The organism is Acidihalobacter yilgarnensis (assembly GCF_001753245.1).
Classification (GTDB): Bacteria; Pseudomonadota; Gammaproteobacteria; order DSM-5130; family Acidihalobacteraceae; genus Acidihalobacter; species Acidihalobacter yilgarnensis.
Genome location: NZ_CP017415.1, coordinates 1,115,853 through 1,231,195 on the forward strand (window position 1 = coordinate 1,115,853; position 115,343 = coordinate 1,231,195).

Annotated in this window: 98 protein-coding genes, 8 tRNA genes and 7 pseudogenes (2 of these 113 cut by a window edge); 86 read left to right on the forward strand and 27 right to left on the reverse strand. The window is 59.0% G+C overall.

Annotated features, from left to right (window positions below; translation table 11 throughout):
• The 10 genes and pseudogenes from BI364_RS05240 to BI364_RS05285 form a co-directional block, all read left to right on the forward strand.
• Nucleotides 1-1,209 carry the final stretch of an EAL domain-containing protein gene (locus tag BI364_RS05240; RefSeq protein WP_070077844.1) on the forward strand. 1,899 nt of this gene lie to the left of the window's left edge, so 1,209 of the gene's 3,108 nt are visible here — the last part of the coding sequence; the start codon falls outside the window, past its left edge; it ends in the stop codon at nt 1,207-1,209.
• A 141-nt stretch (nt 1,210-1,350) separates the two neighbouring features.
• Complete coding sequence (locus BI364_RS05245) at nt 1,351-1,941, forward strand: ANTAR domain-containing response regulator (RefSeq protein ID WP_070077845.1); 591 nt, start codon at nt 1,351-1,353, stop codon at nt 1,939-1,941.
• A gap of 405 nt (nt 1,942-2,346) precedes the next feature.
• The gene (locus BI364_RS05250) at nt 2,347-3,672 is read left to right on the forward strand and encodes an MFS transporter (RefSeq protein ID WP_070077846.1); all 1,326 of its coding nucleotides are present in this window, start codon (nt 2,347-2,349) and stop codon (nt 3,670-3,672) included.
• Between the two features lie 89 nt (nt 3,673-3,761).
• Nucleotides 3,762-3,917, forward strand: a complete 156-nt coding sequence (locus BI364_RS18255) for a hypothetical protein (RefSeq protein WP_197495889.1) — start codon at nt 3,762-3,764, stop codon at nt 3,915-3,917.
• Nucleotides 3,918-4,206: 289 nt separating this feature from the next.
• Nucleotides 4,207-5,595 carry a CmpA/NrtA family ABC transporter substrate-binding protein gene (locus BI364_RS05255; RefSeq protein ID WP_070079916.1) on the forward strand — a complete coding sequence of 463 codons (1,389 nt, stop codon included), beginning with the start codon at nt 4,207-4,209 and terminating at the stop codon, nt 5,593-5,595.
• A gap of 16 nt (nt 5,596-5,611) precedes the next feature.
• The gene (nirB, locus tag BI364_RS05260) at nt 5,612-8,059 is read left to right on the forward strand and encodes a nitrite reductase large subunit NirB (RefSeq protein WP_070079917.1); all 2,448 of its coding nucleotides are present in this window, start codon (nt 5,612-5,614) and stop codon (nt 8,057-8,059) included.
• Between the two features lie 32 nt (nt 8,060-8,091).
• On the forward strand, nt 8,092-8,427 hold the full coding sequence (nirD, locus tag BI364_RS05265) for a nitrite reductase small subunit NirD (RefSeq protein WP_070077847.1): 336 nt from the start codon (nt 8,092-8,094) through the stop codon (nt 8,425-8,427).
• A pseudogene (locus tag BI364_RS05270) lies at nt 8,414-11,067 on the forward strand (molybdopterin-dependent oxidoreductase). The gene nirD and the pseudogene BI364_RS05270 overlap by 14 nt, the downstream one beginning before the upstream one ends.
• 41 nt (nt 11,068-11,108) lie before the next feature.
• Nucleotides 11,109-12,547 (forward strand): annotated as a pseudogene (gene cysG, locus BI364_RS05275) (siroheme synthase CysG).
• A gap of 437 nt (nt 12,548-12,984) precedes the next feature.
• Entirely contained in the window at nt 12,985-13,821 is an 837-nt protein-coding gene (locus BI364_RS05285; RefSeq protein ID WP_156782632.1) for a uroporphyrinogen-III synthase, read from the forward strand.
• On the opposite strand, the gene BI364_RS05290 is transcribed toward BI364_RS05285, so the two are convergent.
• Together BI364_RS05290 and BI364_RS05295 are read right to left on the reverse strand one after the other, a co-directional pair.
• Nucleotides 13,767-15,464: a methyl-accepting chemotaxis protein gene (locus tag BI364_RS05290; RefSeq protein WP_070077850.1), complete on the reverse strand. Its 1,698-nt coding sequence runs from the start codon at nt 15,462-15,464 to the stop codon at nt 13,767-13,769. The genes BI364_RS05285 and BI364_RS05290 overlap by 55 nt on opposite strands.
• A gap of 140 nt (nt 15,465-15,604) precedes the next feature.
• Complete coding sequence (locus BI364_RS05295; RefSeq protein WP_070077851.1) at nt 15,605-15,982, reverse strand: DsrE family protein; 378 nt, start codon at nt 15,980-15,982, stop codon at nt 15,605-15,607.
• Nucleotides 15,983-16,365: 383 nt separating this feature from the next.
• On the opposite strand from BI364_RS05295, the gene BI364_RS17800 reads away from it, so the two are divergent.
• The 7 genes from BI364_RS17800 to BI364_RS05320 all read left to right on the forward strand — a co-directional run bounded on the left by BI364_RS17800 (nt 16,366) and on the right by BI364_RS05320 (nt 20,487).
• Nucleotides 16,366-16,542, forward strand: coding sequence for a hypothetical protein (locus BI364_RS17800; protein ID WP_156782633.1), 177 nt, complete (start codon nt 16,366-16,368; stop codon nt 16,540-16,542).
• A 191-nt stretch (nt 16,543-16,733) separates the two neighbouring features.
• Nucleotides 16,734-17,099, forward strand: coding sequence for a group I truncated hemoglobin (locus BI364_RS05300; RefSeq protein ID WP_070077852.1), 366 nt, complete (start codon nt 16,734-16,736; stop codon nt 17,097-17,099).
• Nucleotides 17,100-17,148: 49 nt separating this feature from the next.
• Nucleotides 17,149-17,922, forward strand: coding sequence for a 2Fe-2S iron-sulfur cluster-binding protein (locus tag BI364_RS05305; protein ID WP_197495891.1), 774 nt, complete (start codon nt 17,149-17,151; stop codon nt 17,920-17,922).
• A 47-nt stretch (nt 17,923-17,969) separates the two neighbouring features.
• On the forward strand, nt 17,970-18,137 hold the full coding sequence (locus tag BI364_RS18260) for a hypothetical protein (protein WP_197495892.1): 168 nt from the start codon (nt 17,970-17,972) through the stop codon (nt 18,135-18,137).
• A gap of 62 nt (nt 18,138-18,199) precedes the next feature.
• Nucleotides 18,200-18,670 carry an Rrf2 family transcriptional regulator gene (locus tag BI364_RS05310; protein WP_070077853.1) on the forward strand — a complete coding sequence of 157 codons (471 nt, stop codon included), beginning with the start codon at nt 18,200-18,202 and terminating at the stop codon, nt 18,668-18,670.
• A gap of 62 nt (nt 18,671-18,732) precedes the next feature.
• Nucleotides 18,733-19,920, forward strand: coding sequence for a glycosyltransferase family 4 protein (locus BI364_RS05315; RefSeq protein WP_070077854.1), 1,188 nt, complete (start codon nt 18,733-18,735; stop codon nt 19,918-19,920).
• A 99-nt stretch (nt 19,921-20,019) separates the two neighbouring features.
• A complete protein-coding gene (locus tag BI364_RS05320) occupies nt 20,020-20,487 on the forward strand; it encodes an FHA domain-containing protein (protein ID WP_197495894.1) in 468 nt (155 codons plus the stop codon).
• Nucleotides 20,488-20,509: 22 nt separating this feature from the next.
• Here the strand turns inward: BI364_RS05320 and BI364_RS05325 are convergent, their stop codons facing one another.
• Genes BI364_RS05325 through BI364_RS05335 form a run of 3 tightly spaced genes read right to left on the reverse strand, consistent with a single transcriptional unit; the run spans nt 20,510 to nt 23,404 of the window.
• The gene (locus BI364_RS05325) at nt 20,510-21,517 is read right to left on the reverse strand and encodes an NAD-dependent epimerase (RefSeq protein ID WP_070077856.1); all 1,008 of its coding nucleotides are present in this window, start codon (nt 21,515-21,517) and stop codon (nt 20,510-20,512) included.
• Nucleotides 21,518-21,535: 18 nt separating this feature from the next.
• Nucleotides 21,536-22,813 (reverse strand): nucleotide sugar dehydrogenase, encoded by a 1,278-nt coding sequence (locus BI364_RS05330; RefSeq protein WP_070077857.1) that lies wholly within the window; start codon nt 22,811-22,813, stop codon nt 21,536-21,538.
• 15 nt (nt 22,814-22,828) lie between these two features.
• Nucleotides 22,829-23,404, reverse strand: coding sequence for a thioredoxin fold domain-containing protein (locus tag BI364_RS05335; protein ID WP_070077858.1), 576 nt, complete (start codon nt 23,402-23,404; stop codon nt 22,829-22,831).
• Between the two features lie 154 nt (nt 23,405-23,558).
• Here BI364_RS05335 and BI364_RS05340 point away from each other — a divergent pair, with 154 nt between their 5' ends.
• From BI364_RS05340 to BI364_RS05355, 4 genes are read left to right on the forward strand one after another with little or no spacing between them, the layout of a single operon-like run.
• Nucleotides 23,559-25,355, forward strand: a complete 1,797-nt coding sequence (locus BI364_RS05340) for an ABC transporter ATP-binding protein/permease (protein ID WP_070079919.1) — start codon at nt 23,559-23,561, stop codon at nt 25,353-25,355.
• Nucleotides 25,356-25,409: 54 nt separating this feature from the next.
• The gene (gene aroC / locus BI364_RS05345; RefSeq protein WP_070079920.1) at nt 25,410-26,510 is read left to right on the forward strand and encodes a chorismate synthase; all 1,101 of its coding nucleotides are present in this window, start codon (nt 25,410-25,412) and stop codon (nt 26,508-26,510) included.
• A 6-nt stretch (nt 26,511-26,516) separates the two neighbouring features.
• Entirely contained in the window at nt 26,517-27,380 is an 864-nt protein-coding gene (locus BI364_RS05350) for a 23S rRNA (adenine(2030)-N(6))-methyltransferase RlmJ (RefSeq protein ID WP_070077859.1), read from the forward strand.
• Nucleotides 27,377-28,564, forward strand: coding sequence for an MFS transporter (locus BI364_RS05355; RefSeq protein ID WP_070077860.1), 1,188 nt, complete (start codon nt 27,377-27,379; stop codon nt 28,562-28,564). The genes BI364_RS05350 and BI364_RS05355 overlap by 4 nt, the downstream gene beginning before the upstream one ends.
• On the opposite strand, the gene BI364_RS05360 is transcribed toward BI364_RS05355, so the two are convergent.
• Genes BI364_RS05360 through BI364_RS05380 form a run of 5 tightly spaced genes read right to left on the reverse strand, consistent with a single transcriptional unit; the run spans nt 28,522 to nt 32,855 of the window.
• Nucleotides 28,522-29,208 carry an ABC-type transport auxiliary lipoprotein family protein gene (locus BI364_RS05360; protein ID WP_070077861.1) on the reverse strand — a complete coding sequence of 229 codons (687 nt, stop codon included), beginning with the start codon at nt 29,206-29,208 and terminating at the stop codon, nt 28,522-28,524. The genes BI364_RS05355 and BI364_RS05360 overlap by 43 nt on opposite strands.
• 2 nt (nt 29,209-29,210) lie before the next feature.
• On the reverse strand, nt 29,211-30,071 hold the full coding sequence (locus BI364_RS05365) for an MlaD family protein (RefSeq protein ID WP_070077862.1): 861 nt from the start codon (nt 30,069-30,071) through the stop codon (nt 29,211-29,213).
• Nucleotides 30,071-30,832 (reverse strand): ABC transporter ATP-binding protein, encoded by a 762-nt coding sequence (locus BI364_RS05370; protein WP_070077863.1) that lies wholly within the window; start codon nt 30,830-30,832, stop codon nt 30,071-30,073. Before BI364_RS05370 ends, BI364_RS05365 begins: the two co-directional genes overlap by 1 nt.
• The gene (locus tag BI364_RS05375; protein WP_070077864.1) at nt 30,829-31,944 is read right to left on the reverse strand and encodes an ABC transporter permease; all 1,116 of its coding nucleotides are present in this window, start codon (nt 31,942-31,944) and stop codon (nt 30,829-30,831) included. The genes BI364_RS05370 and BI364_RS05375 overlap by 4 nt, the downstream gene beginning before the upstream one ends.
• Nucleotides 31,941-32,855: a LysR family transcriptional regulator gene (locus BI364_RS05380; RefSeq protein WP_070077865.1), complete on the reverse strand. Its 915-nt coding sequence runs from the start codon at nt 32,853-32,855 to the stop codon at nt 31,941-31,943. The genes BI364_RS05375 and BI364_RS05380 overlap by 4 nt, the downstream gene beginning before the upstream one ends.
• A 148-nt stretch (nt 32,856-33,003) precedes the next feature.
• Between BI364_RS05380 and leuC the strand changes: the two genes are divergently transcribed.
• From leuC to BI364_RS05465, 17 genes and pseudogenes are all read left to right on the forward strand, one after another.
• Nucleotides 33,004-34,407: a 3-isopropylmalate dehydratase large subunit gene (gene leuC / locus BI364_RS05385; RefSeq protein WP_070079921.1), complete on the forward strand. Its 1,404-nt coding sequence runs from the start codon at nt 33,004-33,006 to the stop codon at nt 34,405-34,407.
• Between the two features lie 14 nt (nt 34,408-34,421).
• Nucleotides 34,422-35,069 (forward strand): 3-isopropylmalate dehydratase small subunit, encoded by a 648-nt coding sequence (gene leuD, locus BI364_RS05390; RefSeq protein WP_070077866.1) that lies wholly within the window; start codon nt 34,422-34,424, stop codon nt 35,067-35,069.
• Between the two features lie 514 nt (nt 35,070-35,583).
• Nucleotides 35,584-36,063: an EamA family transporter gene (locus BI364_RS19105; protein WP_407639348.1), complete on the forward strand. Its 480-nt coding sequence runs from the start codon at nt 35,584-35,586 to the stop codon at nt 36,061-36,063.
• Between the two features lie 56 nt (nt 36,064-36,119).
• A pseudogene (gene leuB, locus BI364_RS05400) lies at nt 36,120-37,192 on the forward strand (3-isopropylmalate dehydrogenase).
• Between the two features lie 52 nt (nt 37,193-37,244).
• Nucleotides 37,245-38,360 (forward strand): aspartate-semialdehyde dehydrogenase, encoded by a 1,116-nt coding sequence (asd, locus tag BI364_RS05405; protein WP_070077868.1) that lies wholly within the window; start codon nt 37,245-37,247, stop codon nt 38,358-38,360.
• 54 nt (nt 38,361-38,414) lie between these two features.
• The gene (locus tag BI364_RS05410) at nt 38,415-39,401 is read left to right on the forward strand and encodes an aspartate-semialdehyde dehydrogenase (protein WP_267887970.1); all 987 of its coding nucleotides are present in this window, start codon (nt 38,415-38,417) and stop codon (nt 39,399-39,401) included.
• A 135-nt stretch (nt 39,402-39,536) separates the two neighbouring features.
• On the forward strand, nt 39,537-42,521 hold the full coding sequence (locus BI364_RS05415; RefSeq protein ID WP_070077870.1) for a FimV/HubP family polar landmark protein: 2,985 nt from the start codon (nt 39,537-39,539) through the stop codon (nt 42,519-42,521).
• 97 nt (nt 42,522-42,618) lie between these two features.
• Entirely contained in the window at nt 42,619-43,395 is a 777-nt protein-coding gene (gene truA / locus BI364_RS05420; protein ID WP_070077871.1) for a tRNA pseudouridine(38-40) synthase TruA, read from the forward strand.
• A 38-nt stretch (nt 43,396-43,433) separates the two neighbouring features.
• On the forward strand, nt 43,434-44,078 hold the full coding sequence (locus BI364_RS05425) for a phosphoribosylanthranilate isomerase (protein ID WP_070077872.1): 645 nt from the start codon (nt 43,434-43,436) through the stop codon (nt 44,076-44,078).
• Nucleotides 44,062-45,294 carry a tryptophan synthase subunit beta gene (gene trpB, locus BI364_RS05430; protein ID WP_070077873.1) on the forward strand — a complete coding sequence of 411 codons (1,233 nt, stop codon included), beginning with the start codon at nt 44,062-44,064 and terminating at the stop codon, nt 45,292-45,294. The genes BI364_RS05425 and trpB overlap by 17 nt, the downstream gene beginning before the upstream one ends.
• Nucleotides 45,291-46,142 (forward strand): tryptophan synthase subunit alpha, encoded by an 852-nt coding sequence (trpA, locus tag BI364_RS05435; RefSeq protein ID WP_070077874.1) that lies wholly within the window; start codon nt 45,291-45,293, stop codon nt 46,140-46,142. Before trpB ends, trpA begins: the two co-directional genes overlap by 4 nt.
• Nucleotides 46,139-47,023 carry an acetyl-CoA carboxylase, carboxyltransferase subunit beta gene (gene accD, locus BI364_RS05440; protein WP_070077875.1) on the forward strand — a complete coding sequence of 295 codons (885 nt, stop codon included), beginning with the start codon at nt 46,139-46,141 and terminating at the stop codon, nt 47,021-47,023. The genes trpA and accD overlap by 4 nt, the downstream gene beginning before the upstream one ends.
• A 7-nt stretch (nt 47,024-47,030) precedes the next feature.
• Complete coding sequence (gene folC, locus BI364_RS05445) at nt 47,031-48,287, forward strand: bifunctional tetrahydrofolate synthase/dihydrofolate synthase (protein ID WP_070077876.1); 1,257 nt, start codon at nt 47,031-47,033, stop codon at nt 48,285-48,287.
• A gap of 32 nt (nt 48,288-48,319) precedes the next feature.
• Nucleotides 48,320-48,982: an SPOR domain-containing protein gene (locus BI364_RS05450; RefSeq protein ID WP_070077877.1), complete on the forward strand. Its 663-nt coding sequence runs from the start codon at nt 48,320-48,322 to the stop codon at nt 48,980-48,982.
• The gene (locus BI364_RS05455) at nt 48,979-49,470 is read left to right on the forward strand and encodes a CvpA family protein (protein ID WP_070077878.1); all 492 of its coding nucleotides are present in this window, start codon (nt 48,979-48,981) and stop codon (nt 49,468-49,470) included. The genes BI364_RS05450 and BI364_RS05455 overlap by 4 nt, the downstream gene beginning before the upstream one ends.
• A 46-nt stretch (nt 49,471-49,516) precedes the next feature.
• A complete protein-coding gene (gene purF, locus BI364_RS05460; protein ID WP_070077879.1) occupies nt 49,517-51,022 on the forward strand; it encodes an amidophosphoribosyltransferase in 1,506 nt (501 codons plus the stop codon).
• A 142-nt stretch (nt 51,023-51,164) separates the two neighbouring features.
• Nucleotides 51,165-51,749, forward strand: a complete 585-nt coding sequence (locus BI364_RS05465; RefSeq protein WP_070079922.1) for a L,D-transpeptidase — start codon at nt 51,165-51,167, stop codon at nt 51,747-51,749.
• On the opposite strand, the gene BI364_RS05470 is transcribed toward BI364_RS05465, so the two are convergent.
• Entirely contained in the window at nt 51,666-54,770 is a 3,105-nt protein-coding gene (locus BI364_RS05470; RefSeq protein ID WP_070077880.1) for an EAL domain-containing protein, read from the reverse strand. The genes BI364_RS05465 and BI364_RS05470 overlap by 84 nt on opposite strands.
• Nucleotides 54,767-55,438 (reverse strand): annotated as a pseudogene (locus BI364_RS05475) (phosphate/phosphite/phosphonate ABC transporter substrate-binding protein); the annotation flags it as partial. The gene BI364_RS05470 and the pseudogene BI364_RS05475, both read right to left, overlap by 4 nt.
• 492 nt (nt 55,439-55,930) lie before the next feature.
• Between BI364_RS05475 and BI364_RS05480 the strand changes: the two are divergent.
• The 4 genes from BI364_RS05480 (at nt 55,931) to BI364_RS05495 (ending at nt 59,617) form a co-directional block, all read left to right on the forward strand.
• Nucleotides 55,931-57,115, forward strand: coding sequence for an O-succinylhomoserine sulfhydrylase (locus BI364_RS05480; protein WP_070077882.1), 1,185 nt, complete (start codon nt 55,931-55,933; stop codon nt 57,113-57,115).
• Nucleotides 57,108-58,346, forward strand: coding sequence for a glycerate kinase type-2 family protein (locus BI364_RS05485; RefSeq protein WP_070077883.1), 1,239 nt, complete (start codon nt 57,108-57,110; stop codon nt 58,344-58,346). The genes BI364_RS05480 and BI364_RS05485 overlap by 8 nt, the downstream gene beginning before the upstream one ends.
• A gap of 30 nt (nt 58,347-58,376) precedes the next feature.
• Nucleotides 58,377-59,159: a hypothetical protein gene (locus tag BI364_RS05490; protein ID WP_070077884.1), complete on the forward strand. Its 783-nt coding sequence runs from the start codon at nt 58,377-58,379 to the stop codon at nt 59,157-59,159.
• 62 nt (nt 59,160-59,221) lie between these two features.
• Entirely contained in the window at nt 59,222-59,617 is a 396-nt protein-coding gene (locus tag BI364_RS05495; protein ID WP_070077885.1) for a hypothetical protein, read from the forward strand.
• 13 nt (nt 59,618-59,630) lie between these two features.
• Here the strand turns inward: BI364_RS05495 and BI364_RS05500 are convergent, their stop codons facing one another.
• Both BI364_RS05500 and BI364_RS05505 read right to left on the reverse strand, forming a co-directional pair.
• Nucleotides 59,631-60,359 carry a UDP-2,3-diacylglucosamine diphosphatase gene (locus tag BI364_RS05500; protein WP_070077886.1) on the reverse strand — a complete coding sequence of 243 codons (729 nt, stop codon included), beginning with the start codon at nt 60,357-60,359 and terminating at the stop codon, nt 59,631-59,633.
• Nucleotides 60,360-60,369: 10 nt separating this feature from the next.
• Nucleotides 60,370-60,888: a peptidylprolyl isomerase gene (locus tag BI364_RS05505; protein ID WP_070077887.1), complete on the reverse strand. Its 519-nt coding sequence runs from the start codon at nt 60,886-60,888 to the stop codon at nt 60,370-60,372.
• 146 nt (nt 60,889-61,034) lie between these two features.
• Here BI364_RS05505 and gltX point away from each other — a divergent pair, with 146 nt between their 5' ends.
• Both gltX and cysS read left to right on the forward strand, forming a co-directional pair.
• Entirely contained in the window at nt 61,035-62,453 is a 1,419-nt protein-coding gene (gene gltX, locus BI364_RS05510) for a glutamate--tRNA ligase (RefSeq protein WP_197496006.1), read from the forward strand.
• 12 nt (nt 62,454-62,465) lie between these two features.
• A pseudogene (gene cysS, locus BI364_RS05515) lies at nt 62,466-63,865 on the forward strand (cysteine--tRNA ligase).
• Nucleotides 63,866-63,903: 38 nt separating this feature from the next.
• Here the strand turns inward: cysS and folD are convergent.
• Nucleotides 63,904-64,770 (reverse strand): bifunctional methylenetetrahydrofolate dehydrogenase/methenyltetrahydrofolate cyclohydrolase FolD, encoded by an 867-nt coding sequence (gene folD / locus BI364_RS05520; protein ID WP_070077888.1) that lies wholly within the window; start codon nt 64,768-64,770, stop codon nt 63,904-63,906.
• Between the two features lie 175 nt (nt 64,771-64,945).
• Between folD and BI364_RS05525 the strand changes: the two genes are divergently transcribed.
• The 13 genes from BI364_RS05525 (at nt 64,946) to BI364_RS05585 (ending at nt 74,271) form a co-directional block, all read left to right on the forward strand.
• Nucleotides 64,946-65,022, forward strand: a tRNA-Pro gene (locus tag BI364_RS05525).
• Between the two features lie 37 nt (nt 65,023-65,059).
• Nucleotides 65,060-65,136 (forward strand) — tRNA-Arg (locus tag BI364_RS05530).
• A 41-nt stretch (nt 65,137-65,177) separates the two neighbouring features.
• Nucleotides 65,178-65,253, forward strand: a tRNA-His gene (locus tag BI364_RS05535).
• 41 nt (nt 65,254-65,294) lie between these two features.
• Nucleotides 65,295-65,370, forward strand: a tRNA-Lys gene (locus BI364_RS05540).
• A gap of 100 nt (nt 65,371-65,470) precedes the next feature.
• Nucleotides 65,471-65,555 (forward strand) — tRNA-Leu (locus tag BI364_RS05545).
• A gap of 73 nt (nt 65,556-65,628) precedes the next feature.
• The gene (gene tig, locus BI364_RS05550) at nt 65,629-66,936 is read left to right on the forward strand and encodes a trigger factor (protein WP_070079924.1); all 1,308 of its coding nucleotides are present in this window, start codon (nt 65,629-65,631) and stop codon (nt 66,934-66,936) included.
• A complete protein-coding gene (gene clpP / locus BI364_RS05555; RefSeq protein WP_070077889.1) occupies nt 66,933-67,574 on the forward strand; it encodes an ATP-dependent Clp endopeptidase proteolytic subunit ClpP in 642 nt (213 codons plus the stop codon). The genes tig and clpP overlap by 4 nt, the downstream gene beginning before the upstream one ends.
• Before the next feature lie 120 nt (nt 67,575-67,694).
• Nucleotides 67,695-68,972, forward strand: coding sequence for an ATP-dependent Clp protease ATP-binding subunit ClpX (gene clpX / locus BI364_RS05560; protein WP_070077890.1), 1,278 nt, complete (start codon nt 67,695-67,697; stop codon nt 68,970-68,972).
• Between the two features lie 221 nt (nt 68,973-69,193).
• Nucleotides 69,194-71,647 carry an endopeptidase La gene (gene lon, locus BI364_RS05565; RefSeq protein ID WP_070077891.1) on the forward strand — a complete coding sequence of 818 codons (2,454 nt, stop codon included), beginning with the start codon at nt 69,194-69,196 and terminating at the stop codon, nt 71,645-71,647.
• A gap of 178 nt (nt 71,648-71,825) precedes the next feature.
• Nucleotides 71,826-72,113 (forward strand): HU family DNA-binding protein, encoded by a 288-nt coding sequence (locus BI364_RS05570; RefSeq protein ID WP_267887977.1) that lies wholly within the window; start codon nt 71,826-71,828, stop codon nt 72,111-72,113.
• 11 nt (nt 72,114-72,124) lie between these two features.
• A tRNA-Val gene (locus BI364_RS05575) sits at nt 72,125-72,200 on the forward strand.
• Nucleotides 72,201-72,216: 16 nt separating this feature from the next.
• Nucleotides 72,217-72,293, forward strand: a tRNA-Asp gene (locus tag BI364_RS05580).
• A gap of 79 nt (nt 72,294-72,372) precedes the next feature.
• On the forward strand, nt 72,373-74,271 hold the full coding sequence (locus BI364_RS05585; RefSeq protein ID WP_070077893.1) for a SurA N-terminal domain-containing protein: 1,899 nt from the start codon (nt 72,373-72,375) through the stop codon (nt 74,269-74,271).
• A gap of 65 nt (nt 74,272-74,336) precedes the next feature.
• Here the strand turns inward: BI364_RS05585 and BI364_RS05590 are convergent, their stop codons facing one another.
• The 7 genes from BI364_RS05590 to BI364_RS05620 all read right to left on the reverse strand — a co-directional run bounded on the left by BI364_RS05590 (nt 74,337) and on the right by BI364_RS05620 (nt 83,811).
• On the reverse strand, nt 74,337-75,116 hold the full coding sequence (locus tag BI364_RS05590) for an enoyl-ACP reductase FabI (protein ID WP_070079925.1): 780 nt from the start codon (nt 75,114-75,116) through the stop codon (nt 74,337-74,339).
• A gap of 137 nt (nt 75,117-75,253) precedes the next feature.
• The gene (locus tag BI364_RS05595; protein WP_070077894.1) at nt 75,254-76,174 is read right to left on the reverse strand and encodes a response regulator; all 921 of its coding nucleotides are present in this window, start codon (nt 76,172-76,174) and stop codon (nt 75,254-75,256) included.
• A complete protein-coding gene (locus tag BI364_RS05600) occupies nt 76,167-77,468 on the reverse strand; it encodes a sensor histidine kinase (RefSeq protein ID WP_197495896.1) in 1,302 nt (433 codons plus the stop codon). Before BI364_RS05600 ends, BI364_RS05595 begins: the two co-directional genes overlap by 8 nt.
• 128 nt (nt 77,469-77,596) lie before the next feature.
• The gene (locus tag BI364_RS05605; RefSeq protein ID WP_156782635.1) at nt 77,597-78,304 is read right to left on the reverse strand and encodes an FHA domain-containing protein; all 708 of its coding nucleotides are present in this window, start codon (nt 78,302-78,304) and stop codon (nt 77,597-77,599) included.
• Nucleotides 78,305-78,485: 181 nt separating this feature from the next.
• A complete protein-coding gene (locus BI364_RS05610; RefSeq protein WP_070077896.1) occupies nt 78,486-79,307 on the reverse strand; it encodes a Stp1/IreP family PP2C-type Ser/Thr phosphatase in 822 nt (273 codons plus the stop codon).
• Complete coding sequence (locus BI364_RS05615; protein ID WP_070077897.1) at nt 79,304-81,904, reverse strand: CHASE2 domain-containing serine/threonine-protein kinase; 2,601 nt, start codon at nt 81,902-81,904, stop codon at nt 79,304-79,306. The genes BI364_RS05610 and BI364_RS05615 overlap by 4 nt, the downstream gene beginning before the upstream one ends.
• Nucleotides 81,905-82,026: 122 nt before the next feature.
• Nucleotides 82,027-83,811, reverse strand: a complete 1,785-nt coding sequence (locus BI364_RS05620; RefSeq protein WP_070077898.1) for a lytic transglycosylase — start codon at nt 83,809-83,811, stop codon at nt 82,027-82,029.
• A gap of 357 nt (nt 83,812-84,168) precedes the next feature.
• Here BI364_RS05620 and BI364_RS05625 point away from each other — a divergent pair, with 357 nt between their 5' ends.
• From BI364_RS05625 to dnaQ, 3 genes are all read left to right on the forward strand, one after another.
• Nucleotides 84,169-84,918, forward strand: coding sequence for a class I SAM-dependent methyltransferase (locus tag BI364_RS05625; RefSeq protein WP_197495898.1), 750 nt, complete (start codon nt 84,169-84,171; stop codon nt 84,916-84,918).
• A complete protein-coding gene (rnhA, locus tag BI364_RS05630; RefSeq protein WP_070077900.1) occupies nt 84,902-85,351 on the forward strand; it encodes a ribonuclease HI in 450 nt (149 codons plus the stop codon). The genes BI364_RS05625 and rnhA overlap by 17 nt, the downstream gene beginning before the upstream one ends.
• A gap of 104 nt (nt 85,352-85,455) precedes the next feature.
• On the forward strand, nt 85,456-86,178 hold the full coding sequence (gene dnaQ, locus BI364_RS05635; protein WP_070077901.1) for a DNA polymerase III subunit epsilon: 723 nt from the start codon (nt 85,456-85,458) through the stop codon (nt 86,176-86,178).
• A gap of 17 nt (nt 86,179-86,195) precedes the next feature.
• Here dnaQ and smpB read toward each other — a convergent pair whose 3' ends face one another.
• On the reverse strand, nt 86,196-86,672 hold the full coding sequence (gene smpB / locus BI364_RS05640) for an SsrA-binding protein SmpB (protein WP_070077902.1): 477 nt from the start codon (nt 86,670-86,672) through the stop codon (nt 86,196-86,198).
• Nucleotides 86,673-86,795: 123 nt separating this feature from the next.
• Here smpB and BI364_RS05645 point away from each other — a divergent pair, with 123 nt between their 5' ends.
• Genes BI364_RS05645 through BI364_RS05655 form a run of 3 tightly spaced genes read left to right on the forward strand, consistent with a single transcriptional unit; the run spans nt 86,796 to nt 88,873 of the window.
• Nucleotides 86,796-88,187 (forward strand): sodium-dependent transporter, encoded by a 1,392-nt coding sequence (locus tag BI364_RS05645; protein ID WP_070077903.1) that lies wholly within the window; start codon nt 86,796-86,798, stop codon nt 88,185-88,187.
• Nucleotides 88,156-88,593 (forward strand): type II toxin-antitoxin system RatA family toxin, encoded by a 438-nt coding sequence (locus BI364_RS05650; RefSeq protein ID WP_070077904.1) that lies wholly within the window; start codon nt 88,156-88,158, stop codon nt 88,591-88,593. The genes BI364_RS05645 and BI364_RS05650 overlap by 32 nt, the downstream gene beginning before the upstream one ends.
• A complete protein-coding gene (locus BI364_RS05655) occupies nt 88,580-88,873 on the forward strand; it encodes an RnfH family protein (protein ID WP_070077905.1) in 294 nt (97 codons plus the stop codon). The genes BI364_RS05650 and BI364_RS05655 overlap by 14 nt, the downstream gene beginning before the upstream one ends.
• On the opposite strand, the gene BI364_RS05660 is transcribed toward BI364_RS05655, so the two are convergent.
• Nucleotides 88,870-89,223: an outer membrane protein assembly factor BamE gene (locus tag BI364_RS05660; protein ID WP_197495900.1), complete on the reverse strand. Its 354-nt coding sequence runs from the start codon at nt 89,221-89,223 to the stop codon at nt 88,870-88,872. The genes BI364_RS05655 and BI364_RS05660 overlap by 4 nt on opposite strands.
• A 69-nt stretch (nt 89,224-89,292) precedes the next feature.
• Here BI364_RS05660 and fur point away from each other — a divergent pair, with 69 nt between their 5' ends.
• Entirely contained in the window at nt 89,293-89,724 is a 432-nt protein-coding gene (gene fur / locus BI364_RS05665; protein ID WP_070077907.1) for a ferric iron uptake transcriptional regulator, read from the forward strand.
• A 140-nt stretch (nt 89,725-89,864) separates the two neighbouring features.
• On the opposite strand, the gene recN is transcribed toward fur, so the two are convergent.
• Nucleotides 89,865-91,421 (reverse strand): DNA repair protein RecN, encoded by a 1,557-nt coding sequence (gene recN / locus BI364_RS05670; RefSeq protein WP_233279581.1) that lies wholly within the window; start codon nt 91,419-91,421, stop codon nt 89,865-89,867.
• A 59-nt stretch (nt 91,422-91,480) separates the two neighbouring features.
• Nucleotides 91,481-92,350, reverse strand: coding sequence for an NAD(+) kinase (locus BI364_RS05675; RefSeq protein ID WP_070077908.1), 870 nt, complete (start codon nt 92,348-92,350; stop codon nt 91,481-91,483).
• Nucleotides 92,351-92,465: 115 nt separating this feature from the next.
• Between BI364_RS05675 and hrcA the strand changes: the two are divergent.
• From hrcA to greA, 8 genes and pseudogenes are all read left to right on the forward strand, one after another.
• Nucleotides 92,466-93,538: pseudogene (hrcA, locus tag BI364_RS05680) on the forward strand (heat-inducible transcriptional repressor HrcA).
• A gap of 79 nt (nt 93,539-93,617) precedes the next feature.
• Nucleotides 93,618-94,190: a nucleotide exchange factor GrpE gene (gene grpE, locus BI364_RS05685; RefSeq protein WP_070079927.1), complete on the forward strand. Its 573-nt coding sequence runs from the start codon at nt 93,618-93,620 to the stop codon at nt 94,188-94,190.
• An 86-nt stretch (nt 94,191-94,276) separates the two neighbouring features.
• Nucleotides 94,277-96,205 (forward strand): molecular chaperone DnaK, encoded by a 1,929-nt coding sequence (dnaK, locus tag BI364_RS05690; RefSeq protein WP_070079928.1) that lies wholly within the window; start codon nt 94,277-94,279, stop codon nt 96,203-96,205.
• 189 nt (nt 96,206-96,394) lie between these two features.
• A complete protein-coding gene (gene dnaJ, locus BI364_RS05695) occupies nt 96,395-97,534 on the forward strand; it encodes a molecular chaperone DnaJ (RefSeq protein WP_070077909.1) in 1,140 nt (379 codons plus the stop codon).
• Nucleotides 97,535-97,571: 37 nt separating this feature from the next.
• Nucleotides 97,572-98,375 carry a 4-hydroxy-tetrahydrodipicolinate reductase gene (dapB, locus tag BI364_RS05700; RefSeq protein ID WP_070077910.1) on the forward strand — a complete coding sequence of 268 codons (804 nt, stop codon included), beginning with the start codon at nt 97,572-97,574 and terminating at the stop codon, nt 98,373-98,375.
• Nucleotides 98,376-98,570: 195 nt separating this feature from the next.
• Entirely contained in the window at nt 98,571-99,698 is a 1,128-nt protein-coding gene (gene carA, locus BI364_RS05705; protein ID WP_070079929.1) for a glutamine-hydrolyzing carbamoyl-phosphate synthase small subunit, read from the forward strand.
• 35 nt (nt 99,699-99,733) lie between these two features.
• On the forward strand, nt 99,734-102,958 hold the full coding sequence (gene carB / locus BI364_RS05710) for a carbamoyl-phosphate synthase large subunit (RefSeq protein WP_070077911.1): 3,225 nt from the start codon (nt 99,734-99,736) through the stop codon (nt 102,956-102,958).
• Entirely contained in the window at nt 102,955-103,431 is a 477-nt protein-coding gene (gene greA, locus BI364_RS05715; RefSeq protein ID WP_070077912.1) for a transcription elongation factor GreA, read from the forward strand. Before carB ends, greA begins: the two co-directional genes overlap by 4 nt.
• On the opposite strand, the gene BI364_RS05720 is transcribed toward greA, so the two are convergent.
• Nucleotides 103,422-103,706 carry a YhbY family RNA-binding protein gene (locus BI364_RS05720; protein ID WP_407639335.1) on the reverse strand — a complete coding sequence of 95 codons (285 nt, stop codon included), beginning with the start codon at nt 103,704-103,706 and terminating at the stop codon, nt 103,422-103,424. The genes greA and BI364_RS05720 overlap by 10 nt on opposite strands.
• 51 nt (nt 103,707-103,757) lie before the next feature.
• Between BI364_RS05720 and rlmE the strand changes: the two genes are divergently transcribed.
• The 14 genes and pseudogenes from rlmE to nuoG all read left to right on the forward strand — a co-directional run.
• The gene (rlmE, locus tag BI364_RS05725; RefSeq protein WP_070077913.1) at nt 103,758-104,381 is read left to right on the forward strand and encodes a 23S rRNA (uridine(2552)-2'-O)-methyltransferase RlmE; all 624 of its coding nucleotides are present in this window, start codon (nt 103,758-103,760) and stop codon (nt 104,379-104,381) included.
• A gap of 41 nt (nt 104,382-104,422) precedes the next feature.
• Nucleotides 104,423-106,348, forward strand: coding sequence for an ATP-dependent zinc metalloprotease FtsH (ftsH, locus tag BI364_RS05730; protein WP_070077914.1), 1,926 nt, complete (start codon nt 104,423-104,425; stop codon nt 106,346-106,348).
• Between the two features lie 124 nt (nt 106,349-106,472).
• Nucleotides 106,473-107,261 (forward strand): dihydropteroate synthase, encoded by a 789-nt coding sequence (gene folP, locus BI364_RS05735; RefSeq protein WP_083251527.1) that lies wholly within the window; start codon nt 106,473-106,475, stop codon nt 107,259-107,261.
• A 5-nt stretch (nt 107,262-107,266) separates the two neighbouring features.
• Nucleotides 107,267-108,637, forward strand: a complete 1,371-nt coding sequence (glmM, locus tag BI364_RS05740) for a phosphoglucosamine mutase (protein ID WP_070077915.1) — start codon at nt 107,267-107,269, stop codon at nt 108,635-108,637.
• A gap of 61 nt (nt 108,638-108,698) precedes the next feature.
• Nucleotides 108,699-109,445 carry a triose-phosphate isomerase gene (gene tpiA, locus BI364_RS05745; RefSeq protein ID WP_070077916.1) on the forward strand — a complete coding sequence of 249 codons (747 nt, stop codon included), beginning with the start codon at nt 108,699-108,701 and terminating at the stop codon, nt 109,443-109,445.
• Between the two features lie 10 nt (nt 109,446-109,455).
• Nucleotides 109,456-109,812 (forward strand): preprotein translocase subunit SecG, encoded by a 357-nt coding sequence (gene secG, locus BI364_RS05750; RefSeq protein WP_070077917.1) that lies wholly within the window; start codon nt 109,456-109,458, stop codon nt 109,810-109,812.
• Nucleotides 109,813-109,867: 55 nt separating this feature from the next.
• Nucleotides 109,868-109,952: transfer RNA gene (locus BI364_RS05755), tRNA-Leu, on the forward strand.
• Nucleotides 109,953-110,199: 247 nt separating this feature from the next.
• Nucleotides 110,200-110,556 (forward strand): NADH-quinone oxidoreductase subunit A, encoded by a 357-nt coding sequence (locus BI364_RS05760; protein WP_070077918.1) that lies wholly within the window; start codon nt 110,200-110,202, stop codon nt 110,554-110,556.
• Nucleotides 110,547-111,023 (forward strand): NuoB/complex I 20 kDa subunit family protein, encoded by a 477-nt coding sequence (locus BI364_RS05765; RefSeq protein WP_070077919.1) that lies wholly within the window; start codon nt 110,547-110,549, stop codon nt 111,021-111,023. The genes BI364_RS05760 and BI364_RS05765 overlap by 10 nt, the downstream gene beginning before the upstream one ends.
• 26 nt (nt 111,024-111,049) lie before the next feature.
• Nucleotides 111,050-111,760, forward strand: a complete 711-nt coding sequence (locus BI364_RS05770) for an NADH-quinone oxidoreductase subunit C (RefSeq protein ID WP_070079932.1) — start codon at nt 111,050-111,052, stop codon at nt 111,758-111,760.
• Nucleotides 111,753-113,006, forward strand: coding sequence for an NADH-quinone oxidoreductase subunit D (locus tag BI364_RS05775; RefSeq protein WP_070077920.1), 1,254 nt, complete (start codon nt 111,753-111,755; stop codon nt 113,004-113,006). Before BI364_RS05770 ends, BI364_RS05775 begins: the two co-directional genes overlap by 8 nt.
• Nucleotides 113,003-113,509, forward strand: coding sequence for an NADH-quinone oxidoreductase subunit NuoE family protein (locus BI364_RS05780; protein ID WP_070077921.1), 507 nt, complete (start codon nt 113,003-113,005; stop codon nt 113,507-113,509). Before BI364_RS05775 ends, BI364_RS05780 begins: the two co-directional genes overlap by 4 nt.
• A 4-nt stretch (nt 113,510-113,513) precedes the next feature.
• Nucleotides 113,514-114,809 (forward strand): NADH-quinone oxidoreductase subunit NuoF, encoded by a 1,296-nt coding sequence (gene nuoF, locus BI364_RS05785; protein WP_070077922.1) that lies wholly within the window; start codon nt 113,514-113,516, stop codon nt 114,807-114,809.
• Between the two features lie 24 nt (nt 114,810-114,833).
• Nucleotides 114,834-115,343: pseudogene (nuoG, locus tag BI364_RS19110) on the forward strand (NADH-quinone oxidoreductase subunit NuoG) (it continues 1,886 nt past the right edge of the window).

Genomic DNA, 115,343 nt, shown 5'->3' on the forward strand with positions numbered 1-115,343 from the left:
CGGCACCGCTGGCATTTATTCGATCATGGATTGGAGGTGGCTTCACGTCAGCGTTACCACGTTCATCATCACTTGCCGGAGGCAATTGCGAGTGGACATATCGTGTTCCACTACCAGCCGCAGGTGGATATGGAGACGGGGCGTGTGATCGGGGCCGAGGCGCTGGCGCGTTGGATCGATCCCGAGAAGGGGTTGTGGAGCCCGGCCGTGTTCATGCCCATGATCGAAAGCGACACGCGTCTAGCCAGGGCGCTGGGGCGCCACGCGCTGGCCGAGGCTGCGCGAGCGGTGTCTCGTTGGCATGCAGACGAACGGGGCCTGCGTCTGTCGGTGAACGTCTGCGCGCGCCATTTATTGCATGTGGCCTTTCTGGACGATCTGGACGAGGTGCTGGCACGTTACCCCGAGGCCGCACGTGTACTGACGTTGGAACTGACCGAAACCGCAGCTCTGGCCGATCTGGATGAAAGTGCCCGCGTACTTGCCGACGTTCGTGCCCGTGGATTACGGGTCGCGCTCGACGATTTCGGTAGTGGTTATGCCTCGCTGCAATACGTGCGACATCTACCGCTCGATGAAATTAAGCTGGACCTACAGTTCGTGCAGGACATGGAAGCCGATACCGAGGCCTTCGCGGTTGGATACGCGGCGCTGGAGTTGGCCGAGCTCAGGGGCGCGCAAGTCGTGGCTGAAGGCGTTGAGATCGAACGTACTGCTTGCCTCTGGCGTCGCCTCGGCGGCAGGCTCGCACAGGGATATTTGTTCGCCAAGCCGATGGCCGAGCAGGCTTGGCTGGATTGGGTTGCCTCGTTTGGTAGCGAACCCCGATTCCTCGAAATTCCGCGCTGGCGACCAAGCATGTCGCATCTGCCGCTACTGCAGGCCTTGCCACGGCATGCAGGACTCAAGCGCCTATTGGGCACGCAGGCGGACAGCGAAGGAGTGGATGGTTACGGACATTTTTCCCGGGTATTGGACAGCTGGGATAGCAAGCACTGTCCTTTGACCGCTTGGTTGGATGCTGCGGGGCCGCTTCACGGTATCTCCCTCGGCGAGCTTGAGTCGGCGCACGAACGCCTGCACGCCACAGCGCTGAACCGGCTGGCCCGACATGAGCCATTGGAAGCGCATTTGGAAGCCAGTTGGGAGCGCTTCATCCATGCGCTGGACGATGTGATTGCCCAAATGGATTTGAATCACACGGCTTGATTCTTTGTTGGGCCGGTTTTTTTGGTCCGAACATTGCAAGCATTGCCTTAATGCCGGCGTGACGATGCGCCGATGGCCCCCTGAGTCGCGCTCGGCACACACGTTTATCGTGGTCAGTTTTTCCCTTGGGGGGGCTCAGGCATGAATCAACGTGGTCGCTTGCGCGTGATGCTGTTCGATAAGTCGGCAGGTCGTGCGGCCATCCTGGAACAGGCGCTCAAAGACCAGGGCTGCGAGGTCGTTGCCCGGCTGGGCGATGGCGACGACGTCTTCAAACGGGTGCAGGAATTGCAGCCGGACATCGTGTTCGTGGACATGGACATCCCGGATCGCGACACCCTCGAATCCATGCGCTTGATCAACCGTGAAATTCCGCGTCCCGTGGTGATGTTCGCCGCCCAAAGCGACGGCGCAACGATCGAAGAAGCAGTGCGGGCAGGCGTCAGTGCCTACATCGTCGATGGGCTCAGCCCGAATCGCTTGAAGCCCATTATGGAAGTTGCGATCGCGCGTTTCCGTGAGTTCCAGGCGTTGCGCAACGAGCTTGAGCTGACCCGTAACAAACTGGCGGATCGCCGCGATATCGACAAGGCCAAGGGTGTGCTCATGCGCCAGAAAGGGCTTTCGGAAGAGGACGCATACGCTGCGCTACGCAAGTTGGCGATGGACCGTAATCAGAAGCTAGGGGATGTGGCCCGGATGCTGCTGGCAGCGGCTGAATTGCTCGGCTGAGCGCACCACATCGGGGCGACGATCCTGGCTGGAGCACCAATATGGAGCCGAAAATCCAGTCGTGCCGCCCAGAAAAAACATCGTTCCCCCTGATCCCGTCAAGCTTGCGAACCTCTTTCTGCCACTGGTACGGGTTTTGCTTATCAAGCTACTGAGCATGATCGGGCCAACGACGGGCCGGTAGCTTCCAAGAGTCAATGCAGACTCTTAATCAAAGACAACGGCGTCACCCAGACGAAGCAGCAATCGTCGGGGCCGCCGTTTTTTTTGCGCCGAGATAACCGTTGGAGGCTGTGATGCGGCGGGTTGAAGGCAGTACTCGCCCGGTCAGCAGGTTGCACAGACGTGGCGGCCGACTTGAATCGGGCGTCGGCACCACACCGACTTGAACGCTCTGGAGGAATCATGAAAACGCATAAGGTAGAACAGCTTGTCATCGCAACCGTAGGTTTTTTTTGGTGTTTTCTGATGTGGTTCTCGACGGCCGCCTTTAGCCCGAGTATCGCGAATCACTACAATCTCAGCTTGGCGGCACTCGGCCTGCTGGCGAGCTCGGCCATCTGGATGGCACCGATCGGCCGTATCATCGCCGGATGGGCAGCGGATCGCTTCGGCGCGCCGCGCACCTTCGCGGTGATCCTGGCCGTTTGCGGCCTAGTGTCCATTGCCTCGGCCTACACCACCGATTACGACATCTTGTTCATCGAACGGGTGATCGTGGCGATCGCCGGCGTGTCGTTCGTGGTCGGTATTCAGCACGTGGCGCAGTGGTTCGAGCCGAGTGAAATCGGTACTGCCGAGGGTCTGTACGCCGGCACCGGCAATGTCGGTGCCGGCGTCGGCGCGCTGCTCTTGCCGCGTATGTTTGGCCTGGACTACCAGTCGGCATTCTTGTGGCTGGGCGTCATTGCCCTCGTGATCGCGGCTTGGTACCTGCTGCGCGGCGAAGCGGCCAAGCATGAAAAGGTGCGCGCTACTGCACGTGAATCAGCCGATCTGCGCGGCACGATTTTCGTTTGGAGCCGCTATATTGCCATTGCACTGATGCTGGCCTACGCCATGTCCTTCGGTTTGGAAATCGCGATGAATGCCTGGTTGCCCGGTTATTTCACTCGCGGCTTCCATGAGGCGATCCTTGCGCTGGGCTTTACCAGTATCGCCGGCGTACAGATTGCGGCAGGTACCTTTGCCGCGGTGCAATCCTTCACCGCGTCGCTATTCCGGCCCTTCTCGGGCTTTATGTCGGACCTGTTCCAGCGTCGCGGCTGGACACCGCTGCCGATGATCGCTCGGACGCTGCCCTACGCTCCGCGTCTGCACTGGCTAGCCATCTCGCTGTTGCTGATTACGGCGTCCATGGTGGCGCTGACCCTGGCCGGGCTGGCGAATTCACTACCGCTATCGGTACTGGTGTTGGTGGCCTTCGGTATCTTCGTGAGTTTTGGTACCGGCGGTACCTTCGCGCTCGTGCCGTTGTTGTTCCCGGATCGTCCGGGGATCGCGGCTGGCTTCATCGGCGGGGTTTCCACGGCTGGCGGTATTGTCTATCCGCTGGTGTTCGCGCACTCCGGGAACATTCACATGGGGTATCTCTATATCGCCTTGTTCATGTTCATCCCCTTCACTCTGTTCTACTTCTGGGCGGCGCGTTATGAGCATCATCCCGAGGATCACGGCATCGGGGAGAACTGGATCGACCGGACGAATCGCCCGGTGGGCGAGAAAGCCTGATATATCCCGCGATACCGAGCCATCAGCAGATAGCTCGGTATCGCGGCGAGACTGGAAACGCTACCGATCGAAAACTGGAGATTGCCAATATGCAGACCAACGAGCAGCAAAGCACCCCGCACGAGCCTTGGTACAAATATGGCGTGGCCTTCATCTTCTTTGAGATGTTCATCGCCATTGCGGTCAGTGTCTATTCGCTTTACATGGCCTTCAATGGTCTGGGCGGTTTCCCAGGCAAGCATTGAGCGGAGTGCCCGGGCGCCGGAATGGTGCCGGCCCCGGGTTTTTTGCACCAAAGTGGTGCGCTCTAGGTTGAGATTTGGGCGGGTACCCGTGTCTGGCGGCGGGTGTTCAGGGATGGCACGTAATGTGCTTTATCCATTTAGACAAGCGTGTAAAGCTGGAATGGCGCCCAACGGCGGGCTACCGATCCGGTTACCATGAGATCGAGTGTATTCGACAAAGGCGTCGTGACGTTCATGCGTGGCATGAACGGAGCGACGCTTTTTTTTGGCCTGAATGGAGCGGTTTGGCATGGTGGATAAAAGTGCGAACGGGCGACCTCGGCTGAGTCTCGGCAATCGGCCGGGAGAGGATCTGGAACAGCGTGAGTTGACGCTCGGTTTTGTGCCACTGACCGATTGTGCGCCCTTGGTGGTCGCACGCGAGTTGGGCATGTTCGCGGACGAGCATCTGGAGGTGACCCTCTCGCGTGAACCCTCGTGGGCGAATATCCGCGATAAGGTCATGATGGGCGCGCTTGATGGTGCACAGATGCTTGCCGGCATGCCGGTTGCCAGTCAACTCGGCATCACTGCGGTACGGCGGCCATTGATAGCGGCTCTCAGCCTGGGACTGGGCGGCAATGCGATCACGGTATCGCGGCGGTTGTTCGAGCGCATGCGCGAGGTTGATGCCGAGGCCGTCCGGCATCGGCCGCGTACGGCCGGTGTCTTGCGTACGCTTATCGAAAGCGACCGTCGCACGGGTCGGCCGCCATTGACCTTCGCGGTGGTCTATCCCGTATCAAGCCATAACTACGAGTTGCGCTACTGGCTGGCTGCCGCTGGCATCGACCCCGACCGTGACGTGCGGATCGTGGTGATTCCGCCGCCGCAGATGGTAGCTCGTCTGCGTGCAGGGGAAATCGACGGATTCTGTGTGGGCGAGCCCTGGAACAGCGTGGCAGTACAGGGGGGGCATGGTCATGTCCTGATCACCAGCGACCAGCTCTGGCGCCACAAACCGGAAAAGGTCTTGGGCGTGACGCAGGAGTGGGCCGAGCGCCATCCGTTGACCTTGCGTGCGTTGGTGCGCGCCTTGATGCGCGCCGGGCAGTGGCTGGACGATCCCGATCATCGGGAGCAGGCAGCAGCCTTGCTGGCCCGATCGGAATATGTCGGCGTCAAGGAGGCGCTGCTGCGCCTGCCGTTGACCGAACAAATGATTTACGACCCTGGCGAATCGGCTGTTCCTCACCCCAATTTCAATGTGTTCCAGCGGCATGCCGCGATGTTTCCGTGGCGTTCGCACGCCCTGTGGTTCGTCACCCAGATCTATCGCTGGGGGCAGGTCGATACGGCATATGACATGACCGCCGTGGCTGAGATGGCATATCGCCCGGAGTATTACCGGGAGGCTGCTGCGGCTTTCGGATGGTCCTGTCCGCTGATCGATTACAAGCCAGAGGGATTGCACGCCGGTGAATGGCAATTGGCGCAGGCCGTGCCGGAGCCGTTGCGAATGGGGGCCGATGCCTTCTGCGATGGAGGTCGATTCGATCCGCAGGACCCCGCGGGTTATCTGGAATCCTTCGAGGTCGCCACGCCCAGGGTCACACTGGAAACTCTTCGGCACATGAACCAATTTCAGCCGTCACGACCTGCCAGGACAGCGGGCAAGGCCAGTGACGGCGCATCCTGATTCGGGAGATATCGAGATGACACGCAAGCAAAGACTGGTACTGATCGGCAATGGCATGGCGGGCATACGCACGCTGGAAGAGCTGCTCAAGCTCGTGCCCGATATGTACGAAATCACGGTGTTCGGCGACGAACCCTATGGCAATTACAACCGGATCATGCTCTCGCCAGTGCTGGCGGGAGAGAAGACCGTCCATGACATTATGCTCAACGATGACGATTGGTATGCAGAGCACGGTATTACCCTGCACAAGGGTAAGCGGGTGACGCGTATCGACCGGGTACGTAGATGTGCCATTGCAGAGGACGGTACCGAGGCGCCTTACGACCGATTGATCCTCGCGACGGGTTCTAAGCCGTTCATCATCCCGGTGCCCGGACATGACAAGCGCGGTGTGATTGCCTTCCGAGACATCCACGATGTCGACACGATGCTTGCGTCGTCCCGTACGGGACGACGCGCGGTGGTGATCGGCGGCGGTTTGCTCGGTCTTGAGGCCGCCAACGGTCTGATGAAGCAGGGCATGGAGGTGACGGTCGTTCACCTACTGGCCACGTTGATGGAGCGCCAACTCGATGAGGCGGCGGCGGGGTTGTTGATGCGCTCGCTGGAGGAGCGAGGCATGCACTTCCGCCTGCAGGCGCAGACCACCGAGGTGCTGGGTGACGAGCGGGTCACCGGGGTGCGTTTTCAGGACGGCAGCGAGCTACCCGCGGACCTCGTGGTGATGGCGGTCGGTATTCGCCCGAACATCGAGCTGGCGCAGCAGTCCGGGCTTTATTGCGAGCGGGGCATCCTGGTCAACGATACGCTGCAGACCTTCGATCCGAGCATCTACGCGGTGGGCGAATGCGTACAGCATCGCGGCAGCGTCTACGGCCTGGTTGCGCCTTTGTTCGAACAGGCCAAGGTCTGCGCAAATCACTTGGCCGAATACGGTATCGCCAAATACGGTGGATCGATGACATCGACCAAACTCAAGGTCACCGGCATCGATCTCTTTTCCGCCGGTGACTTCAATGGCGACGACAGCAGCGAGGAAATGGTGCTGCAGGACGCCGCGCGCGGCGTGTACAAGAAATTGGTGATCCGCGACAACCGTATCAAGGGTGCCGTGATGTACGGCGATACCCTCGACGGCGCCTGGTATTTCCAGCTGATGCGCGACGAGTCAGACATCACCGATCTGCGCGAGCATCTTCTGTTCGGGCAGGCACACATCGGAGACGCGGGCCATGGTGATGAAACTTCTCGTATCACCGCATTGCCCGACAACGCCGAAATCTGCGGTTGCAACGGCGTGTGCAAGGGCGAGATCGTCCAGGCCATCACCGAAAAGAAGCTGTTCACTCTGGAGGAAGTGCGTGCGCATACCAAGGCGAGCAATTCCTGCGGTTCGTGCACCGGCCTGGTGGAGTCGCTGCTGGCCAGTACGCTAGGTGGTGATTATTCGCAGACGCCATCGAAGCAATCCATCTGTCCGTGCACCGAGCACACACACGACGAGGTGCGCGAGGCCATCCATACCCGTGAACTCAAGACCATGCCGGCAGTATTTGAGGCCATGGCTTGGTCAACGCCGGATGGTTGTCATACCTGCCGTCCGGCGCTCAATTACTACCTGTTGATGAACTGGCCGGGCGAGTACGAGGACGATAGTCGGGCGCGTTTTATCAACGAGCGGGTGCACGCCAACATCCAGAAAGACGGTACCTATTCCGTGGTGCCGCGTATCTGGGGTGGCGTGACCACGCCTGCCGAGCTGCGTGCCATCGCCGAGGTGGCGGAGAAGTATCAGGTGCCCACGGTCAAGATCACCGGCGGCCAGCGCATCGACCTGTTGGGCGTGAAGAAGGGCGATCTGCCGGCGATGTGGGGCGATTTGTCGCGTGCCGGCTTCGTTTCCGGCCACGCCTATGGGAAGGCCTTGCGCACGGTGAAGACCTGTGTGGGTTCTGAATGGTGCCGCTTCGGTACCCAGGACTCTACGGGGCTGGGTATCGCGCTTGAGCAGCAGACTTGGGGCACCTGGACGCCGCATAAATTCAAGATCGGCGTGTCCGGTTGTCCGCGCAACTGTGCCGAGGCCACGATCAAGGATCTGGGTGTGGTCTGTGTGGATTCTGGCTACGAGTTGCACGTGGGTGGCAACGGCGGAGTCAAGGTGCGTGCGACTGATTTTCTGTGCAAGGTCGCCAGCGAGGCGGAAGTACACGAATATACCGCCGCCTTCATACAGTACTACCGTGAAACCGCCCGCTATCTGGAACGTACGGCACCCTGGATCGAGCGCGTTGGGTTGAGTCTGGTGAAACAGAAAGTGGTCGAGGACGAGGTAGGGCGCAAGGTTCTGGCGCGGCGCTTTGCCGAGTCGCAGCAGTACGCGCAACACGACCCCTGGTTGGAGCGTGCCGAAGGCACGGACGCGAACGAATATCGCCCGCTCAACCGTATCAGTGCCTGAGCAGTGCATCGATTTTTTGATGGAGTGAACCGATGAAACAATGGATCGAGATCGCCGCGTTGACCGAGATTCCGCGTTTGGGCTCGCGGATCGTTGCCCATGGGGACGAGGAAATCGCGGTGTTCCGGGCTAGCGACGACGCGGTGTTTGCGCTGCACAACCGTTGTCCGCATCGCGGTGGCCCCTTGTCAGAAGGCATCGTGCATGGCCATCGGGTGACCTGCCCGCTGCACAACTGGGTGATCGAGCTGGACCAGGGAGAGGCCGTCGCTCCGGATAGCGGCACCACCACCTGCTACGCCACCCGCGTTGAAGATGGGCGTATCTGGCTGGAGCTGGACAGCGCTGCGGAAGCTGCTCATGGCTGAGGCGATCGCCACCATTTGTCCCTACTGCGGCGTGGGCTGTGGCCTCAAGGTACGCCCCGGGGTCACGGTGGAGGTGCAGCCGGATACGACGCATCCCGCCAATCTGGGCCGCGTATGTTCCAAGGGCGCGGCCCTGGGTGAAACCCTGGGGAAGCTGATCGTCTGTGCCATCCAGAGATCAATGGTGCGCAGGCGAGCTGGGACGAGGCGCTCGATGAAGTCGCCGTGCGTTTGCGCACGGTCATCGAAGCGCATGGACCACAAGCTGTGGCCTTCTATGTCTCCGGTCAGCTGCTCACCGAAGATTATTATGTCGCCAACAAGTTGATGAAGGGATTCATCGGCGCGTCGAACATTGATACCAACTCACGCCTATGCATGTCCTCTGCCGTGGCTGCCTACAAGCGTGCCCTGGGCGAGGACGCGGTACCCTGCAGCTACCGAGACCTCGAAGAGGCCGATTTGCTGGTGCTGGCAGGCTCCAATGCGGCTTGGACGCACCCTGTGTTGTATCAGCGCATCGTGGCTGAGAAGCGTCGCCGACCCGCTCTGCGTGTGGTTGTCATCGACCCGCGACGCACCGCAACCTGCGATATCGCCGACTTGCATCTGGCCCTGCGGCCTGGTGCGGATGCTTGGCTGTTCAACGGTTTGCTCAGCTATCTGGCTCGCGAGGGCGGCCTTGATCAGGATTTCCTGAACGCACACACGGGCGGGGCGGAGGCGGCACTAGAGGCTGCGCGTGCCGCCGCGCCGTCGATCCCGGCCGTGGCTGCGGCCTGCGAGCTGCCGGTGGCGCAGGTGGGCGAATTTTTCCGCTTGTTCCTGCGGACCGAGAAAGTCGTCACGATGTGGTCGCAGGGTTTGAATCAATCCAGCAGCGGGGTCGACAAGGGCGCCGCCCTGATCAATTGTCATCTGGCTACGGGCCGTATCGGTCGGCCCGGCATGGGACCGTTTTCGCTGACTGGGCAGCCCAATGCGATGGGGGGGCGTGAGGTGGGCGGGCTCGCCAATCAGCTGGCCGCGCACATGGATATCGACGACGCCGATGCACGCGATCGCTTGAGTCGCTTCTGGGGTGTGCCGGCGGTGGCCGATGCTCAGGGCCTCAAGGCAGTCGATTTATTTGAGGCAGTGGCCGATGGCCGGGTCAAGGCGGTCTGGATCATGGCGACCAATCCTGTCGTGAGCATGCCGGATGCCGACCGAGTGCGTGCGGCCCTGCAGGCTTGCGAGCACGTGATTGTTAGCGATTGCGTACGTGGCAGCGACACGGTAGCTTTCGCCGACGTACTCCTGCCAGTGGCAACCTGGGGTGAGAAGGACGGTACGGTAACCAATTCCGAACGTCGTATCTCGCGTATGCGTGCCTTTGTTGCGCCGCCGGGAGAGGCGCGCCCGGATTGGTGGATTATCACTGAAGTGGCGCGGCGGTTAGGGCACGGCGATGGCTTCTCCTATCGTTCGCCGGCGGACATTTTCCGCGAGCATGCCGCGCTCTCTGCATTCGAAAATGAAGGTCGCCGAGTATTCGATATCGGCGCGCTCGCGGGCATTAGCGACGCACAGTATGATGCCTTGGCGCCGGTGCAGTGGCCGGTCAATGCGAAGCATCCGGAGGGTACCGAAAGATTGTTTGCCGACGGGTATTTCCCGACGGCCGATGGGCGTGCTCGCCTGCTGCCGGTAACCCCGCGCGCACCGGTGGTGGCCGCAGGCGATGAATATCCGCTGATAATGAATACGGGACGTATCCGGGATCAGTGGCACACCATGACGCGTACGGCACGCACGTCACGGCTGACCACCCACCTGCCGGAGCCCTTCGTGCAGATCCATCCGCTGGATGCCGATCTCTGGCACCTGAGCGACGGTAGCCTCGCACGGGTGATCAGTCCGCAAGGGCGCTTGCTGGCACGGGTCAAGCTTGATCCGGCGCAACGGCCCGGATCGGTCTTCGTACCCATGCATTGGAACGAAGTCTACGCACGCAACGCGCGCGCCAATGCGTTGACCGCTGCCGTCACCGATCCGATCTCCGGGCAACCCGAATTCAAGCATGCCCCGGTGCGTGTGGAGCCCTTCCGCCCGCTCTGGGAGGGTTTTCTGCTCAGTCGTTCGCCACAAACCCTGCCGTTGGGCGAGTATCGGGTACACATTCCCAGCCGCGGTTTTCATCGCTACGAGCTGGCCGACGAGGCTTCGCCAGGAGACTGGGGACAGTGGGTGCAGGCGCACTTGCTCGGGCCAGGAGAATGGATGGAGTACGCCGATCCGGCAGCTGGGCGTTATCGCTGCGCACGCCTGCGTGACGGGCGTCTGGAGCTGGTGTTCTTCGTGGCGCCCGCGGGCCTTCCGGAGCGCAGTTGGCTGGGGCAGATGTTTGCGGAAGATTATCTCGATGACGTGGCGCGCATGAGCTTGCTCGCCGGGCGTCCGGTCACCGGCATGCGGGTCACCGGGCGGCAGGTCTGTGCCTGCTTCAACGTGGGGCTCAACACTCTGGTGGAGGCCATAGGCGAACAGGGTCTGACCAGTGTTGAAGCCATTGGGGAAGCCTTGCAGGCAGGTACCAATTGTGGCTCTTGTATCCCGGAGCTGCGGGAAATTCTGGCTCAGGCGCAACGGAGCGCCTGAGCGGACGACGAGGAGGTCGCATGAGGCATTTACCGATTTTCATGGACGTACAGGGGCACGACTGCCTTGTGGTTGGCGGCGGGTCCGTGGCGGTGCGTAAGGCTGGTCTGCTGCTGGAAGCAGGCGCCAAGGTCACCTTGGTAGCGCCCGAGGCTTGCAAGGAATTGCTTGAACAGCAGTCGGCGGGACGGATGATCTGGCTGGCGGAATCCTTCGCGGCTCGCCATCTTGCCGGTCGTATGCTGGTAATTGCCGCGACGGATGATGCCGGCGTCAATCGGCGCGTGTACGCGGCGGCGCGCAGCCGCAGCCTGCCGGTGAACGTGGCCGATCAGCCGGCGCTATGCAGTTTTATCCTACCGGCGGTGATCGACCGAGCCCCGGTAACCATTGCGGTATCGAGCGGTGGAACCGCACCGGTACTCGCACGCCATCTCAAGACCCGACTGGAAACATTCATACCGCATACCTGGGGCCGTTTGGCCGGCCTGCTCGGTGGTTGGCGCGGTGAGGTTAAACGGCGTCTGAGCTCGCCATTGGCGCGTCGTCGCTTCTGGGAGGATGCATTGGAGGGACAGGTTGCCTCGCTTGCCTTGGCTGGGGATACGGTCGGAGCCGAGGCATGTCTTGCACAGGCGTTATCTGCGGCGGTTGACGAGGGGGTACAGGGTCAGGGCGGCGAGGTTTGGTTGGTGGGTGCAGGACCGGGGGATCCGGAATTGTTGACGCTCAAGGCCTTGCGGCTGTTGCAGCGGGCGGATGTGATTGTTTACGACCGCCTCGTCGGCCCAGAAATACTCGCGCTTGCGCGCCGTGAAGCCGAGCGTGTTTTCGTTGGCAAGCGCGCAAGTGATCATGCGTTGCCGCAGGAGGCGATCAGCGAACTGCTGGTGCGGCTCGCAACGGAGGGCAAGCGCGTGTTACGTCTCAAGGGGGGGATCCCTTCATTTTCGGACGCGGCGGCGAGGAGATCGAGCGCCTGGCTGCCGCCCATATCCCCTTCCAGGTCGTGCCAGGGGTGACCGCAGCCAGCGGCTGCGCAGCTTATGCCGGTATCCCGCTGACGCATCGCGATTGCGCTACTAGCGTGCGCTTCGTGACTGGGCACACGCGTGATGATCGCCTGGATCTTGATTGGGCTGGACTGGCGATGGCGCGGCAGACACTGGTGTTCTACATGGGGTTGGCCAACCTGTCCGAAATCTGCGAGCGGCTGATCGCGAATGGCATGTCGGCCGATACGCCGGCTGCGCTGGTGGAGCAAGGCACGACGCCTGGCCAGCGGGTCCACGCCGGCAATCTGACCACGCTACCGTCGCTGGCGGCCACGGCCGGATCGCCAAGCCTGGTAATCGTAGGCGAGGTGGTAGCCTTGCGTGAACGTCTCGGCTGGTATGAGGGCGCGGCACCCGGACAGTCCTCATTTGATCGCCCACCCTGTACCGCGGTTGCCGAGGCGCTGCACAGCGAGGTGGCATAAGGCAATTATCATGAGGCCTGCGATCCCGAATTCCAGCGCCGTGGACACGCGATGACACCGGCCGAATCTGCGGCAATCGGCGGGCCGCACGGATTTCAGTCCGCGTACGGTGTCATTCGCGGAGCGCGGTGTCTATGCGTGGATTGGTGGGCGATGGGTTTCGCCATTGCGCTGCCTGCGAAATACCTTGTCCGCGCGAACGGATCGTGCAGAGAGGGCGCTGTTTTGAACCGAAGTGATTTCCGTCGAGGAAAAGGGGGTGAATAATCCAGGCCACACCCAAGCGGATTTTGGAGCTGCAAGTCCCTGGTGTCGTGTCGGGGAAAGCGAATTCATCCGGCACGACACAGACATGGCACTCTACGGCTCCGAATGCGCTAATGGATTCGGGTTTCGATTTTTCAGATATGTCGATGGTGATTGTGGAGTATGTGCCGATGATTGATCCGAATGCGCTGGAAGGGTTCGATGGCCGCTGTATCGCGCTGCCGGAAACCCGCCAACTGGATGTGCTGGCAGGGCTACTGGAGCGGCGTGGTGCGCAAGTGATCCGATGCCCACTGGTATCCATTCTGGATACGCCGGATCAGATTTCGGTAGCGACCTGGCTCAAGCATTTCATTCACGACGATACCGTGCGGGATCTGATCCTGCTGACCGGTGAAGGTGTTTCGCGCCTGCTGGACGCCGCGGAGCGGCACTACATGCGCCCGGCCTTCGAGGCAAAGCTGGCGAGGGTGCGCAAGATCTCGCGCGGACCCAAGCCGGGACGCGCCCTGCGCGAGATCGGGCTGGTCAGCGACGTGGTGAGTGTGAAGCCGACGACCGCTGGGGTGATCGAGACACTGGCGACATTGGAATTCGTCACCGACCGGGTGGCGGTACAGCTTTACGGGAGTGAGCCCAATCTACCGTTGCAGAACGCGTTGCGCGCGCGTGGCCTGGAGCCCATGCCCGTCGCGCCCTACATTTACGCCAGTGAAATGGACGATGTTCGTGTGCTCGATCTGATCGATACCCTTGCCGGAGGGCAGGTGGATGCGATTGCCTTCACCAGCCAGCCACAGGTCAGACGCTTGCTCGATCTGGCACACGAGCATGGCCGCGAAGAGGCGCTGCGTACGGCAATGGCCGGGATGTTGATTGCGGCCATCGGCCCGGTGGTGGCGGATCTGCTGGACAGCCGCGGCGTGCATGTCGATGTGGTGCCGGAGGCGCGTTATTTCATGCGCCCATTGGTCGATGCTATCGCGGCGAAATTTACGGCGCCCTGAGGGCGTTGCACGATCCGCTCGGGGGCTTCGGATTGCCCTCCGAAGCGTATCACCAGTGCACCGAGTTCATCTGCCAAGCTGATCAGTCCGCGTGCTCGGGTTTCTGTTCGCTGCGCGGCCTCGCACGTGATTTCGGCGGTATCGCGAATTGCGGTTACCCGACGGTTGATCTCTTCGGCGACCTTGCTCTGCTGCTCGCCGGCGATCGCAATCTGGGCGGTCATGTCGCCTATGATGGTGACCGCGCCGTCGATGGCGCCGAGGGCATCGACGACTCCGGCGGTTTCATCCACTCCTTGGCGGGCAAGGCGTTCGTTGGCCTTTAAATTCTCGGTGCTTTCGCCGACCGTGTGCTGCAGTTGTTCGATCATGTCCTGAATGTCGGCGGTCGCGGAGGCGGTGCGTTTTGCGAGCGCACCGACTTCGCTGGCAACCACGGCGAAACCACGACCGTGTTCGCCGGCACGTGCAGCTTCGATGGAGGCGTTGAGTGACAGCAGATTGGTTTGATCCGCAATTTCCTTGATCAGATCGACCACGTCGCCGATACGCGCGCTGTCGGCATTCAGTCGCTGCATGACGCGCCCCGCGTCGGCGATTTCCTCGGCGAGGCGAGTGATGGTGTCGCGGCTGGTATTGACGACGCCGCGCCCGCGGGCGGTTGCTTCGCGCGCCCGTCCGGCCGACTGTGCGGCTTCGGTGGTGTTATGTGCTACCTCCTGCACGGTGGCGGCCATCTCGTTAACCGCCGTGGCGACCGATTCGATCTGTGTCTGCTGTTCCTCGATACCGCGCACGGTCTGGGCGAGGATTTCGGCGGAATCGCCCGATGACCGGTGTAGATGGCGGGCATGTTCCTGGATGCGACCGAGTACGGTGCGCTGTCCTGCCTCGAGTAGCCGAAAGGCCAATTCTATCTCGCCTGATTCGTCGCGTCGGTCGGTATAGACCGCCTGCATCACCGGATTGTCCACAATGCGTCGTGCTCGTGAGACGGTCCGGCGTAGCGGGGCGAGCAGGCCGATGGTCGCAAAAACGGAAATCATTCCCAGGACGAAGGCCGCACCCGTCGCAGCTGTCCGTGTCAGCCCACTTATTTCGCCGATGGCCAGTAGCGAGAACAGCCCTCCATTGACCGCGGCAATGCGCGTGCCCATGCGGTGCAACGGGGAGCGGCGCATGAGGCGAGTCAGACGGGCACCGGCGGTTCGCGTGTCCGCACCCCGCCCATCCGTAGGGCTGCCGAGTACTCGATACAGTTTTTCGGCGCGTGCGCGGTCCGCCGCTTGCGGTCGGACGCGCACGGACTCGTAGCCGCTCAGGCGACCTTGTTCGTAGACAGGCGTGACATAGGCATCGACCCAGTAGTGGTCGCCGTTGTGACAGCGGTTTTTCACGACGCCCATCCAAGGGTGGCCGGATTTGACCGTGTGCCACAGGTCGGCAAATGCCGCTTGCGGCATATCGGGGTGGCGCACGAGGTTATGGCTCTTGCCAACGAGTTCATCGGCACTGAAGCCGGCGACTTTGAGGAAGACCTCGTTGGCGTAGGTGACCACGCCGGCCGTGTCAGTGGATGAGATGAGTTGCTCGTCGGGCGCGAAGGACTGTTCGCGGCCGCTGATCGGGAGGTTTCGCTTCATGCCGGTGTGTTAGCGCCAGTTGGTCAGTGCCGTGGCCACGGGCACGCGCCGCGCGACCATTGAGGTGCGCGAGTATAAACATGTTCTGTATGGGGGTATAGAGCGCACCGCGGCGTGGCCGCGATGCGAATGCCGGTGCTCTACCAGGTGAGTACGCGGCCAGCCTCGCCCAATGCAGGTAGGGCCTGACTCGGCGTCAGCAAGGGCAGACTCTTGGTCAGATCGTCAACAGTCATGCCGTTGAGATCCAATGATTGCGCGCAGCCGATCACACGCACGCCATTGTCTTCGGCCAGCTTCATAAAGTCGGCGATGCTGTTGCCGCCCTCAAGCGGGTGGATGGATTCGGCCACGCCTTTTTTCAGCAGCTCGGTGGCTGGGCCGGTGAAGTACATGATGACGTTTTGCTCCATGGCGGCGGCGGTGGAGGCCAGAAAAAAGGCGGAGGGTAGCCGTTTGGGGTTTTCGGGGCCGGTGATCAGAATAATCACCAGATCTGCTGCTTGTGAGTCAGCCATGTTGTGCCTCCTGCGGGTGTGGAGAATCGATAAACGTGCGAACCACCTTCATGTGGAGTGGCGCGCGACATGCCGAGTAGAGGAATCGGGCAGATTTCGTATGGCCTGCATCCACCTTTGCGCCGAGTGGACGATGGATAAGATGCCTGACCAGCTTTCGGGGGATTCTTGTTCAGCACATGTGAATATAGGCAAATACCGGATGATTTGGTTCCCCCTGAGCCAAGTCCATGAACTTTATCCACGCATAGAATGTCTAGATTCGGACAGTCGGTCATGTGCTGGCTGTAGTGCGCTCAAGGCCGCCAAGACGGCCGGCCTGCGGCGGAGGGTTACGACTTCGCCGCGGGCTTATCACCCATCTGTTTAAGGAGAGATCAACGATGTCGCTCGTGAGCACCGTAATTGTACTGTTAACCATTATCGGACTGGCCATTGCCACAGGTGTTCTGGCTACGACGGGTTTGACCACCGGAGCGATCGGTACCGGGGTGTTGACCATCATCCTGGCCTTCATGTCCTGGCTGGGCTTCGTCGGCGTACGCACCCAAGAGGGTTGACCGGAAGGCCTCGCCCTCCGATTACGCCACTTCAACGTCGCAGGCCCGGTGTGGCGATCGCCGGGTCTGCGAGTTTTTCGGTTTATCCAGGCATTTGATATTTCGAAGCAAAACTGAGTTGACCTTGCCGGATCAAAACATGTATCTTCGATGCACCTTTTGATGGTGACAACGCTGAGGAGTATGTAAGGATGAACAATCTGTATGAACAGTTGGGTGGCGACAAGGCGGTGGATGCTACGGTCGACATTTTCTATCGCAAGGTTCTGGCGGACGACCGGGTCAACGGTTTCTTCGATGACACCGACATGGAAGGGCAGGCCGCAAAGCAGAAGGCCTTTCTGACCATGGCCTTTGGAGGGCCGCATAGCTATACCGGGCGCGATATGCGAGAGGGGCACAAGCATCTGGTCGACCGTGGGCTGAACGATACCCATGTCGATGTGATCATCCAGCTGATCGGTGAGTCGCTGCGTGAACTCAACGTGCCGGAAGCATTGATCGCGCAGGTGGCATCGGTCGCTGAATCGACGCGCAACGACGTCCTGAACCGCTGATCCTGCGATTCCAGGAACGCCCGATTCACGTCAGCAGGGAAGCAAACTCATGACCGATATCCGCTATGCCGGACAGGAGCACGTGGCGCTGCCAAGCGAAAGCGTGCTGGAGACATTGGAGCGTGTGGGTGTTCAGATCCCCAATGCTTGCCGTAGCGGAGTTTGCCAGAGTTGCTTGATGCGGGCGCGGGCGGGCGATGTCCCGCCCGCAGCCCAAGCTGGACTGAAGGACACCTTGCGCAGCCAAGGCTATTTCCTGGCCTGTTGTTGCCGGCCGGAAGGCGATCTTGAGGTCGCCCTGCCGGATGATGACGCACTGGGCGAAACGGAAGTGAGCCTGACCGGTATAGAGCTGCTTAGCCCCAGCGTCATGCGGGTCTTGCTTAAGCCCGAGGCGGCGTTTGAATACCGGCGGGGGCAGTTCATCAACCTGATCCGCGACGATGGTCTGCGGCGCAGCTACTCGCTGGCCGGTTGTGCGGATTTGGGGGACGCGCTGGAGCTGCACGTACGTCACATTCCAGGCGGTGCGATGAGCGACTGGTTGATGACCGGTCACGGCAGTACCGATAGCCTGCGCATTCAGGGGCCGCACGGCAATTGCTTCTATGTGCCGGGAAAACCCGATCAGGCGATGCTGCTGATCGGTACGGGTACCGGGCTGGCGCCCTTGTACGGCATTGTGTGCGATGCCCTTGCGGCCGGGCACACCGGGCCAATACATCTGTATCACGGCGCGCGCACGCTTGAGGGCCTCTACTTGGTGGAGCGCATGCGCGAGCTGTCGGCGCGTCATGCCAATCTGTACTACACCCCTGCGTGATGGAATCCGGCGAGCCGTCCGCGGCGGGCACGGTTACGGTGGGGTCGGTGGACCAGGTTGGACTGGAGGCGCATGCCAGCCTCAAGGGATGGCGGAGCTATTTCTGCGGCGATCCGAACTTGGTCACGCGTATGCGCAAGCGTGCCTATCTGGCGGGTGCGTCGTTGGCCGATATCTACGCAGATGCCTTCCTGCCGGCGGCCACGCCCACCTAGCGCCCGAGCGTGAGCCTGGCCGGGGCGTTATACTGGCCAGTCAAGTTTACCGGCGCGGCGCCATGCATCTTACTCAACACACTGATTTTTCGCTGCGCGTCCTGATGTATCTGGGCGCAATGGAGAACCGGCTCGTTACCATTGACGAGCTGGCGGATCGCCTGCATATCGCGCGTAGTCACCTCGCCAAGATCGTCAACCGCCTCTCCCGTCTGGGTTATATCGCCACCCTGCGCGGCAAAGGTGGCGGTATGCGTTTGGCGCATCAGCCCAGCGAGATTGTCATCGGTGCGGTGGTGCGGGATACAGAGCCTGGCACCACCCTGATCGATTGTCAGAGTCCGCCTTGCTCGATTCTCGGCGTCTGCGGGCTGGTCGGTACACTGGCCCGTGCGAAGGCGGCATTTTTCGAGGTGTTGGATGGGGTGACTTTGGCTGATCTCGTGGCCAATGGCGGGGCGTTGCGTCAGCGTTTCGAATCACCGGGTGAGGGTGCGCGTGTTATTCATCTCGTGACCCTGGACGGTTCCTGAGTTCTGGATCGTCTCGCGCACACCCTTGTCATACCCGACCCGTAAGCACTGATGGAGCCCGGATGGCCCTACCTGCGTCACCCCGTATTGCATTGATTCGACAACGATATACGCGCTTCGGCGGTGCCGAGCGCTTTGTGGCTGGCGCACTTGAGGCCCTGGTGGCCCGTGGCGCCCGCCTGTCGGTCATCACCCGTCGTTGGCAACATCAACCCGGTGTCGAGACGATCGGCGTCAACCCGTTCCATCTCGGCCGGGTTTGGCGCGACTGGGCCTTCGCGCGGGCCGCTTGCCGGGTGGTCGACGCCCGCGGCTTCGATCTGGTCCAGTCGCACGAGAGGATCGCCTGCTGCGATGTCTATCGCGCGGGTGACGGCGTTCATCGCGTCTGGCTACAGCGTCGGGCCGCCGCTGGCGGTTGGCGCGCACGCTTCGGGCAATGGCTCAGCCCATATCATCATTATGTCCTGCATGCGGAAAGGCGCTTATTTGAGAGCCCGAGGCTCAAGGCAGTGATCTGCAATTCGGCCATGGTGCGAGACGAGATCAGCGCATGCTTCGGCGTCCCGGAGGCGCGTATCGAAGTGATTTATAACGCGGTTGATAGCGAGTATTTCACGCCGATACTGCGTACGCGCTACCGTCAGGAGATGCGCGAGCGTCTAGGCGTGCCAGAATCCGCAATGGTCTATCTGTTCGTCGGCTCTGGGTTCGCGCGCAAGGGACTGGACACAGCTATCCGCGCCTTGGCGGCGCTGCCCAGCCATTGTTGCCTTGTGGTGGTGGGCAAGGATCGCGCGACGCCGCGTTACCGGCGTCTGGCGCGTAAGCTTGGCTTGGCGTCGCGTGTCTATTTCGCAGGTCCGCAAGCCGATACGGCCCCGTTTTACGGTATGGCTGACGCGCTTGTGCTTCCGACGCTCTACGATCCCTTCCCCAATGTAGTGCTGGAGGCACTGGCCTGTGGATTGCCGGTATTGATCAGCGATAGCTGCGGCGCGGTGGACATTATCCGCGACGGGGAGAATGGTTTTATCTGCGCCGCACGGGATCTCGAGGGTTTGATCGCGCGTATGCGCCGACTGATGGATGCCGAATTGAGAGACCACCTCATGCCGGTCTCCCGCGCGTTGGTCGAGTCCTGGCAGGCGGAGGCCATGTCGGCGCGACTGCTTGGGCTCTATCGACGCTTGCTCAAGCATGAGGATGAAATAACAGACAAGGTACACGCCCGAATCCCCCTCGAGTGATGACGCGGGATACGAACTGGCCCACGCGCGGCTATGCTATGCAGGAATTTATGTAAACCGGGTGGCTCCGGCACCCGATGGCATAGCGAGGATACGATTGTGAGCGAAAACCGGCGCGATCACGAACGGCGGCACTGGGATCGGAAAGTACATTATCCCTTTCGGGATAGTGACGGTCGGATGGTGGTGCACAATCGCCGGCGGGTCGTGGAGCGGCGTTCCAGATCCGCACGGGCACTGGATGCGCGCCCCGTACTCAAGCTGCGTTTTCGGGGGCATGATGTCGCATTGCGTAACGGGCAGCTGAGGGTCGGACGCCATAGCGGCAACGATATCGTGATCAATCAACCGGTCGTCTCGCGCCATCATGGCGTGATTCTATCCCTCGGCGACGGCTATTTGCTGGTGGACACCAGCCGGAACGGTACGTATGTGCGGCTGGAAGGGGCATCGGCGGACGTGCATGTCCAGGCAGGCGAGTACAAGCTCGACAGCCGCGGGACCCTCAGGCTGGGTCGCGTCACGGATGCGCCGGGCAATGATCTGCTGTACTTCGAGTTGATCTGACCGACGCGTCCTCGGTGTCCCCTCAAACCTGATGGTATTCGCGGTACCAGTCCACGAAGCGACGAATACCGTCCTCGATCTGAGTCTGTGGTTGATAATCCACGTCCTCGATGAGCTGTTCGACATCGGCGTAGGTGTCGGGTACATCGCCCGGTTGCAGCGGCAATAAATTCTTTTCAGCTTGCCTGCCGAGGCATGCTTCCAGTACCTCGATGTAGCGCATCAACTCCACCGGTTGATTGTTCCCGATGTTGTAGAGGCGGTAGGGCGCCAGACTGGTTGCTGAATCCGGGTTGTCTCCCGACCACTCGGGGTTCGGTGTTGCTACGTGATCCAGCGTACGAATGACACCTTCGACAATATCGTCGATATAGGTGAAATCGCGGCGATGGTGCCCATAGTTGAAGACATCGATCGGTTCGCCGGCAAGAATCTTGCGCGTAAACATGAATAAGGCCATGTCGGGGCGGCCCCAGGGGCCATAGACGGTGAAGAAACGCAGGCCGGTGGTCGGCAGGCCGTAGAGATGACTGTAAGTGTGCGCCATCAGCTCATTGGCCTTTTTGCTGGCGGCATACAGACTCACCGGATGGTCCACATTGTCGTGTACCGAGAAAGGCATGTGGGTATTGGCGCCGTAGACCGAGCTGGATGAGGCGTAAACCAGATGCTCGACGTCATGGTGGCGGCAACCCTCCAGGATGTTGACGAAGCCGACCAGATTGGTGTCGACGTAGGCGTGCGGGTTGATCAGCGAATAGCGCACGCCGGCCTGGGCGGCGAGGTTGACCACGCGCTCGGGGCGGTGCCGGGCGAAGACGGCGGCGATGGCGTCGCGGTCGGCGATGTCGATGCGCTCGTCCGTAAAGCCGGCGTGACCCTGGATGCGTGCGAGCCGGGCCTGCTTCAGGCGGACGTCATAGTAGTCGTTGAGGTTGTCGACGCCGATGACTTCGTCGCCGCGTTCGAGCAGGCGGGCAGATAGGGCGGAGCCGATGAAGCCGGCCGAACCAGTGATGAGTACGCGCATAAATTTCCCCCGGTGGTTTTATAGTCGTCCGTCGACGCTGTCGACCGGCAGTACGGACTTGACGTCGAACACGATAGCGTTTTCGTGACCTTGGGCACGGATATACGCAGCCCCTCGTTCGAGGAAGGTGTCGTGCGACACGGCCAGGATAACGGCATCGTAAATTCCCGTTTGTGGCGTCTCGACGGGGCGAATGCCGTATTCGTGCATCGCTTCCTCCGGGTCTACCCAAGGGTCGTAGACATCGACCAGGGCGTGGAATTCGCGGAAGGCTTCGATCACGTCGATCACCCGCGTATTGCGCAGATCAGGGCAATTCTCCTTGAAGGTTAGCCCGAATATCAGGATGCGCGCGCCGACGACATGCAGTTTGCGTTGCGTCATCAGTTTGAGTACGCGTTCCGCTACGTAGGCGCCCATGCCGTCGTTGGTACGTCGCCCGGCCAGGATCATGGCTGGGTGATGACCGACTTCCTGGGCCTTGTGGGTCAGGTAGTAGGGATCCACGCCGATGCAGTGACCGCCGACCAGCCCAGGCCGGAAGGGCAGGAAATTCCACTTGCTGCCGGCGGCTGCAAGTACCTCCTGGGTATCGATGCCGAGTCGGTGAAACAGCATGGCCAACTCGTTGATCAGGGCGATATTGACATCGCGCTGAGTATTTTCGATCACCTTGGCAGCCTCCGCGACGCGGATGCTGGCGGCGCAATGGGTCCCCGCCGTGATGATGCTGGCATAGAGCGCATCGACGAAGGCTGCGGCCTCCGGCGTTGAGCCGGAAGTGACCTTTCGGATACTGGTGACGCGGTGCTCTTTGTCGCCGGGATTGATGCGTTCCGGGCTATAGCCGGCGAAGAAATCGCGATTGAAGTGCAAGCCGGAACAGGCTTCCAGAATTGGGACACAGACTTCCTCCGTGGCGCCGGGATAGACGGTGGACTCATAGATCACCACGTCACCGGGCTTCAGGAGGTTCCCGACCGTGCGGCTGGCGGACTCAAGAGGGCTGAGGTCTGGCCGTTTGTGACGATCCACCGGCGTGGGCACGGTCACGATGAACACGTTGCAGGTACGCATATCTTCGGGTTGACTGGAGAAGCTGAGCTGTGTGCTGGTGCTGAGTTCCTCCTTGCTAACCTCGCGCGTGCTGTCATGGCCGCGGCGCAGTTCGTCGATGCGCTCGGGCTTGATGTCCAGTCCAGCGGTTGGGTAATGACGACCGAATTCCACTGCCAGTGGCAGCCCCACGTAACCCAGTCCAACGATGCCAATACGAACGGAAGTCAGATCGACCACGATTTTCTCCCAAGGTTATTTCACATACTGAAGGATTTCGGCCAATTTGTCGGGCGGTGGTGTGCCCTCGAAATAGAAGGCGGAGCCGTCGGTGGTGGCAAACAGTGTGACCGGTACACCGTTGAGGCCGTGGTCGGCCAGTAGGCCATTGTTGATATCAAGCTCGTGACGGGTCTTCGCGCTGGGGTTCTGCAGAGGTGCAATACCGCCGCCGGGCGTATCGCCGAAATTCCAATCGTGCTCGCTCTGATAGAAGGCCTTCAGACGATCCTTAGACTGAAGAATCGCCGCTGCCTTACCGGGACTGGTGCTGGTGAGGATGCCAACGGTTATCCAATGCACCGTCACTTCGTCCCTTTTCACATAGGGGCGAAGTTCCTCGAAGAGCTTGTGGCAATACGGGCAGTTCGGGTCGAAGAAGATATACAGTGTCTTGGCGCCCTTGCCCTCGGTGATTTGTACCGCCTTGTGCACGTCCTTGAGCAGCGAGATGGCGGGATTCCCGCTAGCGGCATGCGCAGGTGAGGCGACCAGGCCGGCAATCAGCAGGAAGGCGGCAAAGAGGGCGTACGGTTTTTGCAGGAAGGGCATGCTGGCTCCGGGCGCAGGATCGCGCGGTGGATGTGGCGGGCTTGTATATCATAGCCGCCCGGCGCTGGCCATTGGCGGGTCGGCAGAGTCGTGGCAGCTTCGTTACAATCCGACGCTGGAAGCGCCCCCGATCTTACAGGAAGGATTCGACGCCATGTCCCAATATTCCGCCGATGCAGGCCTCGGTTCCCGCCAGCGCTTCGATCGCCGTTTCTTCGGCGATGTCTGGCGTCTGGCTAAACCTTACTTCACTCAGTCCGATGAGCGCTGGGCCGCAATCGGGCTGGTGATCATGATTCTCGTCACCATCGGCGGCGGGGTTTATATCAATCTGCGGATCACCAATTGGTACAACACTTTTTACAACGCCCTGCAAACGTATAAGAGTGATGCCTTCTGGGGCTTGATGGGCGAGTTCGCGATCCTGGCGACGATCGGCATCGCACTCAGCGTGTATCAGACCTACCTTACTCAGTTCCTCGACCTGCGCTGGCGCCGCTGGCTCACTGGTGCCTTCCTGACCCGTTACCTCAATGCACGTACCTACTATCACATGGAGGTGTTCAAGCGCGGGCAGGACAACCCCGACCAGCGCATTGCCGACGATCTGTCCGCCTTCGCCCAGTACACCAGCAACCTGGTCAGTGGCCTGCTCAGCGCGATCCTGAACCTGATCACCTTCATCGGCTTGCTGTGGGTGCTGTCGGCCAAGGTGATCGTGCCTTGGGGCGGCGCGGAGCATCACATACCGGGTTTCCTGGTGTGGACGGCGCTGCTCTATGCGATCGCCTGGACCTGGGTGGCAGCCTTTATCGGCAATCCGCTGATCCGCCTCAATTACCATCAGCAGCGCTTGCAGGCGGACTTCCGCTACAGCCTCGTGCGTCTGCGCGAGAACAGCGAGGGGGTTGCGCTCTACGGTGGCGAGGACAAGGAGCGGACGCAGTTCGATCACCGGTTCGACCATGTGTTCGGGAACTACAAACGCCTGATTCTGATGCGCAAACGATTCAACTGGTTCACGGCCTCCTTCAGCCAGTTCGCCATTATTCTGCCTTTTCTGGCCGCCGCCTCGGCCTATTTCGCCAAGGCCGTGCCGCTGGGTTTTCTGATGCAGATCAGTTCCGCCTTCGGCAATGTGCAAGGTTCCTTCGCTTATCTGGCCACAAGCTACGACAGCCTTGCACAGTGGCATGCGGTGACCGATCGACTGAGAGGCTTCCTGGGTTTCATGGAGGAGGTCGAGGCCATGCAGCGCACCGAAGGCCACATCGAGCGGCGTACTGGGGACGTGCTTGAGGTCTCCGATCTGAGTTTGAGGCTGCCCTCTGGCGGTACTATCGTCAGCGATCTCAATCTGCGGGTGGCGCCGGGCGAGCGGGTGTTGGTAACCGGGCGCTCAGGAATCGGCAAGAGCACGTTGCTGCGCGCTATCGCCGGTATTTGGCTGTTTGGCGAGGGCCGCATCGCGCTGCCGAGTGCGGGGCACAGCCTGTTTCTGCCACAAAAACCCTATTTGCCGCTGGGTAGTCTGCGCGAGGCTCTGCTCTATCCTTCGGGCAGTATCAAGACACCGGATGCGGATCTGGTTCGCGCACTCGAACTGGTCGGTTTGCCTGCACTGATCCCTCAAATGGGTGAGCTGCAGCCCTGGCCACACGTGCTCTCGCTCGGCGAGCAGCAGCGCGTAGCCTTCGCGCGAGTATTGCTGCAGCGTCCGGCCTACGTGTTTCTCGACGAGGCGACCTCGGCGCTGGATGAGCCTTCGGAGCTGGCACTCTATGGGTTGTTGGGCGAGGTGTTGCCAGAGATGGCGGTGATCAGCGTGGGGCATCGTAGTACCTTATTCGCCTTTCACTCGCGTCGTCTGCATTTGCTGCCTGAAGGGCGCTGGGAAGATAACGCCATCGACCCGACGGCACCCGGAACGGAGCCGCAATTCGCAACCTGAGCGCAGCGGCGCGGTGGGGGCTGAATCCGCCGCGCTTCTGCTACAATGCGCGCCATGGCAGGCAACCGCATCGGACAGGCATTCACCGTCACCAGCTTTGGCGAAAGCCACGGTCCAGCCATCGGCTGCATCGTCGATGGTTGCCCGCCGGGGCTGGCGTTGGACGAGGCCGACTTGCAGGCCGATCTCGAACGCCGTCGTCCGGGCAAGACTCGCCATACCACCCAGCGGCGTGAGCCGGATACGGTACGCATTCTCTCCGGCGTATTCGAGGGCGTGACCACGGGTACGCCGATTGCGCTGATGATCGAGAATGTCGATCAGCGTTCCAAGGATTACGGCAATATCCTCGACCGCTTTCGCCCCGGTCATGCCGACTACACCTACTACAAGAAATTCGGCCTGCGCGATTATCGCGGCGGCGGGCGTTCCTCGGCCCGCGAAACCGCGATGCGTGTGGCGGCAGGTGCGATCGCCAAGAAGTATCTGCATGATCGAGTAGGTGTCGCCATTCATGGCTACCTCGCTCAACTCGGCCCGCACAAACCCACCCGCTTCGATTGGGCCGTGGTAGAGGAAAATCCGTTTTTCTTCCCCGATGCGGCCATGGTGCCCGAGCTCGAGGCCTATATGGACGCGCTGCGCAAGTCCGGAGACTCCATCGGCGCGCGCGTCAACGTGGTTGCCCGTGGCGTGCCGCCGGGCTGGGGGGAGCCGGTATTCGATCGCCTGGACGCGGACATCGCCCACGCCATGATGAGCATCAACGCGGTCAAGGGCGTCGAAATCGGCGCCGGCTTCGCCTGCGTTGAGCAACATGGCAGCGAACATCGCGATGAGATCACGCCGTCGGGCTTCCTCAGCAACCATGCAGGCGGCGTGCTTGGCGGCATATCCAGTGGGCAGGACATTGAGGTCAGCCTGGCCCTCAAGCCGACCTCCAGCCTGCGCCTGCCGGCACGTACCGTGAATCTCGCGGGCGAGCCGGTAGAAATTGTGACCCATGGCCGACACGATCCCTGCGTGGGTATTCGCGCCACGCCGGTCGCTGAGGCGATGTTGGCCATCGTGCTCATGGACCACCTGATGCGCCACCGTGGCCAGAACGCAGAGGTGAACACCGCACTGGCAGACATCCCGGCGCACCCGGCCTGAGGCCGTATGTTCGCCTATCGGCATGGTTATCACGCCGGCAATCATGCCGACGTTCTTAAACACCTGATCCTTGTCACCTTGCTCGATGCCTTGCGGCGCAAGGACAAACCCTTCTTCGTGATGGACACCCATGCCGGCGACGGCGGTTATGCGCTGGATTCGGCGATGGCGGGCAAGCTCGCTGAATACGCCGATGGCATCGGTCGTCTATGGCCGCATCGTGGCCTACACCCGGCAATCGATGGCTATCTCGACGCAGTTGCCTCGTACAATACCGAAGGCAGATTCGCCCAATATCCCGGTTCGCCGCTCATTGTTGCCGGCCGTTTACGAGTGGGCGATCGCTTGCTCGCGGTGGAGGCGCATAGCGCAGCCGGCGCTCGACTTGATGAGCTGCTGTCAGACCATGCAAATGCCCAGGTTTTACGCGGCGACGGTTATGCCGCGCTCAAGGCGGCATTGCCACCGCGCGAGCGGCGCGGTCTGATCCTGATCGATCCGAGCTTCGAGGTTGCCGGTGAATTCGAGCGACTGACTGAGGCATTGAGGCTGATTCACCATCGATTCCGGCAGGGTTTGGTCGCCATCTGGTATCCCTTGCTCGGCCATAAGCCCGCCGCCCCTTGGCTGGACACGGTGCAGAATCTCGGCATTCCCGACATCCTGACCGCAGAACTGCGTGTGGGTCCACCGACGCAAGGTCCTGGGCTGTATGGCAGCGGCATGTTGTTGGTCAATCCGCCCTGGGGGACCGAATCCCAGTTGCGCGAGGTGTTGCCGATGGTCTCTGAATGCCTCAATGGGCATCGGGACGGCGCCTGCGTGAGAACGCTGGTCGGAGAACGGGGCGAGGTTGCGCCGAGGGCATGAGCCTTTCCTCACCGACGGCATCGGCAGCAGCGGTACCTTACTGGCGGCTGTCGAGCTTCTATCTCGTCTATTTCACCGTCACAGGCGCCTTCGTACCGTACTGGAGCGTCTATCTCAAGGCACTCGGCTACGGTGCGGTCGCCATCGGTGCGCTGATGGCACTGCCGATGGCGACCAAGGTATTTGCGCCCTATCTATGGGGTTGGCTGGCGGATCGTACCGGGCGACGCGTGGGCGTGATTCAGCTGGCCACACTGCTGGCCGGCATTGCGCTGGCCGGCGTGGCACTGGGGCATGGCGTCTGGTGGTTAGCTGTCGTGGTAACGGCCTTCAGCTTCTTCTGGAACGCGGCCTTGCCGCAGTTCGAAGCGGTAACGCTCAGCCATTTGCGTCACCGCGGGGAGCATTACTACAGCCTGGTGCGCCTGTGGGGCTCAATCGGATTCATTCTCAGTGCGCTGTGTCTGGGCTGGTTGTTCGACTGGCTCAGTATCACCTGGTTGCCGGCCATCCTGGTGGGATTGCTGGCGTGGCTTTGGATCGCCAGCCTCGGCGTACCCGCACCGGTAGCCACCGGCACCGTAGTGGGCGACCACTCACTGGGCGCGGTAGTACGTCAGCCCGCCGTGCTGGCCCTTTTGGCCGTTTGCTTCCTGATGCAAGCAAGCCACGGCCCTTATTACAGCTTCTTTACCCTCTATTTGCGCGAGAACGGCTATGGCTCGGGAATCACGGGCGTGCTTTGGTCGCTGGGCGTGTTGGCGGAAGTTGGCGTGTTCCTGCTGATGCATCGACTGCTGCCGCGCTTCGGCGCCCGCCGGCTGCTACTGTTTGCGACGCTGGTCACCGCCGTGCGCTGGGTGCTGATTGCTGGCTGGGTCCGCGATCTGCCTTTGCTCGTGTTCGGCCAAACCCTGCATGCAGCCAGCTACGGCATCTATCATGCTGCCGCGATCTCATTGATCCACAAGCATTTTCCGGGTCGATTGCAAGGGCGCGGCCAGGCGCTGTATTCCAGTGTGAGCTTCGGCCTAGGCGGCGCCTTCGGCAGCATCGTCAGTGGCTACGTGTGGAGTGGTTTGGGGCCGGCCGACACCTATCTCGTCGGCGCCGGGTTCGCGTTGCTGGGCGCCGCGATCGGTTACTGGGGGTTGCCCGCGCCGGCGGTGCGGGCGCCGTACTGAGGCGAATTGCATAGACCTGTGTCTACGCGACGGTTCAACCAATGGTTAACGGCTCGCGTCCACTGTTCGACTGCTAGGTTGGTCGCGGTGACGCCGGCTACGGGATTGGGTGCCGATACGTCTTCCTTGATGTCAAAGCGCCGGGTGGCCAGGGTGTGGTCGTTGCGCGTGTCGTTCAATGTCGTGTCGACGATCAGGTGAATACGGCTGTGGTCACCGTGGAAGACCTGCAGCAATGTGACCAGGTGCGTTGCGATCGACAGCGGAGTGACCGACGGCGTGGTGCCGCCGATCACGTGCTTGAAGTTACCGCTCGCGCGCAACGCTTCGCTCAGGGGCATTGCCAACATGGCGGCGGGTGGGGCGATCCAGCGGTGGTAGGCGAAATCGGCGATCTGGTAGGGCGCGGTGCTGTAGCGCATGCCGGTGCCCTCGAAGCCGGGTGCCGCGGTGGGCGTGGCTACGCGCAGGTCGGGGCAGCGGGCTTCGTCGTGCCAAGCGACGGGACCGGGCAGTGGGGGTGCTATACGGTATTCCGTCACTTGCTGGGTGGCTTGGCGGTCGGGTAGCAGAGAGCAGCCGCCGAGCACGGTGGCAAGGCAAGTGAGGATCACGGGCGCGAGTTGGCGTATAGAGGGCGACATATTCATTCTCCCGGACCCGGCGTGGGCGGTGTCGGGCCATACAGCAGGGCGCTGGGGTCCTGTTGCAATTGGTTGCTGAGCTGGCGATAGCTGCGCACCGTTGCGGTGAACTGGCGCAGCGCCTGATCGGTCTGTGGCAGCGTGCGCTGGATTGCGCGCGCGCTGTGGCTCACTTCGGCGGTGAGCTGGTCGAGGTGGTGCATCAGCGCGGGGAGTTGGGCGGTGCTGGCGCGTGTTTGGCGCATCAGCGCGTCGAATTGCGCGATGGCATCGTCCATGCGTCCTGCGTGCCCGGCCAGATTGGCCGACAGCGCATCCAGATTGGCAAGAGCGTGCGAAACGTGCGCGATATTACGGTCGCTAAGCAATTGCGCGAGGCGTTCACTGGATTGCGTGACGCTCTTGCCAACCTGATTGACGATCACGTCCAGGCGTTGCATCAACGAAGGCGAGGTCTTGATCACGGGGTAGGGGGCTTGCCCCTTGCGCTGCAGCGGTGGCGAGGACGTGGCGCCGCCGGTCAGGCTGACGAAGGCAGAACCGGTGATGCCTTGCAGTTGCAGCGTCGCCCGGGTGTCGGCCTTGATCGGCGTGCCGTGCTCGATGTCGAGCAGCAGGCGCACACGTGAGGGATTGGTCGGGTCGAGCCCGATTTGGCTGACGTGCCCTACGCGAACACCGTGATAACGGACCGCGGCGTCCTGTGGCAGGGCCCAGACGGATTCGGTGGTGTAGACAAGATAGTGTTCGTAGTCGTGCCGTCCGGGGCCGCCGGCGGCGAACCAGAGCAGCGCGGCGATTAGGCCGGTGCCTAGCATGAGTACGAAGGCGCCGACGAGGGCGTAATTCGTGCGGGATTCCATCAGGCGGGCATCTCCTTGGGATTGAAGAAGGTGCGTACTTCCGGGTTCTGATGCGAGCGTAGTGCCGCCGGACTGCCGGTGGCGAGCAGACGACCGCCGCCAAGCAGCGCGACACGGTCGGCGATGCCATCGACCGAGGCGAGGTCGTGCGTGACCATGACCACTGTCAGCGCCAGCGCCTTGCGCAGGCCAAGGACGAGGTGGTCGATGGCGCGCGCGCTGACTGGGTCCAGTCCGGAGCCTGGCTCGTCAAGGAACAGTAATTCGGGGTCGAGGGCAATGGCGCGCGCCAGTGCGGCTCGCTTGCGCATGCCGCCGCTCAGTTCGCTGGGGTAGAGGCTTGCGCTCTCTGGCGGCAGTCCGGTGAGATCGATCTTGAGCATGGCCAGTTGACGGATGAGCGAGGTCGGCAGCCGCGTGTGTTCGGTGAGCGGGAGGGCGACGTTTTCAAGTACGGTGAGCCCGCCGAACAAGGCGCTGGACTGGAATAGTACGCCCATCCGGCGTCGTAGGCTGATTTCGGCCTCCATGCCGATCCGGTCGCGTGCGCCGTGACGCTGACCGAACAGCTCGATTTCACCGGCTTCTGGTTGTCGCAAGAGGATCATTTCGCGCAACAGCGTGGTCTTGCCGGAGCCGGAGCCGCCAACCAAGGCGAGTATTTCGCCGCGATGGACTTCCAGGTCGATGCCCGCGTGGATCACGCGTTCGCCGTAACGCGATTCGATGCCCGTCAGGCGCAGAATGGGCGTCTCGCTCATAGCGATAGCCGGTTGAAGACGACCGAAAAGAGGGCATCCAGCACGATCACCAGAAAGATCGATTGAACGACGCTTTGGGTGGTCCGCCGTCCCACACTTTCGGCGCTTCCTTCCACCTTGAAGCCCTGATAACAACCGACGCCCGCGATCACCAGGGCGAAGATCGGTGCCTTGCCGATGCCGATCAGGAAGCTGGTCAGGCTTACGCTTTGATGCAGGCGCTCCATGAAGCTCTCCGGGCTGACGTTGAGCACGAATTCGCCAACCAGCATGCCGCCGAGTATGCCGACCACATCGGCAAACAGGGTCAGTAGCGGCAAGGCGATGACGAGGCCGATCACCTTGGGCACGACCAGCATTTCGAGCGGGCGTATGCCCATGGCGCGTAGGGCGTCGATCTCCTCAGTCACGCGCATGGTGCCAATTTGCGCAGTGAAGGCCGAGCCAGTGCGCCCTGCGATGATGATGGCGGTCATCAGCGGCGCGAGCTCGCGCACCACACTGATACCGACGAGATCTGCAATGTAGAGGTTGGCGCCGTATTGTGCGAGGAAGGCAGCACTCTGATATCCGATCACCACGCCGATCAGCAGCGATAGCAGTCCTACGATGGGCAGCGCCTGGGCGCCGGCCTGTTCCAGGGTGAGCAAGATCTGGCGTGGACGCAGACGCCAAGGATTGCGTAGCGCGCTGAGCGCGCTCAGCGTGCCGGCGCCGACGAAGCTCAGGAATTCGTAGCCCGTGCGCAGCGTTTCGAGGGTGGCGCGGCCGGTGTGTGCGAGCGCGCCTTCGCCGCGCGGGGGAATACGCTGCTTGCGCGGGTCCGGGTGCGCCTCAATCAGCTCGATCAGTGCGGCCGCCTCAGGCGAGGCGCCTTGCAGGCGAATCGCTTGACCCTGCGTCTGGTGGTCGAGTACGGCCCGGCGGATCAGCCAAGCACCGGTGGTGTCCAGAGCCTGGAGTCCGGAGAGGTCGAAGACTGGCGGTGCACCGGGGGGTAGGCGAACGAGGTCGACTCGCGCAACCGTGCGGGACAGGCCCGCGGTGGTCCAGCAGCCGGTGAGCCGGACAGTTTCGGGATCGACGTGTAGCCGCGCGATGGAGGAGGTCATCCGCGGACTTTGGCGGATTTCGCATCCGGCGGCAATGCCTCTGGTTTTCCCGTGGCGGCGACCATCAAGGCCTGTGCGGCGTTGGACAATGTGCGTTCGCGGTGGCGCACGAAGCCGAGCGTACGGCGCAGGGAAAGGCCTTCGACCTCGACCGCGCGGATGCTGTCGTCTACCAGGATTTCAGGTAATGCGCTCCAGCCGAGACCAATCGAGACCATGCTGCGGATGGTCTCCAGATAATTGGTGTCTAGACGCACCTTGGGGCTCAGCCCGTGCGTGGCTAGTGCGCGCTCGATCACGCCGCGAGTATAGGTGCCCACCGCTGGCAGAATCGCCGGATATCGGGCCAGTGCGACGAGTTCGATTGGAGCGGGCAGTGTCGTCAGCGGGTGGTCGGGAGCGGCGACCAGCGTCAGCGGATCGTCCCAGACCGGGGTGCATCGCAGGCGCGGTAGCGTCTCGGGCGGCAGGGTGACCAGCGCCAGCTCGAGGTCGCCGTGCTCGACCGCCGCGCAGCCGGCCTCGGAGTCCATGAAGTGGAGATCAAGGTCGACCTCTGGGTACCGGCGAGTGTAGCTGCGTAGCAGTCCAGGTAGGCGGTGCAGGCCAATGTGGTGCGAAGTCCCGATGCTCAGCACGCCGGCGACGCGGCCGTCCAGATTGGACAGCCGGCGACGGCTTTCAGCGACTTCAAGCAGGATGCGGCGGGCGCCAGGCAGCAGGGCTTGGCCGGCTTCGGTGAGCTGGACGCGGCGGGCGAGGCGGTCGAACAGCCGGCTCCCTAATTCCTCTTCTAGTAGCTTGATGCGCTTGCTGACCGCCGGTTGAGTCAGATGCAGTGCGTCGGCCGCGAGCGAGAATGAGTTTTGCTCGGCGACCGCGATGAAGGCCTGCAAGGCGCTGATGTCCATGTGGTATCCCGTGCCGTTGCCGTTGCCGTTGCCTGTGCCGGTGGTTGGTAAATGTATTCCAATTTGGAATTTATAACATGAAAAATATGCATTTGAGTTATGTGTTGCGCGGTCGTAGGCTGTGCCGCTCGATCAGGAGGAACCGGCGATGACAGCAAAGACGCTCTACGACAAGCTCTGGGATGCCCACGTGATACGCAGCGAGGATGACGGCACCGCGCTGCTTTATATCGATCGCCATCTTGTGCACGAGGTAACCAGCCCGCAAGCTTTCGAGGGCCTGCGCTTGGCGGATCGTCAGCCTTGGCGCATCGACAGCATTCTGGCCGTGCCGGATCACAACGTCCCGACTACCGACCGCAGCCAAGGCATCGTCGACGCAGTCTCGCGCCAGCAGGTCGACACCCTGGACGAGAATTGCCGGGTCTATCGCATCACCGAATTTCGCATGGACGATCCGCGCCAGGGCATCGTGCACGTGATTGGCCCGGAGCAGGGCGCGACCCTGCCTGGCATGACCGTGGTCTGCGGTGATTCGCATACCTCGACCCACGGCGCCTTCGGTGCGCTGGCTCACGGCATTGGCACCTCCGAGGTCGAGCATGTGCTGGCCACGCAATGTCTGATCCAGAACAAGTCGCGCAACATGCGCGTGCGCGTCGAGGGCAAGGTCGGCCCCGGCGTGACCGCCAAGGACATCGCGCTCGCCATCATCGGCGAGATCGGAACCGCCGGTGGCACCGGTTGTGCCATCGAATTCGCTGGTTCCGCGGTACGCGCACTGTCTATGGAGGGGCGTATGACGCTGTGCAACATGACCATCGAGGCCGGCGCGCGCGCCGGCATGGTGGCAGTCGACCAGACCACTATCGACTACCTCAAGGGTCGCCCCTATGCGCCCAAGGGCGCGCATTGGGATGCTGCGGTCGTCGCCTGGCAGGATTTGCATAGCGACGACGATGCGGTGTTCGAGCGCGAAGTGCTCATCGACGCGGCTGGCATTCGGCCTCAGGTGACCTGGGGAACTTCGCCGGAGATGGTTGTGCCGGTCGATGCGAAGGTGCCGGATCCGGCCGCTGAGGCCGATGCGGGGAAGGCCGAAGGCATGCGCCGCGCATTGGATTATATGGGCCTCGATGCAAACACACCGATCTCCGAAATTCTGGTGGACAAGGTGTTCATCGGCTCTTGTACCAACTCGCGTATCGAGGACCTGCGTGCCGCTGCCGCCGTGGCCCGTGGTCGTAAGGTGGCAGGAAACGTCAAATTGGCAATGGTGGTGCCAGGTTCCGGCCTGGTGAAGCGCCAAGCCGAGGCCGAGGGCTTGGACAAGGTGTTCCGCGAGGCTGGTTTCGAGTGGCGTGAACCGGGTTGCTCGATGTGCCTGGCGATGAACGCCGATCGCCTGGAGCCGGGCGAGCGTTGCGCTTCGACCTCGAACCGCAACTTCGAAGGGCGTCAGGGGCAGGGTGGTCGCACCCATCTGGTCAGCCCGGCGATGGCTGCCGCTGCGGCCGTGGCCGGCCATTTCGTCGATGTGCGTTCGCTGTAAGGAGGACTTCAGTTATGCAGGCATTCACGCAACACACCGGCAAGGTGATCCCGCTTGACCGGGCCAACGTTGATACCGACGCGATCATCCCCAAGCAATACCTCAAGTCGATCAAACGCTCCGGTTTCGGCCCCAATCTGTTTGACGATTGGCGTTATCTCGATCCGGGCGAACCGGGCGTGGACAACACCGGGCGCCGGCCGAATCCCGAGTTTGTACTCAACGCCCAGCGTTACGCCGGCGGCTCGATTCTGCTGGCGCGCAAAAACTTCGGTTGCGGCTCCTCTCGCGAGCACGCCGTCTGGGCGTTGGATGATTACGGTATCCGCGCGGTGATTGCGCCGAGCTTTGCCGACATCTTCTACAACAACAGCTTCAAGAGCGGCTTACTGCCCATCGTGCTGGACGAGGCGGCGGTCGACACCCTGTTTGCTGCCGTGGCGGCGATGCCTGGCTATGCCTTGACCGTCGATCTTGCGGCGCAAACGGTGGGTACACCCGACGGCATGGTTCATCGCTTCGAAGTGGATGCGTTCCGCAAACATTGCCTGCTCAACGGTTTGGACGACATCGGTCTGACCCTGCAGCACGCCGATAGCATCCGCGCTTACGAGGTACGCCGCCGGCAGGAGGCGCCGTGGCTGTTCGATGCGGCGCCGTAAATTTGCTTCGCAGTGCCCTGGAACGGCAGGTGTGGCGAAGCGCGCCTGATGTGCGGGAGTTTCCCGACGCGTGACGACGATACCTGCGTGGATACCGATCACGCTCGCGGCGGCGGTTTTCCAGGTCTGGCGGACGGCGTTGCAGGTCAAACTGCGTGGCGCGCTTTCCGCCAGTGGTGCTGGCTTTGTGCGTTACCTGTACGCATTGCCGCTGGATGCACTGATGCTGGGGCTGGCGCTGTGGTGGCTGCAGGCGGCACTGCCGGAGATGTCATGGCGCTTTTTATTGCTCTGTCTCGTGGGTGGGGTGGCGCAGATCTTCGGCACGATCCTGTTGATCACGGCCTTCGGATTACGCAACTTCGTGGTTGGCACGGCCTATGCCAAGACCGAGGCGGCGCAGTTGGTGATTCTGTCGATCGTCGTGCTGGGCGTGCAACTGCCTACGATAGCGGTGGCGGGCATATTTCTGGCGGTGGCAGGCGTATTGCTGCTCTCATTCGCAGGTCAGAAAATGGGGCTTCGCGAACTGTTGCGGGCGTCGGCCCAGCCGGCTGCATTGTGCGGCCTGGGCGCCGGATTTGCTTTCGCGATGACCGCTCTGGCACTGCGTGCCGCGAGTCTGGACCTGGGCGTGGACACGGCGGTGGCGGTCAAGGCTACGCTGATACTGTTGGTCACCAACCTGTGCCAAACCCTGGTGCAAGGGGGATACATGGCGCTGCGGACGCCGACAGAGCTGCGTGCGTGTCTGGGGTTATGGCGCCGCGCCGCGCCGGTCGGCATCTTGTCGGCCTTAGGTTCTGGTTGCTGGTTTGCGGGCTTCGCGCTCACCCATGTCGCGTTGGTGCGCGGCCTCGGGCAAGTGGAGATTTTATTTACCCTGTTGATCGGGCATTTTTACCTCAAGGAGCGGGTGCGAACCGGCGAAATCGCCGGACTGGTGTTGGTGACCCTGGGCGTGCTGGGCATTGCCTTTGCGGATATGCACTGAACCCGCAATGATTTCGATGAATTTTAATTAAATGCACGAAGTGGAGGATTAAGATCATGAGCCGAACCATACTGCTGCTGCCCGGCGACGGCATCGGACCCGAAATCGTCGCTGAAGCGGTGAAGGTGATCGAGGCGTTGAAGGCGCGGCATGGCCTGGATGTGCGGACCGATGAGGCCGCGATCGGCGGTGCGGGCTATGACGCTGCAGGTCATCCGCTGCCGGAGGAGACGCTCGCCAAGGCGCGCACCGCCGACGCGATCCTGCTGGGCGCGGTCGGCGGCCCACGCTACGATACGCTGCCGCGCGAGCTGCGTCCCGAGCGCGGGTTGCTCGGTATCCGCAAGGCGCTCGGCCTGTTCGCTAACCTGCGCCCAGCCTTGCTCTACCCGGAGCTGGCCGATGCCTCGACGCTCAAGCGCGAGGTGGTGGAAGGGTTGGATATTCTGATCGTGCGGGAGCTGACCGGGGGATTTACTTCGGCGAACCGCGCGGCGTGCGTACCCGTGAGGACGGCGAACGCGAAGGCTTCAATACGCTGGTCTATCGTGAATCCGAGGTCGAACGTATCGCGCGCGTGGCCTTTGAGGCTGCGATGCGGCGCGGCAAGCGCTTGTGTTCGGTGGACAAGGCCAATGTGCTGGAGGTGTCCGAACTGTGGCGCGAGGTGGTTGAGCGCGTGGGCCGCGATTACCCGGCAGTCGAGTTGTCGCATATGTACGTCGACAACGCGGCGATGCAATTGGTGCGCGCACCCAAACAGTTTGACGTGATGGTGACCACCAATATGTTCGGCGACATCCTGTCGGACGCTGCGTCCATGCTGACGGGCTCGATCGGCATGCTGCCGTCTGCCTCGCTGAATGCCGATCATTGCGGTCTGTACGAGCCGATTCACGGTTCGGCGCCCGACATCGCCGGGCAGGGCGTGGCCAACCCCTTGGCGACGATCCTGTCGGTGGCGATGATGTTGCGTTACTCGTTGGGAGCGCCGGCACTGGCTGATCGCGTAGAAGTGGCCGTGGGCAAAGTGCTGGAACAGGGATTGCGCACCGCCGACATCGCCGGTGCTGGCGAATCCCGCGTGTCCACGCGCGCGATGGGCGATGCGGTGGTTGCGGCGCTCTGAGACGCGTGGTTGCCCCTGAGAGGGGATAATGAATAGCAGGAGTCGGTAGATCATGATGCAGGTAGGTTTGATCGGGTGGCGCGGCATGGTCGGTTCCGTGCTCATGCAGCGTATGCAGGCGGAGGGCGATTTCGAGCATATCGCGCCGCAGTTCTTCACCACTTCGGCCCCAGGCGCCGCCGCACCGCCGCAAGCCGGTCCTGGCGCGCGGCTCGCGGATGCATACGACCTCGCCCGGCTGGGCGAAATGGATGCCATCCTGACCTGCCAGGGAGGGGATTACACTTCGGAGGTTTATCCTCGTCTGCGCCAGGCCGGCTGGAACGGGCATTGGATCGATGCAGCGTCCACGTTGCGCATGCGCGATGACGCGGTGATCGTGCTCGATCCGGTGAATCGGGAGGTCATCGACGCGCGCCTCGCCGCTGGTGGCCGCACCTGGGTTGGGGGTAATTGTACGGTCAGTCTGATGTTGATGGCGCTCGGCGGATTGTTCCGCGCAGGCCTCGTGGAATGGGCGACCGCCATGACCTATCAGGCGGCAAGTGGTGCGGGTGCACAGAATATGCGCGAATTGATTACGCAGATGGGCGTCCTGCACGCCAGTGTGGCCGATGCGCTGGCCGACCCGGCCTCGGCGATACTCGATATCGACGCCCAGGTGACGCAGGCATTACGCGATCCTTCACTACCCACCGCCCAATTTGGTGCGCCGTTGGCAGGTAGCCTGATTCCTTGGATAGACAAGGAAATGGAAAATGGACAGAGCCGTGAGGAATGGAAGGGACAGGCCGAAACGAACAAAATTCTTGCCGGCGAGCAGGTGATCCCGATCGATGGCATCTGCGTGCGTGTTGGCAGCATGCGTTGTCATTCGCAGGCACTGACCATGAAGCTCAGCGATGATCTGGCACTCGACGAGATCGAAGCGATCATCGCGGGCGCCAACGATTGGGTGCGGGTCGTGCCGAATCGCCGCGACGATTCGATGCAAGGCCTGACGCCGGCGGCGGTGAGCGGCACGCTGGACGTGGTCGTCGGTCGCCTGCGAAAGCTCAATATGGGCTCGCGTTACCTTGGCGCCTTTACCTGCGGAGATCAGCTATTGTGGGGGGCAGCCGAGCCATTACGCAGGATTCTGCGTATCCTCGTCGAGACAGGGCGCTAAAACGACAAGGATGAAAATAATGACGACGAAACCCCCGGGCGCCATGAGGTCGCAGTGGTCGGTGCTACAGGAATGGTGGGAGAGGCCGTGCTGGCGATATTGGCCGAGCGCAATTTCCCCGCGCGTAAGGTGCATGCGCTGGCTAGCGCGCGCTCATTTGGCGAGGATATGTCATACGGCAAGCGTTCCCTGGCGGTAGAAGATCTTGCAACATTTGATTTTGCCGGGGTCGATCTGGCCATTTTCGCAGTGCCTGCCGAGGTTGCGGCTCTGCATGTGCCGCGTGCGGTGAGCGCGGGTTGCGTGGTAATCGATCATTCCGATTGCTATGTCGATGACGTAGATGTGCCCTTGGTTGTGCCCGAAATCAATGCCTCGGCGCTCTCGGACTACAAGCAGCGCGGCATCATTGCCAGTCCCTGCGGTAGCGCCGCGCTGATGCCCGTACTCAAACCCCTGCACGATTTGGTCGGTATCACGCGGGTGCGATTGACTACGTGTCAGGCGGTTTCAGGAGGCGGCCGGTTGGGTGTCGAGGCGCTTGCGCGACAGACGGCCGCGCTACTCAACGCGCAGCCCGCCGAGGCCGGCACGGATAATGTCCAGACGGCCTTCAACGTACGCCCGATGGTGGGTGGTGCGGATGCGGATGGCTATACCCGCAATGAGTCGAGGATGATGCGTGAAATTCGTCGCCTCTTGGCGGATGAAGGCATCGGCGTCGATGTGGCCTTGGTCGATGTCCCGGTGTTTTTCGGCCATTCCAGCGTGGTGCGGCTGGAAACACGCGAGGCGCTAGGGGTCGAAGCGGCTTGTGATTTGTTGCGGGCGGCGCCTGGCGTCTTGCTGGTCGAGCTACCGGAACAGCCGACAGCGGTGAGTCATGCTTCCGGTCGCGATGAGGTGCTCGTGGGCCGGATACGGCGCGATCAGTCGCATCCGCATGGGCTGCAGTTGTGGGTGGTTGCGGATAACTTGCGTAAAGGTGCCGCGCTCAATAGTGTTCAAATCGCCGAGATTTTGATAAAAGACTACATATAATCTAAAGTTACGGCGGGAAGTTCGAGCATGTACACACGCATCGAACTCGTCCGGTAGAAATAACCCCGTATGGGCACGCTGCGCGTAAGCGGCCCGTGCATGAATCGATAAGCATATAACCGAGGGGATTTTAACGTGCGTAGACTGGCCTTGGGCTTGTCCCTCATCGGGTGCCTGCTGGCGCCTGTCACCTCCGAGGCGCTAGGACTCGGGTCGATCGATGTGCGCACCAGCCTCAATCAACCCCTCCAGGCCGACATCGAACTTTTGGGTGTCAATCCCTCCGACTTGAGCGGTGTAACCGCTGTGCTGGCGCCATCGGAGCTGTTTTCGCGTGTGGGGATTCCCCGCCCGGATTATCTCGGACGCCTGCAATTCAAAGTCGTGCGCTCGAGCGATGGCAAACCGGTCATCAGAGTCAGCACGAACCAGCCGCTACGTCAGCCCTTCCTGGATTTTCTCCTGGAGGTGAACTGGTCTGGCGGTCGTTTGCTGCGTGAATACACCATTTTGCTCAATCCACCGGATTACATGCAGGGGCGCTCAGAAGCGAGCGCGCAAATGCCGTCGGCGATCAGCGCGCCACCGGCGCGGGCCGCATCCCCGGCCATGACGTCACCAATGCTCGGCATGCAACCCTCCACATCCAAGCCCAGCGCGACGTCACCTTCCAAGCACGCGGCGGCGACGCCTATGGCGGGTACGGCACGTCAATATCGTGTGGTCAAGGGCGATGTTCTGTGGCGTATCGCCAAACGCGAAGGCGCGAGCACGTCTACTGATATCAACCAGATGATGGTGGGAATCCTGCGTGCGAACCCTCAAGCCTTCATCAAGGGTAATGTGAATGGCCTGCGGACAGGTTATGTACTGCGCATTCCACCTACGGCCCAGCTAACACGCATTAGCCAGGCCCAGGCGACCGCTGAGGTCTCCAGGCAAAATGCCCTATGGCATCAATACGCTATGCGTATGGCTGGCAAGACGGTCTCCGAATCCCAACTTAAGGCCGCAGGTAGCAGCAGCCCCCAAACCAACGCAATGTCCGCGCATGGTAAGGAAACAACGGCTGCCAATGGGCATCTGCGGATACTCGGTACTGAGGCCAAGTCGCCGGGTATGGGGGGAGCAAAACTGGCAATGGCCGAAGGTGAGGGCCAGGCGAAACTTCGACATGAGCTTTCCCTTGCCAAAGAGGCTGTGGCTTCAAATCAACAGCAAATCGGTGATCTGCAGTCGCGCATCGATGCCCTGCAAGGCATCGTGTCCAAGCAGCAGAAGCTGCTGGAGCTCAAGAATCAGGAACTTGCCGGATTGCAGGCCAAACTCGGCCATGCCACGACGACCGGTACCAAGCTAGCCATGCCTGTAATGCCGGTGGCCGCCACCGGCAAGCCAGCTGCGCCGCTCGTGAGCATGCCGTCTGCCGCCACCGCTATGCATCCTGCTGCCGTCGCGCCTGCCCAATCGGCGCCCAAGCCCGAGGTCAAACCGGCCATGCCGCCGGCAGCCAAGCCGGCCCAACCCGCCAAGACCAGCCTGGTCGATATGTTGTTCGGCAATCAGAATTATCTGATGGCAGCCGGCGGATTGGCGCTGTTGCTACTGGCCTTGTTGTGGTTGATTGTGCGTCGCTCTGCGAAGGCTAGACATGCACCGGTGGTACGCGGGCTCGATCATGGGGCGGGACCTTCAACGAAGGACATTGAGCCACATTTCGAAGCGGAAACCGCCTCGACTGGCGCAGCCGCCGCTGTGGTTGCCGGTGCCGGGGCAGCTGCCGCAATGGCTGCGGTTGCGGGCAGTGCCAATGATGACGCCGATATTGAGAGTAGTGCGCCCGAGGCCGATGACGAGCTTGGCGAATTGCCGATGCTTGACGATGAGGATGTCCCGGCCATCGAGGAATCTGCGCCGAGCGACGACGTGCTGGCCGAGGCCGACGTTTATATCGCTTATGGTTTATATCCTCAGGCCGAATCCGTCATCCAGAAGGCATTGGAGGATGATCCAGATAACCTGAACTACCGTTCGAAACTCCTCGAATGTTATTACAGCGCCAATGATCAGCCATCCTTTGATCGGGAGGCGCAGGTGCTCTTCGACAGCGTGCCGGGCGCAGAAAACGATCCGATATGGCAGCGTGTCGCTACCTTGGGCAAATCGCTCAGCCCCGAAAATCCATTGTTTACCGGAACCGATACCAGTGGATTGAGCGCGGACGATATCATCGGAGCGAAATCCGAGCTTGGCGGACTCGATCTGGGCGAGTCCGGTAGCCTTGACGAGCTGGATCTGGATGGTGTTGAGGCGGGTGCCACGGAGGAAACGGGCGCTGCCACGACCGACGATGCGTTCGACTTGGACGATTTTGATCTTGGCGACGATCTTGGAAGCGAGGCGGAGGCGAGCGCACCGATCAAGGTTGATGCCGGCGAGACCGACGGAGATGACCTGGATAGCCTGGAATCGCTTGATTTCAGCATCGATGAACTTGATCTCCCCGACGATGTGGCCGTCGCGACTGAAAGTGCGGATGAGCATGGAGACCTGGATCTGGATTTCGAGACATTGGACATCTCTTCCCCCGAACCTGAACAAACCGTGGCGGGGGGCTTGACGACCCCGGCTGCCGATGAGGAGATGGATGCGCTTGATTTCGACATGGATCTTGCTGGCGACACGGCGCTGACCGAGGCGGGTGAAGCACCGATTGATAGCCAGATCTTGCAATCCCCGCCGGAGCCGGAGCCGGAGCCGGAGCCGGAGCCGGAATCGGAATCGGAATCGGAATCGGAATCGGAATCGGAATCGGAGCTTGATTCGACTGCCGTCGATGCTGAACTGCTTTCGTCGGCATCCGAACTCGATGATCTTGACGCCTTCGGCGAGCTTGATGATTTGGAGTTCGATGTTGGGGAAGTGGATGCCGAACCCGCCACGGAAGGCAGTGGTTTGATCACCGACGGTGACGAAGTTGCGACCAAGCTCGATCTTGCGAAGGCTTATATCGACATGGGCGATGAAGACGGAGCGCAAAGCACCTTGCAGGAAGTACTGGCGGAAGGTTCGCCAGAACAGCGTGAGGAAGCGGAGTCGCTGCTCAAGCAGATCGGTTAGCGCTTCGGCCCCGTTGCGTAACGGGGCCTTGAGGAGGCCGGGTCCCCGTTGACCCGGCCTTTTGTATTTACGGGATGCGAAATCGAACAGGCGGGTGATGCGCATAGCACTGGGGATCGAATACGACGGCCGGGGTTTTTCCGGCTGGCAGCGCCAGACGGGTACGCGTACGGTTCAGGAATGCCTCGAAAAGGCACTGTCGAAGGTGGCCGATGCCCCCGTGAACCTGGTGTGTGCGGGGCGGACGGATGCTGGTGTGCATGCGGTGGGACAGGTAGCGCATTTCGATGCACAAGTGTTGCGCTCGTTGCGTTCTTGGGTGCTCGGAGCTAATGCGAATCTGCCAGGTGAGATCAGCGTACAGTGGGCAAGCGAGGTCGACGAGACCTTTCACGCGCGATTTTCAGCGCTTTCGCGACGCTATCGCTATGTGATTTTGAACCGATGGGTTCGTCCGGGCCTGCTGCGTGGCAAGGTGACTTGGCAACATGCGCCACTCGATCTGACCCCAATGCGCGAGGCGGCCAGCCACTTGGTTGGCAGGCATGATTTTTCGAGTTACCGGGCGCTGGCATGCCAGGCCAAGAGTCCGATACGTACGGTTCACAGCATTGTGCTGACGCGTGAAGATGACTGTCTTTACCTGGATATACACGCCAATGCTTTCCTGCATCATATGGTCCGTAATATTGCCGGTGTTCTGATTGCCATTGGCAAGGGGGAGCAGACGGCCGATTGGAGTCGCGAAATACTCGAATATCGGGATAGGACTCGGGGCGGCGTGACGGCACCGGGCGATGGACTCTATTTTGTCCATGCCGAGTATCCAGATGTTTATAGCCTGCCGCAGCCATCGCGGCCGCCGCGCTTCTGAGCGTGGGTCAATTCTGCTAACCTGTCGGGCTTGCAGCAATGATCGACGCGGCGAACGTGCGGACACGAATTAAAATTTGCGGCATTACACGGCAGGCCGATGCGCTGGCTGCGACTGAGGCGGGGGCCGATGCGCTCGGATTTGTCTTCTACCCGCGTAGCCCGCGCTATATAGACCCAGCGATTGCACGTGACATTGTGCGAAGGCTACCGCCCTTCGTGAACACCGTCGGGCTGTTTCTCGATGCGGATGAAAATTGGGTCCGTGAGGTGGCATCGCTCGTCGGACTGGACCTACTACAGTTTCACGGCGATGAAGCACCTGAGGTCTGTCGGGCATCGGGTTATCCCTATCTCAAGGCAGTTGGTATGCTCGGTCAGGGGGATCCCGTAAGCTACGCGGCGCGTTACGAGGATGCGCGCGGCTTTCTGCTGGATAGCCATGGCCAAGGTGAGGCAGGGGGGACAGGGCGAACCTTCGACTGGGGTCTTGCACCGCCGGTGCTACCCAGACCCATCATCCTGGCGGGCGGATTGAACCCCGGAAACGTGGGGGAAGCCATAGGCCGGATGCGCCCATATGCTGTGGACGTGAGTAGCGGTGTCGAGACAGCGCCCGGCATCAAGGATTCCGACCTGATAATGCGTTTTGTAAACGAGGTGAGGCGTGGCGACGCTCAATAAGCTCCAATCTGAATCGACGAACTGGGCCGACTATCCGGACGCGCACGGGCATTTTGGTCCCTATGGCGGATGTTTTGTGGCGGAAACGCTGATGGAATCGCTGCTCAACCTGCAACAGGCATATGAGCGGCTGCGGGTGGATCCTGCGTTCTTGGCGGAACTCGATGCCGATCTGGCTCACTATGTCGGTCGTCCGAGTCCGCTCTATCACGCGGTGCGCTGGAGTCGTGAGTTGGGCGGTGCGCAGATCCATCTCAAGCGCGAAGACCTCAACCATACCGGTGCCCACAAGATCAACAACACCGTCGGGCAGGCGCTGCTGGCCAAGAGCATGGGCAAGACGCGAATCATCGCGGAAACGGGCGCAGGTCAACATGGGGTTGCATCGGCAACCGTCGCGGCGCGTCTTGGCCTGGAATGCGTGGTTTATATGGGCGCAGAGGACATCCAGCGTCAGGCACCGAATGTCTTTCGCATGAAACTGCTTGGCGCCGAGGTGGTACCGGTGACTTCGGGTTCGCGAACACTCAAGGACGCGATGAACGAGGCCATGCGCGACTGGGTCACGAACATCGATTCGACCTTCTACATCATTGGTACGGCGGCGGGGCCGCACCCATATCCACAACTCGTGCGTGATTTCCAGGCCGTGATCGGCCGTGAAGCCCGCACGCAGTGTCTCGCGCAGTTCGGCGCCCTGCCGGATGCCTTGGTTGCCTGTGTCGGGGGCGGTTCCAATGCCATCGGCCTGTTTCATCCATTTCTCGGCGACAGCAATGTCGCAATGTACGGTGTCGAAGCAGGTGGGCACGGCATTGCCAGCGGCGAGCACGCGGCGCCACTTTCGGCCGGTCGCCCTGGCGTCTTGCACGGGAACCGGACGTATCTGATGGAGGACGACGACGGCCAGATCATGGCGACGCACTCCGTGTCCGCGGGTCTCGATTACCCCGGGGTTGGCCCGGAGCACGCGTGGCTCAAGGATATCGGCCGTGCCCAATACGTGAGCATTGACGATGACGAAGCGATGGCTGCATTTCATGCGCTGACCCGTACCGAGGGCATCATACCGGCACTGGAATCGAGTCACGCACTGGCCTATGTGACCAAGCTTGCTGCCGACATGCGGCCAGACCAGCACGTTGTGGTCAATTTGTCCGGGCGTGGCGATAAGGACATCAATACCGTTGCTCGTATCGAGGGGATCGAGCTGTGAGCCTGATCAAGGAACGTTTCGATCGCTTGCAACGTCAGGGGCGCAAGGCGCTGGTGACCTATATCACGGCTGGCGACCCGAGTCCGGAGGTGACGTTGCAACTCATGCATGCCCTCGTACGCAGCGGCGCCGATTTGCTTGAACTGGGCGTGCCGTTTTCCGATCCGATGGCCGATGGCCCGGTGATCCAGGCCGCGTGTGAGCGTGCACTGGTACACCATGTTGGTCTTCGAAGGGTAATCGAACTGGTACGTGAATTCCGCCGCGAGGATATGACCACGCCGGTGGTGCTGATGGGATATCTCAATCCCATTGAGGTCATGGGATACGAGGTCTTTGCGCAGGCAGCCGCAGCAGCCGGTGTCGATGGCTTGCTGACCGTCGATCTGCCGCCGGAAGAGGCAATCAGCGTTCTGGGGCCGATACGTGCACAGGGTCTGGATCCGATCTTTCTGATTGCGCCGACCAGTGTGGATGCACGTATCGAATCGATCTGCAAACAGGCACAGGGATTCGTTTACTACGTTTCACTCAAAGGCGTCACGGGTGCGACGACGCTGGACGTCGAGTCCGTGGCAGAACGCGTCGAGGCGATTCGCAGGCACACCGATCTGCCAGTGGGCGTAGGTTTCGGTATCAATGATGCCGAAACCGCTGGGCGTGTTGCAGCCGTGGCCGATGCCGTGGTGGTTGGTAGTGCGGTCGTGCGGTTGATCGAGGCTCACGGCAGTGAACCGGAGCGCTTGATCGAGGCCGTCGCGCACCTCATCGGGGGCATGCGCGAGGCAATAGACGCATCATCGTCCGAGCGGGCGACAGCTCAACCGGGCGCAGGGGGTATTCGATGACTTGGTATCAGAAGCTGATCCCTTCGCGTATCCGTACGGAGGCGACGGCCAAGCGCGGAGTGCCTGAGGGGCTGTGGGAAAAATGTCCGGTTTGCAAAGGTGTGCTCTACCGCGCCGAGCTTGAACGCAATCTGGATGTCTGCCCCAAGTGCAGTCACCATATGCGTATCGGTGCCCGTCGGCGCCTCGAGACCTTTCTTGATCCTGGCGAGCAGGTTGAAATCGGCGCCGAGCTTGCGCCCGTCGATGCGCTGCGTTTTCGCGACAGCAAAAAATATCGGGATCGCCTGATTCAGGCGCAGAAGAAGACCGGCGAGAAGGACGCGCTGGTAGCGATACGAGGTACTCTGAAGGGACAGCCAGTCGTGGCCGCCGCCTTCGATTTCAATTTCATGGGCGGTTCGATGGGGTCCGTCGTAGGCGAGCGTTTCGTGCGCGGCGCGACGGTCGCGCGTGAAACCGGTGCGCCCTTGATCTGCTTTTCGGCCAGCGGAGGGGCTCGCATGCAAGAAGCCTTGTTCTCACTGATGCAGATGGCGAAAACGAGCGCCGCGCTGGCGCGGCTGTCGGAGGCGGGCGTGCCCTACGTGTCGGTATTGACCGATCCCACCATGGGCGGTGTGTCGGCCAGTCTCGCCATGCTGGGCGACGTCAATGTCGCCGAGCCTGTCGCGCTGATCGGTTTTGCCGGTCCGCGTGTTATCGAGCAAACCGTACGCGAGACCCTGCCGGAGGGTTTTCAGCGCAGCGAATTCCTGCTCGACCGCGGTGCGATCGACTTGATCGTGGACCGCCGCGAACTGCGTGACCGCCTCGCCAGCTTGCTGGCAATTCTCACACATCGACCGGCGCCTGAACCGGAGTTGCTTGAGGCGCCCTGAGTCCGGCATGCGCTTCACGACGCTGAGTGCCTGGCTGAACTGGCAGGAGACCCTTGCGCCCAAGGCCATCGACCTGGGGCTCGAACGCGTGCGCGCCGTGGCCGAACGCCTGGGTCTGACGCATCCGAATTGCCCAGTAATCACCGTGGCGGGTACCAACGGCAAGGGGTCGGTGGTGGCCATGCTCTCCTCGATGCTATGTGTGGCCGGCTATCGTGTCGGTGCCTACACCTCACCGCACCTGCAGCGCTACAACGAGCGCGTGTGTGTGGATGAGGCGCCTGTCGACGACACCCGCCTGTGTGCCGCCTTTGCGGCTATCGACGCGGCGCGCGGCGATCTGCGCCTGACCTATTTTGAATTCGGCACGCTGGCAGCGTTGTGGTGTTTTGCGCAGTCGAACGTCGATGTCATGGTGTTGGAGGTGGGGTTGGGCGGTCGCCTGGATGCGGTCAATATCCTCGATGCGGACGTTGCCGTAGTGACCACCATCGATCTCGATCACGCCGACTGGTTGGGCGACACGCGCGAACAGGTAGCGCGCGAAAAGGTCGGTATACAGCGGGTCGGCAGACCGCTGGTCTGCGGTGATCGCAATCCCCCCGATACCTTGTTGCGCGCTGCCGCCGAGGTCGGCTCACACTTACTGCGTATCGGTCTCGACTTCGATGTTGAATGGCACGACGGGAGATTGCTTTGGCGCCATGATGGGTGCGAGGAAAGCCTGCCGGCTCCCGGCCTGCGCGGTGTATTCCAGGCCGATAACGCCGCTTGTGCGTGCATGGCACTGGCTTGCCTAGAGGCGCGATTGCCAATGGACGCGCGGGCCCGATCCGACGGACTGGCGCGGACACGTCTTGCCGCGCGTTTCGAATCGCTGCCGAATGCGGCTTGTCCCGTGGTTTGCGATGTGGCACATAATCCTCAGGCCGCACGCGCATTGGCAGATCAATTATCGGCAACGCCAGTGAACGGGCGCAATTTGGCGGTATTCTCGGCGCTGTCGGATAAAGACGTGCGAGGCATTGTCGCGGCGATGGATGCGCAGATCGATCACTGGTTCGTCGGCGGCCTCGAGGCCCCACGTGGCTTGGCTACAAACGACCTGATCGGGCGTATGGGACAGCTCCGTGGCAGGATCGATGGTTGTGAGAAGATCGCCGATGCCTATGCGATGGCAAGCTGCGCAGCGGAGCCTGACGACCGCATTGTAATCTTCGGTTCGTTCTTGACCGTGGCGGTGGTACGCCAGGGCCGCGTATAATCAATCGCTACGCCCATACCTCGACGGCCTCTATGGACAAGCGTCTGCAACAACGCCTGATCGGTGCGGCGGTACTGATTGCACTGGCAGTGATATTTCTCCCCATGTTACTCAGTGGGGGAGGCTCAGATCACGTGTCGATGAAGATGAAGCTGCCACCCGAGCCGGATTACCACTTCAGCAACAGCACGCCACAGCCATTGCCGCCGGCAACCAGTCAGACGGTTCCAAGCACCGTCACGGCGCTTCCCGCGGCCAGCACGACAGCCCCGCCGGCTACCGCGAACCCCATGGCGTCGGTCGTGCAACCGGTGACGCCTGCGCCTGCGATGCCTCAACCTGCACCGCAACCTCCGCCGGTTGCGCCCGTCGAACACGAGCGCGCTACTCCAAAACCGGTGATTAAGGCCCCAGCCCCGCCACCCAGCAGCGTGACCATGCCGGCCGGCAAGCCAGTCGTTTCCGCCTGGGTCGTGCAAGTAGCCAGCTTCGTAGACGAACACAGCGCCGTTGTCCTGCGCGACCGTCTACGCAAGGGCGGTTTTTCCAGCTATATCGATCGCTTCCCGCACGCGGGCAAAACCTACTATCGCGTTCGCGTGGGGCCGCGCCTATCGCGTGAGAAGGCAGAGGCCATGCTGGGCCGTATCGATAAGACCGTGAAGCTCAAGGGTATGTTGGTTCCCTATCCATGAACGGCGCCGATGTTCTGATTGTGGCGATCATCCTAGTTTCAGTGATCGTCAGCCTGTTCCGGGGGTTCGTGCGCGAGTCCCTGTCCCTGGCGACCTGGGCACTGGCCTTTTGGCTGGCACTGGAGTTTTCCGACCGTCTGTCGACCTTGCTGCCTCAGGCGATTCACTCACCCCTGTTGCGTATCTGGATAGCATTCGGCGTCCTGTTCATCGTCACCCTGGTGCTGGGTGCCCTGTTCAACAACTTGGCGGCACAATTGATCAAGCGCACGGGGTTGTCGGGTACCGATCGTGCGCTTGGCGTTCTTTTCGGCCTGGCGCGTGGTGGCTTGCTGGTGGTGCTGCTGGTGCTGCTGGCCGGGTTGACCGCGCTGCCACAGGAGAGCTGGTGGCACCATTCCTATCTCTTGGAACACTTTCAACGCGTCGCCCTTTGGCTGCGTGGCTATCTGCCGCCGAGACTGGCGGATCAGATTAGCTACAGTTGAGTCAAGACGCGCTCATACACGTTCAATCTTTGGAGGAACTCGCCTCGTGTGCGGGATCATAGGTATCGTCGGGCAAGGCCCCGTCAATCAGTCTCTGTACGACGGGCTGACCGTGTTGCAGCATCGCGGTCAGGATGCCGCGGGTATCGTGACCTACCATGACGGGCGGTTATATCTGCGCAAGGGCAATGGCCTGGTGCGGGATGTCTTTCGCGCTCGTCATATGCAGGAATTGATTGGCAATGTGGGTATCGGGCATGTTCGTTACCCCACCGCGGGCTCCTCGTCGTCGGCCGAGGCGCAGCCCTTTTACGTCAATTCGCCCTTTGGTATTACCCTCGGGCACAACGGCAACCTAATTAATACCGAATCGCTCAAGCGCGAACTTTTTCTGCAGGACCGTCGCCACATCAACACCGAATCGGATTCGGAGGTCCTGCTGAACATCTTTGCCCAGGAACTACTCCATCAGCAGCCCTTGCACCTGGAGCCTGAGCATGTGTTCAACGCGGTCAGCGCGGTACATCGCCGTTGCCGAGGCGCCTATGCAGCGGTCGCGATGATCAACGGTCACGGCATCGTGGCTTTTCGCGACCCCTATGGTATCCGTCCGGTGGTCTATGGCATGCGCGAGACGGCGGCCGGCCTCGAATACATGGTGGCCTCCGAGAGCGTTTCGCTGGACGCGCTAGGCTTCAAATTGATTCGCGATCTGGCACCGGGCGAGGCCATTTACATCGACCTGAGTGGTCATCTGCACACACGCCAGTGCGCGCTTGAACCGATGTACTCGCCGTGCATTTTCGAATACGTATATTTCGCTCGCCCGGATTCGATCATCGATGATGTCTTTGTACATAAGGCACGTATGCGGATGGGCGATTACCTGGGGCAGAAAATTCAGCGCGAGTGGCCTGACCACGATATTGACGTCGTTATCCCAATCCCGGAAACCAGTCGCACGTCCGCCCTGGAGTTGGCGATGCAGCTGGGCGTGAAGTATCGCGAAGGCTTCATCAAAAACCGTTACATCGCGCGAACCTTCATCATGCCGGGACAGACGGAGCGCAGGAAGTCGGTACGCCAGAAGCTCAATCCCATCGGTTTGGAGTTTCAGGGCAAAAACGTACTGCTGGTGGACGACTCCATCGTGCGTGGGACCACCTCGCGCGAGATCGTGATGATGGCCAGGGACGCCGGCGCCCGGCGCGTGTACTTTGCCTCGGCCTCGCCACCGGTTCGCTATCCGAATATTTATGGCATCGATATGCCCGCCGCTCACGAGTTGATCGCGCATGGACGCACCGAGCAAGAGGTCTGCGACGCTATTTGTGCCGACCGCCTGATCTACCAGGACTTGCCCGACCTCGTACGTGCGGTTCAGAAGGGCAACCCCAAACTCAGCCGCTTCGATACAGCGGTGTTCGACGGTGATTATGTGACCGGCGTCAGCCCGGATTATCTCGCCGCGCTGGAGCAGCGCCGTGCCGAAGGCCATGTGCCCGTGCGGGTGCCGAGACAGGCGCACATCGATTTACACAACACGGTTTGAATGACTCATGTCACGTTCTGCCTTTTTGTTGGCCGGCGGCCTCGCATCCCTGCTTATGCTCGGTGCAAGCGCTCAGGCACAAACCATCGAACTACCTCTGCCGCCGGATGCCAAGACGGTGAGCGTCAAGCCGGAGGCGAGGGTGCCCGGCGCCGAGTTGGCGACGGTCGCGCACGAGTTGGCGCGGCGCTATCCGGGCGCACAGGACAGCCATGTCATCGTGGTCGATATACGCCAGCAGCGCTTGTATCTGCTGCGCGACGGTCAGTTGCAGGTAAGTTACCGCGTATCCACCTCGCAATGGGGCATCGGCAACCGCGAAGGCAGCAATCGCACACCGATCGGTGTATTCCGCATTGCCCAGAAATTTGGTGCCGATGCAGCGCCTGCGACCATCTTCAAATCGCGCCGGGATACCGGCAAGATCGCCCGCATCATTACCAATCCGGATAACCGCTCCGAACAGGATCTCGTGACCAGCCGGGTGATGTGGTTGACCGGTTTGCAGCCGGGCTTCAACGAGGGTGGCGACGTGGATACCCACAGCCGTTACATCTACATCCACGGCACGCCCGAGGAGGGGCGTATCGGTTTGCCTTCGTCACATGGTTGCGTGCGCATGATGAACGGCGACGTGATTGCCTTATTCAGTCGTGTCCCGGTCGGGACCCTGGTGTATATCGCACCAGGCGATCGCCCGCTCACGGAGATTCCGGAGCGCTTGTGACGGGTCTTTGGGCGCGGTGCCTCCTGCAGAGCGGGTAGTAATGCCGGTCTCCGACGAACCAACCACCGACCAGAACAGCTCGAAGAAGGCGCGTTGGGCATCGCGGATGTCTGCCATCGCGGCCGGGGTTACCGCGTGCTCGCAGCCGTCCTCGGCCTGTTGACACGTTTCGCAGGCCAATCCCTCGGTCTTGTGGGTCAGCGCATGGGCTTCGCCCAGCCGGTCGAAATCCGGATGCTCCCCGAACAAGGCCAATCCCTCCGCCGCATACCAGTATTCGAACCGGCAGACGGACAAGCCTTGGCCTGCGATGGAAATGTCGCCAAAGGCCATGCCCTCGGCGTGTTCGCAGCTTAGGCAGGCACTGAGATGATGTTCGGTGGCAATCGCCAACAGTCGACAGTCCCTGGGGGTGGCCGCGTGATGTGCCCATTCGGGAAGTGTCTGGTTGGGTTGCTGCTGGCGCGTCCAATCGATGACGGCCTCTGGTGGCATAGGTCTTGCCGCCGCGTAGCCCTGGGCCAACAGACATCCCATTTCGAGTAATCGGAGCGCGTGCTCGGCGGTTTCCACGCCCTCTGCGATGATCTCGATATCCAGCAATCGCGCCGCGGTAATCAGCGCGGCCACGATGGCTTGATTTTGTGGATTATCGAGCAACTGTCGTATGAAGCTTTGGTCGATCTTGATCTGATCGCAGGGCAGGCGCTGCAGATAGCTGAGCGAGGCGTAGCCGGTACCAAAGTCGTCGAGGGCGATCTTCAGCCCGCGGGCACGGCAGGCGGCCAATACCTCAGCGGTTTTCTCCAGATCCGAGAGGTAGGCCGTTTCGGTAATTTCGAGCTTGAGCGCGGTTCTCGAAACCGGATGTTTACGCAAGGCAGTATCCACATCCTCCAGGAATTCGGGGGCTAGCAGGTGCCGTGCCCCGATGTTGATCGAGACCGTGGTTTCGAAGCCTTGAGCCCGCCACGTCGTGAGCTGGCTCAGCGCCTGCTCTAGCACATAGCGGCCGAGTGATCGGATCAGGCGACCATCTGCTTCGACCAAGCCGATGAATTCGTTGGCGGGGCGATGTCCGCCATTGGCCAGCGGCCAGCGGATCAACGCTTCGAAGCCAATGACCCGGCAGGAGGCGACATCCATTTGCGGTTGATAGTGCAGGACCAGATGGCACGCGTGGATGCTTTCCAGGAACTCGCGTTGTACGCGATGTCGGTTGAGCATCTGCTCTTCCATTTTCGGGTGGAAGAAGCAATAGCCGCTATCTTCGCCGAGCTTGGCCTCATGTAGTGCCAGGTCGGCGCGGCGCAACAGCGATTCAGGGTGCCGCCCATCGCCGGGACATTGCGCGAGACCGATATGCGCCTGGATGTTGACGATCTCGCCTTCGGGCAGAGTCAGCGGTGTACCCAAATCGTTCAGCAGTCGCTTCAGGGTGTCGTGCCAATGCGGGTCGCCGGCTCGTGGGTAGAGGATTAATCCGAATTCATCCCCGCTCAGTCTGGCAACCAGATCCTCGCCTTGGCGGAAGGTTTCCAGGCGCCTCGCGGCCTCGTTGACCACGCGGTCGCCGCTGTTGTGTCCCAGACGGTCGTTGATGCTCTTGAGTCCCATCAGGTCGAGTATGCCGATGGCGAATGGTGATGATTGTCTATGTACCAGAGCCTTGGCGCGCAACTCGGTCAGGCGGCCCATAAACAGGGTGCGATTGGGCAGGTGGGTCATTGGATCGTAGAGTGCGTTGCGCTGCAGTTCCTGTTCCTTGGCATAGTCTTCGAGCGATAGCCCGATCCGCTCCGCCAGTTCGCCGAAGAGTTTGAGCTTGGCCTGTTCGCAGACTTCGTCCCTGGCGGAAAAGATGGCCACGATGGCCTCCACGCGGTTTTGCCGCATGATCGGCGCGAGGGCCAGCGAACGAATCCCGAATTCCTTGAGCAAAAACGGCCAAGCACCCAGCGCGGGTGTCTTGAAAATATCGGGCAGGCATTGCACCTCGGCGGACAGCAGCAATCGCTGGAAGACGTTCGATTCCGAGCTGGCGTCTATGCGGATGGCGGCAATGGCCTGTTCGATGTGGGCCAGTTCTTCGGGCTGTTCCGGTTGCGGGCTGACCACCTCGCTGTGCAGCCGCAGTGCCTGCCAGTCGACGCGGGCGATCCAGAGGAAGTCGGGGCGCAGCGATTGCTGAATGATTTCGCCGGCACGCCTGAACAGGGCAGCCGGTGCGGGGCGTTCGGCGATAAAGCTGTTGAGCGAGCTCAGCGCGGCATAGGTGTCGCGCAGGCGCTCGGCTTCGGTACGGGCCTTGATCAGGCTCTGCTCGCGCCGATGGACCTTGTGGCGCATACGGTCGAAGCTGATGGCGAGTTGCCCGATTTCATCCTTCGACGCGGTGGACAGGGCGGTGTCGTATTGCCCCTTGGCCAGGCGCTGTGTGGCCATGACCAGCAGACGTATGGGTTTGGTGACCCAGCGATCCTGCACCAGGAGGCCGCCAAGAAGGACCAGCAGCATGAGTACGGCTAGGCCGATTTGGGCTTCTAGGATCGTATAGTGTTCGACCTGCTCCAATTCATGATCGTCGACGGAAACCTGCAGATAGCCGATGCGCTTGTCGTCGGTCCCGATGATCGGCAAGGTCAGGTGTACGCTTTGCCGGTAGGCGATGCCATCGCCGACCTGATGGACGAATGCATGATCCTTGGGATTCTGTGGTGTCCCGAATAGTGGGTAGAGGCGCACGCCATCATTATTGCGTAACGTGATTTCGATCCAGTGAGGGTATTGCCGCTGCATCAGACGCAGGTTGTCGTCGATGAGGGCCATATTGCCCGATTCGAGTGGCGCGGCGATACTCGTCGCGATCACCTGCATCTGTTTTACGGTCTTAGCCTCGATCTGCGCGGTCGCTGCTTCGTCGACGTTGGGCAGCCAGAAATAGTGCAGCGCGCTGACCATCACCAGCAGGCTGGCCATGATTGCGATCAGGGGGAGCTGAAGCTTGAGTCGTATGCTCATGGCGCTAAGTCCGGCACCACATATTGAGGCAGGTTCAGCGTCTCTAGCGGTTTGTAGCGCGAATACTCGACCCGCCCGATATGCCCAATTGGTACAGCTCCCAGCAACCGCCGGCCTTCCACGGAGTCATCCAGGTCAAGCAGTGCCTGGGTGATGCGCCGGATCACCGCTTCGGGTACGCGGGGATTGACGGCGATCGGGTGGGTGGGCGCGCCGGGCGTGCGGTAGATGATGCGCAAGCGCTCCTGTACGGCTTTGGGTTGTAGGCGCAGGGTCGTGATTATTCCGCCACCGGCAGGTGCAAGCCCCAGCGCCACATCCAGATAGACGGAGGTATGGTTGACGACATACCACGGGTCCACCGAGACACCGAATTGGCGATACAGCTGCGCGCGCACGAGCAGAGTTGCAGCATAGGCATTCGGCGCGGGGAAGGCCATGCGACGACCGGCCAGTGCCTCGACGGAATGGATGGGGCCACTCTTGCGCACGACCACGATCCCGTGCATTTGGCGGCTGACGTCCGCGACCAGTGGGCGATAACCTTCGCGTCGATGGGCGACGAGTAGGTGATAGGGATTCATGTAGGCGAAGTCGTAGTGGCCCGCGTAGAGGGCGCGTTCGAAGCTCGGGATGTTCTTGGGCACCACCAGCTTGAGGCGCACGCCGGCGGTCCGTTCGACGGCTTAAAGCAAAGGCTTCCAGATATCTTCGGTGCGCATCGGCGTGAACTGAGGCACGATGGCAAAGCTGTAGATCGGCGGGGGGGGATCGCGGTTGTGGGGCCATCTTCCGCGCGGGCCACGCCAATCCAGAAACTGGTCAGCAGCGCCAAGCATACCCATAGGGGCCGCTGCCATGAGGGGCTGGGCGCGCCGGGTCTGGTGAGTCGCTGGAAATGACGGTTTTGACGTCTTTTTATAGTCATGTGATGAGCATAGACCGTGTCCCGCCAACCGGCATGCCGGCAACGCAATTGACACTCCGAAGGCGCGGTAGTAGCGTTGCCAGCCAGCGCCGATTTGAGTCTTCAGCTTGCGGGCGCTTAATAAATGCGGCTAAAGCGAGAGGCCCTGCAGGCTCCGCTTCAAGCCATTCGCGGGGTCGCCTTGTGTCCGGCCCCGTCTTGCGATCAGATCATGCCACAGCGGAGGCCGTTCATGAGCATGGATTCAGACGAGCAGTACGGTTTCGAAACACTGGCGGTACGCGCCGGCCAGGTGCGTACCAACGAGGGCGAGCATTCCGAGGCGATTTTCACGACCTCCAGCTTTGCCTTTGGCAGCGCGGCCGAGGCCGCAGCCCGTTTTTCCGGCGAGGAGCCGGGGAATATCTATTCGCGATTCACCAATCCGACGGTACGTACCTTCCAGGACCGGCTTGCGGCGCTGGAAGACGGTGAGGCTTGCGTGGCCACGTCCTCTGGCATGGCGGCCATCCTGGCGACCTGCATGGCCTTGTTGCAGCAGGGCGATCACGTGATTTGCTCGCGTAGCGTGTTCGGGACCACCACCGTGCTTTTCGACCGATACCTGCGGCGATTCGGTATCGACGTCGACTTCGTGGCCCAGACCGATCTCGAAGCCTGGCAGGCCGCGATCAAACCGAACACCCGCTTATTGTTCGTCGAGACACCGTCGAATCCGTTGACCGAGATCGTGGATATCGCGGCGCTGGCTGAGATTGCGCATCGCGGCGGCGCTTTGCTGGTGGTAGACAATTGCTTCTGCACGCCTGCCTTGCAGCGACCGCTCGCCTTGGGTGCAGATATCGTGGTGCATTCCGCGACCAAGTATCTGGACGGACAGGGGCGGGCCGTTGGTGGCGCCGTTGTCGGCGATGCGGAACGGGTGGGCAAGGAAGTCTTCGGCGTGTTGCGCACCGCTGGCCCAACCATGAGCCCGTTCAATGCATGGATTTTCATGAAGGGTCTGGAAACGCTTAGCTTACGCATGCGGGCACACTGCGCGCACGCGCAGCGTCTCGCCGAGTGGCTGGAGGCTCAGCCGCAGGTCGCGCAGGTGCATTATCCGGGTCTGGCGTCGCACCCACAGCACGCACTGGCCGGTCGCCAACAGAGCGGTTACGGCGGCATCGTGTCCTTTGAAGTGCGTGGCGGCCAGGCGGCAGCCTGGCGTGTGGTCGATGCCACTCGCATGATCTCGATTACAGCGAATCTGGGCGACGCCAAGACCACCATTACGCACCCGGGCACCACGACCCACGGTCGGTTGAGCGCCGAGCAGCGTGCCGAAACGGGTGTTGCCGATGGTTTGTTGCGCGTGGCCGTCGGCCTGGAGTCGGTGGACGATATCATTGCGGACTTGGCGCGCGGTCTTGGCTGATACGCTCCCTCGAGACATCTTGCTGGCCATCTATCGCGCGGCGCTGGCGCGGGTCGACGGGCGCCGGGCGGTGGCGCAGTGGCTGCGCGATCATCCGTTGGCGGCGGGTGCCTGGCGGGTGATCGCGTTGGGCAAGGCGGCCTCGGCGATGATGCTGGGCGCGCGCGATATCTTGGGCACGCGGCTTACGTCAGGCCTGGTGATCACCAAGGACGGCCATGCGGATGTCGAGGTGGAGGCGGATGCACATCTTGCCATCCATTACGCGGAGCATCCTTGGCCTGGCGAAGGCAGTCTTCGCGCTGGACGGGCGTTGACCGAATTCATCGATGTCAGCCCGGCTGACGCACGTTTACTGTTTTTGATCTCGGGTGGCGCCTCCAGTCTGGTCGAGGTGCCGGTTGAGGGTGTGGATCTCGCCTTTTTGCGTCAGGCCAATGACTGGTTGCTCGCGAGCGGTTTGGCGATCGACGAAGTCAACCGCGTGCGCCAGCGTCTGTCCCGACTCAAGGGTGGAGGGCTGCGCCATTATCTGGACGGACGACAGGCTTTGGCCCTGGTGATTTCGGATGTGCCGGGCGATGATCCGCGCGCGATCGGCTCTGGTCCGCTGGCGGAGCCTTTGCCCGGTTTACCGGCCGGTCTGCCCGACTGGTTGACGGCTCGCGTAGGCTCTGCCCTCGGCGCGCCAGACGCGGTGCCTGCGGTGCCGCATCATCTTGTGGCATCTCTGGAGCAGGCGCTGGTCGCGGCAGAGGCAGCAGCCAGCGCATACGGCCTTCGTGTGGTGCGCATGTCCGAGCCCTTGTCCGGAGATGCGGCCCTGGCCGGCCAAACTCTGGCCGAGGTCGTATGCGCCGCACCGCCAGGGATCTCGCTTTGGGGTGGCGAAACCACCGTCGCCTTGCCTGAGGCCCCCGGCCGCGGCGGGCGCAATCAACAATTGGCGTTGGCCGCAGCGCGTGCCTTGGCCGGACGCGACGATTGCTGGTTTTTATCCGCTGGCACGGACGGTACGGATGGTCCGACCGAAGATGCGGGGGCACTGGTTGACGGCGGCACCGTAGCGCGTGGTCGCGCGCAGGGCCTCGATCCAGAGGCCGCGCTGCTCGGTGCCGATGCCGGACGGTTTCTGGAGGCCAGTGGCGATTTGATTCATACCGGGCCGACCGGAACCAACGTCACCGATTTGGTCATCGCCTTGCGCATAGGTCATGGTGAAGCAGGTTAGTATCGTGCGCAGGCGACGATTCTAGGGAGCATGGACATGCAGTGGCGCAAGATGGGGCAGTGGGGTTTGGTGATCGGCGTGATGGTTTGCGGCTACACGGCGCCGGTATTGGGTGCCGAAAGTGATGCGCAGGCCGGTTCCATAGCCACGGTGCTCGAATACCGTGAATTTCCGCACGGCCGTGCGGCTTATTTGAGTCGATTGCTCGTGACCCCGGATTACCTGCGTTTCGATGACGGTCATGCGGCGGACGATTATCTGCTGTTCGACCGACGCAACCGGACGATCTATAGCGTCGACCATGAAGACCAGACGGTACTCGTAATCGCGCCGCGACCTGTGACCGTGACGCCGCCGATGCCACTCAAACTGGGCGAACGCCATGAAACCACGCACGGTGCGCCGCAGATTGGCGGTCATCCGCCCGTGCATTACACCTTTTATGTCAACGGCAAGCGCTGCGACGATGTGATGGCGGTACCCGGTCTGCTCGATGGCGTGCGCAAGGCTTTGATGGCATACAAGCACACGTTGGCCGGGCAGCAGGCCGCCGACATGGATAAGACCCCGCTGGCCATGCAGTCGGCCTGCTCCCTGGCCAATCTGATTTTCGCGCCGACCCGCACGCTCGCGCATGGTTTGCCAATCATCGAGTGGCGCCCCAATGGCGACCGCAAAGAGTTGCTCAACTACAAGCGTGATGTACCGGTGTCTGTGAATTTGTTCCGTCTGCCGCCGACGTATCGTTACTACGCCATCGGTGCCGAAGGCATGGTGCCGGCTCATGCGCCTACCCGTCCGCCGGTATCGTAGTTGAGGAACTATCCTGATGCGATGAGGTCCATTGGCTACCACAGCCTGTCAGGAGATATGACATGGACTACAGCGCAGCCGAACAACAGATTTCCCAGCTTCAGATCCAATCCCAGGACGTCATGCAGCAGATGCAGGCGGTCGCGCAGAAGCTACCCCAGGTCGTTCCAGACGCTACCAGCAGTCGGGAGCTGGCGATGGATTTGCGCGAGATCGCGATGGGTTTCAAACAACAGCAGCAGCAGGTGATGCTGGTGTTGCAGCAGATGGGGCAGCATATACAGGAACTGGAGAATGCGATGAACTCGCACCCCAATCCGCCGGTTCAGACGCGAGGCTGGGGCATGGGCGGCATGGGCGGCGGTGGTTTCCTGGGTACCCTGACCACGGGTCTTGGTCTGGGCGCTGGCATGGCCGTCGGCGAAGATCTGGTCGGCGACGTCTTCAACCTGTTCTGATCGAATCTGTCCCTTAGAGCGGGAGTGCCTCCAGGCTTAGCGTGTCTGCGGAGGCACTCAACACACTGCCTTGGGTATACCAGTCCCCCAACACAAGCCGCGTACAAGTTTGTCCGTCCACGCTCAGCGTGTGTTGCCCTGGGCGGTGCGTGTGTCCGTGAATGAGCAGCGTAACGCCATGCTCGTGGAAGCAGGCCGTGACCGCTTCCGGATTGACATCCATAATGGCCTCCGCCTTCTCGCGCGTCGCGTTCTGGCTTTCGGCGCGTAGCGACTCCGCCTGGGCTCGGCGCTCGGCGAGTGGCTGCGAGAGGAATTGGTGCTGCCATTGGGGATTGCGCAACATACCACGCAACTGTTGATAGGGCCGATCGTCGGTGCAGAGGGTATCGCCATGCATCAACACGGCCATCTGCCCGTCTAGCTGAACCAGATGCGTGTCCCCGAGTAACGTGCACCCCGTGATTTGTGCGAAGCGTGTCCCGATCAGGAAATCACGGTTACCGGCCATGAAAAACACCGGAACGCCGCGGTCGGTCAGCGTGCGTAGTGCAGCAAGCACCGGCGCAAGTCCGATACGGTCATCGTCGTCTCCGACCCAGTATTCGAACAGGTCGCCGAGGATGTACAGGGCCGCGGCCTTGGCGGCCCTGTTCTGCAGAAAGTCGAGGAACAGCGCAATCGCTTCCGGTCGCGCAGGATCCAGATGCAGGTCGGAAATGAAAAGCTGTTCCGTATTCATCGGGCGGGTATCAGGCCGTGCGTGTAGTCGCGCGTTCGATCATTACGGTTTCACTCGGCACGTCCTGATGGCCGCCGCGATTGCCGGTTGTGACCTGTTCGATGGCGCGCACCACGTCGAGCCCGTCAATGACCTTGCCGAACACGCAGTAACCCCAGCCGGATTGGGTCTTGGACTGGAAGTTCAGGAAGTCGTTGTCCTTGACGTTAATGAAGAATTGAGCGGTGGCCGAATCAGGCACCGCGGTCCGCGCCATGGCGAGGGTGCCGACTTCGTTCTTGAGGCCATTGTCTGCTTCGTTCTTGATCTGGGCACCGGTGGACTTCTGTTGCATGTCTTCGGTCATGCCGCCGCCCTGGATCATGAAACCACGGATAACGCGATGGAAGATTGTGCCGTCGTAGAAGCCGTCATTCACGTAGGTGAGAAAATTCTCGACCGTGACGGGCGCGGATTCCGGGTAGAGCTCGATCACGATCGTGCCGTGATTGGTGGTGAACTCGACCTGCGGGTTTGTGTTTTCGGTCATGGGTAAGGCCTCGTCCGGCTGATTGTCTGGCGGCCTCTGGAGGGCCGGGTCAAGTGCGGGATGATACGGGCTTGCGGCGCATGGGGAAACCCGGGACGACGGGTTTCCTATTTGTTTGGCGTCTGGATTCCGTTACCATCCGCGCCATGCTCAAGACCTCGATCAAGACCCGCTTCGCCCCTAGCCCGACCGGACTGCTGCACCTCGGGAACCTACGTACCGCACTGTTTTCGGCCCTGTACGCAAGGCGACAGCGGGGCCGATTCCTCCTGCGGATTGAGGATACCGACGCATCGCGCAGCCGCTCCGAATATGAGGCGCGGCTGGAAGCAGACATGCGTTGGCTAGGTCTGGACTGGGACGAGGGGCCGGGTATGGGTGGCGATGCAGGGCCCTATCGACAGTCGCAACGTGACGCCATTTATGGCGGGCTGTTCGATCGCCTCTTGGCGGAAGGGGCTGCCTATCGATGCTTTTGCAGCCAGGAGACCCTGGCGGCCTCACGCAAGGCTCAGTTGGCGACCGGACGCCCACCGCGATACCCCGGCACCTGTGCCGGACTCGATCCCGCCGAAGCGACCGCGCGCGCGGTCGCTGGCGAGTCGTGCAGTCTGCGCTTTCGCGTGACGCCTGGCATACGACTGCCGATCGGCGATCTGGTGATGGGGGAGCAAGTCTTCGCCAGCGACGATATCGGCGATTTTGTGATTCGCCGTAGCGACGGTAGTCCAGCATTCTTTTTCAGCAATGCCGTAGACGATGCCTTGATGGGCGTGACCCATGTTCTGCGGGGCGCGGACCATATCAGCAATTCGCCCCGCCAGGTATTGTTGTTGCGCGCGCTGGCTCTGCCGGAGCCGCACTATGCGCACTTGTCGTTGATCGTGGGCGCGGACGGCGCGCCTTTGTCCAAACGACACGGCGCAGGCAGCGTGGAGGATCTGCGCGTACAAGGTTATTTGCCACTTGCCTTGCTCAACCACCTTGCACGCTTGGGCCATAGCTATCCGGACGAGCAGTTGCTTGATCTGGCGGGCCTTGCGGAGGGATTCGAGCTGACGCGTCTTGGCCGCTCGCCGGCTAGGCACGATACGGTGCAACTCGATCACTGGCAGAGACTGGCCGTCGCTTTGCTCGACGAGAGGGCGTTGAAGACATGGGCGGAAGACGCCTGCACAACCGTGCCCGAATCACTTCGCCGAGATTTCCTCCTGGCCGTACGCGATAACAGTTTGTTCCCCGCTGATGTCGCGACCTGGGCGGACAATCTGTTCGGTAATGAGCCCCGGCCTTCGCCTGACGCATGCGAGGCAATGAACGGAGCCCCCCGGAATTTGTTCGAGATCAGCGCGGCGATGGTTGATGAACACCCTGACGATTTTCGCGCGTTTTCCAGTGCCGTGGGGCAGGCCGCTGGTCTGCGCGGCAAGGCGTTGTTCATGCCTCTTCGCGCGGCCTTGACCGGCCAGACGCATGGCCCTGAGATGGCGCGCCTTTACCCCCTGTTGGGACCCGCGCGTGCACGCGAGCGACTGCTCGTGGCGGCTAAATCGGCTCGGGATTGACAGGGAGATCGAATGCTGCAGATCCATAACACACTGACGCGACGCAAGGAGACCTTCAAGCCGATCGAGGCTGGCAAGGTGCGTATATACGTGTGTGGGATGACGGTCTATGACTACTGTCACGTTGGTCACGGCCGTATGCTGGTGGTGTTCGACATGGTGGTGCGCTATCTGCGCGCACGGGGATATGACGTCACATACGTGCGCAATATCACGGATATCGACGACAAAATCATCCGCCGCGCGCATGAAAATGGCGAAAGCATCGAAGCGCTCACCGAGCGCTTCATTCATGCGATGCATGAGGATCTGGAGGCGCTTGGCGTACTGCCCCCGATATGGAGCCTCGCGCCACCCAATCGATCGTCGAAATACTGGCCCTTATCGGTACCCTGATCGACAAGCAGATTGCTTATTGCGCTGAAAATGGAGACGTCTATTACGACGTCTCACGCTTTACTGCCTATGGGCAACTGTCCGGCAAGAATCCCTCTGACTTGCGTGCCGGCGCGCGGATCGAGGTGGTTGAGGCCAAAGACGACCCACTGGATTTCGTGCTATGGAAGGCCGCCAAGCCCGGCGAGCCGTCATGGCCATCACCGTGGGGCGAGGGCCGGCCTGGTTGGCATATCGAGTGTTCGGCAATGTCGATCAAGGCGCTGGGGCCGCAGTTCGATATTCATGGTGGCGGCTTGGATTTGCAGTTTCCGCATCATGAAAACGAAATCGCACAGAGTGAGGCGTGTACCGGGCTGCACTTCGTCAACTACTGGATGCACAACGGTTTCGTGCGCGTGAACGAAGAAAAAATGTCCAAGTCGCTGGGCAATTTTTTCACCTTGCGAGAGGTTTTCGCGCGTTACCGGCCCGAGGCCATTCGATATTTCATCCTGGCCAGCCACTATCGCAGCCCACTCAATTATGCAGATGAACAGCTTGATGCCGCGCATGCAGCGCTGAGTCGACTGTATACCGCGCTGCGCGGTATCGAGCCCGTTCGGGAGGTGGTGTCGGATGCCGGCTTGGACTATGAGCATCGATTCTTAGCCGCGATGGATGACGATTTTAATACGCCAGTGGCGATGGCCGTGCTCTTCGACCTCGCCCACGCTATCAATAAGGCGCGTTTCGTGGATGCGGAGCTGGCCACAGGATTGGCCGCTCTCATGAGGCGGCTGGGCGGGTTGTTGGGATTGTTGCAATCGTCCCCGGATGCCTACTTGCAGGGAGGCGGTGAAGCTGGTTTGTCGGATGAAGCCATCGTTGCGCTGATCGAGGCACGCAAGGCCGCACGCGTCGCGCGAGACTTCGGTCGGGCCGATGCGATACGTGATGAGCTGACGGCAGCGGGCGTGTTACTAGAGGATGGCCCCGGTGGGACAAGTTGGCGCCGGGTGGCGAATGGCGCCTGAGCCCTGCGTTCGTGCAGGGCAGGTGCGTAATTGTGTGATCACTCAATCCCGTCCCGGTTGCGTGCTTGGTAAGCACTCAGGGTATTGTGCAGGAGCATGGCACGCGTCATGGGCCCGACTCCGCCAGGGACCGGCGTGATGTAACCCGCTTTGCTGGCAGCATCATCGAAGTCGACATCGCCGATGAGGCGACCATTCGGCAAGCGGTTCATCCCAACGTCGATTACCGTCGAGCCTGGTTTAACCCAATCTCCGGGGATTAGTCCGGGTTTGCCTACGGCAACCACCAAAATATCGGCTGCGCCCACGTGTTCGGCCAGATTTTGCGTGAATCGATGGCAGACGGTGACGGTCGCCCCGGCTAGCAGTAATTCCAGTGCCATGGGCCGCCCAACGATATTGGATGCCCCGACCACGGTTGCATGTCTACCTTTGTAGGTTTCGCCGATGCTGTCGAGCAGCTTGATGATCCCAAAGGGCGTGCATGGCCGCAGGACGGGGACGCGTAGCGCGAGACGACCCACATTGCAGGGATGGAAGCCATCGACATCTTTATCGGGATGTATGCGCTCGATAACGGTTTCAGAGTCGATGTGGTGAGGCAATGGCAACTGCACGAGAATGCCGTCAATCACGGGGTCATCGTTCAGTCGGTCGATCAGGGCCAGTAACTCGTCCTGCCGCGTCTCGGTGGGCAGGGTGAAGGCTTGGGATGCAAAACCGACGCGTTCGCAATCCTCACGTTTTTTGCGGACATAAATCTGTGAAGCGGGATCTCCGCCTACCAGAATGACGGCGAGCCCCGGCACCCGGAGTGTCTTCGAGCTAAGTTCTGCGGTCTTCGATTTCAGTGCGTCGAGCACCCGGTCGGCAACGGCTTTACCGTCAATCAGTTTTGCTGCCATGGATGCTGTTCTCGCGCGGCGTTTAAAAATGAGCCGTATTTTCGCACGCCCTCTCATGGCGCGACAAGGCGCCGTGGCCGTGGGTGTTGACGGGTTCTGTGTGTGCCTGTAGCATTCCCGGCCTGCGCAGCGCCAGAGGCTTTACTTCATCTGCGCGGCTACGTGGCGGAGACTCCGGGGTATAGCGCAGTCTGGTAGCGCGCCTGCTTTGGGAGCAGGATGTCGGGGGTTCGAATCCCTCTACCCCGACCATCCGCAGGTGTGCATTTAGGAAGGAAGGATTACGTTTGCGCCCGTAGCTCAGTCGGATAGAGCATTCGCCTTCTAAGCGAACGGTCGCAGGTTCGAGTCCTGCCGGGCGCGCCAATTCGTAGTGTTCTGGTGTGTGGCGGGCTCAAGATTTTATGGTGGGCGTAGCTCAGTTGGTAGAGCCCTGGATTGTGATTCCAGTCGTCGTGGGTTCGAGTCCCATCGTCCACCCCAGTTTTTGCCGCGCAGCTGTTGTTTGGCGGCAAGCCGGTCATGGGCCGTTAGCTCAATTGGTAGAGCAGTTGACTCTTAATCAATTGGTTGTAGGTTCGATTCCTACACGGCCCACCAATATGAACGACAAAGCCCGCTGTAGCGGGCTTTGTCGTTTTGCGCGCGCATTCTTGGAATGTGGTGTTCGCATGGTAGTATGGAAAGTTTAGATGGGTCTGCGAAAGTGGCGGAATTGGTAGACGCGCTGGATTTAGGTTCCAGTGGGGAAACCCTTGAGAGTTCGAGTCTCTCCTTTCGCACCAATTGCGCTGTCGCCGGCTGGGTTGGCAGCGGCTGTGGCTGGATATACATTTTATGAGTCGAGAGGATTTTTCCATGCACGTTTCGGTTGAGTCGGCCGGTAGTCTAGAGCGGAAAATGACGGTGCAGTTGCCCGCAGAGCGTATCGGCGAGGAGGTCGAAAAGCGTCTGCGCGCGTTGGGTCGGCGGGTCAAAGTGCATGGCTTCCGGCCCGGCAAGGTGCCATTCAAGGTCGTCAAGCAACGCTTTGGCGGCGAGGTTTATCAGGAGGTCGTTGGTGAGCTGCTGCAGAGTAGTTTTCGCGAGGCGGCCATGCAGGAAAAACTTCAGCCAGCCGGCAGTCCTCAGATCGAGTTGACCAGTGGAGAAATGGGCGGCGTACTGGAGTATGTGGCGACCTTCGAGATCTATCCAGAGCTGTCCCTTGCTCCGGTAGATGGATTGCAGATCACCTGTCCTACGGCTGAAGTGCAGGAATCCGACGTCGACGCAATGATCGAAACGTTGCGTAAGCAGAGAACCGATTGGCTGGCGATCGATCGGCCAGCGGCTGAAGGTGACCGCGTGGTTATCGACTTCAAGGGCTTCCTGGGCGATGAGCCCTTCGAGGGCGGCGAAGCGAAGGATCACGCCGTGGTGCTGGGACAGGGGCGCATGATTGCGGATTTCGAGCGTCAGCTCGTAGGCGCTTCCGTAGGCGAAGAAAAATCGCTTGATGTCGGTTTTCCCGAGGATTATCACGCCAAGGATCTGGCCGGTAAGGCCGCCCGATTCGATATCGTGGTCAAATCTGTCAGTGAGCCGCGTCTACCTGAAATCGACGAGGCGTTCGTTTCGGCGTTTGGGGTCGCTTCAGGGGGTGAGGAGGCACTTCGAAAGGAGGTGCGCGCCAACATGGAGCGCGAATTGCAGCAGGCGATCAAGGAGCGCGCGAAGACGCGTGTGATGGATGCCTTGCATGCAGCCAATGAGGTGCCGGTTCCTGGGGTTTTAGTGCAGGCAGAGATCCGTCGCATGCGCGATCAGGTCGGTGAAGCGATGAGCTCGGAGGCTCGACAAGGGTTGCCGGACAATTTGTTTGAAGAGCAGGCTCGGCGCCGAGTTGCATTGGGATTGTTGATTGGTGAACTGGTCCGGTCGCACGAGATCAGTCTGGATGTCGGGCGCGTCGATGTGACCCTTGAGGGACTGGCTGCTGGTTACGAGGAGCCGGAGCAGGTTGTGCGCTATTATCGGTCGAACCGTGAAGCGATGGCCGGTATCGAGGCGCTCGTGCTCGAGGATCAGGTGGTCGATTGGGTTATCGAGCATGCGTCGGTTGAGCAGGTGGCCATGACTTTCGATCAGGTCATGCACCCCGAAAAGAATCAGGAGGCGATATGAGTGGTCATTGGGAATATGAGGGTGGCACGGGTGCGCTAGGGGCCCAGGCCCTGAATCTTGTGCCTATGGTGGTCGAGCAAACCTCAAGGGGTGAGCGTGCCTATGATATCTATTCCCGCCTGCTGAAAGACCGGGTGGTGTTCTGCGTGGGGCCGGTTGAGGATTATATGGCCAACGTGATCGTCGCCCAGCTGCTGTTTCTCGAATCCGAAAATCCAGATAAGGAAATCAGCCTGTATATCAATTCTCCTGGCGGTTCTGTGACTTCCGGAATGGCGATATACGATACGATGCAGTTCATCAAGCCGGCCGTCAGCACCCTGTGTATAGGGCAGGCGGCAAGCATGGGTGCGGTTCTGCTTGCCGGCGGTGCTGCAGGCAAGCGTTATTGCCTTCCGCACTCAAGGGTGATGATTCATCAACCCTCAGGCGGTTTTCAGGGGCAAGCTACAGACATCGATATTCATGCTCGTGAGATTCTTAAGATTCGCGAGCAACTGAACCAGATCCTTGCGCATCATAGCGGGAAGCCCGCCGAACAAATCGGGGAGGATGCTGAGCGTGATCGGTTCTATGGGCCTGAAGAGGCCAAGGCATACGGTCTGATTGATGAGGTTCTCTCGTCACGACCAGCCTGAGCAGGCGGAAATGGGGATTGAAGCAAATATCACGCCAATTCATTCCCCTGTAACTTTCCGGCTTGCATCTTTCCCTTAAACCGGGCAATGTGCGATTGACACATTCCCTGAGAGGTGCCGATGAGCGACGATAAACACCTCACGTCCGACAGCGGTAAATTGCTGTATTGTTCGTTCTGTGGCAAAAGCCAAAACGAAGTGCGCAAGCTGATTGCGGGCCCCTCCGTTTTTATCTGTGATGAGTGTGTGGAGCTTTGCAACGACATCATCCGCGAGGAGATGGGCGAGCAGGCGCAACTTGGCAACGGTAAGCTGCCGAAGCCGCATGAAATCAAGCAGATATTGGACGAGTACGTCATTGGGCAGGATCGCGCCAAGAAAGTGTTGGCGGTAGCGGTTTATAACCACTACAAGCGCCTGGAAGTTCGCGATCGCAAGGACGAAGTCGAGCTGTCCAAGAGCAATATCCTTTTGATCGGGCCTACGGGTTCGGGCAAGACGCTGTTGGCCGAAACACTGGCCCGCTTACTCAACGTTCCCTTCACCATCGCAGACGCGACCACTTTGACTGAAGCCGGTTATGTGGGTGAGGACGTCGAGAATATTATCCAGAAATTGTTGCAAAAGTGCGATTACGATGTGGAGAAGGCCCAGACGGGCATCGTTTACATTGATGAGATCGACAAAATCTCGCGTAAGTCGGATAACCCATCGATCACTCGCGATGTGTCGGGTGAGGGTGTGCAGCAGGCATTGCTCAAGCTGATCGAAGGCACGGTGGCTTCAGTGCCCCCACAAGGTGGCCGTAAGCATCCTCAGCAGGAGTTTTTGCAGGTCGATACCCGCAATATCCTCTTCATTGTGGGTGGTGCATTTTCCGGGTTGGAAAAGATCATTCAAAACAGATCCCGTAAGACAGGCATCGGGTTCTCGGCTGAGATTCATGGGAAGGATGATGGTAAACCGGCGGGTGAATGGCTGTTTGATGTCGAACCGGAAGACTTGATCCGGTTTGGTTTGATTCCCGAATTCGTCGGTCGACTGCCCGTGGTTGCAACGCTGGAAGAGCTGGATGAGGCTGCCCTCGTCGAGATTCTGGTTACTCCGAAGAATTCTTTGACCAAGCAGTATGGCAAGCTGTTCGAAATGGAAGGCGCCGAGCTGGAATTCAGAGATGAGGCTCTGCGTGCCGTCGCTAGAAAGGCAATGGAAAGAAAGACGGGTGCGCGTGGTTTGCGGACCATCATCGAGCAGGTGTTGCTGGATACGATGTATGAGTTGCCCTCGCTGGAAGACGTAACCAAGGTGGTGGTGGATGATGCTGTTATCCGTGGCGAAGCCAAACCCTATCTGATCTATGAAGGCGGCGAGCTGCAACAGCGGGCCGCCGCAGAGTAGGGGGGGCGGCCCGCCCAGAGGCGCATCCGGACAACAAGCTTGAAATGTCCGGGTGCCGCCCCCATTTCTTATTCCAATAGGCGAGTTTTCCTGACCGGCCGGCTGACTGCCCAGATGGGTAAGCACATCTGGTCAAAACCGAACGTATTCCATGGAGTTGATCGCTTGCCGAGATGAGTGTGTGAGCATCGCTCCCATATCTAGATACCCCGAGGACCTTTATGGATAAGGGCTCAAATCCCCCGCAAAGTCTAATTGCCGAGGAGCAAATGCTACTCGTGCCCGTATTGCCATTGCGTGATGTGGTCGTTTATCCGCATATGGTAATCCCCTTGTTTGTTGGGCGTGACAAGTCGATCAAAGCGCTCGACCGAGCCATGGTGGACAACAAAAAAATCCTCCTGGTTGCCCAGCGCAGCGCAGAGGTTGATGATCCAGGCCCGAAGGATATCCACCGTATCGGCACGCTTTCATCGATATTGCAGCTGCTCAAGCTTCCTGACGGCACGATCAAAGTCCTGGTAGAGGGGTCTGAGCGTGCCCAGGTAGTTGATTTCATTGAGACCGATGATACCTTTTCCGCGCAGATCAAAGTAATGAAGTCCGCGGAACCGGCTGATGAGCGTGAAATAGAGGTGTTGACGCGCTCAGTGCTCAACCTTTTCGACCAATACGTGAAGCTGAATAAGAAGATACCACCTGAAATTTTGACGTCGTTGGCGGGTATCGATGATGCGGCGCGGCTGGCCGATACGGTTGCAGCACATATGTCATTGAAGCTGGAAGAAAAACAGCGTGTGCTCGAAATACAAGATGTGCGTGAACGTCTTGAGCACATCATGGGCCTGATTGAGGGTGAAATCGATTTATTGCAGATTGAGAAGCGTATCCGCGGCCGCGTCAAGCAGCAGATGGAAAAAAGCCAGCGGGAGTACTACCTGAATGAGCAGATGAAGGCCATTCAGAAAGAACTCGGTGAACTGGAGGATGCGCCTAACGAAATTGAGGACTTGGCTCAGCGTATAGAAAAATCGGGCATGCCCAAGGAAGCGCGCCAGAAGGCCGATGCGGAGTTGAACAAGCTGAAAATGATGTCTCCGATGTCAGCGGAGGCGACGGTGGTACGTAATTACATCGACTGGTTGGTTAGCGTGCCTTGGAAAAAACGCTCCAAGGTTAGCCACGATCTGGCGGCTGCTCAGCGTGTCCTCGATGAAGATCATTATGGTTTGGAGAAGGTCAAGGAACGTATCCTCGAATATCTTGCAGTCCAGCAGCGGGTGAAGAAACTCAAAGGGCCGATATTATGTCTTGTGGGCCCTCCGGGTGTCGGCAAAACCTCACTGGGGCGCTCGATCGCGCGCGCGACTAATCGAAAGTTTACCCGCATGGCATTGGGTGGAGTGCGCGACGAGGCAGAAATACGCGGTCATCGGCGAACCTATATTGGATCGCTGCCTGGTAAAATCATACAAAATCTTTCACGTGTTGAGACGCGCAACCCTTTGTTTCTGCTCGATGAAATCGACAAAATGGCGATGGATTTCAGGGGTGATCCGGCTTCCGCTTTGTTGGAGGTGCTCGATCCTGAGCAAAATCATGCCTTTGCAGATCACTATCTGGAGGTCGATTTTGATCTGTCGGATGTGCTCTTCGTCGCTACCGCGAATAGTATGAATATCCCAGGCCCATTGCTCGATCGCATGGAGGTGATTCGCTTACCGGGTTATACCGAAGAGGAAAAAGCGAATATTGCCACCCGTTATTTGGTACCCAAGCAGCTCAAGCATAATGGTCTGAAAGACAATGAGTTGCAGATTACCGAGGCGGCTATTCGCGATATAATCCAACATTACACACGGGAAGCCGGGGTGCGTAATCTTGAGCGAGAAATATCCAAGATCTGCCGTAAGGTCGTGATGGGTCATGCGCTCAAGCCTACCGAGAAGCGAACGATCATTAATCCCAAAAATATTGATAAGTATCTTGGGGTTCAAAGATTCCGTTATGGGCGTGCTGAAGAAGAGGATCAGGTCGGACAAGTAACTGGATTGGCGTGGACCGAGGTAGGTGGTGAACTGTTGACGATCGAAGTAACGACGATGCCTGGCAAAGGTAACATCATTCGTACCGGTCAGCTGGGCGACGTCATGAAGGAATCGATTGAGGCCGCGCGTACTGTGGTTCGTTCCAGGGCACGCGTACTCGGTATCGCGGATGATTATTTTGAAAAGCATGATATCCACGTGCATGTACCTGAGGGCGCTACTCCAAAAGATGGGCCGAGCGCTGGCATCGCGATGTGCACCTCGCTCGTGTCCGCAATTACAGGGATTCCCGTTCGCGCAGATGTTGCTATGACGGGAGAGATCACCCTGCGAGGCGAGGTTTTGCCAATTGGTGGCTTGAAGGAAAAATTGCTTGCTGCACATCGCGGCGGGATCGCTACAGTTCTGATCCCCCATGAAAACGAGCGAGATCTTGTCGAAATTCCCAAAAACATTAAAAATCAGCTGGCTGTTCGTCCAGTTAGATGGATCGATGAAGTGCTTGAGCTGGCACTTCAGTGTCGCCCAGAACCGCTTGAGGATGCTGGGGAGAAATTGCCGACGCCGACGACTGCAGCTAAAAAGACGGAGCGTGAAACCAAGAAACGCACGCCCCGTCCGCACTGATGCCGCCAAATCCAGGTTGACAGTCTCAGAGGCCACTTGCTATAAAACGTCACTCGCGCAGTCAAACACACAATGCTGCTAAGGCGTAGGCTGCGAGACCCAGTGCTCCCCGCGATTTTGCCCCCGGGTGTGCTACCCGCCTGACGATGGGGTGGGTAGCCGTTATGCCTCTCAACGAATAGGGAAGACCTGCATGAACAAATCAGAACTGATTGATGCTATTGCCGCCAAGGCGGATCTGTCCAAGGCCTCTGCTGGCAAGGCACTGGATGCTTTTGTAGAAGTGGTTTCCGATACCATGAAGCAAGGTGACCAAGTCGTCATCGTCGGCTTTGGCAGTTTTACTGTGCGCCAACGTGAAGCGCGTACCGGTCGCAATCCCCGTACGGGCGAAGCAATTAATATTGCGGCCTCGAATCTTCCAGCATTCAAGCCTGGCAAAGCCCTTAAGGATGCTGTAAACTAACCGGCTTTCCAGGGTGCTTAGCTCAGCTGGTAGAGCGTCGCCCTTACAAGGCGAATGTCGGGGGTTCGACTCCCTCAGCACCCACCAGGGTCGAGAATTTTTTGGAGTGGTAGTTCAGTTGGTTAGAATACCGGCCTGTCACGCCGGGGGTCGCGGGTTCGAGTCCCGTCCACTCCGCCATATTTAACCGTTACAAACAAAAGGGCGCCTTAGGGCGCCCTTTTGTTTGTTGGAAGCCGTTGCACTGGGACGACATAACATGCTGCAGACCATACGAGATCGCGCTTCTGGCTGGTTCGCCTATGCCATCGTTTTTCTCATCAGCGTCCCTTTCGCGCTGTGGGGGATCAATCATTATCTTGAAGGTGGCGGCAAGCAAGTGGCAGCGCAGGTCGGTGATACCACGATCTCTCTGGCGGCCTTCGGACAAGCCTATCGGGAAGAGCAGGCTAGAGCCGCGCAGATGTTTGGAGGACAGTTGCCTCCTAGTGTCAGCGATAAGATGCTAAAACAGGCTGCTCTGCAGCGGCTGATTCAAGAAACGTTGCTGACCCAGATCGTGGATGATGCGGGTTACAAAGTGAGCAATCAGGAATTATTGAAACAGATTGTTTCCTTCCCTGTTTTTCAGCAGGACGGACATTTCTCGAAAACACGTTACACACAAATTTTGGCGGAGCAAGGTATGGTCCCGGCCGCTTTTGAAGGACGGCTGCGGCGCCAGTTGGCGATTGAGCAATTTCAGTCCGGTGTGATCAATACGGGCTTCGTTACACAGCCAGAGGCTAACGACGCACTGAAACTGGATGGAGAAAAGCGCCAATTGGAAATGACTGTTATTCCAATTTCCAGGTTTTTGACGGGGATGAAGATAACTCCTGAAGCTATTAAAACTTATTACAAGATGCATCAGTCGGATTATATGACCGAGGAAAAAATTCGTGTCTCATATTTGAGATTGAGTAAAAATGAGCTGGCGAAAGGTATTACACCGAATGCCGAATCCCTAAAACAGTATTATCATGACCATCTTGCCAAGTATATGCTGCCCGAACGGGCTAAGGCGGCGGAGATTGTGTTGCGGCTCCCTGCCGACAAGATAGGTCGTGACAAGGCGAGGGCGCTGGCCTCGCATATTCTTAATGTGTCGAAGAATGGCGATGATTTCGGCATTCTTGCGCGTCGATATTCACTGGATGCAGATAATGCGAAGAAAGGGGGTGCCATGGGCGTGGTGACGCGTGCCGGTCTGCCTCCACCAGTGGCTGATGCCTTATTTTCTCTCAAGCCTGGCGATATATCGAAGCCCGTTGAGGTGAATGGAAAACTGTATCTGCTTAGACTTGAATCCTTGATGCCTGTACAGCAGAAATCCTATGCCGAGGCTGCAGCAGAGGTCAGGCGTGACTATGTTGCAAAGCAGGCCTCGACGTTATTCGAAAAGCAGATTCAGCGTATGTCTGAGTTGACATATGAGCACCCCGGAACATTGGAAACTGCAGCGAAGAGTCTTGGCTTACAGGTTATGCACAGCAATTGGTTTAGTCGCTCCGGTGGTGCTGGTGTTGCGTCAAGCCCCAAGGTGGTAAATGCTGCGTTTTCAAAGCAAGTTCTCAAGGACGGGACCAACAGTGCGGTCGTTGAGATTTCTCGTGGCGATGCAGTCGTACTGAGGGTATCCGACAAGCAAGCGCCGCAAGTGAAGCCAATCAAGGCCGTCGAGGCTGGAATCAAAGGGGAATTGGAGCGCGTCTCAGCTGAAGGTGCTGCCAAGCAGTTGGCTATTAAGGTTCGCACGGCGGTAGCTTCTGGCAAAAATTTGAAGAATATTGCTGTGATGGAGCGTTTGAGCTACCGAGCATTGGGTTGGCTGGGGCGTACGGACGCTGCAGTGCCCGCTGAGATCATGAAGGCCGCTTTTCAGGTGCCCCCGCCCGCGGATGGAAAGCCGAGTGTAGGCTTCGTAAGCTTGAACAGCGGCGGTTATGCAGTCTTTGCGGTTAAGAAAATCAAATGGACTGACGTGGAGCCTACAAAGGTTGAGGCCCTGATGGATCGGAAAGCGCCTGAGGCTGGGCGCACCGAGATGTCAGTGCTTTTCCAGGCCTTGGAAAAAAAGGTCAAAATTCGGATTTACCCGAACAATCTCAATTTGTAGCACTTGCTCGCCGTCTAGGCCGCGGATCGACCCAAAGGGACTGATCCGCGGCTCACTGGGAATTCTCAGGCCCCAAGTCCAACTATGTTATAGCCGGCATCCACATAAAGGATCTCGCCTGTGATGCCTGATGCGAGGTCAGAGCATAGAAAAGCTGCGGCATTGCCCACTTCCTCTGTGCTGACATTCTTTCTCAATGGGGCGCTCTGTTCGACTTTTTCCAGCATTCGGCGAAAATCGCTAATGCCTGCAGCCGCGAGGGTTCGTATTGGGCCAGCCGATACAGCGTTCACCCGTGTCCCCTCTTCCCCGAGCGTATAAGCGAGATATTTCACATTCGCTTCCAAGCTGGCCTTGGCAAGACCCATAATGTTGTAGTTAGGCATGGCGCGCTCAGCACCGAGATAGCTCAGCGTTACTATGGCGCCGTTGCGTCCACTCATCAATTGACGTGCGCCCTTGGCGAGAGCTGTCAGGCTGTATGAACTGATATCGTGAGCAATCCTAAAGCCATCCCGCGTGATATTTTCGAGGAAATCGCCTTCGAGTTGTTCCTTGGGCGCATATGCAATCGAATGAACCAGTATGTCGAAATAGTCCCAGTGCTTTCCCAACTGAACGAAGAGCTCGTCAATCGACTCATCGGTCGATACATCACAAGGCAGTACGACCTGAGCGCCACAGGCGCCCGCGAATTTTTCGACCCTTTCCTTAAGGCGTTCATTGGGGTAGGTGAGGGCAAGTTCGGCGCCTTCTCTTTGCATCGCTTGCGCGATACCCCATGCGATGGATCGGTCACTGGCAATGCCTGTCACCAATGCGCGCTTGCCGGCTAGAAATCCCATATCTGTCTCCATGCTGCTGTTAAGCCCTGAGTCAGGGGCAGATTCGGTGCCGGCGTATGATAGGTCAGGAGGATCGAGGGCACAATGCGGCCTCCGCGATCCCCATCGGATTGTGGAGAGTATCTTCGATGTCCTTGTCAGGCGGTACGAAAACGCCGCCGCAATTTATCGACGAAGCCTGTGATGAGCCCAGTGTCGTCTTGGTTGGGCATGGCTTCGACCGTATGCCGTTCTTTCAGTCCGGGATTTTGTTTGAGATGCCGATGATGTGTCAGGCAATGATTGAGTCCGCGCTCTAGCAAGGTGCGGCTAAGCGGTTTTGGGAGTAGTCGATGGATCTGCGCTTGGTTGATTAATTCGATCAGAGATGAGCTGTCTTTGAACGCAGTGACAACCAAGGCCAAGGTGGCGGGGTTGAAGCGTTTGAGCGCTTTGAGCGCAGGAGAAAGGTCTTTGTCGTTGAGTTTGAGTTCGCTGACTAGAATGGCGATATCTTCATTGGCAAGAATCTTGAGTGCCTCTGAAAGTGATCGGCTATCTTGTACTTCGGCTTGGCTACCCGTGAGCGCCCGCACCAGCACTGCGGTATCGGGGTCGGTATCTAGGACCAGTATTCTAGGGCGCGCTTGTGTAGGAGACACATCCTTGATATTTACTGGTTTGGGGGCGCTTCTATCCGATGCAGTGGAGCGCGCAATTCGGGCAGCCTTTGCGATGGTGTGCCTAAGATGTTCTGGGTCCCATGGTTTGTTGATAAATCTGTAAATTTCGCCTTCGTTTATGGAGCTGATAATGGCGTTTAGATCGGAGTAGCCGGTTAAGAGGATACGCATCGTGTCTGGATATAGCTTATGTGCTTCACGCAATAGCTCGACACCGCTCAATTCAGGCATGCGTTGATCGGTCACGAGTACGTCGATTGGATGGGTCTGCAATATCTGAAGTGCTTGTTGCCCGGATTCCGCGGTATGAATCTGATATTGATTCTTGAGCAACATCTTTAGTGAGCGAAGCACGCGTGTTTCATCATCCACTAACAGAAGATTCGCTTCACCCATGTGAAGTTCCCTGGTGTCTGACAGCGGTGGGCGAGGTATTGGCTGCTGCGGCAGGGATGGGGAGGCCGATTGCGAAACGCGTACCCTTCCCGGGTTTGGATGCTACGCGTATATAACCGCCATGTTGCTTGATGATCTGGTAACTGATGGAAAGCCCCAGTCCCGTCCCTTGTCCTACGTCCTTGGTGGTGAAAAATGGGTCGAATATGCGCTTGATCAATTCTGGCCCCATGCCGACACCGGTATCTTGTAGGCTGGCGACGACATATGCGTTCTCGACATAGGTGCGCACAGCAATGCGGCCGTTGCCGGGGATCGCTTGGGCCGCATTGGTGAGCAGGTTGAGGAATACCTGATTAATCTGGGAGGGAGAGCATTCGACCAGTGGGGTTTCGCCGTATTCCTTGATGATTTCAATGCGACTCTTGAGTAAATGGCGAGCAATCATCAGCGCGCTATCCAGTGAGTCTGCAATCGATATGGCCGCGAGTTTCGCTTGGTCCAAGCGACTGAATGTCTTTAGATTCGCAACCAGCTCGGATATTTGCTGGACGCCGTACAGGGTATCCTCAAGCAGGCCAGTTGTATCTTCCAGGCCATAGTCCTGTTCGAAGGTTAATGCGTGCCGGCAAGCTTCGGCGAGTGGCTCAGGCGTCTCAGTGGTGGATGCGACGCGGTTGAGTATGTCGAGTGCGTATCCTGCTGATCGGAGTGCGGCGCCCACGAGTTCAACGTTATTGCGAACATATCCTAGCGGTGTGTTGATCTCATGTGCGAGGCCAGCAACCATTTGCCCTAGCGAAGCCATTTTTTCGGATTGAATCAATTGCCCTTGTGATGCCTTGAGTCGACTATATGCTTGCGATAATTCCTGCGAGTGGCGACGCACGCGTGATTCCATCGCTTGCAATAAATCGATCACACGACCAATACCGTGGTATCGACCGTGTTCGCAGACGATAAAATCCTCCGTTACGGGAGCTGTAATGTGCTGGGTAACGTGTTGCGCCGCTTGTTCGATTGATTGTTCGAGGTCAACCACCAATGGCACTGAGTTCATGAAGCTCTGAACCGGGCGTTTGCCGAATAGTTCTCGGCCGTAGGGCCTGAAGAATATCCGCATGAGCTGATACCGGCTGATGCTGCCGATGATCTGCCCATTTTTCGAGACGATCGGTAATGACAGAACATCGTTCAGCGGATCGCTAAGAAAGAGATTGCTGACTTCGATGATTGCCATCTCAGGCGTAATCGCCTCTACGGAGGCTGACAGACCGGCTATGGTTCCTTCCACTCGCGGCTCCCGGGCGTTTTGCTCGCCCCCGCGTTTGCGGGAGGATGCTTAGTATAGGTAGTGTTGTGCCCTCGATAGGTGAATCAGATTAGCTTGTGCGTATGACAATACGTTGACAGATTTTCCGGTTACGTGAGGTGGAAGATCATGCGAATACCGCCTATCTCGATCTGATCTTCATCTGACAGGGACATTGAGCGGACACTGACAGGTTCTCCATTGAGGCTTGGATATTGGCCCGCGGTATCAGCTTCCACCCCGATGATGACGAAATTGCGCCCGCGCCGTGTAATCACGGCGACCTGGCTGCCGGGTTTTCCGAGAGTGGTCATCGCACGCGTCACTTCGTATCGCTTTCCTTTGTTGGAGCCGTTGAGTATCTCCAACGATGCATGCGTTTTCTGCACTTGTGCGGTTAAAGGCGAGATGGGTGGCGTTATGCCCAAACTAGGCTTCTGTACTTGCTCTATGAGGTTCTGTTTGGGCGGATCAGTTTGCAGAATCATCGTTTTGTCATATTCGGTATTGCCAGACTCTGCACCGGCGAATTCGTTGGCGTATTGAAGCTGGTGTGTACCCAGATTGATGAGATCTCCATCGCGGAGGGCATATTTGGTGATTCTGCGCGTATTGACGAAGGTGCCGTTGGTGCTCTGAAGGTCTTCAAGAAAAGAATCGTTGAGCACGGTGATGATCTGGCAGTGATAGCCGCTGATGGCGCGGTCGTTGACCTGAATATCGTTGTCCGGCTTGCGACCGATGGTCATGCATTCTTTTTCGAGAGGGAATTCCTCGAGTACATGCATGTCGCGTGAAAGGATGAGTTTCGCCATCATGATCTCCAATTGCGCGAAGAAGTGTCGTGTACCCACTTGGCTCGCGTACGCTGTGTATCTGATTGTCCGCAACCAATGCCATGATCGTGCGCTATGCCTTGACTCTGCACGGAGGACAGCATCAGCGATAGATGTTGACGCAGATTTGGCGAATCGACGCGAAGTACATGGCCGGCGGTCACTAACGGAACCAGCTACTTAGCCGGTTGTACCATCGTCGTTGACCAGGAAAATCGCCGATTGGTCGGGCTAAGATGAGTGAGATATTGTCCTTGCCACCCTTGGTATTTGCATCATCGACCAGTGTTTGCGCACAGTCCGTTAAATCCTCGCAAGCCGAGAGTCGCTCTGCAAGATGGGCGTCGTCCACAAGGTCGTGCAATCCATCCGAACACAGAAGATAGAGATCTCCTGGCAATACCAGTTCTTCTTGGATGTCGACGGCAACACTGGCCTCAACGCCCAGTGCACGGGTCACCAGATTACGGTGCATGGATCGTTGCGCTTCTTCTTCTGTGTAAAAGCCGCGATCGATCAGTTCTTGTAGCATGGTGTGGTCGCTGGTGATCTGCTCCAATTGATCGTTACGCAAGCGATAAATCCTTGAGTCGCCGACATGGGCAATACTCAGGCGGTTATCGTAGAAGACAGCGACTACCAGAGTTGTGCCCATGCCTTCATATTGGGGTTGTTCCTGGGCTGCTTCGTGGATCGCCTTGTTGGCATGGATGACGGCCTCGCGGATTGCGATACTTTCGCGGGTATAGCCAAGTTCTTCGTCGAGTTGACCCGGTTTCAGGGGAGGGAGTGTCAGCTTGAGCCGGTTGAGCAAACTCGCGACCGCAAGGCTGCTGGCGACTTCGCCTCCTTTGTGCCCACCCATACCATCCGCCAGAATAAAGACGCCTAAGTTGGCATCAACGGCTAGTGCGTCCTCGTTGTTACTGCGTACACGGCCAGTATCGGTGGCGAAGCCCCATTCGAACAATCCATCTAGATTCATGCCATCTGCTCCCTGATATCGCGGGCACAACGCAGCAGTTGATTGGCCAATTCCCGCCCAGTTTGAAATCGTTTATCCGGATTTTTCTGCAATACCTTGTTGATGATGGGGCTGACGCAAGGGGCTAAATCGTCACGCAGCGCATTCAATCCAGGATGGGCTTCATTGGTGATTTTGTACATCAATGTGGCCATGGTGTCAGCATGGAACGGCGGTGCGCCGGTGAGTAGCTGGAAACAGGTGATGCCCAGCGAAAACAGGTCCGATCTGCCATCGAGTTTTCGGCCGGCAAGTTGCTCTGGCGACATATAAGAAGGTGTGCCCATGATGACACCTGTACGCGTTTTGCTGGCATCCGTGATGCGGGCGATACCAAAATCGGTCAGTTTGACGTCGCCAGTATCGATGTTGTAGACGATGTTGGCGGGCTTTACGTCACGATGTATGACCTGATGACGGTGCGCATAATCCAGCGCTAATGCACATTTGGCGACGATTTCGAGGACGCTTGAGACGGGCAGCAGGCCTGCTTTGCCCACGAAGTGCGTTAGGTTTCGGCCATGGAGATATTCCATTGCGATATAGGCAACGTCGTCCTCTTCCCCGGCGTCAAATATAGTCACGATGTTCGGATGGCTGAGTTGGCCTGCAGTCTCGGCCTCGCGGTAAAAACGCGCCTTGACTTGCTCTAGCTCTTCGCCCTGGAATTCGGTCGAAAGCGGTAGGGTCTTAATCGCGACCCTACGCCCAATTTTGGGGTCTTTGCCCTCGTAGACGGTACTCATGGCACCTCGCCCGATTTCTTGCTCGACTTCGTACCGGCCAAGCATCGGCTTCTGCACGCCGCTGTGATGCAGGATGAGCGTGCCTCCGTTACCTGGGGTGTCACCATTGCTGGGGTGCGGCGCTAGACTGATTTCACTTAGCGTTTGTGTGCGCTTCATGCGCTCGCGAATGTCGCGGTAGTGACGGCGATGCCGCGCGATGTATTCGTAGACGGTTTTGGCCTTGTCGAAGCGGCGTTTGCGCTCGAAATCCAAGGCTAGACTGTATAACAGTTCGAGCGATTGTTCATTGATAGGCAGATGGCGGAATCGGTCGAATGCGAGGTCGAGCTGGCCTTGACTCTGGAACGCGAGGCCGAGAACCCTCAAATTCTCAAGATTGGCGTTCGAACCTGGTAGCAATCCCTGTCCGTTGAACAGGCGACGTTTGAGCATGATCAGCCAGTAGCCGGAGAAAAGGAGAAGAGCCGGCCCGGTCGGCGAGTACCAGATGCCGCGTGTATAAAGAGGGTAGAAACTGGCTGCACCCAGGGCGATTATGAGGGATGCGGTCAGCGCGCCGGCAAGTCGATTACCCAGCAGCGGCAATAGCCAGGTGAGGTAGAGTGCGGAGAATCCCCAGGCAGCCAAAAGCACGTATTTCACCCAAGGGGGGGTGTAATAGGGATCCTGATTGAGGATGCTTGAAATCGCATCGGCCAGTAAACCGAGACGTGTTTCAGCTGGGACCCCTCCCTGCGCCATCCCAACCGGGCCTATTAGCAGGATTTTGTCGCGAAATACGTTGGGATCGACGTTTCCGTTGAGCACATCGGCGAAACTATAAGTATTGAAGGCCGCTCTGCCGTGGGCGCCTCGGTATACGCGTGGGTGGATACGTAGCGTGTCATCCGTACGGATCAAGAGCGACCCTAATCTGAGGCCCTTTCCTGGCAGGTAATGAACATCCGTAGCGCCAAGATTGAGGCTTTGCATTGCAACGAGTAGGGCGAGACTCGGTAGAGTTTGCCCATAGTAACTGACGGCAAGAGGCATGCCCGTGAATCGGTTCCATCCGAGAGTCTGCCCGCCAATGGCGCCGATGCCCAATGCATGTTGGAGGAATTGCGGTAGCGGCAGATTGAGCGTGTAGGCGGTAGGCGGTGAGATTAGATTCATCCGCGACGCGTTTGGGGGGAATCTATTCTTCGCCAGTAGCGCTGGAAGCGGCGTATCGGGGTTGCCCTGAGTGACGCCGGGCGCGTATGTGAAAATTAGATCCACGTTATGGATCGCCGCCAGGCTTTGGGTCAGGCTCAGATCCTGATTCAGTTTGTCTTTGTCTGCGCGGAGCTGTCTTGCAAAGCGACTCAATGTGGTGCCGAGGTGGACGAGGCTGTTCGCTTCGGCAGCTGGTAGCTGGTGTCCGATACGTGAAATGGTTGCCGTCCAGCCGTCTAGACCTTCTGTTTTGAAGAGCTGATTGAGCCGGTCCAGTGCCTCTAGCCCTGGCGTCACCTGGGGTGTGTTCAGCGGTAAGGTGATTGCGATGACCTTGGGTTTTCCGGCATCTGCGATATTTAAGAGACGGGCAATGCTGCTACGTGGCCACGGCCACTGGCCAAGTGATTTCAGGCTGCGTTTGTCGATTGCAATGATATCGATGCGTGGTGTGGGCGTCGCGGGTGTCAGACGGGTGAAGGTGGTAAACAGTATTTCGTCCAAGCCACGAAATTGACCCAAACCGGAGAGCAGGGTAATGACCAGAATGATGGCCAATGCCCAGAGCCAATCCTTGTTCCAAAGGGATTCGCCTGTCGCGTTTCGGCCCATGTGTCTGTGGTCTTTGATTGGTTGGGTACGGGGAGAGGCGCCGTTATTGCTGTGGTTTATATTGTGGGCGCCTTGCAAGCGGCTCGTAATACGCGACTACGGACCGCTGCTGTTCGTTGCCATCAGCTCTCGTTGTGCATTTGTGTGACATCCACACGCAGCTTCAGCGGTTCGCCTGGATGCAGGATGTCGGTGTTGCCCAGGCTATTCCAGCGTCGGATGGCGGGAATGTTGACGCCGAATCGCTGCGCGATGCTGTAAAGCGAGTCCCCGTTGCGCACGGTATATGAAACCGTACGGACTCGCTGAGCGGGTTGGGCGTTGCTCGCGATGGCCAAGCCCGCAGTTCCCGTTGCGCCGTTGCCTGGGCGAATAACGAGCCGTTGGCCGGGGCGCAGAGCGCTATGGCTTGTGAGATGATTCCAGTGTTGCAGATCCGAGACGCTGACTTTGTAGTTACGCGCAATATCCCAGAGCGTATCGCCTGACTTGACGGTGTGATAGACGGCGCCTGGGTTTGATGGAGGTGAATTCGAGGCGAGCTGTGTCTGGGCCGGGCGTACAATGGTGCTGCCATGGCTCCAGATCACAAGGTGCTGACCGAGTCGTAAGGGGGCGTGGGTGGTCATATTGTTCCACCGCGCCAGATTCGTAACGCTGACATTGTAGGCCTTTGCGATATCCCACAGCGTGTCGCCTGGTTTGACGACATGATAGTGCTTGTTACTCCCGCCATGCGCTGGTTGTGCCATGCGATGCCGCAAACCTTGGGCCATGGCATAGGCCTGATAGGGCTTCGACGAACGCGGTACGATGAGATATTGGCCTATGCGAATCAGGTTGCCATGCAAGTGGTTGGTTTGGCGGACGACGGCGATAGACGTGTGATATTCGTCGGCGATGAGGCCTAGCGTTTCACCAGAGGCCACGCGGTGGCGTATCCAGGTGACGCGTTCGCTGGCTGGGATGCTGGCCAGTTTTTCCTCGAATTGCTGCGCGCTATCCGCGGGCAATAAGAGGCGATGAGGCCCGTTGGGATCGGTGGCCCAACGGTTGTATCCGGGGTTGAGCAAATAAAGTTCGTTGAGTTTGATGCCCGCCAGCTTTGCGGCAAGGGCGAGATCGATCTGGGACTTCAGGTGTACGACGGCTAGATAGGGTTTGTCGGGGATGGGCCAGAGGCTAACGTTGTATTGCTTTGGGTGTTCGACAATGGCTTTAACAGCGAGTAGCTTGGGTACGTAGGTTTTGGTCTGCTCTGGCAGATCCAGCGCCCAGAAATCGGTGGGTAGATGTCGTTCTTGATTTCGGCGAATAGCCCACTGTACGGTGCCAGCCCCGGAATTGTAGGCGGCCAGCGCAAGCAGCCAGCTGCCGAACTGGTTATGTAGCGCCTGGAGATAGTCCAAGGCCGCCTTGGTGGAGGCATAGATGTCACGCCTGCCGTCGTACCACCAGTTCTGTTTCAGACCGAAGTGGCGACCGGTCGATGGCGTGAACTGCCAGATGCCCGCAGCCTGGCAGCTTGAGTAGGCGTAGGGTATGTACGCACTTTCGACTACCGGTAGGAGTGCGAGTTCGGTCGGCATATGCCGTTCGTGAATCTGCTGCAGAATATAGTAAAGATACGGTTCAGCTCTGGCCGTCACCCGCTCAAGATAGGCGGGATGCTGTCGGTAAAAAGCAATGGCGTTCTGCACCAGCGGTTGATTGAGGCTGTCCGGCATCTGGAAACCGGACCGAATGCCGGTCCAGATGGTTTCGTTCTGCTGTGACACCACCGCGGGCGTCGTACCATCCACCGCTTCGCTGTCCGGGGGCGGCGTGGCGGGCGCTCCGGCGTCCGTACTGGCCAAATTGGCAGTTGCCGCGCCGGTATCCGGTGCGTCGGCGATCGCGGCCGGCACGCTGTTGCTTGAGGTGGATGATGTTTGACAACTGGCTTGCCCACCGTTGGGCGGAGATGCGCAAGGTGTCGTGTTTGTCGTGCTGCTGCTTGCTGTCGTCGTGGGTGCAGCGACACGCGCGTCTCCAAGATGTTCCAGTGTGGCGCATCCTGAGAGAGAAAGCAGAGCAGCTACCGTTGGCAAGCCCTTAATCAGCTGAGTTTTTCTGAGGTTTCTCATGCGTGCATAGCTTATCCTCTGATATGGTCATCGAACAAGTAGAATGTCGGATGACCCAGACGGTTGGCGTGGGCGGCATGCCAAACGGTATGCTCAGACGCAACATGTCGCGCGTTGATTACTATGAGGACGGCAGGTTTGGAGCCCGAACAGGCGTTAATCGATTGGTATCAGGGGGATATGGGGCGTCAAGTGTGGTCCCGGCTGCACGAAGAGATGCCGGGTCTGCTGGGAGAAATGTTCGGTTATGTCGGAGTCCAGATTGGACTCGGCGCACTGTCACCGTCGTTGTTGGTGAGCAGTCGCGTCAAGCAGCAGGCCGGACTTGCTACCGCCTTGTCGGGTGCGGACATCCTCGGACGCCCTGAAGCGCTGCCTTTCGGGGCGGAAGCGCTGGATCTCGTAGTACTGCCACATGTACTGGAATTTTCATCAGACCCCCATCAGGTCCTGCGTGAGGTGGATCGCGTTCTGGTACCGGACGGGCATGCGATTTTCATCGGGTTCAATCCCGTCAGCCTATGGGGCTTGTGGACGCTGGCCGGCGGCGGCCCTTGGAGCACATCTGGAAGTTCCGGGCGCGCGCACTTGTATACGCAAACCCGGTTGAAGGACTGGCTTGCCTTGTTGGGATTCGATATTACCGAAACGCGTTATCTGTTGTATCGTCCCCCGTCACGCCGTGCTTTGGTCGCGGACCGCTGCGGCTGGTTGGAATCGGCCGGGCGTCGCCGTTTTCCAATGTTCGGTGGGATCCGTATCATTGCCGCCAGAAAGCGGGAGTCGACTCTGACATTTATCAAACCAAGCCGACGTAGGCTGCGTGTACTGTCTGGCGCAACCATCAAAACGGCACCTAAGGCAATTTCCAGTGAACGACACGATTGAAATTTATACAGACGGCGCCTGTCGCGGTAACCCCGGGCCCGGTGGCTGGGGGGCTTTGTTGCGCATGGCTGAGCGTGAAAGGCATTTGTCCGGGGCCGAACCATTGTCGACAAACAACCGGATGGAATTGACTGCTGCAATCAAGGCGCTTGAGGCCCTACACCGACCTTGCACCGTGCGTCTGGTGACGGATTCGATCTATGTGCGAGACGGAATCACTCGCTGGTTACCTGGGTGGAAGCGCAAAGGTTGGAAGACCGCTTCTGGGCAACCGGTAAAGAACCAGGATCTTTGGGTGAATCTTGATGCGGCTTGTCAGCGCCATCAGATTACCTGGGAGTGGGTCAAGGGTCACTCGGGTCATCCGGAAAACGAGCTGGCGGATCGTCTGGCCAATGAGGCGATTGACCGTATGCAAGGCAACATAAGGTGAGATGCAAGCTGAGGGGGGCGTGACGATGAGCGAACGCTCGCGGCGCGCGATTCGGATTCAAACGCTTGGACGCAGGCATGACTAGCCAGGTGGGAGGTGATTGAATGCAACAGATCGTCTTGGATACGGAAACCACGGGTCTAGAGCCGCAGCAGGGCCATCGCATCATCGAAATCGGTTGTGTGGAATTGCAGAACCGCAGGCCGACGGGACGTCACTTCCATTATTATCTGCAGCCTGATCGGGAGATCGATGAAGGCGCAGCCGCAGTTCATGGCATCACGGCAGCGTTTCTGGCGGACAAGCCTCGCTTCAGCGATGTGGCGGAGGAGTTTTTGGCGTTCGTCCGTGGCGCGGAGCTGGTGATCCACAACGCGCCATTCGACCTTGGTTTTCTTGATGCCGAGCTTGCGCGACTGGATCGTGAGCACGTATCGATGCGTGAGCTCTGTCCGATCGTCGACTCGCTGGCATTGGCGCGGCAGATGCATCCGGGACAGCGGAACAGCCTAGATGCCCTGTGTAAGCGTTACGCGGTGAACAATGAACACCGCGAGTTGCACGGAGCATTACTCGACGCGCAGATCCTCGCCGAGGTTTACTTGGCCATGACCGGGGGGCAAACCAGTCTCCTACCGGATAGTCAGAGTGATACGGTCAGGCGTGCGGCGGCAAAACGGACTGACGCCGTGGTGCGTCATCTGGACCGCGACCGGTCGCCTTTGCGCGTGATTCGCGCGGATGACGATGAATGTGAGCGTCATACGGCGGTACTCGACGCGATTGCCAAGGCCAGTGACCAAGGTTGTCGTTGGCGTCAGTCCTAGGTGCGTCTTCCGGGGGATCAGCGGGCTGATTTGAGGATGCGCGATTTGTCTCTATCCCATTCGCGATCACGCTCGGTGGCGCGTTTATCATGCTCCTTTTTGCCCTTTGCTAGGCCGATCTCCAGTTTTGCACGTCCCCGCTTCCAGTAGAGCGCCAGTGGAATCAAGGTAAAGCCTTTGCGTTCCACCGCGCCGATGAGGCGATTGAGTTCGGCGCGGTGCAATAGCATGCGTCGACTCCGTGTGGCGTCGGGATGGACGTGCGTAGACGCACTGAGTAGAGGGGAGATGTGGGCACCGAATAGCCAAGCCTCCCCGTCCTTGATCAGGGCGTAGCTCTCGTTGAGTTGAGCGCGGCCGGCCCGAAGACTCTTGACTTCCCAGCCCTCAAGAGAGAGTCCGGCCTCGTAGGTGTCCTCGATGAAAAAATCGTGTCGAGCACGACGATTCAAGGCGATGGTGGAGCGGCTGCTGGTTTCAGGTTTTTTACTCATGGCGACATTATAAATGGAATACAGCCGGCTGCGTTCGCCAAGTGATCCCCCGATGGGTGTCTTGACGACTTGTTCATGGGTTCCCTTAGGGTTGACAATGCAACGTTTTGCGATGGTGCTTGCGTGAGAAGACTCAAGTCGATACATGGCGAGTGGTCGTCGCGGGGAGCGTTCTTCCTTGCGGCGACGGGCGCGGTCGTCGGTCTTGGCAATATCTGGAAATATCCTTATATCGCGGGCCAGAACGGCGGCGGTGCCTTCCTGCTCCTGTATCTGTTGTGTCTGTTGTTGGTGGGTATGCCCCTGCGCATGGCCGAGTTGCTGCTCGGACGTCGCGGGCGCGGCAGTCCCCCAACGGCCTTTCACGAATTGGCCGTCGACGAAGGTCGATGGCGTGCATGGGCTGCGGTCGGCGTCTTCGCCGTAGTTGCCAGCTTGCTAATACTCTCGTTTTACAGCGTGATTGCGGGCTGGGGCCTGGATTACATGTGGATGAGCGCCGTCGGGAGCTATCGCGGGCAGAGTGAAAGCGCGATTCAGGGCGTGTTTTCGGCACTCAATGATGAGCCCTGGCGATTGTTGATGTGGCATACGCTGTTTATGGGTATGACGACCGCAGTGGTGTCGAGAGGGGTGCAGCGGGGGCTCGAGCGCGTGGCGCGGGTGTTCGTGCCGGTCTTGTTTATTCTGCTTGCCGTGTTGGGATTGTATGCGGCGGTGGAAGGCAACATCGTCAAGGCGGTGCATTATCTTTTTACCCCGGATTTCGCTGCGCTGAATGGAAAGGTGGTGCTGATTGCGTTGGGGCACGCCTTTTTTACCCTGAGTCTGGGCATGGGCACGATGATGGCTTATGGTGCCTATCTGCCAGAGGACGTCTCCATCCTGCGCGTTAGCGTCTGGATCGTCCTCGCCGATACGCTGGCCGCCTTGTTGTCTGGGATTGCGATCTACCCCCTTGTTTTCGCAGGAAATTTGCCCGCGATGCAGGGTCCAGGGTTGATTTTCACCGTATTGCCGACGGCCTATGGGCACGCAAAGTATGGTGATGCGTTTGGGGCCTTGTTCTATATGGCCTTGGTGTTGGCTGCGTGGACTTCTGCGATCGCCCTGCTCGAACCGGGCGTCGCTTGGTTGGTCGAGCGAGGGATGGCACGTGCGAAGGCCGCCATGGTCTTGGGAAGCGTTGTCTGGTTCCTGGGGCTGATGACTATTCTTTCATTCAATATCTGGTCCGGCGTCCTGATTCTCGGGCACAGCTGGTTTGGCTTGCTGGACATGCTGACAGGCAATTTGATGCTGCCTGTGATCGGCCTGTTGATCGTGGTTTTTGTCGGCTGGATGGTTGCCGAGCGCTCGTTGCGGCAGGAATTGCAGTTTCGGCGTGGGGTGTTTCGTATCTGGTTGTCGGTATTGCGATATGTAACGCCGGTGGCAATGCTACTGGTTTTGTTGAACGCCTTGGGTCTGATTCGGGGGGCATATGACGGCAGTAAGCCGATCAGCGCTGGTTAGCTATACGCCACAGGAGATGTTCTCGCTGGTGGACGACATCGAACATTACGCCGATTTCCTGCCTTGGTGTCGCCAGACGACCATTCTGACGCGCGAGGCGCGTGAGGTGAAGGCGAGCATTGAACTGGCACGCGGCGGCGTGCGCAAAACCTTCACCACGCATAACCGGATGCAGCCAGGCAAGATGATCGAGATCCGCTTGGTCGAGGGACCGTTCAGTCACTTGCATGGGTTCTGGCGTTTCGACGCGCTGGGTGAGGGGGCGTGCAAAGTATCGCTGGATATGGAATTCGATTTTGCCAATCGCTTGCTTGGCATGGCTGTAGGGCCGGTATTCAGTCAAATCGTCAATAACCTTGTCGATGCCTTCGTCAAACGTGCCCGTGAAGTCTATGGTGCCCGTTGACCAACTGACGGTCGAGGTGGTCTATGCCTTGCCCCAGCAACAGGCGCTGCTGACGGTAGTCATGCCCGCTGGCGCGACCGTCGAGCAGGCCATACGAAGTTCTGGGCTGCTCGCGATGTTCCCCGGCATTGACCTCGCGACCTGCCGGGTCGGTGTGTTTGGCAAGCTGTGCCGGTTGCTGAAACCGGTTTGCGAAGGCGACCGCATTGAGATTTACCGCCCCTTGGTCATCGATCCCAAGGAGAGTCGCCGGCGTAGGGCAGGCGGCGACTCGCGTTAGTTCGGCGATTTCTGATGCTCCGGCATGGCGGTAGGCCCGCCAACGATACGCGCGAGCTTGCCGTCCTGAAAATAGAGTGTCAGGTGCTTGACCATCTGGCGCCCATAGGTCGGGGTCAGCGCATAGGCATAGTCCCAGCGATTGGGATTGAAGGCATCGGTCAACAAGGGCTCTCCGAGGATGAAACGTACCTGGGCCTCGGACATACCGGTCTTCAACTGTTCGAATTGCGCGGGCTTTACCTCGTTGCCTTGCTGTATTGGCGGGCGGTAGCCGGATAGCCAGCTGGTGCTGCATCCGCTCAGTGCTAGAATGGTCAGGCCGAACAGGGAAATGCGTATTTTTTTCATTTGCGTCATCGCTTCAAATGGGCGCCGCACATCTTAAAGCAAACGGATGTGCATTGCTGGAAGGGACTAATGGAAAACCAAGACCTCAAACGCGCGGGCCTCAAGGTCACGCTGCCGCGCATGAAGATACTGGAAATACTGGAAACTGCGAAGCCACGGCACCTAACTGCCGAGGCTATTTATCGCCTGTTGTTGGATTCTGGCGAGGAAATTGGACTGGCCACGGTCTATCGTGTGCTCACGCAGTTCGAGGCCGCAACGCTGGTGCAAAGACTTCACTTCGAAGGTGGGCAAGCCGTTTTCGAGCTGGCGCGTGGGCATCATCACGATCATATCGTTTGTGGTGAATGCGGGCATGTGGAAGAGTTCTATGACGAGGTGATCGAAACCCGGCAGAAGGCGGTTGCGAACAGCCGCGGCTTCGAAATTCGGGACCACTCACTGATTCTATATGGTAATTGCCAACGCAAAGATTGCTCGTATCGCAATGTCGAGGATTAAGCTGGTTCCTTTACCATCTTAGCCCTGTTGGGCGCCGCGTAGCATTTCCTCCGCGTGCGCCTGCGACTGTGGGGTGATCTGCACTCCGCCGAGCATGCGTGCAAGTTCTTCGATACGAGCAGGATCGGTGAGCAGAGGGTCTATGCGCGTCTCGGTCGAATTCTGCCCCTTGATCTTACGAACAGCGAGCTGACGGTGCGCCTGTGCTGCGACCTGTGGTAAATGGGTGACGCAGAGAATCTGGCGGTCGGCTCCCAGCCGGCGCAGCATCTGTCCGACCACCTCGGCGATCCCCCGCCGATCCCGCTATCGACTTCGTCGAAAATGAGCGTGGGGAGGCGACGGTCGCGCGTGGCCGCCAACTGTAACGCGAGGCTGATACGCGACAACTCGCCGCCAGAGGCCACTTTGGCGAGCGCTCTGGCGGGTTGCCCAGGATTCGCGCTGACCAGGAACTCGACTTGATCGAGTCCGTGTTGGCCGGGTTTTTCGCTGGCGTTCTCGCGTACCGAAATAGCGAAATGCCCTCCAGACATGCCTAGTGTCTGCATTGCTTCGGTGATGGCGTGAGCTAGCGCAGTGGCCGCTTCGCGACGTCCTGTGGTGACGCGCTTGGCCAATGCGCGGTAATGCGTTTCGGCCACCTCTAGTTCGGTGTGAAGCTGGGTGCGGTGGCCATCGTGATCGAGCAATGACTCCCGCTCGTTCTGCAACACCTGGAGTCGTTCCTGTAATGCTTCCGGTTCGCAGCGATGTTTGCGCGCCAGTGTTTGGAGTAGCGCCAAGCGTGCGCCGATCTCATCCAGGCGTAGGGGGTCCAGTTGTACATCGTCCAGGTATCGGCGGAGTTCCGCGGCGGCTTCCTGGATTTCGATCTGGGCATTACGCATGAGTTCGAGCGGAGGCGTGAGGCGAGTATCGAGCCCTGTTGCGTTTTCGAGCGCGTCAACCGCGTGTGACAACATGCCGTTGACGTCCGGCTCGCCCTCGTAAATCAATCCATAGGCGGACTGAGCGGCATCGAGCAACTGACTTGCATGCGCCAGTCGCAAATGCTCATCCTCAAGTTCGCCGATTTCTCCCATCCGTGGCGCCGCAGCTTCGAGCTCGCGGCATTGAAAATCGACGAGGTCAAGGCGGGCCTGCCGATGTTGGTTGTCCTCTTCGAGCGTGCCTAGCTCGGTTTGTATGGAGGCCCATCGGCGGTAGGCGGTGGCCGTTTCGTCCAGCAGTGCGCCATGACCGGCTTGCAGGTCCAGCAAATCGCGCTGGTTTTCGCGGTGAAGAAGGGACTGGTGCGCATGTTGGCCATGAATGTCGACCAATTGTTCGCCCAGCGCCTTGAGTGTCTGAAGGGCAACGGGTGCACCGCCGATGTAGGCTCTGGTGCGTCCCTCGCGTGTGATGATGCGGCGTACCGTGCACGTGGTGTCGTCGGTGTCCAGGTCGTGGTCGAGGAGCCACTTGAGGGTTGTCGGGTGGGCGGTCAGATCGAAGCTGGCGCTGATCTCGGCTTTGTCTGCACCCGGTCGCACGACCGTGCTGTCGGCGCGATCTCCGAGCACGAGCCCGATGGCATCGATCAGGATGGATTTACCAGCACCGGTTTCGCCCGTGAGCGCAGTCATCCCTCGGCCCAACTCAAGCTCCAGATGCTCAATGATGGCGAAATCGCGGATCAGAATGTGTGACAGCATGGGTGCCTGGACTCGATGTGCGATGCGCTCGGGGGCTTAAGGACTCATGTTTGATGAATTTAAGGCTGCTCGCCCCAGTGCAGCTTGGCCCGCAGTATATGGAAGTGATCGTAGGTGCTTGGGTGCAGCAGGCGCAAGGGTTTGTCCTTCTGGCGTATACGGATGACATCGTCGGCGGTGATCGGACTGCAGGATTGGCCGTCGAAGGCCACCTGTGCCGGCGTCGTGTTGTGGGGGGATAGCGAAATTTCTATGCAGGCGGAGGAGCCGACGACCAGTGGTCGGCTGGTGAGTGTGTGAGGGCAGATGGGTACTAGTCCGATGGCCGGTAGCGAAGGCGATAGGATTGGCCCGCCACCGGATAGCGCATAGGCGGTCGAACCCGTCGGTGTGGCAATCACGAGGCCATCGGCGCGTTGGCTGCTGACAAAGTGGCCGTCGATCCGAATATCGAACTCGATCATACGTACGTCACCGCAAATATGCAGTACGACGTCGTTGAGGGCGTCGTGCCGCGCGATCGTCTCGCCAGCGCGCAGGATCTCGGTTTCCAACAGCGCACGTGGTTCTTCGATGTAATTGCCGCCGAGGATTTCATCCAGCCTCAGGGTCATCTCTTCAGGGGAAATGTCGGCGAGAAACCCGAGTCGTCCAAGATTGATGCCGATCAGGGGAACCTCGTGGCAGGCCAGCGAGCGCGCGGCATTGAGCAATGTGCCATCTCCGCCGACCACGATGGCGAGATCGCAGCGTTGTACCAGTTCTTCGCGGGTATGTAGCGCTTCTCCCGGCGCGAGACCGTCTGCACTCTCATCGAGGAGCGGTTGCAGGCCGCGGCTTCTCAGGAAGGCCATGAGCGACGCAAGTGTCGGCGTGAGCCGGGCGTCACCTTGCTTGGCAATAATTCCGGCACTCTTGAAATTTCGCATTGTTTACAGATACTTGGTTGATGGGGGCGGTGATGGCCCAAGTGGGGCTGCGCTTGACAGTCAGAACCCGTATTGTAATCATCGTCGCAGCCATATTGCATGCCCCTGTCGGTTGATGGCACATACCCGTATCCGTAACTATCCCTCCGATGACTCCGGGCTGGATGAGCGTTCCAGGCACCTGTTGAAGGTGTTGGTGGAGAGCTATATTCGGGAAGGACAACCAGTCGGTTCGCGCATTCTGAGCCAGAAAGCTGGATTGGATATCAGTGCGGCTACGGTGCGCAATGTCGTCGCCGACCTGGAAGCAATGGGTTTCGTTCGCTCACCGCATACTTCCGCCGGCCGCGTGCCGACCGCAAGAGGTTATCGCTTGTTCGTGGATACCTTGTTGCAACAGCGCCCCCCGATGCTGAGGCCTTGCGCCAGATGCATATCCATTTGTCACCGGGTCGTGGTGCGGAAAATCTGGTCGAGTCCGCTTCGAATATCCTTTCGGGGATCACGCAGCTGGTGGGCGTGGTGACCGTGCCGCGAAGCCAGTATCTGGCGTTGCGCCAGATCGAATTCCTCGCGCTGTCGGATAAGCGCGTGTTGGTCATCCTCGTGATGAATCAACAGGAAGTCCAGAATCGTATCCTCCAGCTGGATCGCTCCTATGCCCAATCCGAGTTGGATCAGGCCGCCCGCTACCTCAATCACCACTTTGCCGGGCGGGATCTGTTGCACATTCGGGGGGCGTTGTTGCGTGAGCTGGACGAGATGCGTGCAGATATGGACCGCATCATGCGCGATGCAGTCGAACTAGGACAGAAAGCGTTGGAGGATGAAGTCGATCAGGGTGGTGATTATGTGCTGGCTGGGCAGAATAACCTTCTGGAGTATCAGGAGTTGGCTGATCTTGATCGGCTGCGCGCGCTGTTTTCTGCCTTCACAGAGAAACGTGAAGTGCTGCACTTGTTGGACAAGAGCGCGATTGCGGAGGATGTGCAGATTTTCATCGGCCATGAATCTGGCTATGGTGCGCTCGATTATGTCAGCGTGGTGACGGCGCCCTATGTCGCCAATGGTGAGGTGATTGGGATGTTGGGCGTGATTGGCCCAACGCGTATGCCTTATGATCGAGTGATACCCATCGTGGACATCACGGCTAGGCTCCTCGGGAGCGCACTGAACGGGCGGACTTGAACTCTGAGCGAGAGGCCCCACCTATTGCCCAGGTTTGTTTGAATTTGTTCGTGATGCCGCATCGAATCTGGAGCGATTGATGAGTCAAATACCCCCTCAGAATGACGAGAAAACACAGGCCTCGCCAGATGTATCGGAGATGGCGGGTAGTGCTGAGTCTGGTGGTGCCGAGGGCGATGCCCTGGAGGCACTGCACCATGACCTGCAGGAAATGAAGGACAAGGCCCAAGTGCATTGGGATCAGTTTGTGCGCGCGCAGGCAGAGCTCGACAATCTGCGCAAACGTGCTGAACGCGACCTGGCGAACGCCCACAAATATGCGCTTGAGCGCTTCGCGAATGAGCTGCTGCCAGTCAAGGATAGCCTCGAAATGGGGATGAGCGCGGCCGAGGGCGCGGAAGGGGATTCAAGTATCCGCGAGGGTATGGCGCTGACATTGCGCATGTTCGCCCAGGTGTTGACCAAGTTCGGTATCGAAGAGGTCAACCCAGTGGGTGAGCGCTTCGATCCAGAGCGCCATCAGGCGATGACGATGCAGCCATCGGACGAGCAGCCACCCAACACCGTGCTCGCCGTTATGCAAAAAGGCTATGTGCTCAACGATCGCCTGCTGAGGCCAGCCATGGTCGTGGTTTCTAAATCACCCACTTGATGCGGTGACTTGAAATCAGGGCGTAAGCCCCAATCTAGCTCACATATTCAATACGTATTCACCCAAGTGCTAGGGAGATGCAAGACATGGGTAAAATCATAGGTATCGACCTTGGAACCACCAATTCCTGCGTGGCCATCATGGAAGCAGGTAAACCCAAGGTGATCGAAAACAGCGAAGGCGACCGCACCACCCCTTCGATCATCGCCTTTGGCGATGACACCGAAGTGCTGGTCGGCCAGCCGGCGAAGCGCCAGGCCGTCACCAACTCCAGCAATACGCTGTATGCAGTCAAGCGTCTGATTGGCCGTCGTTTCGATGAGCCTGAGGTGCAAAAGGACATCAGGCTCGTGCCCTACAAAATCGCCAAGGCGGATAACGGCGATGCCTGGGTTGAGGTCAATGGCAAGAAAATGGCGCCACCGGAAATTTCTGCCCGCGTGCTGATGAAGATGAAGAAGACCGCGGAGGATTATCTCGGCGAACCGGTGACTGAAGCTGTCATCACGGTGCCCGCCTACTTCAACGATTCTCAGCGTCAGGCGACCAAGGATGCCGGCAAGATCGCGGGTCTCGATGTCAAGCGGATCATTAACGAACCGACGGCGGCAGCCTTGGCCTTTGGCCTGGACAAGAAGGGCGGCGACCGCAAGGTGGCGGTATACGATTTGGGCGGTGGCACCTTCGACATTTCCATCATCGAGATGGCGGACGTCGATGGCGAGCAGCAGTTCGAGGTGTTGGCCACCAACGGCGATACCTTCCTGGGTGGCGAGGATTTCGATACCCGTTTGATTGACTATTTGGCAGACGAGTTCAACAAGGAACAAGGCATTGACCTGCGCGGCGACCCGCTGGCTATGCAACGCCTCAAAGAGGCTGCCGAAAAGGCCAAGATCGAACTGTCCTCGACGCAGCAGACTGAGGTCAACTTGCCTTATGTCACTGCGGACAAGAGCGGCCCCAAGCACCTGAATATCAAGGTGACTCGCGCCAAGTTGGAGTCGCTGGTCGAAAATCTCATCCAGCGCACCATCGAACCCTGCAAGCTGGCCCTCAAGGATGCGGGGTTGTCGACCTCCGAGATTGCGGACGTCATTCTGGTCGGTGGTCAGACGCGCATGCCCAAGGTGCAAGAGGCGGTCAAGAATTTCTTCGGCAAGGAGCCGCGTCGTGACGTGAATCCGGACGAGGCGGTGGCCGTGGGCGCAGCTATCCAGGGTGGCGTGCTGGGTGGAGAGGTCAAGGACGTGCTGCTGCTCGACGTGACCCCGTTGTCACTGGGTATCGAGACGATGGGTGGCGTGATGACGAAACTCATCGAGCGCAACACGACCATACCGACCAAGGCGACGCAGGTGTTCTCGACGGCGGAGGACAACCAGACCGCAGTAACGGTGCATGTGCTGCAGGGTGAGCGAGAGATGGCGGCTGGCAACAAATCGCTGGGTCGCTTCGATCTGACGGATATCCCACCTGCACCGCGTGGTGTGCCGCAGGTAGAAGTGGTGTTCGACATCGACGCGAACGGCATTCTCAATGTGTCGGCCAAGGACAAGGCGACCGGCAAACAACAGTCGATCGTGATCAAGGCCTCTTCAGGCCTTGCCGAAGACGAAATTGATCGTATGGTCAAGGATGCCGAGGCACATCGTGATGATGATAAGCGATTCCATGAACTCGTCACCGCGCGCAATCAGGCGGATAACCTGATACACGCGGCAGAGAAGTCTCTCAAGGAAGCTGGCGACAAGGCGACTGCGGAAGAAACGCAGGCGATCGAACAGGCCGTCAGTGAATTGAAGGAAGCCCTCAAGAGCGACAACAAAGATACGATTGAGGCCAAGACCGAGGCATTGGGCGCCGCATCGGGTAAGCTCGCGGAAAAGCTCTATAGCCAGGCTGGCGGCGAACAGGCGCAACCCGGTGCGACAGGCGATTCGGGTGCTGGTGCTCGCAGCGGTGAGGATGTCGTGGACGCCGAGTTCGAAGAGGTCAAGGAAAACAAAAAATAGACCAATTGTAAGCCGGCCCGGAGGGCCGGCTTCGTGGTGTCAGGCCTGAGCCGCCCGCTTACCATGGGACGGCTCGCATGATTGATGCGAAGCACGCGAGCCACAATGTCGCGGTGCGAGCAGCTGATCGGCAGTGCATGCCATGTTCGGCATGAATGATTCAATTCTAACGTCAAGCGACCGATACCGATGTCGAAAAGAGATTACTACGAGGTGCTGGGCGTGGAGCGCTCGGCAGGTGACGATGAACTCAAGAAGGCGTATCGGCGCCTAGCCATGAAATACCATCCGGACCGAAATCCGGACAATGCCGAAGCGATCGAGCATTTCAAGGAAGCCAAAGAGGCCTATGAAGTGCTCAGCGATGCGCAAAAGCGCGCGGCCTACGACCAATTCGGACACGCCGGTGTGAATGGGGGTGCCGCAGGTGGCGGTGCGGGTTTCGGCGGCGCGGGTTTTGGCGACATCTTTGAGGACATCTTCGGCGATATCTTCGGTGGCGGGCGCGGACGAGGAGAGCGTGCTTACCGCGGCGCGGATCTTCAGTACAACCTCGATCTCAGCCTAGAGGAGGCGGTGTTCGGCACTGAGGTCAAGATTCGCGTACCCACGATTGTCGTCTGCGGGGTTTGTGAAGGCAGTGGGGCAAAAGCGGGAACCCGTGCCGAGAGTTGCCCGACTTGTGCGGGCGTGGGGCAGGTACGTATTCAGCAGGGCTTCTTTTCGGTTCAACAAGCCTGTCCCCGTTGCCACGGCAGCGGAAAAATCATTCCAGATCCTTGCCCAGAGTGTCGAGGCGAGGGGCGTATCCGTGAAACCCGGACATTGTCTGTGAACGTTCCGGCCGGCGTGGACACTGGGGACCGTATTCGCTTGGCTGGTGAGGGCGAGTCTGGCCCGCAAAATGGACCTGCGGGCGATCTTTACGTGCAGATCCGGGTCAAGGAGCACAAGATTTTTACCCGTGAGGGCGAGAATCTTTATTGTGAGGTTCCGATCGATTTTGTCAGTGCAGCTCTCGGTGGCGAGATCGAGGTGCCGACATTGGGCGGACGTGCCCGACTCAAGATTCCGTCGGAAACCCAGACGAACCGCATGTTTCGTATTAGAGGCAAAGGGATCAAGCCTGTTCGCGGTGGCGCAGAGGGCGATCTGATTTGTCGTGTGGTGGTCGAAACGCCTGTCAATTTGACCAAGGCACAGCGTGAGCTGCTGACGCAATTTCAGGAAACACTCAAGGGAAGCGAGCAGAAACACAGTCCTCAGGCGCACAGCTGGCTGGGTGGTGTGAAGGGGTTCTTCGAGGATCTCAAGTCCTGGCTTCATTGATCGCGGTCGTGTGGCGAGACCCTGAGGGTATACGGTAATGACGAAAATCGGCATCGTGGGTGCGGGTGGACGGATGGGGCGGGTGCTGATCGAAGCGGTTCATGCAAACTGCGCTGTTGAACTGGGTGCCGTGGTCGGGCGCCCTGGTAGCCCGCTGATTGGGCGGGATGCTGGTGAGTTGGCCGGCATGGGGTTTCTAGGGTTGAGCGTGTCCGACGATCTTGCTGCGGTGGTTGGAGATTTTGACGTTTTGGTCGACTTCACGTTGCCTGAAGGCACTCTCGAACATGCCGAGGTGTGCGCGCAGCACGGGCGTCCAATGGTAATCGGCACGACGGGCTTTTCTGCGATGCAACAACGTGAACTGGACCGACTGGGCCGACGAATTCCCTTGTTGATCGCCCCCAACATGAGCATAGGGGTGAATCTTTGTCTGACGCTGCTGGAAACCGCGGCCAAGGTATTGGGTGATGAGGTCGATATCGAAATCATCGAGGCGCATCATCGGCACAAGGTTGATGCGCCTTCGGGCACCGCCCTCCAGATGGGTGGCGTGGTGGCGCAAGCCCTCGGTCGGGATCTCGATACTTGCGCGATTTATGGGCGGGAGGGACGCACAGGACCGCGTGAGCGTGGCACCATCGGTTTCGAGACGATTCGCGCAGGCGATATCGTCGGGGAGCATACGGTGATGTTCGCAGGACTGGGGGAGCGTATCGAGATCACTCATAAGGCGACTAGCCGCATGACCTTCGCCAGCGGTGCCTTGCGTGCTGCGGCCTGGCTTGTTGGGCGTCCTGCTGGGCGTTACGACATGCGCGATGTGCTCGGCTTGGGCTGAGAAGGGTATCTTCGCGTGGACAGGCCACGTGTGGGTCGCGTAAAATTCAGCCGATTACATGGCCTCTTGTCTACGCGCTGAACTTTCAGCGTGTATTGGGCGCGTGGGCAAGAAGCGCATGAGTCCCCCGCGTCGCGGGGATTGGCATATCCAAACGGGGCGCTGGTCCCGTTTTTCGTATCTACGGTGAACCGCTTGAATCAAGCCGCTTTGTTGGCTCTAGAAGATGGCAGCCTGTTCTATGGCACCGCCGTCGGCGCGCAAGGGGAGTGTGTCGGCGAGGTGGTATTCAATACCGCCATGACGGGCTATCAGGAAATACTGACCGATCCATCCTATGCGCGCCAAATCGTCACACTGACCTACCCGCATATTGGTAATACCGGCACCAATCCAGAGGATGAAGAATCCGCACACGTGTTTGCGGCTGGGTTGGTCATCCGCGATTTGCCTCTACTCCATTCGAGCTGGCGGGCGACTGAGTCTCTGGATGCCTACTTGAGCAGGCGAGGCCTAGTCGCGATTGCTGAGGTCGACACGCGCCAGTTGACGCGCCTGCTGAGGGATAAAGGCGCCCTCAACGGATGCATTCAGGCGGGGGTGATCGATGTGGATCGCGCCCTCGCGGCAGCCCGTGGTTTCCCTGGGCTCAAGGGCATGGACCTCGCGCGCGAGGTGACTACCGACGAGGCTTACGAATGGCGTGAGGGCTCCTGGCTTAATAGTGGTGGGTCCCGCCAAGGTGGTGAGGGCATGGCCGACGCGTTGCACGTGGTGGCCTACGATTTTGGCGTCAAGCGCAATATTCTGCGCATGCTGGCCGACAGGGGTTGTCGCCTGACCGTCGTGCCTGCCGAGACATCCGCAGCCGAGGTGATGCGCATGGCGCCAGACGGTCTCTTCCTGTCCAACGGGCCGGGCGATCCGGAGCCCTGTGATTACGCCATCGAAGCTATAGCCGAGTTGGTCGATCGCGAAGTGCCGACCTTCGGCATCTGCCTGGGTCACCAGCTGCTCGGACTGGCGAGTGGCGCGTCGACCATTAAGATGAAGTTCGGACATCACGGCGCCAATCATCCGGTACAGGACCTAGAGAGCGGACGAGTCATGATCAGCTCGCAGAATCACGGCTTCGCCGTGGATGAATCCAGTCTCACGACCCATCTGCGCGCTACGCACCGTTCACTTTTCGATGGTTCGTTGCAGGGGATCGAACGGACCGACCGACCGGCGTTCGGCTTTCAGGGGCATCCCGAGGCCAGTCCCGGTCCTCATGACGTGGCTGGTCTCTTTGATCGATTCATCCGGCTCATGCGCGCCTAAACGCTGCGCGGTTCGTACACAGACAACGGAAACCCATGCCCAAACGTACCGACATCAAAAGCATCCTGGTCATAGGCGCTGGCCCGATCGTCATCGGCCAAGCCTGCGAGTTCGATTACTCGGGGGCGCAGGCGTGCAAGGCGCTCAAGGAGGAGGGCTATCGAGTCATCCTGGTTAATTCGAATCCGGCCACGATCATGACCGATCCGGAGACTGCCGACGCGGTCTATATCGAGCCAATCGAATGGCGTACCGTGTCGCGCATCATCGAGCGCGAACGCCCTGACGCGTTATTGCCAACCATGGGAGGGCAGACGGCGCTTAACTGCGCACTGGATCTGGCTCGAGAGGGGGTGCTCGAACGTCATGGCGTAGAAATGATCGGTGCCGATCGGGATGCCATCGACATGGCGGAAGATCGCGAGCGCTTTCGTCATGCGATGGCCGAAATCGGCTTGCCCACGCCAAAAGCCTTCGCTGCGCATAGCTTCGAAGAAGCGCAACAGGTGCAGGGTGGCATTGGCTTCCCGACCATTATCCGACCGTCGTTCACCATGGGTGGTAGTGGCGGCGGAATTGCCTATAACCGTGAGGAATTCGAGGAAATCGTCAAGCGCGGACTCGATCTGTCGCCGACACATGAGGTGTTGCTTGAAGAATCGGTCCTCGGCTGGAAGGAATATGAAATGGAGGTCGTGCGCGACCGCGCCGACAACTGCATTATCGTCTGCTCCATCGAAAACCTCGATCCGATGGGCGTTCATACCGGTGATTCCATCACGGTTGCCCCTGCACAGACCTTGACCGACAAGGAATATCAGCATCTGCGCGATGCTTCCATTGCGGTCCTGCGCAAAATTGGTGTGGATACTGGCGGATCGAACGTCCAGTTCGCGGTCGATCCGGCGACGGGGCGGATCATTGTCATCGAGATGAACCCGCGCGTGTCACGGTCATCAGCCCTGGCCTCTAAGGCAACTGGCTTCCCTATCGCCAAGGTCGCCGCCAAGCTCGCCGTAGGTTATACCCTGGACGAATTGCGCAACGACATTACTGGCGGCGTAACCCCGGCATCGTTCGAGCCGACGATCGACTACGTCGTGACGAAGATTCCTCGCTTCACCTTTGAAAAATTCCCGAAGGCTGATTCACGTTTGACCACCCAAATGAAATCGGTGGGGGAAGTTATGGCGATTGGCCGCAGCTTCCAGGAATCCTTCCAAAAGGCTTTGCGGGGCCTCGAAATTGGAGTCGATGGCCTCAATGAGGTGCTGGATCAAAGCGACCGGGAAACCGCCGAGGCCAGATTGCGCCAAGAGCTACGCGCGCCGACTGAACAGCGTATCTGGTATCTTGCGGACGCCTTTCGTTACGGTATGAGCCTTGAAGAAATACATGAGCTCAGCCGTATCGATCCTTGGTTCCTTGCGCAAATCGAAGATCTCGTGCGTAGCGAGCAAGTTCTCAAGGGAACCTCGATGGAGGCCCTCTCCGCCGAGAATTTCCGGCGCCTCAAGCGTAAGGGTTTTTCGGACCGCCGCTTGGCGTGGTTGCTCGACGAGACTGAACGTACAGTACGCCAACGTCGCCATCAGCTCGGTATCCGTCCGGTTTACAAGCGGGTGGATAGTTGCGCTGCAGAATTCGCTTCAAGTACCGCCTACCTTTACTCGACTTACGAGACAGTCTGTGAGGCCGAACCGACCGGGCGCGACAAGATCATGGTGCTCGGTGGCGGGCCCAATCGGATCGGCCAAGGTATCGAGTTCGATTACTGCTGTGTTCACGCCGCGTTGGCCTTACGTGATGATGGTTACGAAACCATCATGGTCAATTGCAATCCTGAAACGGTTTCGACCGACTACGACACCTCTGACCGGCTCTATTTCGAGCCGCTGACGCTCGAAGACGTATTAGAGATCATCGACGTCGAACAGCCCAAGGGTGTGATCGTGCAGTATGGCGGCCAAACCCCGCTTAAGCTGGCTCGCGAGTTGGAGGCGGCAGGTGCGCCGATCATCGGGACGAGCCCGGATTCGATCGACCTTGCCGAAGATCGTGAACGGTTTCAACATCTGATCGAGTCGCTAGGCTTGATGCAGCCACCGAATCGTACCGCGCGCAGCGCGGAAGAAGCGGCTCGGTTGGCCGACGAAGTCGGTTATCCGGTCGTCGTGCGTCCATCCTATGTGTTGGGTGGTCGTGCCATGGAAATCGTGTATGACGAACAGGATTTGCGGCGGTACATGAACGAGGCGGTCAAGGTTTCGAACGACGCGCCCGTGCTCATCGATCGCTTTCTGGACGACGCCATCGAGGTCGATGTGGACGCGATTTGTGATGGCGAATCGGTGCTCATTGGCGGTGTCATGCAGCATATCGAACAAGCGGGCGTACATTCCGGTGATTCCGCCTGCTCGCTTCCGCCGTATTCGCTCGGTGCCGAATTGTTGGAAAGGCTGCGCGATCAGGTGCGACGGATGGCGATCAGTCTCAAGGTGGTCGGGTTGATGAATGCCCAGCTGGCCGTTAAGGGTGACGATATCTATGTGCTTGAAGTCAATCCGCGCGCCTCGCGGACGGTACCGTTTGTATCCAAGGCCAATGGCTTGCCGATGGCCAAGGTTGGGGCTCGTTGCATGGTGGGGCAGACACTCGCGCAACAGGGTATCGTTAGGGAGCTGATCCCACCGTATTTCTCGGTCAAGGAGGCGGTATTCCCGTTCATTAAATTCCCCGGCGTTGACCCGATTCTCGGTCCTGAGATGAAATCCACGGGCGAGGTGATGGGCATCGGTTTGACCTTTGGAGAGGCCTTCGCCAAGGCGCAATTGGCATCGGGCGTCGTCTTGCCGCGTGGCGGTCGAGCCTTTATCAGCGTACGCGACGAGGACAAGGCTGCCGCCGTTGATGTCGCACGGGAGCTACTCAATAGAGGGTTCAAGTTGGTGGCGACCCATGGTACCCGGAAGATTCTGGCCGATGCGGGATTGCTTTGCGATGCGGTCAACAAGGTCATGGAGGGGCGCCCGCACGTGGTCGATATGATCAAGAATGGCGAGATTGACATGATCGTGAACACCACCGCGAACAAGCAGGCCATAGCGGATTCCTTCACTATTCGCCGCGAGGCACTACAGCGTAAAATTACTTACGCCACCACCATGGCCGGTGCGGTTGCGATGTGTTTGGCAATGGATTTTCTGGACAACGAGGCGGTCTACCGTCTGCAGGACCTGCATAAGGAGGCTCGGCAATGAATAAGGTGCCGTTGACAGTTCTGGGCGCTGAAAAGCTGCGGACGGAATTGCAGAAACTTAAATCCGAGGAGCGTCCGCGTGTCGTGGCAGCGATTGCGGAGGCCCGTGCGCATGGCGACCTCAAGGAGAACGCCGAGTATCACGCGGCTCGCGAGCAGCAAGGCTTTATAGAGGGTCGCATCCAGGAGGTCGAGGCGAAGCTGGCCAACGCGCAGGTGATCGACGTGACCAAGCTTAATCCGGGTGGCAAGGTGGTGTTTGGCGCGACGGTCGATTTGATGGATGTGGCTTCCGGGGATGAAATCACCTATCAGATCGTCGGGGAGGACGAGGCGGACATCAAGCAGGGCCGGGTTTCGGTCAGCTCCCCGATTGCGCGTGCACTAATCGGCAAAATGGAAGGTGACGAAGTGCTTGTGCAGGCCCCTGGCGGCACGCGAGAGTATGAAGTGCTCGCTGTGCGTTACGTCTGATTCGTCCGTTTTTTCAGATACAGGGCCACAATGCCACCGATGCGCTGTACGAGGTCGGCGCCGGTAGCGGAGATGATCTCGTCGACGATTGGCCCCATCGCCTCGCGACCGCCGGGTATCCGGACCTTGATCAGTTCATGGTGATCGAGAGCCGCCTGAATTTCCTCGATCACGCTCGGATGTAGCCCCTTTTGGCCGATGAGTACGACCGGTTTAAGTGTATGCGCGCGCGCCCTGAGCGCGCGTCGTTGTTGATCATCGAGTACCATGGTCATGTCCTTCGCCCGGAAAGCCGGGCAGTCTAGCATGGGTCGGAGAGGAAACCAGTGCCGCCTCGCAGCAAGAGTAGCCGTCAGTGGCTGCGTGAACATTTCGATGATCCGTACGTGAAACGCGCGCAGGCGGAGGGTTATCGTTCGCGCGCTGTTTACAAATTGCTTGAGCTTGATGAGCGCAATCCATTGTTCAAGCCTGGGCAGCTGGTGGTTGATCTCGGAGCCGCTCCTGGGGGGTGGAGTCAAGTCGCGCGTGCGCGCCTTGGGGAAGGTGGGCGAGTGATCGCCACGGATATACTCCCGATGGACCCGCTGCCCGGTGTCGAATTCCTACAAGGCGATTTTAGAGAGGAGTCGGTGCTCAGTCAGTTGCTTCTGAGCATCGGAAATCAGGGCGCCGACCTTGTATTATCCGATATGGCGCCCAATATGAGTGGGGTGCTCGCCGTGGATCAGCCCCGGGGAATGCTATTGGCTGAACTCGCGCTCGACCTTGGCATGAAAGTGCTTCGGCCGGGAGGGGGGATGGTGTTGAAACTGTTTCAAGGCCGAGGGTCAGATATTTTCCTGGCGGAGTTGAGGCGTGGATTCGAACGTGTTGGGGTGCGCAAACCCAAAGCATCACGTCCGCGTAGCCGTGAGGTCTATATCGTGGCCACCGGCCGGAAACTATAGTAATGTCCGTACTGTGCGGACGTCGTACTTGAGGTGACGCTTTGAACGATCTCGTCAAGAATATCATCCTGTGGGCGGTGATCGCCGTCGTGCTGATGTCTGTATTCAACAACTTCAGTCAGCACAGCGATTCATCGTCTTCGACCATGTCCTATTCCCAATTCATCGCTGCGGTGAAGAGTGGACGGGTCAAGAATGTCATGATTGACGGGCGTACCGTCAATGGCGTGACCGATGGCGGACAGAAATTCACGACCTATACGCCAACCGATCCCGGCATGATTGGCGATCTGCTCAATAACGGCGTGAACGTCGCCGCGGCGGCACCCAAGAAGGAATCCTTGCTGCTGTCGATATTGATCAGCTGGTTCCCGATGCTGCTATTGATCGGCGTCTGGATATTTTTCCTGCGCCAGATGCAGGGTGGCGCAGGCGGACGTGGTGCGATGTCCTTCGGCAAGAGCCGGGCCAGGATGATGAGCGAGGACCAGGTGAAAATTACCTTCGCCGATGTGGCAGGTGTGGACGAGGCTAAGGAAGAGGTTTCCGAACTCGTCGAATTTCTCCGTGATCCAGGCAAATTCCAGAAACTCGGCGGCAAGATTCCGCGCGGCGTGCTGATGGTCGGTTCGCCAGGTACAGGTAAGACCTTGTTGGCCAAGGCCATCGCGGGTGAGGCCAAGGTACCTTTCTTCAGTATTTCCGGTTCTGATTTCGTGGAGATGTTCGTGGGTGTCGGCGCCTCACGTGTGCGCGACATGTTCGAGCAGGCGAAGAAGCATGCGCCCTGCATCATCTTCATCGACGAGATTGATGCCGTGGGCCGTCACCGTGGCGCCGGTTTGGGTGGTGGCCATGATGAGCGAGAGCAGACGCTTAATCAGTTGCTGGTCGAGATGGATGGCTTCGAGGGTACCGAAGGTGTCATCGTGATCGCTGCGACTAACCGGCCGGATGTGCTCGATCCGGCGCTATTGCGTCCGGGCCGCTTCGACCGTCAAGTGGTTGTCCCGTTGCCGGATGTTCGTGGGCGAGAACAAATACTCAAGGTCCATATGCGTCGCGTGCCCATCGGTGACGACGTCAAGCCGAGCATCATCGCACGTGGTACGCCGGGGTTTTCGGGTGCCGATCTGGCCAATCTTGTGAACGAGGCGGCGCTGTTTGCGGCGCGTGCCAACAAGCGCAGCGTTGACATGCTGGAGTTCGAGCGCGCTAAGGACAAAATAATGATGGGCGCGGAACGGCGCTCAATGGTCATGAGCGAGGATGAGAAAAAGCTGACGGCATATCACGAAGCGGGCCATGCGATCGTTGGCCTTCGGGTTCCCGACCACGATCCCGTTTACAAGGTCAGTATTATTCCGCGTGGTCGAGCATTGGGCGTGACGATGTTCCTGCCCGAGGATGACCGTTATAGCTACAGCAAGCAGCGTCTGGAAAGTCAGATATCGAGTTTGTTTGGTGGGAGAATCGCGGAAGAGCTTATCTTCGGACTGGAGCGAGTGACGACAGGCGCCTCGAATGACATCGAGCGAGCGACCGATATCGCCAGGAACATGGTGACCAAGTGGGGTCTTTCCGAACGTTTAGGTCCGTTGGCCTACAGCGAGGATGAGGGCGAGGTATTTCTGGGTCGGAGTGTTACTCAACACAAGCAGGTGTCGGATGAGACCGCGCATGTGATCGATGAGGAAATCCGGTCGGTCATCGAACGTAACTATGTCCGGTCTCAGCAGATCCTGCGTGATGATACCGATAAGCTGCATATCATGGCTCAGGCCTTGATTAAATACGAAACTATTGATGCCGATCAGATAGCCGATATCATGTCTGGCAAGGATCCGCGGCCGCCCTCGGATTGGAGCGATGAGGGGCCGAATTCCGGCCCGACCGCATCCTCTGGAGACAAGACCACGCAAGAGGCTGGTGATGGGAAGCTGGGCGATCCCGCAAGTCTGCACTAGCCGTTACTGACTCGGTGTGAGCGCGCCAATAAAAGGGGCGGATGGGGTTGTCAATCCCACTCCGCCCCATTCGGTTGTGCTGGACTGCGCGGGACGACGACTGGATCTGTCGCGACCCCGCGTCATGGGGATATTGAACGTTACGCCGGATTCGTTCTCAGACGGCGGCCGCCACACAACGATGTCCGCGGCGATCGCGTACGCCGTGAATATGGTGGAAGCGGGCGCCGATCTCATCGATGTTGGAGGTGAGTCCACCCGCCCAGGCGCAACCGATGTCGACGTGCCCAGCGAGATTGCACGCATCGAGAAGGTAATTCGTGCGCTGAGCCGAGAAGTCAGTGTGCCCATCTCAATTGATACGCGGAAGCCGGATGTGATGCGGGCAGCCGTTGAAGCGGGTGCAGGGCTGATCAACGACATTCGCGCCCTGCTCGCGCCAGGGGCTCTTTCCCTCGCGATCGAATTGGATGTTCCCGTTTGCCTCATGCATATGAAAGGCGAGCCAGGCAGCATGCAGGCCACGCCACCCCAATACGCAAATGTGGTCGAGGAGGTCGAATCATTCCTGCTTGCGCGCGCACGGGAATGCGTGGCTGCGGGCATGAATCCCGGGAGGATTCTACTGGACCCTGGGATCGGTTTTGGCAAAGGTTTGCAGCATAATCTGGAGCTGTTACGCGCCACCGCGCGGTTGGCCGGGCAGGGATATCCGCTACTGCTCGGCATGTCTCGAAAATCGATGATTGGGGCATTACTGGCAAATCGACCTGTAGAAGGGCGCATCGACGGGAGTGTCGGTGCTGCGGTTGCTGCTGCGTTGGCGGGTGCGCGTGTGCTCAGGGTGCACGATGTCAGGCAGACCGTCGATGCGCTGAATGTCGCTTGGGCGATTAGTCAACAAGAGGTTTAACAATCATGTCCAGGGCCTATTTTGGAACGGACGGCATCCGTGGTCGTGTCGGCGATGCCCCGATGACGCCGGAATTCATCTTGCGTCTCGGTTGGGCAGCGGGGCGGGTCCTTGCTGGACATGGGCGCCGGCTGATACTGATCGGCAAGGACACGCGCATATCCGGATACATGTTCGAATCCGTGCTTGAATCCGGCCTTTCAGCGGCAGGTGTCAATACCCGGTTGCTGGGGCCGATGCCAACACCTGGGGTGGCCTATTTAACGCGAACCTTTCGCGCGAGCGCGGGCATCGTGATTAGTGCGTCGCACAATCCCTACTACGACAATGGCATCAAGTTTTTCTCCGGTGCGGGCACCAAGCTGCCCGACGAACTGGAGGCGGCCATTGAAGCGGAGTTGGTGAAGACCATGTCGGTGGTCGATTCCGCTGAGCTGGGTAAGGTTGAGCGAGTGGTCGATGCTGCAGGCCGGTATATCGAGTTTTGCAAGAGCACGGTGCCAACCGGAACGGCATTGCATGGAATGAAAATTGTGGTCGATTGCGCCAATGGCGCAACCTACCACATTGCGCCAGCCGTATTTGCCGAGCTGGGAGCCAAGGTTATCCCGCTATGCGATGAGCCTGATGGCATCAATATCAATGCCAGTTGTGGATCCACGGCTCCACGACGCTTGGCGGATGCCGTACTGAATCAGCATGCCGATCTCGGCATTGCGTTCGATGGTGATGGAGATCGCGTCGTCATGGTGGATGGTCGTGGCGAGACCGTGGATGGCGACGAGTTGCTGTACATCATTGCGGCGACACGTCTGGAGCGGGCCGAATTGCAAGGGACTGGGGTCGTGGGCACGCTGATGTCGAACTTGGGCCTGGAGCACGCTCTTGCTCGTCTTGGCATACCTTTTGAGCGAGCTGCTGTGGGCGACCGGTATGTCATGGAGGCCCTTCAGCGTAGAGGCTGGTTGCTGGGAGGGGAAAATTCCGGGCACTTGATCTGCCTCGACCGGCAGACAACGGGAGATGGAATCGTCGCAGCGCTTCAGGTGTTGGCCGCGATGGTGGCTACTGGTAGGGGTTTGCGGGAGCTGTCTTCGGGCTTGGAAAAATACCCTCAGGTACTGGTCAATGTGCCCCTTGTTCCAGGTTTCTCGATTGGCGCATCCTCAGTGCTGGCCGAGGCGGTCAGCGACGTTGAGGCCAGTCTTGGCGAGCAGGGCCGTGTTTTATTAAGGGCATCGGGTACGGAGCCTCTATTGAGAATCATGATTGAGGGCCGAGAGTCGCGTAAGGTACGGGCGCTAGCAGACCAACTAGCGGCTGCGGTGCGAGCTGAGCAAAACCGCTTTGCGGTGACGGGATCTATGCCGAATTGATTTATCTTGTTATGCCGGTTAAGCTTCGGCGCTTTCGTGTTTAGTGATCAGGAGATTTTGGATGCGACAGCCTATGGTCGCCGGCAACTGGAAGCTGAATGGCTCCAGGCAGATGGTGAGTGCATTGCTGGGTGACATACTGTCGGGTCTGGGTGATCCGCTCACTGCAGAGATCGCGATTTGTCCTCCCTTCGTTTACCTTCAGGAAGCGCGTGGCGCGCTTGAGGGCAGCGGTGTTGTGTTGGGTGCGCAAGATGTTTGCGATGAGGATGAAGGGGCGTATACCGGCGAGGTGTCGGCGCCTATGTTAGGCGATGTCGGATGCCGCTATGTGATCGTAGGGCATTCCGAGCGACGAAGCTTGTATCGTGAAACAGATGAGCTGGTTGCGCGCAAATTCGAAGCTGTGATGCGTGCCGGCCTCTGCCCAATTCTGTGCGTGGGTGAGAGCCTGGAGGAGCGTAATGCGGGTGTAACCGAGGCAGTGGTTGCGCGACAACTTGATGCTGTGGTCGAATTGGTTGGCCCCGAGCGTATAGGCGAAGCCGTTGTCGCGTATGAGCCGGTATGGGCGATAGGTACGGGGATGACAGCTTCGCCAGAGCAGGCGCAAGCCGTACACGCCTATATTCGTGGTCGGCTGGATTTGGCAGGTGTTTCCGCTGGGAGTGTTCGTCTGCTGTATGGTGGTAGCGTCAAACCTGAAAATGCGGTCGAGCTGTTTGCCATGCCGGATATCGATGGTGGTTTGATAGGCGGCGCGTCGCTTCAGGCCGAGACTTTTCTCGCGATATGTCGAGCCGCTTGACGAGGCCTATATGCTCTATACGTTATTGATTGTGTTGCAAGTGGTTGTGGCGGTGGCGGTGATCGTTCTCGTGCTGTTACAGCATGGAAAGGGGGCCGATGCTGGTGCGGCGTTTGGAAGTGGAGCATCCGGCACTGTTTTTGGTGCACGCGGTTCCGCGTCGTTTCTCAGTCGCGCAACAGGTGTCTTGGCCACCGTTTTTTTCGTTAACTGTTTGGGGCTCGCCTATCTGGCGGCTCATCAAGCGACGAGCGGTGCGAGCGTGATCGATCAGTCCAATGCGCAGAGCATCATCGATAAAGCGACTAAGCCGAGCGGTATACCCGTGCCTTCACCGGGAGTTCATGGAGACGGTAAACCCCAGTAGTTGTGTGTTGTGATAATTTATTTTTTTGTTAGTATAAGTTTGATTTTTTAGTATTGCCGATGTGGTGAAATTGGTAGACACGCTATCTTGAGGGGGTAGTGGCGAAAGCCGTGCCGGTTCGAATCCGGCCATCGGCACCATAGGTTGGTTTTAGGCTTACGCAGAGAGGCCGCTCAGCGCGTTAGTAACTCGCTGAAAAATAATCAAAATATCCGTTGGTGCATATTGACAGCGGAAAAATCGCTGACATAGACTCCGGTGGGCGACTTGATCCGGGAAGGATCGAGGCGCCTGGGGAGAGGTACTGACCTGGCCGTCAGATGGTATTCGCGTGGGCGAAGCATTCGCCAAGCGCGGCGGTCGTAGCAGGAGCGAGGCGATTTTATTATGTTGGAGAGCTATCTCCCCATCCTGGTTTTTATCGCGGTCGGCCTCTTGGTCGGCGCAGCCCCTATGGCCTTGGGAGTTTTGTTGGGTCCCAGACGCCCGGATGCAGCCAAAGACTCGCCCTATGAGTGCGGATTCGAGGCCTTTGAAGATTCGCGCATGAAGTTCGATGTGCGTTATTACCTGGTTGCCATTCTGTTCATTATTTTCGACCTGGAAATTGCATTTCTGTTCCCCTGGGCGGTGGTTCTGGGACGAATTGGCTTGTTCGGGTTGCTTTCTATGGCGCTTTTCCTGGGTATTCTGGTAATTGGCTTTATTTACGAATGGAAAAAAGGAGCGCTCGAATGGGAATAGAGGGCGTCCTTGAGAAAGGCTGGGTAACGACAAGTGCGGATAAGCTCATTAATTGGGCTCGTACGGGCTCTCTCTGGCCGATGACATTCGGTTTGGCTTGTTGCGCCGTCGAGATGATGCATGCAGGCGCAGCACGCTATGATTTGGACCGATTTGGTGTGCTATTCAGACCTAGTCCCAGGCAATCTGACGTGATGATCGTCGCGGGCACCTTAGTCAACAAGATGGCCCCCGCATTGCGTAAAGTTTACGATCAGATGGCTGAACCTCGATGGGTGATATCGATGGGGTCCTGCGCAAACGGTGGGGGTTATTATCATTACTCCTATTCGGTAGTGCGTGGTTGCGATCGTATAGTGCCGGTTGATGTCTATGTGCCCGGTTGCCCGCCTACCGCCGAAGCATTGCTTTACGGCATTATTCAGTTGCAAAACAAGATCAGGCGTACGGATACAATCGCTCGATAATTTTGCGCTTCGCGCGTGACACGAAGATGACCTCAGATATGAATTTGCCCCAATCCCTGCATGATCGTCTTGGCTTGAAAATTGTCGAGTTGGTTGACCGTTACGGTGAATTAACACTTACGGCCACGCCTGAGGATGTGTGTGAGGTGGCGCGTCAATTGCGCGACGCACCCGATCTTAAATTTGAGCAGTTGATCGATTTGTGTGGTGTGGATTATTTGCAATATGGTGTTGGCGAGTGGGCAACCGACCGTGCATCGACAGAAGGTTTTGGCCGAGGTGTGCAGCCGTCGACCTCAGCATATTTCACGTTTGAAGATGCACCCAGGGCAAGCGAGCATCATGGTCCACGCTTTGCAATTGTCTATCACCTCCTCTCGATTGCACATAACCGGCGTTTGCGATTGAAGGCTTTTTGCGTCGATGATGAATTTCCACGTATGCCGAGCGTGGCGTCGATTTGGACGGTGGCAAACTGGTATGAGCGCGAAGCATTCGACCTGTTCGGGATTCTGTTTGACGATCACCCAGATCTTCGGCGCCTGCTAACCGATTATGGCTTTGTCGGGCATCCATTTAGAAAAGATTTTCCGCTGATCGGGCATGTTGAAATGCGCTACGACGCGGAGCAGCGGCGCGTTATATATGAACCGGTGAGTATCGAGCCGCGTGTGTTGGTGCCGAAGGTGATACGCCGCGACAACCGTTATGCCGGTGAGGGTAGCCGAGATGCCTGAAATCAGGAATTACACGCTAAATTTCGGACCTCAGCATCCATCGGCTCATGGCGTGTTACGTCTTGTCTTGGAAATGGATGGCGAAGTTATTGAGCGCGCGGATCCGCATATTGGATTGCTTCACCGCGCTACTGAAAAACTTGCCGAGAGCAAACCGTATAACCAGAGTATCGGTTATATGGACCGGCTCGACTATGTTTCGATGATGTGTAATGAGCATGGCTACGTGCTCGCGATAGAAAAATTGCTGTCCATCGAGCCGCCTTTACGTGCGCAGTATATCCGGGTGATGTTCGATGAAATAACGCGCATCCTGAATCATCTACTATGGCTGGGCGCCCACGCCCTCGACATTGGTGCGATGACGGTTTTCCTGTATGCGTTCCGCGAACGGGAAGACCTCATGGATTGCTATGAGGCTGTTTCCGGCGCGCGATTGCACGCAACTTACTACCGTCCGGGCGGGGTCTATCGCGATTTGCCTGGCAATATGCCTCAATATAAAGCTTCGCGTTGGCACGATGAACGCGAAATTGCGCGCTTCAACGATGAGCGCAGTGGTTCGCTATTGGATTTTATCGAATCATTTACGGATCGCTTTCCGACGTGTGTGGATGAATATGAAACCCTGTTGACAGATAATCGAATCTGGAAACAACGGACAGTCGACATCGGTATTGTTTCTCCAGAGCGCGCTTTGCAGCTCGGATTTACGGGCCCAATGATTCGTGGGTCGGGTATCGAATGGGATCTGCGTAAAAAACAGCCTTATGAGGTTTATGATCGTCTGAATTTCGATATTCCAATAGGTGTGAGCGGCGACTGTTACGATCGTTATCTTGTGCGTGTGGAAGAAATGCGTCAGTCGAATAGAATAATTCGTCAGTGTGTCGACTGGCTGAAGCAGAATCCTGGTCCTGTCATGCTTGAGGAACACAAGGTGGCTCCGCCTCGTCGCGAAGAGATGAAGGCCGATATGGAAGCATTGATCCATCACTTCAAGCTCTTTACTGAAGGTTATACGTTGCCGGTGGGAGAGGCCTATGCTGCTGTTGAGCATCCAAAAGGTGAGTTCGGGGTTTATCTCGTTTCGGACGGCGCAAACAAACCGTATCGATTGAAGGTGCGTGCGCCTGGCTTTGCCCATCTGGCATCGCTGGATGAGATGTCGCGTGGCCATATGTTGGCGGACGTAGTTGCGATTATTGGCAGCCAGGACATCGTTTTCGGGGAGGTGGATCGATGATTTCTGAAAATCTACCAGATGGTCAGGCGATTCTCTCTGAGCACGTCCGAGAGGAAATAGAGCATTGGCTGGCGCGTTACCCGGCTGAGCAACGCCAGTCGGCCGTACTCGCGGCTTTACGTGCAGTACAGCATGAGCATGGTTGGTTGAGCACGGAGGCTATGGATGCGGTTGCCGATTACATCGGTATGCCTCGTATTGCGGTTTATGAAGTCGCGAGCTTCTACTCGATGTACACGCTCAAGCCGGTCGGGCGGCATACGATAGCCGTGTGTTTGAATGTTTCCTGCATGCTGCGGGATGGTGAGGCAGTGCTGCATTACATCGAACGTAAACTTGATATCAAGATTGGTGAAAGTACGCCCGACGGACGTTTCTACCTCAAACGCGAGGAAGAATGCTTGGCGGCTTGCTGCGGTGCACCGATGATGCAGGTGGATCACGTCTATTACGAAAATCTCACGCCCGCAAAGGTGGATGAGATTCTCGATGGATTGGAGTGAACACATGACGAATCAAGTTTGTTTCATCACACTGAATCACGAAACGCCCTGGAGTTTCGAAACTTATCAAAAAATCGATGGGTATACGGCTTGGCGGAATATCCTTTCCGAACGGATGTCACGTGACGAAATTATTGCCGAAGTCAAAGCATCGAATCTTCGAGGGCGAGGTGGCGCCGGTTTTCCAACGGGTTTGAAATGGAGCTTCATGCCGCGCCAAGCGCCAGGCCAGAAATATATCGTGTGTAATTCCGACGAATCCGAGCCAGGTACCTGCAAAGACCGTGATATTTTGCGATTCAACCCCCACGCCCTGGTTGAAGGCATGGCGATAGCGGGCTATGCGATTGGCGCGACCGTTGGATACAACTACATGCGCGGCGAATTCATGGATGAACCTTACCAGCGATTTGCGCAAGCCGTGGAAGAAGCCTATGCGGCAGGTTTGCTTGGTAAGAATATTATGGGCTCAGGTGTGGATTTTGATCTGTATCCGACACTCGGTGCTGGCGCGTATATCTGCGGTGAGGAAACCGCTTTGCTGGAATCCCTGGAAGGTAAAAAGGGACAGCCTAGATTTAAACCGCCTTTCCCTGCTAATTTTGGTCTCTACGGCCGTCCTACCACGATTAATAATACCGAAACGTTATCTTCGGTTCCGGTCATCATGCGCAATGGCGGGCGTTGGTTTGCCGAATTAGGCACGGAGAAATCGGGTGGCGAGAAGATTTTCGCGGTTTCAGGGCATGTAAACCGCCCCGGTAATTATGAAGTGCCTATGGGACTACCCTTCAGCGAATTGCTAGAAATGGCTGGAGGAGTGCTCAATGGCCGCACACTCAAGGCCGTGATCCCTGGTGGCTCGTCCGTACCCGTGGTTCCAGGCGAGATCATGCTCAAAGCGAATATGGACTACGAATCGGTCGGTAAAGCTGGTTCGATGCTCGGTTCTGGGGCAGTGATGGTGTTGGATGAAACTTCCGATATGGTCAAGGTGCTGCAACGAATCTCACGTTTTTATTTCAAAGAGTCATGCGGTCAATGTACGCCCTGTCGTGAAGGCACAGGCTGGCTTTATCGAATGCTGACACGCATCGTCGAGGGGCGAGGGCGCATCGAAGATATTGAGCGGCTGGATGATGTCGCCAGCAAAATCGAAGGCCGCACGATATGTGCGCTGGGTGATGCGGCCGCCATGCCTGTGCGCAGCTTCATTCAGCATTACCGCGAAGAATTCGTGTACTACATCGAACATGGGCGGAGCATGATCGAGTCTCCTCCGTCCGATTGGGCGGCTTAGCATTCACCGCGGCGAGCGATTCCTATGAGCGACGAACAGCTGATCACCATCGAAATCGACGGCGCACCGTACCGTGCCCGTAGAGGCGCCATGTTGATTGAAGTGACCGATGCAAGCGGCGTGGACGTGCCACGTTTTTGCTACCACAAGAAATTATCTGTGGCGGCCAATTGCCGTATGTGCCTGGTCGAGGTGGAAAAGGCTGCAAAACCGTTGCCCGCCTGCGCGACACCGGTTCAGGAAGGCATGAAGGTATTTACTCGATCACCATTAGCCTTGTCCGCTCAGCGCGGCACTATGGAATTTCTGCTCATTAACCATCCGCTGGATTGCCCGATTTGCGATCAGGGTGGAGAGTGTGAGCTACAGGATGTGGCGATGGGTTTTGGCGAAGGCGTCTCGCGTTATGCTGAAAACAAGCGCGTGGTCAGAGATAAGGATATCGGTTCTCTGGTCGCGACTGAAATGACACGCTGCATCCATTGCACCCGTTGTGTCCGCTTTAGTGCCGAAATTGCGGGATTACCTGAATTG

What these genes read in the sequence shown, in the direction of transcription:
- BI364_RS05450 (WP_070077877.1), top strand. Translation starts at nt 48,320, where the DNA reads ATGGACAAGCGTCTGCAACAACGCCTGATCGGTGCGGCGGTACTGATT.
- nuoF (WP_070077922.1), top strand. Translation starts at nt 113,514, where the DNA reads ATGACGAATCAAGTTTGTTTCATCACACTGAATCACGAAACGCCCTGG.
- BI364_RS05245 (WP_070077845.1), top strand. Translation starts at nt 1,351, where the DNA reads ATGAATCAACGTGGTCGCTTGCGCGTGATGCTGTTCGATAAGTCGGCA.
- BI364_RS05675 (WP_070077908.1), bottom strand. Translation starts at nt 92,350, where the DNA reads ATGCGAAATTTCAAGAGTGCCGGAATTATTGCCAAGCAAGGTGACGCC.
- BI364_RS05325 (WP_070077856.1), bottom strand. Translation starts at nt 21,517, where the DNA reads ATGCGCGTACTCATCACTGGTTCGGCCGGCTTCATCGGCTCCGCCCTA.
- nirD (WP_070077847.1), top strand. Translation starts at nt 8,092, where the DNA reads ATGAAACAATGGATCGAGATCGCCGCGTTGACCGAGATTCCGCGTTTG.
- BI364_RS05655 (WP_070077905.1), top strand. Translation starts at nt 88,580, where the DNA reads ATGGTGCCCGTTGACCAACTGACGGTCGAGGTGGTCTATGCCTTGCCC.
- BI364_RS17800 (WP_156782633.1), top strand. Translation starts at nt 16,366, where the DNA reads ATGTCGCTCGTGAGCACCGTAATTGTACTGTTAACCATTATCGGACTG.
- BI364_RS05295 (WP_070077851.1), bottom strand. Translation starts at nt 15,982, where the DNA reads ATGGCTGACTCACAAGCAGCAGATCTGGTGATTATTCTGATCACCGGC.
- dnaJ (WP_070077909.1), top strand. Translation starts at nt 96,395, where the DNA reads ATGTCGAAAAGAGATTACTACGAGGTGCTGGGCGTGGAGCGCTCGGCA.
- secG (WP_070077917.1), top strand. Translation starts at nt 109,456, where the DNA reads ATGCTCTATACGTTATTGATTGTGTTGCAAGTGGTTGTGGCGGTGGCG.
- BI364_RS05285 (WP_156782632.1), top strand. Translation starts at nt 12,985, where the DNA reads ATGATTGATCCGAATGCGCTGGAAGGGTTCGATGGCCGCTGTATCGCG.
- BI364_RS05490 (WP_070077884.1), top strand. Translation starts at nt 58,377, where the DNA reads ATGGACATGCAGTGGCGCAAGATGGGGCAGTGGGGTTTGGTGATCGGC.
- BI364_RS05500 (WP_070077886.1), bottom strand. Translation starts at nt 60,359, where the DNA reads ATGAATACGGAACAGCTTTTCATTTCCGACCTGCATCTGGATCCTGCG.
- BI364_RS05720 (WP_407639335.1), bottom strand. Translation starts at nt 103,706, where the DNA reads ATGACCATGGTACTCGATGATCAACAACGACGCGCGCTCAGGGCGCGC.
- BI364_RS05340 (WP_070079919.1), top strand. Translation starts at nt 23,559, where the DNA reads ATGTCCCAATATTCCGCCGATGCAGGCCTCGGTTCCCGCCAGCGCTTC.
- greA (WP_070077912.1), top strand. Translation starts at nt 102,955, where the DNA reads ATGAATAAGGTGCCGTTGACAGTTCTGGGCGCTGAAAAGCTGCGGACG.
- leuC (WP_070079921.1), top strand. Translation starts at nt 33,004, where the DNA reads ATGACAGCAAAGACGCTCTACGACAAGCTCTGGGATGCCCACGTGATA.
- BI364_RS05480 (WP_070077882.1), top strand. Translation starts at nt 55,931, where the DNA reads ATGAGCATGGATTCAGACGAGCAGTACGGTTTCGAAACACTGGCGGTA.
- BI364_RS05250 (WP_070077846.1), top strand. Translation starts at nt 2,347, where the DNA reads ATGAAAACGCATAAGGTAGAACAGCTTGTCATCGCAACCGTAGGTTTT.
- folC (WP_070077876.1), top strand. Translation starts at nt 47,031, where the DNA reads ATGCGCTTCACGACGCTGAGTGCCTGGCTGAACTGGCAGGAGACCCTT.
- BI364_RS05370 (WP_070077863.1), bottom strand. Translation starts at nt 30,832, where the DNA reads ATGAGCGAGACGCCCATTCTGCGCCTGACGGGCATCGAATCGCGTTAC.
- BI364_RS05470 (WP_070077880.1), bottom strand. Translation starts at nt 54,770, where the DNA reads ATGAGCATACGACTCAAGCTTCAGCTCCCCCTGATCGCAATCATGGCC.
- dnaQ (WP_070077901.1), top strand. Translation starts at nt 85,456, where the DNA reads ATGCAACAGATCGTCTTGGATACGGAAACCACGGGTCTAGAGCCGCAG.
- fur (WP_070077907.1), top strand. Translation starts at nt 89,293, where the DNA reads ATGGAAAACCAAGACCTCAAACGCGCGGGCCTCAAGGTCACGCTGCCG.
- BI364_RS05760 (WP_070077918.1), top strand. Translation starts at nt 110,200, where the DNA reads ATGTTGGAGAGCTATCTCCCCATCCTGGTTTTTATCGCGGTCGGCCTC.
- BI364_RS05305 (WP_197495891.1), top strand. Translation starts at nt 17,149, where the DNA reads ATGACCGATATCCGCTATGCCGGACAGGAGCACGTGGCGCTGCCAAGC.
- BI364_RS05375 (WP_070077864.1), bottom strand. Translation starts at nt 31,944, where the DNA reads ATGACCTCCTCCATCGCGCGGCTACACGTCGATCCCGAAACTGTCCGG.
- recN (WP_233279581.1), bottom strand. Translation starts at nt 91,421, where the DNA reads ATGCTGTCACACATTCTGATCCGCGATTTCGCCATCATTGAGCATCTG.
- BI364_RS05425 (WP_070077872.1), top strand. Translation starts at nt 43,434, where the DNA reads ATGATCGACGCGGCGAACGTGCGGACACGAATTAAAATTTGCGGCATT.
- BI364_RS05605 (WP_156782635.1), bottom strand. Translation starts at nt 78,304, where the DNA reads ATGATGGCGAAACTCATCCTTTCACGCGACATGCATGTACTCGAGGAA.
- clpP (WP_070077889.1), top strand. Translation starts at nt 66,933, where the DNA reads ATGAGTGGTCATTGGGAATATGAGGGTGGCACGGGTGCGCTAGGGGCC.
- folP (WP_083251527.1), top strand. Translation starts at nt 106,473, where the DNA reads ATGGGGATATTGAACGTTACGCCGGATTCGTTCTCAGACGGCGGCCGC.
- BI364_RS05315 (WP_070077854.1), top strand. Translation starts at nt 18,733, where the DNA reads ATGGCCCTACCTGCGTCACCCCGTATTGCATTGATTCGACAACGATAT.
- gltX (WP_197496006.1), top strand. Translation starts at nt 61,035, where the DNA reads ATGCTCAAGACCTCGATCAAGACCCGCTTCGCCCCTAGCCCGACCGGA.
- BI364_RS05590 (WP_070079925.1), bottom strand. Translation starts at nt 75,116, where the DNA reads ATGGGATTTCTAGCCGGCAAGCGCGCATTGGTGACAGGCATTGCCAGT.
- grpE (WP_070079927.1), top strand. Translation starts at nt 93,618, where the DNA reads ATGAGTCAAATACCCCCTCAGAATGACGAGAAAACACAGGCCTCGCCA.
- BI364_RS05505 (WP_070077887.1), bottom strand. Translation starts at nt 60,888, where the DNA reads ATGACCGAAAACACAAACCCGCAGGTCGAGTTCACCACCAATCACGGC.
- BI364_RS05770 (WP_070079932.1), top strand. Translation starts at nt 111,050, where the DNA reads ATGACCTCAGATATGAATTTGCCCCAATCCCTGCATGATCGTCTTGGC.
- asd (WP_070077868.1), top strand. Translation starts at nt 37,245, where the DNA reads ATGATGCAGGTAGGTTTGATCGGGTGGCGCGGCATGGTCGGTTCCGTG.
- dnaK (WP_070079928.1), top strand. Translation starts at nt 94,277, where the DNA reads ATGGGTAAAATCATAGGTATCGACCTTGGAACCACCAATTCCTGCGTG.
- BI364_RS05775 (WP_070077920.1), top strand. Translation starts at nt 111,753, where the DNA reads ATGCCTGAAATCAGGAATTACACGCTAAATTTCGGACCTCAGCATCCA.
- BI364_RS05350 (WP_070077859.1), top strand. Translation starts at nt 26,517, where the DNA reads ATGTTCGCCTATCGGCATGGTTATCACGCCGGCAATCATGCCGACGTT.
- glmM (WP_070077915.1), top strand. Translation starts at nt 107,267, where the DNA reads ATGTCCAGGGCCTATTTTGGAACGGACGGCATCCGTGGTCGTGTCGGC.
- BI364_RS05290 (WP_070077850.1), bottom strand. Translation starts at nt 15,464, where the DNA reads ATGAAGCGAAACCTCCCGATCAGCGGCCGCGAACAGTCCTTCGCGCCC.
- clpX (WP_070077890.1), top strand. Translation starts at nt 67,695, where the DNA reads ATGAGCGACGATAAACACCTCACGTCCGACAGCGGTAAATTGCTGTAT.
- BI364_RS05255 (WP_070079916.1), top strand. Translation starts at nt 4,207, where the DNA reads ATGGTGGATAAAAGTGCGAACGGGCGACCTCGGCTGAGTCTCGGCAAT.
- carB (WP_070077911.1), top strand. Translation starts at nt 99,734, where the DNA reads ATGCCCAAACGTACCGACATCAAAAGCATCCTGGTCATAGGCGCTGGC.
- BI364_RS05660 (WP_197495900.1), bottom strand. Translation starts at nt 89,223, where the DNA reads ATGAAAAAAATACGCATTTCCCTGTTCGGCCTGACCATTCTAGCACTG.
- BI364_RS05610 (WP_070077896.1), bottom strand. Translation starts at nt 79,307, where the DNA reads ATGAATCTAGATGGATTGTTCGAATGGGGCTTCGCCACCGATACTGGC.
- BI364_RS05585 (WP_070077893.1), top strand. Translation starts at nt 72,373, where the DNA reads ATGCTGCAGACCATACGAGATCGCGCTTCTGGCTGGTTCGCCTATGCC.
- smpB (WP_070077902.1), bottom strand. Translation starts at nt 86,672, where the DNA reads ATGAGTAAAAAACCTGAAACCAGCAGCCGCTCCACCATCGCCTTGAAT.
- BI364_RS19105 (WP_407639348.1), top strand. Translation starts at nt 35,584, where the DNA reads ATGGGGCTTCGCGAACTGTTGCGGGCGTCGGCCCAGCCGGCTGCATTG.
- BI364_RS05355 (WP_070077860.1), top strand. Translation starts at nt 27,377, where the DNA reads ATGAGCCTTTCCTCACCGACGGCATCGGCAGCAGCGGTACCTTACTGG.
- BI364_RS18255 (WP_197495889.1), top strand. Translation starts at nt 3,762, where the DNA reads ATGCAGACCAACGAGCAGCAAAGCACCCCGCACGAGCCTTGGTACAAA.
- lon (WP_070077891.1), top strand. Translation starts at nt 69,194, where the DNA reads ATGGATAAGGGCTCAAATCCCCCGCAAAGTCTAATTGCCGAGGAGCAA.
- tig (WP_070079924.1), top strand. Translation starts at nt 65,629, where the DNA reads ATGCACGTTTCGGTTGAGTCGGCCGGTAGTCTAGAGCGGAAAATGACG.
- folD (WP_070077888.1), bottom strand. Translation starts at nt 64,770, where the DNA reads ATGGCAGCAAAACTGATTGACGGTAAAGCCGTTGCCGACCGGGTGCTC.
- BI364_RS05495 (WP_070077885.1), top strand. Translation starts at nt 59,222, where the DNA reads ATGGACTACAGCGCAGCCGAACAACAGATTTCCCAGCTTCAGATCCAA.
- tpiA (WP_070077916.1), top strand. Translation starts at nt 108,699, where the DNA reads ATGCGACAGCCTATGGTCGCCGGCAACTGGAAGCTGAATGGCTCCAGG.
- BI364_RS05380 (WP_070077865.1), bottom strand. Translation starts at nt 32,855, where the DNA reads ATGGACATCAGCGCCTTGCAGGCCTTCATCGCGGTCGCCGAGCAAAAC.
- BI364_RS05615 (WP_070077897.1), bottom strand. Translation starts at nt 81,904, where the DNA reads ATGGGCCGAAACGCGACAGGCGAATCCCTTTGGAACAAGGATTGGCTC.
- BI364_RS05455 (WP_070077878.1), top strand. Translation starts at nt 48,979, where the DNA reads ATGAACGGCGCCGATGTTCTGATTGTGGCGATCATCCTAGTTTCAGTG.
- BI364_RS05300 (WP_070077852.1), top strand. Translation starts at nt 16,734, where the DNA reads ATGAACAATCTGTATGAACAGTTGGGTGGCGACAAGGCGGTGGATGCT.
- BI364_RS05360 (WP_070077861.1), bottom strand. Translation starts at nt 29,208, where the DNA reads ATGTCGCCCTCTATACGCCAACTCGCGCCCGTGATCCTCACTTGCCTT.
- truA (WP_070077871.1), top strand. Translation starts at nt 42,619, where the DNA reads ATGCGCATAGCACTGGGGATCGAATACGACGGCCGGGGTTTTTCCGGC.
- nirB (WP_070079917.1), top strand. Translation starts at nt 5,612, where the DNA reads ATGACACGCAAGCAAAGACTGGTACTGATCGGCAATGGCATGGCGGGC.
- BI364_RS05365 (WP_070077862.1), bottom strand. Translation starts at nt 30,071, where the DNA reads ATGGAATCCCGCACGAATTACGCCCTCGTCGGCGCCTTCGTACTCATG.
- aroC (WP_070079920.1), top strand. Translation starts at nt 25,410, where the DNA reads ATGGCAGGCAACCGCATCGGACAGGCATTCACCGTCACCAGCTTTGGC.
- BI364_RS05780 (WP_070077921.1), top strand. Translation starts at nt 113,003, where the DNA reads ATGATTTCTGAAAATCTACCAGATGGTCAGGCGATTCTCTCTGAGCAC.
- BI364_RS05650 (WP_070077904.1), top strand. Translation starts at nt 88,156, where the DNA reads ATGACGGCAGTAAGCCGATCAGCGCTGGTTAGCTATACGCCACAGGAG.
- BI364_RS05310 (WP_070077853.1), top strand. Translation starts at nt 18,200, where the DNA reads ATGCATCTTACTCAACACACTGATTTTTCGCTGCGCGTCCTGATGTAT.
- leuD (WP_070077866.1), top strand. Translation starts at nt 34,422, where the DNA reads ATGCAGGCATTCACGCAACACACCGGCAAGGTGATCCCGCTTGACCGG.
- BI364_RS05595 (WP_070077894.1), bottom strand. Translation starts at nt 76,174, where the DNA reads ATGGGTGAAGCGAATCTTCTGTTAGTGGATGATGAAACACGCGTGCTT.
- accD (WP_070077875.1), top strand. Translation starts at nt 46,139, where the DNA reads ATGACTTGGTATCAGAAGCTGATCCCTTCGCGTATCCGTACGGAGGCG.
- BI364_RS05335 (WP_070077858.1), bottom strand. Translation starts at nt 23,404, where the DNA reads ATGCCCTTCCTGCAAAAACCGTACGCCCTCTTTGCCGCCTTCCTGCTG.
- BI364_RS05765 (WP_070077919.1), top strand. Translation starts at nt 110,547, where the DNA reads ATGGGAATAGAGGGCGTCCTTGAGAAAGGCTGGGTAACGACAAGTGCG.
- dapB (WP_070077910.1), top strand. Translation starts at nt 97,572, where the DNA reads ATGACGAAAATCGGCATCGTGGGTGCGGGTGGACGGATGGGGCGGGTG.